Below are 115343 nucleotides of genomic sequence, written 5' to 3'. Positions count from 1 at the left end.
TTACAGATAAATTTAAAATCAGCCATGAAAAACTGGCCTACTTGATCGATGCGACGGCAGCTCCGATTTGTATTATCGCGCCGGTGAGTTCTTGGGCGGCGGCAGTGACTGGCTTTGTCGAAGGTGAAGATGGCCTGGGTCTTTTTGTGAAGGCGATTCCGTTCAATTTTTATGCCTTGCTGACTATTGTGGCGCTTTTTGCTCTCGTTCTTTTGAAGGTTGATTTTGGACCGATGAGAAGGTGCGAATCGGCTGCCGATATGATTAGCGCCAAGATGGAAGAACTGAATATTGATCAAGCTAAAGGTACGGTGCTTGACTTGATTTTCCCGATTGTGGTGCTGATTATCCTCTGTGTGACGGGCTTGGTTTATACGGGCGGATTCTTTTCGAGTGGAGAGGCTCACAAGGGCTTTGTAGACGCCTTTGGCGCAAGCGATGCCTCGGTTGGACTGGTGCTTGGTAGCTTTGCCGCATTCTTTGTAACGGTGATTTGGTACATGGGTCGCCGTGTCTTGAAAATCAACAAGTGTTTGGAATGTTTGCCCGAAGGCTTTAAGGCGATGGTCCCTGCAATCATTATTCTTGTGCTTGCTTGGAGCCTGAAGGGTGTTACCGATACGCTTGGCGCAAAGGACTATGTGGCAGGAATTGTTACGGGTAGTGCGACTGCTCTCATGAACTTTATGCCGGCTATTATATTCTTGGTGGCCATTGGTCTTGCGTTCTCCACAGGAACGTCTTGGGGCACGTTTGGCATTTTGATTCCGATTGTGGTGGCCGCATTCTCTAGTGTCGACCCCAGTCTCATGATTATTTCGATTTCTGCTTGTATGGCAGGTGCCGTTTGCGGTGACCATATTTCGCCTATTTCGGATACGACAATTATGGCGAGCGCTGGCGCCGAATGTGATCATGTGAGCCATGTGAATACGCAGCTGCCTTATGCCTTGTGTGTGGCGGCAATCAGCTTTGTCTGCTACATTGTCGCGGGCCTTACTCGCAGTGCGCTGCTTTCGCTTTTGGTGGGAATCGTGCTGGTTGTGGGCGGATTGCTGGTTTTGAAAAAACAGCGTGAAGCTAGCCGCAAGAAAAGATTTTCGCCCAAAAATATGTTCGCGAGAAAAACGCCTGCTAAAAAGAAAGCCAAAAACTAGCGCTTAATTTGTGCGAAAACGATAGCGACCATCATGATGGCGCATCCGCAAATTTCGCGGGCCGAAAGTTGTTCCCCGAGAATTGCCCAGCCCGCAAGTACAGCAAATACCGATTCTAAACTCATCGTAAGCGAAGCTATGGTGGGTTTTACTTTATCTTGAGCGACAATCTGCAATGTGTAGGCAATTCCGCTAGAACAGAATGCTGCAAAGCAAAGTCCTGCAACCGCTCTTGGGTTGATGAATGCGGCGGCCGCGGTGCTAAAGTCCATGGCCGGGAATTTCATATCGAAAACAATCATTAGCGGTGCTGTCAAAATGCCGATGGTCAAGAATTGGATTGCTGAAACGCGAATCGGGTCGACCTGGTTCACGAACTTGTCGATGACCAGAATGTGGATTGAAAAGGCGAGGGCGCACAACAGCGAAACTCCGTCCGAAAGTTCCAGCGAAAAACCGTCCTTGATGCATAGCAGGTATAGCCCGAAGGTCGTGATGACAACGCATAGCCAAGTCTTGATTGAAGTCTTCTTGCCTATGAATAAGCTGACGATGGGCACAAGGACAATGTAGCAGGCTGTCAAAAATCCCGATTTTCCGGCCGAGGTGCCAAGAAACATTCCCAGCTGTTGCAAGTTCATGGCGGTACAGAGGGCGAGCCCGCAAAAGAATCCGGCTTTCCAGTGCAAAAGCCGCTCTTCGCGGTTGTGGGGCCTGCGCGGACTTTTGCCGAAAATGTCAAGAATTTTGAAAATTAGGGCTAAAAATCCGGCTGCGATAAAGCAACGAATGCACGAAAAGGTGAACGGCCCGAAGGCGTTGCCCTCAATCTGGGCTACAAAGCCCGACCCCCAGATGGCGGCGGTCAGAACGAGCAAAAGCGTATACCATAAATTGGTCATGCATACATATATAGAAATCCTCGAGATTTGAAAAAAAATTATATCTTTTAAGGAAAAGACAATTTTACAGATGAAAAAGACTGCTGAAAAGAAGAATACGATTTCCTTTGTGGTCGATGTGGGTAACTCCCACACGGTGATTGGCATTTTTAAGGATACCAAGGTTGTTGATTATTGGCGTTTGACTACCCGCAAGGAAACGACCTCTGATGAAGTGATGAATAAAGTGGGCGGCCTGTTGAGGTTCTCCAAGATTAAGTCCGAAGAGATTACCCACGTGGGACTTTCTACCGTGGTGCCCGCTTTGGAACGCCCCTGGATTAAGGCTTTAGATTCTTTGCTAAAAAAACGCGTGCAGGTGGTGAATTCCAAAAACTGCATGGGTTTGCAGATTAATTACCAGAACCCGTCTATGGCTGGTGCCGACCGTTTGTGCAATGTGGTTGCCATGCGCGAGGCTGGCTTCAAGAATGCAATTGTCGTGGATATGGGGACCGCGACCACTTTTGACGTCATGAAGGATGGCGCCTTTGCTGGTGGCGTGATTATTCCCGGCATTAACGCAAGCTTGGATGCCTTGACGGAAAAGGCCGCACGCCTTTTGCCCGTGACGATTGAATGGCCCGAGGCTGTGGTGGCGGACAATACCGATGACGCAATCCGTGCAGGTCTTCTGTACGGATTCCTTGCTCAGTTGGAGTTCCTGATCGGAAAAATCAAAACGGAAATGGGCTGCGACGACATGCCCGTGTATGCGACCGGTGGTTGGGGGAAAACCATTGCTCGCAGAACATCCCTGATTGATAAATACGATCCGTTCTTGACTCTGCGAGGAATACGGCTAGTAGCGTTGAACGGGACAGCGACTTCTGCTTACGGCGATGACTCGCGGGACTCAGAAGAAGAATAAGTTTTCTCAAGTAAGAAGGGGAAAAACAAATGCCGAAAAATCTTATCAATACGCTCTCGAAGCATAGGACCGTAATCTTCTTGATTATGTGTCTGTGCGTTCACGTTTTTAACGTGTTCCTGTTTTGGAAGTTTGGGCTTTTCCCGCTGGTGGTTCTAAACTGCTTTAGCTCTGTATTGTACATTTCAATTCTTACGATTTTCAAGAATGAAAATTTCAGGATTTCTTTTGCCTATTTCGAAATTATCTTTTTCTCTGCCATGACGGAGTTGATTTCTGGCGGTCATTTTGGTACCTTGACTTTTGTCATTGGCATGGTGGCGGTAATTTTCTTTATGCTGCCTTATTCCAACAGGAAAAAACACATATATCAGCTTATTGGAGCTATGTTTGCGGTTGCAATTAGCATGATTTCCGTTTTTAATTATTCCCTTTACCCGGAACTGATGGATTTGGTACTGCTTCACAGCTCTTTTGTGAAAGTCATGAACTTGATCATTACGTTGTTTACACTGTTCTATTTGTCAAACCTTTACTTGATAGAACTTAAAACCACTCGTGAAAAGCTGGACTATAACATCAATCATGACATGCTGACCGGACTCTATAACCGCCGATTCTTTGAAGGCATCATGAAGCGTAGCAAAGAGGAAAAAGAAACCTCTTACTCAGTGGCTATGTTGGATGTGGATGACTTCAAGAAAATTAACGACACCTATGGCCATGAAACGGGCGATAAGGTCTTGGCTGCGGTGAGCAAGTGTATTGAAAGTTGTCTTCCTCAAAATGGCGTGGCAGTTCGTTGGGGAGGTGAAGAATTTGTGTTGTACCTGCCTCAGATGGATAACTCCCATGCTCTAGAACTTTTGAGCAACTTCCGCGCTAAACTTGCGGAACAGGTGGTTTATTACAAGAATTCTAAGGTTTCTATTACGGCAACGATTGGCCTTAGTACAGGCGAAAATATTGCGGACTACGAGGAATATATCCGTCAGGCCGACGAAAAACTCTATTGGGGCAAGAAACACGGTAAGAACCAAGTCGTTAAATAGCTATATTATGCTCATATAATTGGAGCTTAATATGCGCTGTTTAGTAACTGGTGGGGCTGGGTTTTTAGGAAGTCACTTGTGTGAACGTCTGCTGAATGACGGTCACGAAGTCATTTGCCTTGACAACTACTTTACAGGTCGTTTGATGAATGTCGACCACTTGCGCGACAATCATCGCTTTGAACTGATCCGCCACGACGTGACAGAACCGATTCTGTTGGAAGTGGACCGCATTTTTAACTTGGCATGCCCCGCAAGCCCCATTCATTACCAGTTTAATCCGGTAAAGACCATCAAGACAAGCGTGATGGGTGCAATCAACATGCTCGGCATGGCAAAGCGCGTGAAGGCTCGTATCCTTCAGGCGAGCACAAGCGAAGTTTACGGCGATCCGGCCGTGCACCCGCAGACCGAAGACTACTGGGGAAACGTGAACCCGATTGGCATTCGCAGCTGCTACGACGAAGGCAAGCGCGTTGCTGAAACCTTGTTCATGGATTACCACCGCCAGAACAATGTGGACATTCGCATTGTACGAATCTTTAACACCTACGGCCCGCGCATGCTCATGAACGATGGCCGCGTGGTCAGTAACTTTATCGTGCAGGCTCTCAAGGGCGAAGACATCACCATTTACGGTGATGGAAGCCAGACTCGTAGTTTCTGCTATGTAGACGACTTGATTGAAGGCTTTATCCGCATGATGAACCAGGACAAGATTATTGGCCCGGTCAACATTGGAAACCCCGGCGAATTCACGATGCTCGAACTTGCCAAAGAAGTTCTTGAACTCACGAGCTCCAAGAGCAAAATCGTGTACAAGCCGCTCCCGGGTGACGACCCCAAGATGCGCCGCCCGAACATTGAACTTGCAAAGTCTGCTCTCGGCTGGGAACCGACGATTCCTCTGCGCCAGGGCCTCGAAAAGACGATTGTGTATTTCGACAAGCTTTTAAAAGACAATAAACAATAAACCTATATTTGCGCCATGAAAAAAATTTCTCTTACGGGCATCAAGCCCACCGGCACACCTCACTTGGGTAACTACCTGGGCGCCATTCGCCCGGCTCTCGAACTTTCGAAGACCTACGATACGGTCTACTTTATTGCTGACTATCATGCCCTGACAACGGTGCAGAACGGCGCCGAAATGCGCGCAAATATCTACAAGATTGCGGCTACCTGGCTTGCTCTTGGCCTGAACCCGGAAGAAGGCCTGTTCTACAAGCAGAGCGACATTCCTGAAATTTTCGAACTGAGCTGGGCTTTGAGCTGCTTTACGCCAAAGGGATTCATGAACCGTGCCCATGCCTACAAGGATAAGGTCGCGAAGAACGAAGCCGCTGGCGAAGATCCGGATGCAAATGTGAACATGGGCCTCTATTGCTACCCGTGCCTCATGGATGCCGACATCCTCATGTTCAGCGCAGACATCGTGCCGGTTGGTAAAGACCAGAAGCAGCACGTGGAATTTGCTCGCGATATCGCCATCAAGTTCAACAAGCATTTTGGCGAAGACGTGTTCACCATTCCGGAACCCGTGTTCCAGGAAACCACCGGTATCATTCCGGGTCTCGACGGCCGCAAGATGAGTAAATCTTACGACAACGTCATCGACATCTTCCTCGAAAGCAAGGCTCTCAAAAAGAAAATCGGCAAGATTGTGACGAACTCTCAGGGCATTGAAGAACCCAAGGATCCGGACACTTGCAACGTGTTCAAGCTGTACAAGCTTTTTGCAACGCCGGAACAGACCGAAGCTCTGGCTGCCCGCTACCGCGCTGGTGGCATGGGCTGGGGCCACGCCAAGCAGGAACTCCAGAACGTACTCGAAGAACACCTCGGCCCTGCTCGCGAAAAGTACTTCTACCTGCTCAGCCATACCGAAGAAATCGACAAGATTCTTGCCTACGGTAAGGAAAAGGCTCGCGCTAAATCTAAAATTATGATGGAGAAGGTACGTAGCCTGCTCGGAACTTACTAGTTCCCGTGGCTGCCTTCAATAATCCAGCGGCATAACTCCTCGATTCCTGCGTAATCGGGGAGTGTTTTTATAAAGTCCGGAGACTTGCTGCGTTCAATGAACTTGCTCCATGCCTGTTCATTCTTAGCTTCGAGACCCAAGTGCTCTTCGATGGCGCCACGCGTCCACACCCAAATGCCTTGGTTGCGGAGCTTGGCATGAATGCTACGAATGGGGTGTTGCGCTTCTTCCATTTCTGCCATCATGGCGTAGGCGGTAGAAGCACTAATGTTGCTGTGCTTGTTGACGGGGAGTCCGTTCACCAGGCGCAAATGGTTATGGAAGGCGAGTTCGCGGAACAGGTCGCGGCAGTACTTGATGTCGGGATCGTTGGGCTCTAAGAATCCGTCGCGGGTCGCGGTGGTAAACGCATAATCCAAGTCCACAATGGCGCGCACAGGCATGTCCATGGCGTCGAGCACTTGCATGCTCTTGCGGGTGTTGCTCACGCCGCCCTGGCGAACTAGCGCACATTTAATGAGGGCAAAGGACTGCCCGGTAATGCGTTCAAAGAGCGCCGGGAGCACACGCCATTCGGTCTTGCCTTCGGTCAAAAGCACGTAGTCTGCAAACAATAGTTCGTTACTGTTTGAAAGGCTAAAGAGCATTTGGAGCTGGCTCGGAGCGTCTTGTACCACCTGGTGCACGGCGTCTTCCATTCGCTTACGCATAAAGGTGCCGCGTTCTTTGTTCTTACGAATCAGGAGCGAGGTGCTGACGTCTTCGCTAGTCACCATTTGGGCGCTGTGGGTAGCGAATACCACCTGGTAGCCTTCGTTCGAAAGATTCTTGAGTGCCACGCGCACAAGTTCTACGGCCTGCGGGTGCAGGTAAAGTTCCGGCGAATCAATGAGCAACAGCGTGCGGCTCAGGTAATGGTTGTGGTGGTGTTTCTTGACGTCTGCCAGGTAACGCACCAGTGCCATCTGAATGGCTCGCTTGCTACCTTCGCCCATGCGGCTAATGTCGCGTTCAAAGCCGTCATCTTCGTCGATGACTTTAAGACTTGCGCTCTTGAGGAATGTTTCAAGAGTCGGCATGGGAATGTCGAATTCCACTTTAACGCTCGGGAACAGCGGCGAAAGTTTCTCGTTGACTTCTCGGTCAAAAATGCTGATTTCAGCGGCGCGGTTTTCGCTGTCCGGCGAAAGCAGGTCGGCGAATTTGTTCAAAAGCGTGTTGATTTCGTTACCGAATCGGCGTTCGAGCGGTTTGAAAATTTCATGCAAAAGCTTGGTGAACGCCTGGTTCCCTTCAAAGTCCCAAATGGCAATTGATTCCGGGAACATGCGGTGGTATGCAAACTTGAACGCGTCATTGGGACGCACCCATTCGCGCTTGTCGCCCTTGCGGTGATTGCTCGGCACGAATACGAAAAGTTCAAGGCTTTCCGGGTTTTCGTTGGGAATGCGCTGCACCTTTTTGACGCGCAGGCGGCCAGGGCCTTGCGGAGTGTTCTGCAAGAACGGGCGTACTTCGGCGGCGTATTCTTCGCCCAAACGGTTTAGCACCTGTTCCGAAATGCCATCAAATACGCCGATGACTTCAACAGGGTGGTTTGGGTCGTCAAAGTACGAAATGTCGAGCGAAAATTTGGACAAAAGCCAGCGAATACCCATCAAGATATTCGTTTTGCCGGCGTTGTTGTAGCCAATGAGCGCGGTAAAGCTACTGAGCGGAAACGTCTGCCTCTGAATAGAACGCAGATTCGAAATAGTAATCTCGGATAATCTCAGTGCTTGCGGTGTCATACACTGAATGTATATAAAAACTTTCGGGCGTGAACACAAAAAATGCCGTTTTTTTGCGTTTTTTAACCTATTTTGCGCCGTTTTGGGGCCGTTTTGGCTATTTCTGAATATCTATATTTCAAACGTATGGCTTTTTCGAAAACAGAATCTTTGTACGAGTTGCTGCGAATTGCGGTAGGTGCCGAAGATTCCGTGTTTAACGGGGGCCAAAAATTAACCGACGAACAATGGGATTTGGTGCATGCCGAGGCGTTAAGGCAGTTGCTTGCAGGTGTTGCTTACGGGGCGATTGCCAAGCTCCCCCAAGCCATGCGCCCTTCGTTAGATCTAATATTCCAGTGGGCAAGCGAGGCTGAAACCGTTAAAGGCCATAATGTTTTGCTAAACAAAGAGGCCGCTCGGCTCACGCAGCTTTTCAAAGAACAAGGGGCTAAGTCGGCTGTGCTCAAGGGCCCGGCCAATGCAAGGCTTTACCCTAATCCTTATGCCCGCCAGGCTGGCGATATTGACATTTGGGTAGAAGGCGGTAAAAAGGCCGTTATGGAACTGCTTCAAAAGGTGGGGCTCGAATTCGACCCGAAAGTCCAATTATCGTTCCATCATATCAATTTGAAAGAGGACCGTGGCGTAGGGGTAGAGGTCCATTTTAGGCCGTCTTCCGGGAATTTTAATCCGTTTACGCACCGTCGGTTGCTTTCGTTTTTAGAAAAAGAAATCCTGAAGTCTGAAAGCACGCCCGAAGGCTTTGACGTGCCTACGATTCGCTTTGCGCTTGCCATGCAGTTGGCGCATATTCAGCATCATTTTTTAGGCACGGGCGTGGGGTTAAAGCAACTGCTGGATTACTACATATTGCTTGAACATTCCTCGGAATCGGACCGCAAATTTATTTCGGCAAACCTGGAAAAGTTTGGACTTCGCGATTTTGCGGGCGCCCTCATGTGGGTTTTAGGGCATATTTTTAAACTCGACCGCGCCAAAATGCTTTGTACACCCAATGAAAAGTATGGTGTGAAAATCCTGGGCGACAGTGTCGCAGGCGGCAATTTCGGCAAGCACAAAAAGAAATTTGTCGGAAATTTCGTGCAGCACTGGATTCGAAAGAAAAAGCGAATTTTATCGCTTTTGGGGCTTGCTCCGGCCGAAATCTTTTGGGAAGAGGTGGACTATTGGAAAATGTATATCAAGTCCATTCCGCTTCGGATACGCCTGCGTCGAGTTTCTATTAGGGATTTGTTCGAATAATCGGCATTTTATCGCAAAAAATGAAGTCCGCGGCGGGTCTAACTCGCCTAACTTTTGTATTTTTGTCCCGAATTTTGTTTATAGGTAGGTTTATTCTGCGCTTCCGTTGGCTGTTTTTACTTGCTATGTTTGTTGGGCTTGCTCAGGCCCAGCTTTTGGACATGTCTGAAATGTCCGAAAGTTATATGGTCGAAAATAAGATTCACAAGGTCAAGGTCGAAGGAACCGTCCACATGGACGACCGCGCTGTCCTTAGTCGTATCGGTATTCGCGATGGTCAAAGTTTTTCTCCGACGGCATTGACCGAAAAGGTCCAGTCTTCGGTGGCCTCTCTTTACCAGTCTGGCCTTTTTGACGATGTAACCGCCTGGATTGATTACGTGGGCGATGGCACCGATGTCGACCTCATTTTCAAGGTTAAAGAACTCCCGGCACTTGATACGGCCGTATTCGAAGGCTGCGACGAAGTGTCCGAAGAAGATTTGAAGCTCAAAACCCGCATGATTCCGGGCCAGGTTTACAGCAAGAGCCAGCTGGAACGCGACCGTCAGGCTATTTTGGAATACTACCGCACCGAAGGTTATCTGCTTGCCGAAGTCGGTTACCGCGAAACTCCGGTCGACGAAAACAAGAATATGGTGACCTTCTTGGTCCGCGAAGGCGAAAAGGTCAAGGTCCGTCAGTTCGATATTCAGGGCAACGACCATGTGCCTGCCGAAGATATCATGGAACATATGCTCACCAAGCTCGACCAGTGGTGGGGCGGCGGTGAATTCAAGCAGAACATTTTTGAAGCCGACCGCGATACGGTGTTGAACGCCATCCGTCATTTCGGTTACCTGGATGCAGAACTTACCGAATACAGCGCCGAATACTTGCCGGACTCCACCTGCCTGTTCTATATGGGTCGCATGGTTCCGCTTGGCGAAAATCTCGACGTCCTTTATAATCAGATGAACCTGGCTTTGGGTGACTCTGCTACGCCGCTTTACAAGATGGCCGGCAAGCCGACCATGCAGGTGACGCACTTCTTCCGCCAGCACAGAGCCGTGGGCGAAATGCCGTGGGTGTCTAGACCTAAGGTCAAGGTTAAGGTCGAAGAAGACGCTTGGAAAATCTTGAACGACATTATCCGCTACGAAAGTGCCCGCAAGGAATTCTTGGATATCGTTGATGGCCGCAAGTGGAAAAACGCTAAAATTGACTCGCTCCGCAAGATCAAGAAGCGCTCTACTTACCAAGAAAAGCTCATGGTCCGCTACATGATCGAAGACATGTTCCCGGCCTTGAACAAGTACGACAACATTAAGACTTCTAGCGCCATTCTGATTCACATTCACATGAACGAAGGCCGTCGCTACTACATGGGTGGCCTGCACTTCTCGGGTAACGAGGTGCTGAACGACAGAATGCTTTCTTACGCTTACCGCCTCGACAGTGGTGAAGTGTTCGACCAGTACAAGTATGACGCTTCTCGCAAGGCCATTCTGGATGCATACCGCGAAGACGGTTACCTGTTTGCCCAGTACGAAGAAACCCGTACGTTTGAAAACGATTCGATTGTGAACCTGTCTTACAAGATGACCGAAGGCCTTCCGGCCCAGATTCACAAGGTGCATATCCATGGTAACACCAAGACCAACGAAAAGGTGATTCGCCGCGAAGTTCGCCTGTATCCGGGTGATACCTACCGCCAGTCCTTGCTGGAACGTAGTTTCCGTGAAATCATGCAGCTCAACTACTTCGACATTGTCGTTCCGGACATTAAGGTCGTGGGCGAACAAGAAGTGGACCTCGACTTTACCGTACAAGAAAAGGAAGCCGGTACCGGCCAGTTCAGCTTGGGCGTGTCTTACAGCGAAAGCGACGGTGTCGTGGGTACTGCAAGCGTTTCTATTCCGAACTGCTGTATGGGTGACGGCCAGGCCGCCTCGTTCAGTGTGGAATATGGTGCCGATAAGAAGAGTGCATCTATCAGCTTCCAGGAACCCTGGTTCTTGGACAAGCCGATTACCTTGGGCGCAAGCCTCAGCTATTCATGGTGGAACATGAGCGATTACGACGACCCGGACATTACCCGTTACGGCGGAAGTGTTTACCTGGGTAAGCGTCTTAAGTGGCCCGATGACTACTTCTACGGTCAGATTGGTTACAGCTGGCTCATGAACAAGCAGGGTGACAACATTGACGATAGCTACGTGGTTTACACCGGTATCGAATCTGCTATCAACTTCCGCTTGCTCCGTGATGACAAGAACCTGCCGCAGTTCCCGACCGAAGGTTCTCGCTACGTGCTCGACATTCAGTGGGCAGACGACATGCTGTTCAGTGACTTCAACTTCGTGAAGACTGAACTTACAATCAAGTGGTGGTTCCCGCTGTTCCGTGACCGCTTGGCCCTTGCCCTTACCAACCAGTATGGCGTAATCTTTGGTGACCAGTTGCAGTACCGCACGCTTTACACCATGGGTGGCGTGATGGGCTACGAAGGCATGATGCGTGGTTACAGCTCGGGTTCTATCGGTTACCGCCGCTTGGGCCGCAGCTACCAGTACACGGGTGTGGAACTGCAGCTTGGCCTTGTGCCGCAGACCTTCTACCTGTTGCCGTTCTTCTTTGATGCCGGTAACGTGTTCGGTGAACGCTATAACCCGCGTACCAAGGTTCCGAAGCCGTCCAAGAACCCGCTCAGCGAATGGGATCCGATGAGCCTCAAGAAAGACATTGGTTTCGGTTTCCGCGTGATTGTGCCGATGCTCGGTATTATCGGATTCGACTTTGCTTGGCCGTTAGATGTGGGTGAAACCTATAGTGGCTTGCAGCGTACCGAAGTGGGCGACATGCAGTTCAACTTTGTTATCGGCCAAGGATTCTAAGGAGGCTCTATGCTTAAGCGTCTGCTAATCGTTTTGGTTCTCGCGTTTGCGGCCGTCTCGTTTGCCGAAGATGGTTTGCGCATTGCGCATGTGGACTCCAAGCTGATTTTTGACGGCTACAAGGGTACCAAGCGTGCTCAGGAAGAATACGACCGTCAGGTGGCAAAGTGGGAACAGCAGGGCAACTTGCTGCAAAAGGAACTTGCCGCCATTAAGGAAAAGCTCGACAAACAGGTGCTTATGCTCAGCGACGAAAAGAAGCGCGAGCTCGAAGCCGAGTACAACAAGAAGGACATGGAACTCAAGAGCTTTATCGACCGCGTGTATGGCCGTAAGGGCGAACTGATTTCTGAAAACGAAAAGGTGAGTGGCCCGATCATTCAGTTGATTCGTAAGGCCATTAACGAAATCGCCTTGCAGGAAGGCTACGACATGGTGGTCGACCGTGCAACGGGCGCCGTGGTGTTCTGGAAAAAAGAAAACGACCTGACCCAGAAAGTGCTTGACTACCTGAACAACCGATAGTTTTTAAAATCGTTTGAAAATTTTAAAACCCCGCGATAAGCGGGGTTTTTTCTGTATGTGTCATCCTGAGTGTAGCCCTTTGGGCGGAATCGAAGGATCTATTTTAATGTTTTCAGGCTAGTACGCGCCTTCGCCCTTGAACACGACCTTGAAGGTCTTGAGGATAAGCGAAACATCGTCACTGAGCTTGCCGTTGCGCTTGATGTAGTCGTTGTCGAGGCGCATCTGACCTTCAAAGCTGATATTACTGCGGCCGCTGACCTGCCAAATGCAGGTGAGACCTGGCGTTACAGACAAACGCATGCGATGCCAGGGCTCGTATTCCGCCACCTCGGACGGAATCGGCGGACGCGGACCCACAATGGACATGTCGCCCTTGATAATGTTGAAGAACTGTGGCAGTTCGTCGAGGCTGAACTTGCGAAGCACATGACCGAACGGATAGATACGCGGGTCGTTCTTCATCTTGAACGTCTTGCCGCCCGTTTCGTTCTGGGCCATCAATTCTTTTTTGCGTTCTTCGGCATCCACGTACATACTGCGGAACTTGTACATGGTGAACAGTTTGCCGTTCTTGCCTACGCGGGTCTGCTTGAATATGACAGGACCCTTCGGGTCGCTAATCTTGACTGCGGCGGCGCAGAACAGGAGCAGGGGAGAGCAGAGCACAATCGCAATGCTAGTGCAGGTCACGTCGACAAAACGCTTGACCATGTGGCGGTAGCGAATGGTGTGCGGGTGTTCCCAAATGTGGTCGAGGTTCAAGCGGCTAAGCGAGAAGAATCGACCGTTTGCGCTGTTAAAGTCTTTGATTTTATCGGCCAGTTCCAGGTTGTCTTTTTCCTGGTAACCCGTGTAGAGGTAGGCTTCGAAAATCGGGCGCTTCGGGTTGATGCGGAGCGTCTGGATAAGGCCTGCGTCGTTCAACTTGTGCAAGATTTCTTTGCGAATCGATTCCAACACCGAGAGGTCGGAATTCAGCAAGATAATGCCGAGACCGCTACCATCGGAAAGGTAGCCCAAAACATCGATAAAGCGCAAGTGCGAAAACATGGTCAAAATGCTGATTCGCCAGGTGTTTTCGACGGTCTTGTTCGGGCTGCCCCAACCAAAGAAGTCGTACTGGTGCGAATACATCTTGATATACAGGAACGGCTTGCGGGTGCGGTTCGCACGCATAAATTCTTCGTTCAAACGCGTTCTAAAGAGCTTTGCCGGATAGACAATGTTCTTTAGCTTTTGCTCGTCGAGAATTGAGCCAATTGCCGGGTTAACGGATTCCTGTTCCATGGCGCTAAATATAGTTACTTGTAACTGCTTAGGCAAAGTTGAACTTTCAATTATTGTATCTTTCTAATCAGAATTAAAGAGGAGATTTTATGAAATTCACGATTTCAATTTTTACGGGAGTTCTGTTTACAGCCTTGTCTGCAAATGCGGCGACTATTACTTCAAAAATGCCAACTTTGTCGGATGGTTGTTATCAAATTTCAGATGCCGCCGAACTTTATGGATTTGCAGACATTGTGAATGGTTCAGGTGAAGGTGATCCTCAAGGGAACGTGTGCGGAAAGCTGACTCAGGATATCGTGGTGAATGAATCAGTGCTAAATTCCGAAGGCGAATTGAATTCGCAAAAGGATTTTGTCCCGTGGGCTCCGATGAAGGATTTTTCGGGAAAGTTTGATGGGAACAACCATGTTATATATGGATTGTATTTTAATGGCAACGGTGACAAAAGTGTGGGCTTATTTGAAAATGCGTCAGGCTTTCAAATATTAAACCTCGGTCTTGAAGACTTTTATTTTGCGGGAAAAGAAAATGTGGGCGCCTTTGTTGGCTTTGTAAACGATTATTCGAATAACCAAATGGAAATAACGAATTCCTATGCCGCAGGCTTGGTTGAGGGTGAATCTGGCGTAGGAGGCTTTATTGGAAGCGCAACATGGCATAAGGGATCGCTGTATATATCGAACAGTTACAATCTGTCTATGGTAAATGGATTGCACAGTGTGGGGGGATTCATTGGGAGTAAATATGAAGACGATGTCTATATAATAAGATCCTATAATTCAGGGGATGTTTTCGGTAAGAGTTCTGTTGGTGGATTTGTTGGTTGGGCGAGTAGGGGCAATCTCGAAATTGACCAAAGCTATAATGCCGGAAAAGTTGTCGGACAGATGTATGTTGGAGGCTTATTAGGCAAAGCGACTTCTTTCGAATACGCTCTTTTCAAAAATGTCTACAACAAGGGGGCCGTAGAAGGTGGCTCGAGTGTTGGTGGGCTTGTTGGTTATGGAGAAGCCGCAGACCTTATTGGTGGTGGCGTTACTATTGCTAATGCGTATAATGCTGGGCATGTTTCCTACGATGCAGATTCTTCACTAAAAGCAGGAACTATTCTCGGGTATGGATATGGTGACGGCGATATCAGATTTGAAAATTGTTTTTTTGTGGAGCAAGAGGATATTCTTGTTGCTAATGTGTCGGATACAACTAACAAGGTAATAGAAGATGTTCTAGGTGTTACCGAAGAACGTTTAATGGGTGGAGTTGTTGCTGGTTATTTACGAGGCTGGATTGAAACTTACCGTAACGGTTCTTATGTGGAAAATGGCGCCGATGGTCTCGTATGGGCCGAAGACCCTGCTGGCACGCAGGTGCTCCCGCATTTTGATTGGAGTAACACGAAACACTATGTATTTTTCGTTTTAGATGAAGGCGGCAAAATCGAAAAAGGTCATGAGCTGAAGTATTATGAAGAAGGAGTGGAGACAGCGCTTCCTGATGCACAATTCGTGACTCGCGAAGGGTTCTATTTTGCGGGTTGGTATGATAACAGGCAATTTTTGGGGAATGCTGTCACTTCGGTGAGCCCCAAAGCGACTGGTACACAGATCTTTTATGCCAAGTGGACTACACCCCCAGTTTCAAGTTCCAGCGAGGAATCCTCTTCGAGCGTATCTAGCAGTTCTTCTGATGCGTCAAGCTCTTCTGAAACACCGAGTTCTAGTAGCGAACAGACTACTTCCTTTGAGCGAATGCCGTTGCCGCAGTTTAGTGTGAGCGTTGTAAATCGCACCTTGCAGGTGGCAGGAGCCCGTGTGGGCGACAGGTATGCACTGTTCGACATGCAGGGCAATGTGGTGCTCCGTGGAACCGCAAATAGCGCGAATTTCAGCATCGCGGTACCTGTTTCGGGTCATTATGTGCTCCGAATCGGTTACGGAACTCGCAAGGTGGCTGTGGGAAACTAGCGCAAAATTCTATATTTGTGCGCGTAAAAATTTAAAATGGAGACGCCTTATGCTGCGTATTGGTCTTATTGGTACTGGAACCGTCGGTGGCGGTGTTATTCAGATTCTGGAACAGAAGATTGCTGAATACAAGGAAAAGCTCGGTGTTGAACTCGAACTGGCTTGCATCTGCGCCAAGTCCGAAGAAGAAGTTGCCCCGTACAAGGCAAAGGGCTACAAGGTTTCGACCAACGCCGACGAAATGATTGCCGGTAACGATATCGACGTGCTCGTGGAACTTGCCGGTGGCTACAACATGCCGCGCAAGTGGATCCTTGCTGCCCTCGAAAGCGGCAAGCACGTGGTGACAGCCAACAAGGCTCTCCTCGCCAAGTACGGTCATGAAATTTTCCCGCTTGCAGCCAAGAACGGCCTGCATGTGCTGTTCGAAGCAGCTGTTGGCGGTGGCATTCCTATCATCCGTAGCCTGCAGGAAGGCTTGCTCGGCTCTACGGTGGAACACCTGAGCTGCATTATTAACGGTACTTGTAACTACATCCTCAGCCGCATGGCCGACGAAGGTCTGGACTTTGACGTGGTTCTGAAGGATGCCCAGAAGCTCGGCTTTGCCGAAGCTGACCCGACCTTCGATATCGAAGGTATTGACTCCGCTCACAAGACTGCCTTGCTCGCTAGCCTCTGCAGCGGCCACCGCGTGGACTTCGAAAAGATTCATGTGACGGGTATTTCCAAGATTACCGCCCAGGATATCGCATTCGCCAAGGAACTTGGCTGCTGCGTGAAGCTCCTCGGCATCTATCACCGCGACGGTGACCGCGTGGACGCCCGTGTCCATCCGTGCTTCGTTTCTAACGAAAACCTGCTCTCTAACGTGAACGGCGTGATCAATGCCGTGTACCTCAAGTGCGACAACCTGGGCGAAACCGTTCAGACTGGCGCCGGTGCCGGCCGCTTGCCGACAGCCTCTGCCGTGGTGGCTGACCTTGTTTCCTTGGCCCGCTCTGTGGATCAGGGTTCCCGCAAGGCGCTCCCGATGGGCTGGTTCAACGTCGACAACTCTGCAACGCTCGTTCCGATTTCGGAAACCTCTGCCCGCTACTACCTGCGCTTCACCTCTCGTGACGCTTGCGGTGTGCTCGCCAAGATTACCAGCATCCTCGCTGAAAACAAGATTTCCATCGAAACCATTATCCAGAAGAACGTGAAGGATCCGGGTAAGGTTTCTATCGTGGTGATCACCGAAAAGACTCAGGATTGCAAGACCTCGAAGGCGGTCGACGCTATCGACGCTCTGCCCGAAATTGTCGAAAAGAGCCAGGTGATTCGTTTCCTCGCCTAAAAACTGCGTAAAACGAAAAATCTGAAACTCTGCAATTTGGTAATTTAGGGTTGCTATGATTCGTGCAGCTACATTGGAACGCATTCTCGTAGTCCTTTCGGACTTCGTGGCCTTGTCAATTTGTTTTGTGCTCGCCTTCTGGGTGCAGTTCCACAGTGGCTGGATTGCCGATAAGTTCGATCCGAGCAAGACTTTTGCCGAATATTGGCACATGGGCCTCGTGCTCAATGTGGGCTGGCTTGTGCTGTTCACATGCGCAGGTCTTTACCGTTCATGGCTGTTGATGTCTCGTACGCACCAGACTTTGCGTGTGCTGCGTGCGATTCTCATTGGCATTGTCTTGATTATTGCGGTGCTGTTCGGCGCTGAATTTATCGGTAAGGTCATGGTGAACGAACCGCTCAACCAGGGTTACCTGTACGGTTCTCGATTCCCGTGGATCTTTATTTACGGCGGCTTTGCGCTGTTCCTGGTGATTGTCTTTAGAATGTTTATTTACCGCTGCCTGCGTGGACTTTTGAGCCGCGGTTTTGGCGCGAACAACATTCTGGTGCTGGGTGCAACCGAAGCCGGCAAAAAGATTGCCGAAGCGCTTGCAAAGACTCCGGAACGCGGCCAGCGCGTGGTGGGCTTTGTCGATGAACGCTTCCAGGTCATGGAACATGAGTTTGCGAATGTGCCGGTGCTCGGCAAGTACGCTGACCTTGCTGCCCTCATTAAAAAGTACAAGGTAACGGGCATTATTATTGCGCACGAAAGTTCTTCGCCGCAAGAAATTATGCGCGTGCTTGTGTGGGTGTGCGACCAGCCTGTTCACATTTACTTGGTGCCCGAACTTTACAGCGTGATTAACGGCCAGTTCAAGGCGAACTTGGTTTATGGTTTTGAATTGCAGGAATTGTTTGCGTTTACCATGCCCTTGTGGCAGGTGCGCGTGAAGCGTGTGATTGATATTCTGTTTGGCGCCTTTCTCGGAATTATTTCGTTCCCGGTTTGTGTGCTTGCTGCTATTGCAATCAAGCTCGAAGACCATGGCCCGGTGTTCTATTCTCAGGAACGCATTGGCCTTTATGGTAAGCCGTTTACGGTGTTCAAGTTCCGCACCATGCGTACCGATGCCGAAAAGTTCGGTGCCCAGTGGGCCACTAAAGATGACCCTCGCATTACGAAGGTGGGCAAGTTCTTGCGCAAGACCCGTATCGATGAACTTCCGCAAATTTTGTGCGTGCTTAAAGGCGACATGAGCATGGTGGGCCCGCGCCCGGAACGTGCCGTGTTCATTGCCAAGCTTCGCGAAGAAATTCCGTTCTATATTAGCCGCCTGAAAATGAAACCGGGTTTGACCGGTTGGGCTCAGGTGTGCCACCATTACGATACCAGCACCGAAGACGTGAAAATCAAGTTGCAGTACGACATGTATTATTTCGAAAACATGAGCCTGCTTCTTGACTTCCAGATTTTGGTGCGTACAGTTTATGTTGTTCTAACCGGCAAGGGAGCGCAGTAATGTACGGCGACAATTCCACCCCGATTTTTCCTACCGAAGATGCTTTGACCATGATTCGCTTGGCGCTTGCCGAGGACGTTCGCACGGGTGACGTGACGAGCGAATGGACGATCCCTGCTGACCAAAAGCAGCATGCCCGCTTGATTGCAAAAGAAGACGGCGTGCTCGCAGGCCTTCCGGTGATTGAACTTGTGTTCCAAGAACTCAAGGCAAACGTGAAGGTGACTCTCCACAAGAAAGACGGCGATGTCGTGAAGAAGGGTGACTTGATTGCCGAAATGGACGGCACGACGCACGAACTCTTGACGGGCGAACGCACGCTTTTGAATTTTATCCAGCAGCTTTCCGGTGTGGCAACGGTTGCCCATACTTTCCAGGAAGCTTTGAAGGCTGGCAAAACTAAAGTTCTCGATACCCGCAAGACGGTTCCCGGTTTCCGTACTTTGCAGAAGTATGCCGTTCGCGTGGGTGGCGGTTCCAACCATCGCATGGGTCTCTTTGACATGGTGCTCGTGAAGGACAACCACATTGCTGCTGCAGGTGGCGTGCTCCAGGCTCTCGAAGTCGTGAAGAAGAACAACAAGCAGAACTTGATGGTCGAAATGGAAGTCGAAAATTTTGACCAGCTGCGCGCACTCCTGAACAAGGGTGTAGACGTAATTATGCTTGACAACATGAGCAACGAAATGATGGCCGAAGCCTTGAAGATTATCAAGGAAAGCGGCGACAAGGTGTTGGTCGAAGGTTCCGGCAACATGACGCTCGAACGCGCCAAGGAAATTGCGACCCTCGGCCTTGACTATATTTCGGTCGGCGCCCTTACACATAGTGTAAAGGCCCTCGACATTTCCATGAGAATTTAAAAGAGAAAAAAGCCCAAAAGGGGCGTCTAGACTCCTTTTAGACGTCAAAAAAATACATCTTTCTTAAATGGGTACAAAAATCTTTACAGTACCCTTTCTTTTTTCTATTTTTGGGCGCGAAAAAATTGAACTTTCGCGGCTTTAGATGCTGGCGAAAATAAGGAGAAAAGAATGAGCAAGGATTTAAAAGAAAAAGCTCTCGAATACCACGCCATGGGCAAGCCCGGCAAAATCGAAATCGTGCCGACCAAGCCGCATAGCACGCAGACCGACTTGGGTCTTGCTTACACTCCGGGTGTAGCTGTTCCTTGCTTGGAAATTGAAAAGGATAACAACCTCGCTTACGAATACACCGGTAAGGGTAACCTCGTCGCTGTGATCAGTAACGGTACCGCAGTGCTCGGCCTCGGCGACATTGGCGCTCTCGCTGGTAAGCCGGTGATGGAAGGTAAGGCTCTCCTCTTTAAGATTTACGCCGGCATCGATGTGTTTGACATCGAAATCAACGAAAAGGATCCGAAGAAGTTTATCGAAATCGTGAAGGGTATTGCCCCGACGTTCGGCGGTATCAACCTCGAAGACATCAAGGCTCCGGAATGCTTTGAAATCGAAGACGCTCTCAAGGCAGAACTCGATATCCCGGTGATGCACGATGACCAGCATGGTACGGCTATCATTTCTTCTGCTGGCCTTTTGAACGCTATCGAAGTTGCTGGCAAGAGCATTCGCAACGTGAAGATGGTGGTGAACGGTGCGGGTGCAGCCGCTTGCGCCTGCACGCGCCTCTACTTGTCGCTCGGTCTTAAGAAAGAAAACTTGGTGATGTGCGACAGTAAGGGTGTCATTCGCAAGGACCGCAAGGGCCTTACCGAAGCGAAGGCTTTCTTTGCAACCGACCGCACCGATATCGAAACGCTTGAAGATGCCATGAAGGGCGCAGATGTGTTCGTCGGCCTCTCCAAGGCTAACGTCCTGACTCGCGAAATGGTCCGCAGCATGGCCGATCAGCCGATCGTTTTCGCACTCGCCAACCCGAACCCCGAAATCAGCTACGAAGAAGCCATGGCAAGCCGTGGTGACCTGATTTTTGCGACGGGCCGCAGCGACTATCCGAACCAGGTGAACAACGTAATCGGTTTCCCCTACATTTTCCGTGGAGCCCTCGACGTTCGCGCCACCTGCATCAACGAACACATGAAGCACGCCGCCGTGCGCGCCATTGCAGCCCTTGCCCACAAGCCGGTTCCGGATGTGGTGAACATCGCTTACAACTCCCAGCGCTTTACCTTCGGTAAGGAATACTTGATTCCGAAGCCACTCGATCCGCGCCTCTTGACCGATGTGTCTATCGCTGTGGCTAAGGCCGCTATCGAAAGCGGTGTGGCCCGCAAGCCTATTACCGATTGGGATGCCTACTATGATCGCCTGCGCGACATGATGGGTTACGACAACAAGCTTATCCGTCAGTTCAGTGATACGGCTCGCAGCAACCCGAAGCGCGTGGTGTTTGCCGAAAGCAACCTTAACATGCTCAAGGCCGCTGTTCAGGCCAAGACCGAAGGCGTTGCACACCCGATTCTGCTCGGCAACCCCGAACGCATTCAGATTATCGCCCAGCGCGAACAGCTGGACCTTACGGGCATCAAGATCGTGAACCCGCGTTCTCCGGAAGAATTTGAACGTCGCCGCAAGTATGCCGAAATCTACGCCGAAGAAAACGGCCGTAACGGTGTGACGCTCGACGAAGCCCGCGACGACATGTTTGAACCGAACCACTTCGGTATGATGATGGTGAAGGTGGGCGACGCTGACGCTCTCATTTCCGGTGGTTACTCCAAGTATTCCGAAACGATTGAACTCGCCAAGGAAATCATCGGTATCCGCGAAGAATACAAGCACTTCGGCGCTATGCATATTTTGAGCACCCGCAAGGGAACGTTCTTCCTGGCCGATACGCTGGTGAACCGCGACCCCGATGCAGAAACGCTCGTGGATATCGTCAAGCTCACTCACGACGCCGTGCGCTTCTTTGCCCACGAACCGGTGATGGCTATGCTCAGTTACGCAAACTTCGGTTCTGACAAGGGTGCTCCGCGCGGAACGTCCAACACTGCTCGCGAAGCGGTGCGCTTGATTCATGAACAGTATCCGGATTACGTGATCGACGGCGAAATGCAGGTGAACGTGGCTCTCGATAAGGACCTGCGCGACACCAAGTACCCGTTCAACAAGATCAAGGGCCAGACGGTCAATACGCTCATCTTCCCGTGCCTCTCTTCTGCAAATACCACTTGCAAGATGCTCCTCGAAATGGGCGTGGGCGAATCCATCGGTCCTGTGCAGATGGGCTTGAACAAGCCGGTTCACTTTACCGACACCGATGCTTCTGTGCATGATATCTTCAACCTGACTGTTGCCGCCGTGATCGACGCCATTGTTCAGGAAAAGAAAGACGAAGAAAAGAACCGTAAAAAATACGACAAGATGTGGTAAATCTGTCGCTCAAAATAGTCTTATAAAAAGACCGCGTGCGTAATGCATGCGGTCTTTTTTTGCAAGGTTGTTTAGATAAAATTTAGATTACTTTGTCCAGAGCTTCTTGATAAACTTGTCGTAATAGGTTTTGGCAACATTTTCGTTGCTAAAGCCCTTCGACGTTGTGAACACGACTGTGTCCTTTCCGTGAATGACGCGGTGAACGCCGATGAATCCGAGGTATGCGGAGCATTCTGTGTGATGGCGAGCTGTGGCGACATTGTTGCCGTGGTTTACACCGTGGCGAGCGTCATCCAAGAACTTATTCGGATTTCTCGTGTTGACCGGGTAAACGTGGCTTTCGATAGTGGCGTTGCTATACGGAACCATTCCGCCAACCTGGCTGTCGTAGACTTCAACTTTAGTTGTGGTTGTTCCGAGAATATCGTAGCAGAGGTTTTCCGGATCGTAAGTTGTAGAGATGCTTGTAGAGCCGGTCATTCTTACGGGGAACTGCGTGACAGTCTTAGATGCAGGGAAATCTGCAGTGTTGTAGGTTTTCCTTGCTAAAGCGGTTCCGTTTTGGATGTCGCCAACATAAGCAATGCTTTCGCCAATCGAAGAGTCGTCGTTGACGCGTGCTTCTGTTCCGAGGCCGGATTCCTGTGAGCATGCAAACAAGAATGCAGACAGTGCTACGAGGGAAATATATTTCATTTGTTCTTACTCCTTTTTCCTTTGTTAAATTGTTGGTAAAATCAAATATAAAGTATTTTGAAGTGCTTTTGTTGCGTTATTTGATTGAAATAACTGTAAAATTTTTATAAAGGAGAATAATGTATTTCGCTGTATTTAAAACGTCCTGCAATTGTTTAACTTGTCTAAGTTTTTTATAATAAAATAATATTTTAGATTTTTTTTAATTTCAAAGTTGCTTAGTTTTTCAATGAAGCGCCGTAAGTCGAGGATAAGTAGAACTTTTTGTTGTTAATGGAATGTTGACAAGAACCGTGCTTTTAAGAGCCATTGAATCCTGTCGATTTGCACAAAGCCCTTTTATAGTCCTTTTTGTTTAAAATTTTAAACATCAGGCGGTGCTTCAACATTAAAGTTCTACATAGTCATGATTAAATTGCTCAAATGAGCAATTTTCTTCGTGAAAATTTGCTATATTTGGGCGACTATGGAATATGGTGTTTATGGAAGTGCTTGGTGGAGCAAGCAGTGGCTAGACCGCTTGCTTGCGGGTGCTTCTGAACGCGATATCGATTATGCTTTTAAGTATGTGGGGCGCGGGCAGGTTCAGCCGTTTACGGTGAACGATAATCGCGTCATGGCCGAGGTCAAGGGCCCCAATGGGGGTCTGCACAATGTGTACCTCGTGTTCCCCAAGTTCGATAAGGAACGTGGGGAAGCTTTTGTAGGGCTTTTAAAGCAGCAACCGGTTGAACTTATGGCGCTTTCGAATGGCGCCCTCAACCCCTCTATCGAACTGCTTTTGTCGAAATGCGGGCTTTCTCTGTTCGAAAGCTTTGACCAGGTGAACATGAATTGCGACTGCAAGGACGCTTTGCCTTGCCGTTACGTGATTTGCGTGTTCCTGAAACTGGCCGAAATGGCGTCGGCCGACCCGTTTTTGCTGTTTAGACTGCATGGGCTTGATATTGCTTATCTCAAGGATTATAAGCCCGAAGAACCGGTAGAATCGGACGTGCCGCGCGAATCGACACTGGTGCGCATTTTGCCGGTGAATAACCGGGTGGCGGCCCCGCGCGTGCCCATGTTCAAGTTTGAGGAATGGCGCGACTATTCGCATGTGTTGCCGGCCATGCTCAAGAACTTCCCGGATTTTTGCCCGGCGGGGAACTTTAAGAAGAGTTTTGTCGACGAGTTGGCTCGTTGCCGCGAATTCTACAACCACTTTGAAAACTTTGGCCAGTTTGCGCAGGACTTTGGCATTTACCATGCCCGCACGTTCTTGATGGAACAAGAACGCCTGCAGCTGATTCACGCTCGCCCCTGGCAGTGGACTTTTGACCAGATGGTCGATGAAACGGTGGTGGCCTCTGCGCTTTCGGTCGAAAACGTGATGGGTGCCCTTTGTCGCCTGAATCAGGATTGCGTTTGGCATAACCATGTGACCGTCCGCTTTTTGCACCAGCTTTTGCAGGTGGCGTATTACCTGGTGCGTTGCGGGGCGATATACCCGCAAGTATTCTGGCTGAATAACGTGACCGCGCAGGTGCGCTGGCTGCCTGCCGAAATGTTGCCCGATGTGCTTGCGATTGTAGCTGAGCTTGAAAAGTCCGTGCCCGATGATTTTGCGTTTACTGTTCGCGATGGGTCGCGTGAAGAAAATTCTCGCGAAGAAAAATCTCGTGAGGATCTGGATGCTGCGGCCGAGCATATTCTTTCGATTTTCATCGGTAAGCTTTTGCGTTTTGCCCGCACCGCCCAGAATTACAAGAAGGGTCCGCATGAAAACTTGCTCGGATTCTTTTTCGATTGCAAGTCGGGCAAACTTGCCGCCAACGGCCTCAAGATTCCGTCCAAGATTCAGGCGTGGTTCTCGGTTTACAATTCGCTGGAATTCAACCACAAGATTGTTTTTGTCTGCTCGGAACTTGGCAAAGAAATTGCACTGAATGTCTTTATCGAAGATGCTTCTGGTCGCGTGCCGCTCGCGCAGCTGTTCCGCGATAGCGATCCGAGACTCTTGTCGCTCTTGAATGTGCTGAATTGCATGGCCGAAATTTTCAAGCCCATGAAGGCTTACCTTGAAAATCATGCGGCGGAGCCTGTGGTCATGCATGGTGCCGAGCTCAAAGAATTCGTGAATTACACGGTCAAGAAGTCCGAAGTGTTTGGAATTGTGACCGAAATTCCCCGCTCGCTTTTGGAACGCACTCGCCCGAAAACCCAGATGAAGTTGAAGGGTAGCCTTGGAATCGGGGCGTTTACTGCAGGCGACTTGCTGGACTTTGACTGGGAAGTGGCTCTTGGCGAAGACAAAATCTCGGCCGAAGAATTCCTGAAACTTGCCCGCGATGCTGAAGGCTTACTCAAGTTCAAGGACCGCTATATTGAATTCAACAAAGACGACTTGGATTTGTTGCAGCAGCGCTTGGACGAACGCGAAAAAGAGAAGGCGAAAAAACAGAAAGCAGATGATTCTGACGATGTTGAAGTCATCGATGGCTCCGAGAATGCGGAGTCGGCCGAGGCTACGGAACAGTTTATTCCGTCTACCGCTAAGCTGGTGCAGGCATGCCTTACCGGCAAATGCGACGACATTACGGTCGATATGACCGATGGCCTGAAGGACCAGTTTGACGCCTGGCGCAGTGAAACGAACTGCTCGCTGCCCGAAAATTTGAACGCGACGCTCCGCCCGTATCAGGAACGCGGCTATTCCTGGATGTACAAGAACCTGCAAATGGGTTTTGGCTGCATTCTGGCTGACGATATGGGTCTGGGTAAAACGCTGCAGGTGATTGCTTTCTTGCTCAAGCTAAAGCAAGAAGGGCGCCTTGCCGAAGGGCGCGCACTTGTGGTGGTGCCGGCGGGCCTTTTGCTGAACTGGCAGATGGAAATCAAGAAGTTCGCGCCCGCGCTGACCGTGTTTGCATACCATGGTGCCAACCGCAAGCTTGAAAAGTTTGATGCCGACTTGCTGATTACCACGTATTCGACATGCCGCCTTGACTTTAAAAAGCTGGAAAAGCTGAATTGGCAAGTGGTGGTGATTGACGAAGCGCAGAACATCAAGAATGCCGACAGCGAACAGAGCCGCCGCATTCGCGCATTCCGTGCGCCCATGAAGATTGCCATGAGTGGCACGCCGGTCGAAAACCGCCTTATGGAATTCTGGACGATTATGGACTTTTGCAACCGCGGCTTTTTGCCCTCGGCAAACGAGTTCCGCGACAAGTTCGAAACGCCAATCCAGAAGAACGCGAACCAGGCGGTGGCCGAGCATTTCAAGAAGATTACGGCGCCCTTTATGCTGCGCCGCATGAAGACGGATAAGTCTATTATTAGCGACTTGCCCGATAAGATTCAGCAGAATGAATACGCCGAACTCACGCGCACGCAGGCTGCCTTGTACAAGCGCACGCTCGACGAATTCATGAAACAGTTGGAACTTTTGGCCGAGGGGGCCTCGCTCGATATCAATGACGATGTGCTTGCGGCTGCCGCGGGCGATTCGCTAGATGCCGGCGAAGGTTCTGGTGGTCACAATCTCTTCAAGCGCAAGGGCTTGATTCTGCAGATGATTCTCGCGCTCAAGCAGATTTGCAACCACCCGCGCACGTATTTGAAGGCGGGGGAGGCCCGCGTCGAAGATTCCGGCAAGCTCGGCATGTTGCTCGATTTGCTCAAGTCTATCGAAGAATCCGGCGAAAAGACAATCATCTTTACGCAGTTCCGCGAAATGGGCGAACTCTTGCAAGAAACGCTCGATCGCGAACTCATGATTAAGGCGGATTTCTATCACGGCGGCTGCACGCAGAACCAGCGCAACGAAATGGTCCGCAAGTTCCAAGAAGACCCGGAAGTCAAGGTACTTATTCTGTCCTTGAAGGCGGCTGGAACCGGCCTGAATCTGACTGCGGCCTCGCAGGTGATTCATTACGACTTGTGGTGGAATCCGGCTATCGAAGCACAGGCCACCGACCGCGCCTTCCGTATCGGGCAGACCAAGAACGTGCAAGTGCACCGCTTTATTACCAAGGGCACCTTCGAAGAAAAAATCGACGCCTTGTTGCAGGCCAAGAAGGCTGTTGCCGACATGACCGTGAACGCCGGCGAAACCTGGCTTGCGAACATGGACGACAAACAACTCACCGAAATATTCAATCTCGACTAGCCGGGTTTGCGTGGCAACCACGCAAAAAAATCCGGCCCTATGTAGGACCGGATTTCGCTGCTTTTCCAAGCAGCTCCCGGCTAGACACTCCAACCTTGCCGGGATCCACACCAGACTTTTTTTACGACGGGATTTTTTTACTTCAGAATCACCTTCTGCATGTAGCGCTGGCTGCCCTGCTTGATCATGAGCATTGCCGGGCCGCGATAGTTGCTAGAAAGTTCAACCGAGTTCATGCCCTTGTTGGCGGTAAAGTTCTGCTGAGCAATCACCTGACCGAGGCTGTTCATGAGCATTGCCTTGGCCGGAGCAGTCTTGGCTGCTACAAAGTGGGCGCTCACCATGCCGGGCTGCACGTTCACGAGCATCTTGCTTGCGGCGGCAACAGTTGCGGGCTTGATGGCGGAGCTGCCGTCGAGGGCGACAACCTTGCCGCTTGCGGTGCCTTCGAGCTGCGGTTTCTTGTCAAAGTCGTCGATAACTTCGGTAGAACCGTCGGCCTTGATACCCTTGATGTAGTCAAAGGTAATGGTGCCGGTGACCTGCGTGCCATAGAGGTTCAGACCGATGGCGTTTGCAGAGTTGAGACCGGTCGGTTCAGAGCGGAAGTCTTCCCACTTAACTTGGATTGTCTGGAATGCGTCTGCGTCGAGGTCCTTGTCGGCCTGTTCAAGAATAGAGGCGTCGAACCATGCCCAGCTATCACCCGTCATCATGAAGAAGTCCATGGAGGTCCAGCCGTATTCACCGCAACCATCGCTTGCGCCAGAGCAGGGACCTGCCGTGGCAACTTCGCCCTTCAAGCGGACTTCAATACCCACATATTTGGAAAGATCTTTCTTGGAACCCTGGAGGTTGATGCGCAGCGTTCCCACTTCGCTAGAGTCAGAGGTTACAGTCTGGTAAGTCACCTGGACGCCCTTGCCTGCTTCGGTTTCGGGAATGTCGGGGTTCTGGTTGACGAGGGAATCAATGCTGTTGCCCGGGAGAGATGCCTGGCCATAAGCTTCGCGCATAGCGTTCAAGGTTTCGACGTCGGTAATATCGCCCACGTTGCCACCGAACTTGTTTACCTGGCGGCGAATAATGGTGAAGTTACCATCGCCTTCGTCGCCGGTATCCCACACGCAAGGAACGAGACCGTTCTTCTTGGCTGCGGCAACCGTATAGCCGTACCAGGCGGCGCGTGCCTTCAGGTGAACCTTCAGGTTGTCACCGGTGAGGACACCGAGGCGCTTGACGGCACCCATTTCACCAATCACGACAGGAATGCCCTTGTCGTAGAAACGGCTCTTGAGGCCACTGAACAGCTGGTCGATAGATTTCTTGGATCCGAGGGCGGAGCCGGAGCAAGTGTGTGCGGCATCGTTACCCGGAGTCTGGTCTTCCCAGTAGTAGAACATCTTGCCCCAGTCTTCGTCACCGCTGGTCATCAAAGAGAACTGATACGGATAGAAGTGGACTTCGGCCATGGTGTAGCCTTCGCCTGCCGGGTCAGTCGGGTACATGGATGCGAGCAACGGAGACTTGTCAATTTCGGTACGCGGAGACTGCACGACCACGATACGGGTTGCGTTGTTTCCGCCGGTAGAACGCACTGCCTTAAGGCATGCTTCGTGATAGCTCTTGAGAACCTGCATGCGGGTTTCGTCGAATGCCCACTGACCATTGTCGGAACCGCCGTTCCACGGGTCGTTCACGCCCGGTTCGTTGGCAGAGGCAAAAATCAGGTGTTCGTCGTATTCGGCGAACTTGGTTGCGATCTGCTTCCAGTAGCTTTCCTGCTTGGCGGCGATATCGGCTGCAGAAACAGTCACTTCGCCGGTCTTGTCGAAGCCCTTGCCGTCAAAAACGTGGTCTTCGAGCCAACCTTCGTCCCAGTGGCTGTTCAAAATGGCGTACATACCGTTGCCGATCACGAGGTCGACAACAGTCTTTACGGAGTCGAGCCAGCCGGCGTTAATGGTGCCGTTAGAGGCGTGGCTGTCCCATGCGCAAGGGATACGCACGGTGTTGAAACCTGCGTCCTTGATGGCCTTCACGTAAGCGGCATCCGGGAAGGGGTTGCCCCAAAGTGTCGGGTTCTTGGGCACTTCCATCGTGTTACCGATGTTATAGCCGAGACCCATGTCGGGGTAAATTTCGGTTGCCTTGGGGAGGGCAAATGCTGCAGTGCTTGCAAGCAGCGTCATGCCGCAGGCGATTCCGAAGAGTCCGTAAAGTTTCATTTTATGCTCCTTTTGGGGTTGCACCCGTTTTAAGCCTTAGATAACCAAACATCTTAGTCTTTGTATTGAAATTAAATTCTGCGGGTAATGATGTAAATAAAATAGTGTCGGCGTTGAAAAATTGCGGTGCTGAATTCTCAACAAATGTAAACTGGGGTTTACGTTTGAAAAAGAAAATTGCCGATTTTACGCGAAAATCGGCAATTACTGTTAATGAGGATACTTTTGTTAGGTGTAGAGGTTTTTACTTCACACCGACAAGCAGGGTCTTATTGGCGCTCTTGGCAAGGTATACGCCTTTGTGGAGTCCTACGAGTGAAAGTTCTGTACGGCCTGTATTCTTTTTAGATGCGCGAATCTGGTTTCCGTTTGCATCAAACAGGCGGATAGCCTTGTTGGAATAGAGCGTGTTGCCGCTGCGGATGAATTGTACCGTAGAATTCAGACCTGCGATAATTGTAGTTGTGGGTGCGCTGGAGCTGGAAGCGATTTCGCTAGAGCTCGATGCGGGCGTGTTGTTGCCGCCGGTAATAAAGTCTTCTACGTGGGTGACGCCGGTGTTGTTGTAATTGCCAAGGTTGTACACGCTGCGCATGGCGTTGATGACGTCGGTTTCAAGAACCTTGCCCACTGGTGAAGACTGACGGCGGATGTAGGCCATGTTGTCGTAGCCAGAATTGCTCTCGTTGCCCATGTCCCAGAGAATCGGGGTAAGGCCGTATTGCTTGGCGGCAGAAACAACGTCTTTATGCCACTGTACGCGGCCCTGCTTGTGAAGGTTCAGGTCGGAACCGTTCAATTCCGGGCTGCGAACGTTTGCGCCGAATTCACCGACGATGACCGGGTAGCCTTTGTCTACATAGTTTGTCTTCATTTTGGCGAATTGTTCCTGCGGGTGAACAATGCTTCCGAGCTTGGAATCGACAGAGCCTGCCCAGGCGTTGTAACCGGCGTTGTGCTTGGGTTCGCTCGCTTTGGTGTAGTCGCCATAGTAGTACTGCGGCTGAATGGGTTCGCTGGCACCCCAGTCTTGCTGGCTCGTCATAAGCGTGTACTGGTACGGATCGTAGTAATGCACTTCGAACATCAAGCGGCCTTCAACCTTGTCTTTCGGGAAGGTGCTCACCGGAGCGTTGGCGACAGACTTGTCGATGTCGGTGTTCAGACCCTGAATAATCAAGGTGCGGGTTTCGTTGTTGCCGCCCGTAGAACGCACTGCGTCAATAAATGTCTGGTAGTAGTGCATCAGCGTGGATACATGCTGCGGAGTCCACGTATTCACATTCGGGCCGGGTTCGTTGGCGCCTGCAAACATCAAGCGTTCATTGTAGTCCTTGAACTTGTTCGCAATCTGCGTCCAGTAAGTCTTCATCTTGGTGTCGATGCCGTTATCGACGCTCGTGCCGATGTTGCTCTGGAACCAGCCTCCTTCACCTTCGTGGTGAATGTTCAAAATCGTGTAGAGGCCTGCGCGCATGGCATAGTCGACTACAGTCTTTACGGAGTCGAGCCATGTTTCGGTGACCTTGCCGCCACTGGTGTGGCTGTCCCAAGCGCAGGGGATTCGGACCGTGTTGAATCCTGCCGCCTTCACGGAATCGAGCAAAGCCTGAGTCGGGTAGGGGTTACCCCAAGCCGTGGGGTTGTTCGGCACTTCCATGGAGTTGCCGATATTGAAACCCATGCCCATGTTGGCTTGGACTTCTTTGGCGGTGGGGAGCGTCGCTGCGGTCGCAGAAAGGGTTCCTGCGAGGGCGAAGAGGGCGGTTTTGGCAAGAATATGCTTCATTTTCGGTCCTTTTTCAAAATACGCCCTTAATCTATACCGAAAAATTTGAAACATATCATATAATGTGTGATGCCGATCAAAAACTATTGAACGGCTTACAACGTACGAAAAGATTTAGTTACTATGTAAATCTTTTGTAGGAGTTAATGTGCCTCTAGCCAGTTCTCGCCGAAGCCGACGCTTGCGACAAGCGGAACCTTGAGCTGCATGGCGCCTTCCATTTCGGCCTTGACCATTTGCGACATGGGTTCCACCTGGTCGCGGGGGCATTCGAATACAAGTTCGTCATGGACTTGCAACATCATCTTGAGCGGCAAGTTTTCTTCGTTGATTCGTTTTTGAATGCGGATCATCGCAATCTTGATGAGGTCTGCGGCGGAGCCTTGGACGGGAGTATTCACGGCCATGCGCTCGGCCATTTGCGATTCCATGCGGTCGCTGCTATCGATGCCTGCAATGTAGCGGCGGCGGCCCGAAAGCGTTTCCACGTAACCGTCGCGGTGGGCGGCCGCCTTGATGTCTTCGATGTATTGCTGCACGCCCTTGTACATGTCGAAGTAGCCGGTAATAAAGTCCTTCGCCTGCGACATCGGAATTTTCAGGTCGCGGCTTAAGCGGAAGGCCGTCATGCCGTAGAGTACGCCGAAATTCACCACCTTGGCGTCGCGGCGCATGTCGCTGTTGACTTCGTCGAGATTGACTCCGTAAATGGCTGCGGCGGTACGGGCGTGAATGTCGATGCCTTCCTTGTAGCTTTCGATGAGCGCTTCGTCGCCACTCAAGTGGGCGAGCATGCGCAATTCAATCTGCGAGTAGTCTACGGCGAGAATCACGTTGTCTTTGCTTTGCGGCACGAACGAGGCGCGAATCTTTTTGCCGAGGTCGCTGCGTACGGGAATGTTCTGCAGGTTCGGATCGCGGCTAGAGAGGCGGCCCGTTGCGGTGCCCCACTGGATAAAGCTCGTGTGAATGCGCTTGGTATCCGGATTCACCAGCGTCGGAAGCACCGTGATGTAGGTGCTCTGCATTTTCTTGAGTTCGCGGTATTCGATGACGGCGAAAACGATTGGATGTGGCGCCTTGAAGCTGAGTTCTTCGAGAACGACGGCGTCGGTGCTGCGCTTCTTGATTTCGGGGAGTCCGAGCGTATCGAAAAGGACTTCGCCGAGTTGCTTGGGCGAACCGATGTTGAATTCGAAACCGGCCATGTCGCAGATTTCTTTTTCCAAGTTTTCGATGCGGCGCTGCAGTTCCTGCTCCAGCGTCTTGAGGGCCGGAACATCGATGGCGACACCCACAGATTCCATCTGGAAAAGAACCTTCAAGAGAGGCATTTCCTGCTCGAAGAAATACTTCACATAATCGAGCTTTTCGAGTTCCTTCTTGAGAGGTTCCCACAGGCGAAGCGTATAGACCGCATCTTCGGCGCCGTATTCCGTCGCGTCCTTGATGTTTACGCGGTTGAAGGTAATCTGGTTCTTGCCGCGGCCAATCAAATTCTCAATCGGAATCATTTCGTGCTGCAGGCGTTGCATCACCTGGTTGTCGAGGCCAAGGCCCGATTGCCCCGGCGAAAGCATCCAAGCCGCAATCAGCGTGTCGATGAGATTTGCGTTGTCGATAGCGCTCTGCGGAATCTTGAATGTGCGGGCAAGCACGTGCAAATCAAATTTCGCGTTATGGAAAACGAGTTCGCGCGGCGATTGAATAAATTCACTAAACCATGCCTTGACCTTGTTCAAGTCGTAATTGCCCTTGGGACCTGTCGGCAGCGGGAATCCGATTTCATCAGAATGTCCCAGTGGAATGTAGTAGCCCTTGGCGGGGTCTGCCGAAAGGCAAAGCCCTACGAGGTTGCATTGCATGGGGTCGAGACCATCCGTTTCGGTGTCGATGCCCACAGTGCTTGCGGCGGCAAATTCGGCCTTCATCTGCTCGAAGATTTCATCGGTGTCAACACAAATGTATGTCGGCGGAACATCGACCGGGAAATCGGCGCTTACTACGGCGTCACCATTCGCAGAATCGGCGCTTCCGGTGCCGTCGCTTTCGCGCACAAAGCCCGTCTTGCTCGGAATGCCTTCCAAAAGGCGAAGCAGGCTGTTGATTTCGTGGTCCTTGAACATCTGCGCCAAAGTATCCACGTGCAGACCGTTGTATTCCAGCGTGTCGAGATTACCGCTAAAGGCGCGCTTGGTCTGGAGCGTCACCAGTTCGCGGCTGAGGAATGCTTTCTCGCGGTTGTTTTCCAGATTGTCATGCAAACCCTTCTTGGTCACTTTATCCAGGTTTGCGTAAAGGTTGTCCATGTCGCCAAAGTCATTCAGCAACTGGATGGCTGTTTTCGGACCTACTTTCGGAACGCCGGGAACGTTATCGCTTGCGTCACCCATGAGTGCCAAGTAGTCGCGGATTTTTTCGGGCGGAAGACCGTATTTTTCAAGCACCTGTTCCGGGCCAAAGTCAATGCCGTCGGCGCCTTTCGTCAAATGGAAAAGATGGATCTTGTCGGTTACGATTTGCGACATGTCCTTGTCTTTACTTAGAATCACCACATGGTCAAAGCCTGCTTCGACCGCGGCCATGGCGGTACTTGCCATCACGTCGTCCGCTTCGTAACCCGGTTCCGACAAGAGCGGAATTCCGCTTGCTTCTAGACTTTCGCCAAGGAGCGGCATTTGAGCCGCCATTTCTTCGGGCATGGGCCCGCGATTGGCCTTGTAGTCGGGGTAAAGTTCGTGCCTGAAGGTCTTGGTGTGCGCCACGTCGCGTGCAATGGCGAAATGCGTCGGCTTGTGCTTTGCAAGAATGCGGAGCACTGCACCCCAGTAGCCGTGCATCATCGAGACCTCTTCGCCCTGGCTGTTTTTCAGCGGGTTCTGCGAATAGGCGTAAAACATGCGGAACGCAAGCGCGTAAGAGTCGAGCAAAAGTAGAGTCTTTTCAGGCATGCATTGAATGTAGAAAATTTGTATATTGGATTTATGTAAAAAAGGAGTTGGATATGCAATCAAGAGTTAAAGAAGCAATCATTTTGGCGGTGGCCATTTTGTGCTTGGGTGCTTTTTTCTATCGCGCTCAAATTGATGTCAAGGACCGTGACCGCGTGGTGTTTGTGCGCGGACTTGCCGAACGCGAAGTTTCGGCTGATTTTGTGATTTGGCCGATTGTGTACAAAGAGGTGGGTAACGATCTTGCCGAACTTTCAGCAACGTTACAGTCCAAGTCGCAGATACTTGAAAAGTTCCTGCTCGAAAACGGCATTCAAAAAGAAAATATCACTTACTCGACTCCGGCGATTGTCGATGCCGATGGCGAACTGTACAGCGGCGGCAAGCATGCTTATCGTTATGTCGCGACAGTTGTAGCAACGGTGGCCACGAATAATGTGGAACTTGTCCGTAAGGCCATGGAAAAACAGGGCGAACTCCTGAAACATGGAATCGCCTTTAGTGGAGGCGATTACCAGTACCGCACCGTTTATAGCTTTAACGGCCTCAACGAAATCAAGCCCGCCATGATTGACGAAGCGACTAAGAACGCAAGGAGTGCTGCCGAAAAGTTTGCGAAAGATTCCGATAGCAAACTCGGCAAAATCAAGACGGCAACGCAGGGCGTATTCTCTATCGAAAACCGCGACGAAAATACGCCGTACATCAAGAAAGTCCGCGTCGTGACGAACGTGCAGTATTTCTTGGAAGATTAAACCATGAAAAAGAATGCAAAAATTGTGCCGTTCGTGTTCGTTGCGGCATTCCTTGCTGCCTGCGGTAGTGACGAATCTGGCAACCCAGATGCTTGGATTATGGAGAAAGTTCCTCCCTGTCGATCGAATTCCGAAGATAATTGTGAGTATGGATTGCTGACGGATGAACGTGATGGTCAGACATATAAAACAGTGAAAATCCACGATCTTTGGTGGATGAAAGAAAATTTGAATTACCGTTACTTGCAGCCTACTTCGTCTATGGATTCAAGTAGCTTTTGTTACAACGATACTCTTGAATATTGCGGAATAGATGGTCGTTTGTATTTATGGAGCGCCGCAATGGATAGCGCTGGCGTTTTTACCGATAACGGCAAGGGATGTGGTTATGGTTCAGAATGCAACCATGCTGCAGTGGTTCGGGGTGTTTGCCCTGCGGGCTGGCATCTTCCGAGTGAAGAAGAGTGGAATAATCTTTTTCATGCGATTGGATATGGCAACTTTATCGGCGACAAACTAAAGACGACAACAGGTTGGTATAGTAATGGAACCGATGATTATTCGTTCTCTGTTGCTCCAGTTTCTCCGATGTATTATCATGATGGACAATATGGATTCTTTCTCCGATGGGATACGTATACGGCATACTGGAGTACGGCATCAAGGGATGAATTCTATGCTGTTACAATGTACGTTACGAATGTAGATTATTATGTGTATGTTGGTGATTACTATGATTTTGCAAAGATAAATGCATATCCTGTCCGCTGCGTGAAGGATTAGTATATTTTCCTCAAAAAGGAGTCTCTATGAAGAATTTTAGCGAAAATATCAAGTACGTCGGTGTCGATGACCGCGACATCGATTTGTTCGAAGGTCAGTATGTGGTGCCCGAGGGCATGGCGTACAATTCTTATGTGATTGTAGACGAAAAGATTGCCGTGACGGATACGGTCGATGCGCACAAGGTGGGCGAGTGGCTTGCCAATCTGGAAGCCGCTCTCGCTGGCCGCAAGCCGGATTACTTGGTAATTCACCACCTGGAACCGGACCATGCCGGTGGCATTGCTGATTTTGTGGCGAAGTACCCGGAAGCAACGCTTGTTTCTTCGGCGAAGGCTTTCGCGCTCCTGCCGCAGTTCATGACTCTCCCTGAATCGGTCAAGAAGCAGACCGTGAAGGAAGGCGATACGCTTTCGCTCGGTGCGCACACGTTACAGTTTATCGGTGCCCCGATGGTACACTGGCCCGAAGTGCTGTTCAGCTATGAACAGAGTGAAAAGGTGCTGTTCGCAGCCGATGCATTCGGCAAGTTCGGCGTGTACGATGCCGACCCGGATGACTGGGCATGCGAAGCCCGCCGCTACTACTTCAATATCGTGGGCAAGTACGGCAACCAGGTGCAGGCGGTTCTCAAGAAGGCGGCTGCACTCGACATCAAGACGATTTGCCCGTTGCATGGCCCCGTGCTCACCGAAAATCTCGGTTACTACATCGACAAGTACAACACCTGGAGCAGCTACGCTCCCGAAGACAAGGGCGTGCTCGTGGCATTTGCCTCGATCTACGGTGGAACCAAGAAGGCCGCTGAAAAGCTTGCCGAAAAGTTGACCGCCGCCGGTGTCGAAAAGGTCGTGGTCTCTGACCTTGCCCGCAGCGACATGGCCGAAGTCATCGAAGACGCCTTCCGTTACGACCGCATGGTGGTGGCCGCTCCCACGTATGACGCGGGCCTCTTCCCGGTGATGGAAGATTTCCTCAATCACCTCAAGGCAAAGAACTATTCTAACCGCAAGGTGGGTGTCGTGGAAAACGGCACTTGGGCTCCCATGGCCGCTAAGAAAATGACGGAAATCCTCGCCACGCTCAAGAACGTGACGCTCGCCGAAACCGTGGTAACGGTGAAGTCGACGCTCAGCGCCGAGTCCGAAGCAGCGATGGATAAGCTTGTGGCCGAGATGGTTTAGTAGATAGAATGAGCCCGATTAGCAACCGAATGCTGCGGGCAACATTTCAATGACGTCAGTCGGGAGCATGCCGAATGCTCCCATTTTTTCGCGCGTGAGTCTGCCGGCTTTCTGGTGCAGGAGTGCGCCGAGTACGGCTGCTTCAGCGGTCGGCAAACCTTGTGCAAGGAGAGCTGTGATAATGCCGGTAAGCACATCGCCTGCGCCGCCTTTAGCAAGGCCAGAATTGCGGGCCGGAATCACGTACACGCGTCCATCGGGAATCGCCACATAAATGGGGCAACCCTTTAGAACGATTGTAATCTTGAACTGTGTCGCAAACTGTTGCAGGTATTCCGGATAGAAATTCTCGTTTGCCGGAAGCGGGCCAAAGTTGCGTTCCCATTCACGCTTGTGCGGCGTGATAATGGCATTCGTGGGGCCGCCTTCCATGCAGAAGAATGCGGAACCGCAGGCATTAATGGCGTCGGCATCGACAACCACGGGAATCTGCAATCCGGTCAAGAACATGCGGACGGCATCTTGCGTTTCGGTGTCGGTTCCAAGACCAGGGCCAATAGCAATGGCATTCTGGTGCATCGCTAAATCTTGCAACTGCATCAAGTGCATAATCGAAAGCTTGTCCGTCGTAGCATCTCCGATTCCGTAGAATACGGGCTCGTCAAGCTTTGATTGCAACGCCGGGAGTAAGGCCTTTGGTGTCGCGGTCGTGACAAGGCCTGCACCGCTGCGGAGGCATGCCTTGGTACAAAGGGCGGCGGCACCGGTCATATTGCCGGAACCAGCAATCACCATGGCTGTACCTTGGCTACGCTTGTCGCCAAATTCGTCGCGGTCGGGGAGCAGGGCGGGAATGATGTCTTCGGTTGCCAGGAAAACGCCCGACAAAACTTTGTCGATTTGACTGTCCGGATAATCAAGCGGTTCAACGCTAGTCTTGCCGAAAACGCGGGCGCCTTCGTTGGTGTAGGCGTCCAAGCGCGGTAGCCCGAAAACAAGCGTCTCGGTGGCGTGAACGCAGTTTTCGCCGCAGCGGTGTTCCGAAGAATCAAAACCGGTGGGAGAATCTGCTGCAAGAATCGGAATGTTCCAGTCGTTCAGAGCAATTACCACTCGTGCAAATGCTGGGCGAAGTTCGCCCGAGGCTCCATTGCCGAGCATGCAGTCCACAGCAAGTGCGAACTTGGGGTCGTGAACGGGAAGGTCATTTATGTAAATCAGCTTGCCGCCACTTTCCGAAAAATCCTTGTAGGCCATGGCGGCTTCGTTCTTGAAAGTCTCAGCCTGGGCAAGCGAATAGATGGTGCAGGGAATGCCCGCATCTATCAGCAATTTTGCAAGAACAAGTCCGTCACCGCCGTTGTTTCCGCCACCGACAAATACGGCAACGGTTTTGCTTTCGGGCTTTTCGCCGAGCATGGCGACTGCTTTTTCAAAGAGCTTTCGGCCCGCAAGTTTCATGAGGCCGTATCCGGCATCGATTGCGGTTTCGAACTCGTCGATGTTTGCGGATTCTATGCCTGCTTGTGGATCCCAGAACGGAGAAAATCCCGATGTCGAAACGCGGCTTCTCTTGGTGTCGCCGTCAAGAAAACGCATGGCTTCGGCAGTCACTACCGGAGCGCATTCTTTGTATGTAAGACCAAAAAGGTTTTTCATACTATTACTTTTATTGCATTACATGAACCAGTAGCTAATGCCTGCCTTGAACTTCATCATTCTTGCGCCAGACATATTGACCAGAGAATATTCGCCTTCTTCGGCGGTATCGCCGTCTGCGTAGTCGTCGAGAGATTTTACGTCCGGGTAAAGTTCGGAGAGTCCCATGTAGAAGCGTAAATCAACAAAAAGTCCTGCAACAATATTGTAACCGGCGCCAGCGACAATGCCTACGCCAAAGGTTGCCTGTTCCACTTTTTCGGTGGTTTCGATCTTGAAATTGAGAACGGAATTTTCGATGGGGTCGATTTCAGACTTGCTGTTTATGGTCAAGTTGATTTGTGCACCGCCCGATACGTAGAACTTATCAGCGATAACGCCGCGCAGCATCAAGGGAATTTCCAAATCTGTGGTGGTGTATTTGCGTTCATGATCCATGTATTCGTGGTTGGTGCTTATGTAGGCCACGTTGATTTCGGGAGCAAAGAAAAGGTTGGGTATCATCTGGACGCGAACCATGAGACCGCCTTCAAAACCAAAGCCAGACGGTGTGCCGCTGATATCGCTGTCGTTGTCCAAGTCATCCTTGAATCCGAACATTCTGCCGTAATCGAAAGCGAGCCTTAAACCGAAGCCCGTTTTGTTGACGGCCGGTTTAGATTCTGCGTAATCGTCATTTTGTGTGTTGGCCGGTTCGGTAGCCTGCGTGTTATCCTGAGCCTGGTACTGCGGAACAACGGGCTGGCTAGGGGCGGCTTCGGTATTGCTTGCCTGTTCTGCTTCTTCGGCAGGTTCGCTAGCCTGGTCTGCAAATTGATCTTCGGTTTGGTCGTTGAATTGGTCAGAGGGCTGGTCGGCGACCTGTTCTTCGGCTTGGGCTTCGTATTCAGATTCGAAGTCGTCTTGTGCGAAAGAGACTGATGCGAGCAAGAGTGAGCTGGCAAAGAGCGTCCAAAGCTTTTTCATATTTTCTCCAAACTAAATGTTATTTATGTAATAAAATAGTATATTCCGCCCTATTCCTTTTAAATACGTGTGAAAAAAGGTTGTAAATCGATACTCTTGTAAATATCCCTAAACCTCTTTTGGATATTTTGTCCAAAGCAATTGCGTCTTGGCGTGGAATATAGCCAACATTTGAAATTATTTTCATAAATAGCAATAAAGGAGCATTTATGAAAAAGAGTGTTTGGGAACCTCTAGCTCTCGCTTGCGCAATGGCTGTATCGGCTAGTGCCTATACGCTTACGGGCAAAGTGAGTGATGATCAGGGCGGCGCCGTTAGTGGTGCTGCTGTTTCGCTTGTCAAAAAAGGTCTTTCGACAACGACCGATGACAAAGGTGAATTTAAATTCCATGAAGAGGAAATGTCCGTGATGGGGCGCGTGCTTCCGGGCTATATAAGCGTCAATAACGGTGTGCTTTCGTTTTCTCAACGTTCCAGCGAACCCGTACAAGTCCAAATCTTCGACATGATGGGCAATCGCCTGTTGAGCGAAACCCTTTATGGTTCGGGCAGCCTCGATTTGCAGGCTTGTGTCAAGGCTCAGGGTTCTTATTATGCGAACGTAAAAATCGGATCGGCTCAGCGTAGCATTCGCTTTACATCGAACGGTAATTATGGTTCGTCTTATAGTGGCAACACAAAGACGGCTCTCAAGAGGTTGACAACGACCGAAACGCTCAAGGTCATCGCCGATGGCTTCGATACGCTTTCGGTGGTGCTCACCAATCTCGATACGAATTTGGCTCTCACGCTCAAAAAGCAAAAACAGGAACCGCAGTATGCCTACGGTTGGGGCTTGAAGAACGATCCGGTTCCCACGCGTGGTTGCGGCAAGACTTGGAGCCGCGTCAAGTCCGGCAGCTACGAATTCCAGTGGAGCAAGGGCAAGCGCACTATCCGCATTGATATTCCCGATAATTATGACAACAAGAAACCGTACAAGCTTATTTTCGGCATGCATTGCATGGGTGGCTGGGCCGGCGGTGTGCAGCAAGAAGGCTATTATGGTTTAAAACCGCTCGATACCCAAAAGACGGCAATCTTCGTTGCGCCGGAAGGTAACGGAAACCAGGCCCCGTGGGGTCAAGATGACTACCTGCTCTTCGATGAACTTTTGGCCGATTTGCAGAGCAACCTTTGCATTGACTCTAGCCGCGTGTTCTCGACTGGATTTAGCTACGGCTCCATGTTCAGCAATGGCCTTTCCTGGAACCATCAGGATGTGCTCCGTGCTGTAGCTGTATACGAAACTGCCGAACGTAACATCTGGCTCCCGCAGCGCCAAAAGAAGGGTGTCGGTTGGATGGGTGTGCTTGGCTTGCAAGACAACCTTTGCACTCCGACGATGGGTCGCGCCGCTCGCGATATCATCCTGGAACTCAACTCCGAAGGCGGCAAGGCCAAAAACGAAAAGGCCCAGGAATACGGCGGCAACGGTCCGCACGTGTGCTACGATTACACTACTGTTGAAGAACGCTTCCCGGTTCGCTGGTGCACACAGAACGGCGGCCACATCTGGGATCACAAGGACCCCGGCCAGAATAAAACTTGGGTTCCGCAGGCCACATGGGATTTCTTCAATAAGTTCTAGAGTTTCCTATAACACATCCAAAAAAACTCCCCAGAGCAGTCCGGGGAGTTTCTTGTATTGGTAAGATAAAGCTATTTTAAGAAAAATCACGTTTGGAAAAAACTAAATGAAAAAGTTCCTAATTATTCTGTTAATTTCGGCCATTCCGTTTTTACTTGTTGTGGGATTTTGCGGCTATCACCTTTATCGTGTGCTTTCTTTGGATCCGGGCTTTTTCTTGTCTGACGAAGATTTCCATAGCTCGGAAAAGGCGTTGGATATGCTTATTTATTCAAAGCATTTTTCGCAGGGGCTTGCATGCGGAGAAGTACCGCGTTACATGAGAGAGGATAATTTTGATCCGAAAGAGCTTTTGGAAGTTGGAGCTACGGCGGATTTCTTCTTTAAATTGCCAGAAATCCCAGGACAGCAATCTGAATACGAATTGTCGCAACGATACGTGAGGGATTCTTTGGAGGGAGAACTCCGTTCGACGTGGGGCGAGGGAACTTTATTTACGCATTATTCGAAAGACGATAGTTGTTTCCGAGTTGCAACAGAGATTAAAGCGGAATCTGCAGATTCTGTTGTTACATTGATGACGGACTTTTCGGGAAACTCTGGCTTGTATGTGGGAAAGCGCAAAAATGGGGTGGTGACGGAATGCGTTGCCTGTAAGTGGCGTGACGGACACTGTGACGAGGTAATTAGCGAAAATAAAATGAAACTGGATTCCGTTTCTGGAAAAATGCTCAGTTATACGTTTAATACGCGAGAAGTTTATGCCGAAGGTACTTTGCATGTGAGTGATGGGCTCGGTGCAGAAGAAATGTTGTTTGATAATTTGCAACGCCCGGTTCTGTATAAAATAGGTGGTCACTTTTATCGCTATGAATATTCTTCGAACGATACGGCGGATTACAGCGTGAAGATATTTGACGAATCAAAACGGAATGTCGCCTTTTATAAGAGAAAGTTTAAGGAAAATCGTGAAATCGTCAAATACGGTGGCAAACGCTATGAAATGGAAATTACTCGTTATTACGAGAATGAAAAATTAGTGAAGGAAATTTCGGATGAAATATGGTTTTATAAGTTTGTGAATTCTCGGACCAAACTATTTGATGCTGCTGGCAACAGTGTGCTAGATTCGTCTTTCTATGAAGAGACTTTTTTCCCTGGATGGCGGTATTCCCCCAATTCAGTTATCACAACACACGAATATGGTGAAAATGGAAAACTCAAATCTTATGCTCAATATAAGGAGTCGTATTGGAGAGATTTCCCATTCGTTTTTCTTCCGCTTCATTTCGAATCAAGAGACAAAATCGGAAAGCTTTCGCTTGATTACAACGAGGCTGGACTTTTAAAATCGGTAACGGATTCAACAATGCTGCGGATTGTCTTTTCGAACGAAAAACTCGATAATGTTAAGGAATGCAAGGATCCGTATCAACCTTCTAGTTATTTGAATCCGTAACTTTTTTCTAAATTTGGGCGCATGGAATTCAAGCGTTTTGAGGCTCTGATTGAAATGTTCCCGCAGGTGCAGATTTTCAGCACCGAGGGCGAAGATCTTGATAGAGTCATTACCCATTTTTTGAATCAGCAAGAAAATGTCTCCACCATGTCGGAGGCGATGCAACGTAAGATTCAGCATGCGCTCGCGCCGTTCTTTCAGCAGCGCTTTATTAGCCTGCACGACGAAGAAGCTCCGCTGGTGCGTCACTTGCTCTTGAAAAAGAAGTTCTTTTTGCAGACCGACCGCTATATCGACGATATGGCATGGCCTGAAACTGACCCCGATAAATTGGAAGAAGCGTTAAAGATTGCGGATTTGACCGACGAAGTTCTGGAACGCAAGCTTTTGAGTCTTTCGAACGGAGAACTGCGTCGCGTATTGCTTGCCCGCATGTGGATGGAAAAACCCGAGTGGGTTTACTTTAACGATTTGTTTGGTGGCCTCGATCCGGAATACCGCAGGCACTTGGCGGCCAGCGTGGTTCAGCTTTCAAAACGCGATGGCTTGAAGGTGGCGGTGCGCCTTGCCCGTGAAGATGAATTACTGCCTGAAATTCCGGCGTTCGTTTACGCCAACAAGACTTTTACTCCGTATGCAGGCGAATTGCCAACTGAAGTTGCCGCCCCCAAGTATTCCAAGAAGGAATTGAAGGGCTACGAGATTGTGAATCTCGGCACTCCCGACACTTCGGACCCTGAAATTCTTTTCGAGCTCAAGAACGTGAATGTTCGATTTGGCGAAACCGATGTGCTCAAGAATCTGAACTGGACTGTTCGCAAGGGAGAACATTGGGCGGTCATGGGCGAAAACGGTGCCGGCAAGAGTACGCTGCTTGGCATGCTTACCGCAGACCACCCGCAGATTTACAACAACGAGATTACCCTTTTGGGCGAACGCCCGGGCCATGGCCTGAACATTTGGGATCACAAGGCAAAACTCGGATTTTTCTCGCCGGAACTTGCGCTCCAGTATCGCGAAGACCTTAGCTTGTCCGAAGTCTTGTGCACGGGCTTTACCGCAAATCTTTGTAAGGCTGACAATACCACTTGGGAAGAACGCGCAAAGGCAAAGGAATGGCTGAACTATTTGGGTTTTGAAGATGTGAACGCTCGCTACCGCGATTTGTCGCCAATCGACAAGCGCGTGGTGCTTATGGCGCGTGCGGCTATCCGCCCGCCCAAGGTGCTTTTGCTTGACGAACCGACTCAAGGCCTCAAGGGTGAATACCGCGACAAAATCTTTAGCTTGTTGCAGTTGCTTTCGAAAGAAACGACAATTATCTTGGTAAGTCATTACGAAGAAGAATGGCCGCCTTGTATGACACACTTGCTGAGAATGCCCAAGTTCTCTGGAACCTAGTTCTAGAATTAACTTGTTAAAAATTATATACGTACTTTTGAGTAACGTTTTATGTATTTTATTAGTCCAACTTATGTTGGCTGTAAAAAACACAACAAACTACTTATCAGGAGTGCGTAATGACAAAGAAAGTTCTGCTTCTCTGCGGCGATTTTACCGAAGACTATGAAACCATGGTTCCGTTCCAGTCGATGTCTATGTTGGGCTACCAGGTAGATGCGGTGTGCCCCGACAAGAAGGCTGGCGACACGGTTGCAACTGCAATTCACGATTTTCTGGGCGAACAGACTTATTCTGAATCTCGCGGACACAACTTTGCGCTCACCGCTGACTTTGATGCGGTAAAAGTGAAGGATTACGAAGGCTTGTTCATTACCGGCGGCCGTGCTCCGGAATACATTCGCCTCAACGAACGCGTGCTCAAGATTGTGAAGGAATTCTTCAAGGCTAAGAAACCGGTGGCTGCAATTTGTCACGGTCCGCAGGTGCTTGCGGCTGCTGGCGTACTGAAGGGCTACAAGGCTACGGCTTATCCCGCAGTCGGCCCGGATATCACTCTTGCTGGCGGCAAGTATGTGGCCGTGAACGTAGACGAAGCTGTCGTAGACCGCAACTTGGTTACTGCTCCGGCATGGCCTGGCGATACGGCGATTGTCCGCGAATTCGTGAAGCTCATGGGCGCAAAAATCAAGATTTAATTTTTAAAAACAGACTCTTTCTATAAAAGACGCGTACTGTTGGTACGTGTCTTTTTTCGCTTTGCGAAAAATCTAAATTTTGATTCAGAAACAAACTCATACCTCAAAGCGAGCTTGCGAGCGACCTCATCGTTCAAAGGCGCGCGGCGCCGACCTACATTATGCAGTTGAATGAACAGACTATTATGACGGCCCTGCAGGCGGTCCAAGACCCAGACCTGCACAAGAATATTGTCGAACTGAACTTCGTCCAGAATCTTAAGATCGATGGCGACAAGGTGAGCTTTGATCTTAAGCTTACAACGCCGGCATGCCCGATCCGCGACAAGTTCAAGGACCAGTGCATTACGATTGTGAAGTCGCTTGGCGCAAGCGAAGTGAATGTGACGTTTACCGCACAAGGTCGCGTGGATAGCTCCAATACGGCGGCGCAGGCTCCGAAAGTTTCGTACATCGGCGATGTCGCTCATGTGGTGGCGGTCGCAAGCGGCAAGGGCGGCGTAGGCAAGTCCACCGTGACGGCAAACCTCGCTATGGCGTTGAGCCTCTCGGGCGCCCGAGTGGGCATTCTGGATGCCGACATTTATGGCCCGAGTATGGGTCTCATGTTCGGTATCGACCGCGCTCCCGAAGTTTTTGAAGACAATACGATTGCCCCGGTCGAAGCAAAGGGCGGTATTAGCATTGTGTCTATGTGCATGTTTGCCGACAGCGACAAGGCGACCATTTGGCGTGGCCCGATGGTGTCGCAAATGATTCAGCACTTTATCCATCATGTGCGCTGGGGCAAGCTCGACTACCTGCTGGTGGACTTTCCTCCTGGAACAGGCGACATTCAGCTGACCCTTACGCAGAATTGCCCGATGGCGGGTGCTGTGGTGGTGACCACTCCGCAAGAAGTAGCCCTTGCAGACTGCCGAAAGGGACTTGCTATGTTCGATTCCGTGGGCGTACCTGTGGTGGGCGTCGTCGAGAACATGAGTTACTTTATTTGCGACCAGTGCGGCAAGGCTCATCATATTTTCCGTGAAGGTGGTGGAGACCGCATTGCCAAAAGTTGGGGCGTGCCGGTTATTGCAAAGGTTCCGCTCGAACCCGCGGTTGCCGATTGTGGCGACCAAGGAACTCCTGCCGTGCTCCGTGACCCCAATTCTGAATCGGCCAAGGCGTTTATGCAGGCTGCCGATGCCATGGTGCGCACGCTCTCGGTATTCAAGACCGAAGGCGACGGTGTGCTCAAGACGTTCAATTATGAATTCGCAGAACTCCCCGAGGAGGATGTATGATCCAGCCCAAGAAAGTATTTAGGACAAAGGATGGCCGTCTCGGTTTTGAATGGAACGACGGTAGTCGCGGCGCATGCGCTATTCGCGATTTGAGATTGGCTTGTCCGTGTGCATTGTGTGTCGATGAACATACAGGCGAAAAACTTTTGGATGAATCTACTGTGCCTCAAGATATTACGCTTGTCAAAGTGCAGTCGATTGGTCGCTATGCAGCGGGCCTTACCTTTAGCGATGGGCACAATTCGGGAATTTACCCTTACGAAAAGCTATATAACTTGACGAAAACAAAGTAAAAAGACATATTTGGATAGTCTTCAAGGGGAATTTCCTTAGAAGAATTGAAGGTATGTATTTCTATGAGTGATGCAAACGAAGCGCTTTATTTTAGGGATCTGAATAGGTTTCCGACCCTGAGTCCTCAGGAAGAAGAGGCTCTGCTTGCGATTATCAAGAGCGATCAGGCGGAAGAAATCCGCAAGTCGGCCTTGCAACGCCTCATTCGGGGTAACCTCCGTTTTGTGGTGAGTGTCGCAAGAAAGTATCAGGGGCGTGGACTTTCCCTGCTTGATTTGATTAACGAAGGAAATATCGGCCTGTTCAAGGCGGCAAAACGCTTTGATATGGGTAAGGATGTCAAGTTTATTTCTTATGCGGTCTGGTGGATTCGCCAGTCTATCCAAAAAGCCCTGTTTGAACAGGTGGGCGCGGTCCGAATTCCGCCCAACAAGCTTGCCTTGGTCAACCGCTTTAAACGTGCCTTGATGCAGAACGACGGTGACTACGATCGTACCATTGCCATGGACGAATTCGCACCGTTCGAAAAGGACATCGTCGAGGTCATGGAAAAAATCGTGGACATTTCGCTCGATGCCCCCATTGGCGACAGCACGAATGTCGGCGGTAACGGTGACACGGTCAGCACGCTTATGGATGTCTTGGGTTCCGACGGAAACCAGGACGAAGACATGGAAAAGGATGAACGCCGTAAGCTCATCCAGGAAACCTTGTCCGCCCTGCCGCAGCGCGAAGAAGAAATCCTTCGCATGTTCTACGGACTTGATACGGTTGAAGATACGACGCTCAAGGATATCGGTGAAGATTTGAAACTGAGCCGTGAACGCGTTCGCCAGATCAAGAACAAAACCTTGCGTCGTCTCCAAAAGAGCAAGGAACATAAAGAAAAACTGGCTGATTTCTTGGAAAAGTAATGGCGTATTCGTCTTGGGCAGCCCGTAGGGCTGCATACTTGTTTTTGACCCTTTGTTGCGGAGCCCTGCTTACTTTTGCGGGCTTTCGTATTTATGATGTTTATGGCCCTAGTAAAATTTCGGTAGGCGGCATTCCTTACGGTTTGCCTGCCGGTTCGACCGTTGCCCGTGGTGATACCCCGGATTTGACAGCCGACATTGCCAAGGTTCCGGTGCAGGTGCAAACAGAACTTCGCCGTGCGACAGAACTTGCCCGTTCGGGCTCTTACCAGGCAGCCTATGATATTTATGATGGCGTGATTGTTCTTTATCCGGACCTGTTGCCGGCCCTTCTCGGACAAATTAATACTTTGTTTGAAATGAGCCCGCTTTCGGATAATCAGCAGGACCGTCTTTCTCTTTTGATTGGTAAGCTTCAGGCCCGCTTGCCGGGTTCCGGCGTGTCGACTTACGTTGAAAGCCGTAAAATTTACCAGACCGGCAATGCAGCCGCTGCTCTTGAACTTGCTCGCGTGGCCTCTGAACGTGCGCCCGCCTTGTACCAGACTAGGCTTTGGTATGGCCAACTCCTCATGGAAAATGGCCGATTCTTGCAGGCTGCAAATGAATTCAAGACGGTGGTGAGTCTCTCGAGTGGCGATGTCCCTGCCGCCTACGAAAACCTTGCTGACCTTTATCACCGTAGCGGACAGTTGGATAGCTGCGCTGCCGTGGTCGAATACGCCCTTTCTCAGTATCCGATGAATGTCAAGCTCTTGCTTTTGCAGGGCTACATGGATGAATACCAGGGCCACTTTGATGCTGCCGAAAAAATTTACCAGCGCATTCTGGCGTTCATGCCGGATTACGCTCCTGCCCGAGATGCTGTTTCTACTCTGGGTGAAAAATCTCCTCCGGGCCCGGGTAACGGCGTGGTTCTTTCTCCGCAAGACCGTGCGCAGACCGCCCTCGATATTTTGGAACCCATGGTCGACAAGTATCCCGAAAACCTGCCGCTCAAGGAAGCTCTTGGCCGCGCTTATTTGAAGGGCCGCCAGTTTGACCTTGCCCGCAAGCAGTTCCAGGAAATCCAGAAAATCGATCCGGAATACCCTGATATTCAGCAGCGCATTCAGGAATCGAACATTACAAGGCCCGCTCCGATTAACAAGAACGACGGCTTGACCGCGAACCTGAACCGTGCTGTCGATAGCCTCCGTGAAACGATGGCTCCGTCTACGGTTCATGACTTCTCGACCATGCTTGGCCATTATGTGGTGCGCTATGGTGCAACGCCCAAGGAATTCTTCAAGAAGTATTCTATCGGAAACTTCAGGCCTGTGGCAAAGAATGTCTGGCAAGAAACCTTCTTTATTGCTCCGTACATGCATACTTACACGGTTGTCTTCGATTCTTTGAATCATTTCCGCGAAGTGCATGTTGTCGTGCATGACTCGTCTTCGACCACGAATCATTTTGGAATTGCCCCCGAAATCTATACTCGACTTCTGAAGCAAAACTCCAGAATCTCGGGTATTGGCAACAGCACTGGCGAAACCGATTGCGGTGACGGCCTGATTATCGATGCTGCCGTATGGGAAACGCAGGACAACTTTGAAATGCTTGCCCGCGTGGTGGGTAAACCGGCCGAAGTCCGTATGGTCCGCTTTGACAAGTCTGCGCTCCCGCCAGGCCTCAAGCTCTGCGATTACACGAAGTACTTGAACCAATACTAGGGTTTTAAAGACTCTAATTTTGTATCTTTACTCCCATGCTACGTATCCGCTACATGGCACTTGTAATGCTCGCCCTCGTGTTCGAGGGGTGTACTTGCTGTGCTTACTTGAACCATATGTTCAATGCGGAACGCCTGGATGAACAGGCCGGAGAAATGCGCCAAGCTCGCTTGGACAGCATTCCCGATAGTGAAAATTCTCTGCCCGGTTCCGAAGAACGCCAGAAATACGACAAGATTATCGAAAAAGGCTCTCGCGTGCTGGAACGTTTCCCCAAGAACAAAAAACGTACCGCCGAGGCAGTGTTCTTGATTGGTGAATCTTTCCGCCATAAGCATGAATGGGGCAAGGCTATTACCAAGTACGACGAATTTGAACGCTACTTTGCCGACCACGATTCTATGCAGGCGGTCGAATACCAGCGTGCTTATTGCCTTTATCGCAATCACGAATATAACATTAGCCGTTTCGCCTTGGAACCGGTAATTGCTTCTAAGGATCACCCGTATTACTTCCAGGGCTTGAACCTTCTTTCGTTGCTCGACGAACAGGCTGAATTCCCGGACCAGGCAATTGCCTCTTTGGAAGCGGTCTTGGCCGATACCGCAGGTACGCCCTTTATGCGCGGTAAGGCTCATTTCAGACTTGCGGGTCTTTATTTCAAGAAAGAAAACTGGGACAAGTCTCGCGAACATTATACCGCTAAAGAAATTAAGGAATTGAACCCGCGTGAACAGCAAACGGCGGGGGAGCAGGCTGCAGAATGCTTGGCTAACCGCAAGGAATACCTGCAGGCCGCCGACGAATACAAGGAACTCTACAAGAATCCGGAATATGAAACCAAACAGCCGGAATACCTGGTTCGCATTGGCGAACTGACCATGTTGGGTGAACGTCATGCCGATGCAATTGTCATTTTGCAGAAGGTGAATACGGAATACCCGCGCTCTGAACATGCGTCGCGTAGTTATTTCTGCTTGGGCGATTACGAACAGCACAAGCGTATTGATTACGACAAGGCAATCGTTTATTACGACAGTAGCTTTATTTCTCGCACCATCAGCAAATGGGGCCAGGAAAGCCGCGACCGTCGCGATGCCCTTAAGCGCTTGGTGGCCATGCGTACCAAGAACGATAGTGCCCGCAAGGATTCCATTCCGAATGTCGACAATTTCTTCAAGTCTGAATTCCTGATTGCCGAACTGTTCTTGTTCAAGCTCGACGAAGTCGATAGTGCCGTTGCTCGCTTGAATACGGTGATTGAATCGGGCGACAGCGCAAAGTCTTTGCGCGCCCTCTATGCAAAGGCGTTCATTTTCGACGAATACATGCATGACCCCGATGGCGCCGAAGAAATCTACAAGCAAATCATGGAAAAGTATCCGGAAACGGAATACGCAAAGCAGGCTCAAGTGAACTTGGGTATGCGTGTGACTTTAAAGACTCGCGAAGATATGGCCAAGGAAAAGTACATGGTGGCCGAAAGTCTCTGGACAATCGCTACCGAAATGCCCTTGGATCAAATGGATTTGGTCGATTCGGCTTATGCCCGTGCATTCACGCGTTTCGATAGCCTGTATCAGGAATTCCCCGAAACGCAGGCTGGCATTCAGGCCCTTTACATGAAGGCGATTTACTTCCAGATGAATCCGGAACGTATCGACAGCACCATGGTCACTTACAAGCTCCTTCGCGACAAGTATGGTCAAACCCCTTGGGGCAAAAAAGCGGCTTCGCTCATGAACAACCGCTTGACCATTACGGATCAGGATTTGGAACGCTTGCGCAAGCGCGTCAAGAGCAGCCAACTTCATGTGGAAAAGCTGTCTGCACAGTATTATGAAGGTTTGAACAAGGCGCCCGAAGAAAAGCAGGCCGAAGTCAAGAGCCAGGAAGATGAAATTCTTGAAAACACATACAACAGCATGTACGATTTTGAGTAAGCGTGGTCTGTTTGTTGCACGAATTGCATTGTTCGTGGCTGTAGCACTGCTTTTGTCTAATTGTGCCACCGGCAATGCCAAAATTGCTTCTCGCCAGGGTCACGACCGTTCTGTAGAAAAAACGCAGACACAGACCACTAAGTCGGGTAAAAAGAAAAAGACGGCTGCCATCGGTACCACGTTCGAAGGCGAAGCAAGCTACTACGGCCCCGGTTTCGATGGTAAAAAGACTGCTAGTGGCGAAATTTTTAATCAGAATGATTTTACTTGCGCCCACAAGAAACTTCCGTTCGGAACGATTCTCGAAGTGGTTCGCAAAGATTCTGGCGCAAAGGTTAGAGTGCGCGTGAATGACCGCGGTCCCTTTGCTAAAGGCCGTGTACTGGACTTGAGCGCTGCCGCTGGCAAAAAGCTTGGCCTCGAAAAAGTCGGCCACGCCAAAGTCACCGCAACCGTTGTGGAATAATCCCTAAAATCGCGAAAATTGCAGATGTCATAATTTGACATCTGTTTGATTCTATATTTTGCTGTACAGAAAAGCACTGGTAAGTTTGTGTGTTTTTCTAAAAATTAGAGGAAAAAATGTATAGCAATTATGAATCAGCGACGCTTTGGAACACGGGTTTTTCTTCGTTTAAGCGCCGTATAGACGAACAACTTCAACTGAATGGATTTGATGATTCTTTAGTGGACGACGAAACTCTGCTACCATTTTACCGTGCGGGCGAAAGCGAAACCTACGTCCTCTCCGCCCTCGGCTGCACCGTGGGCGCGTGATTATTTCGCCTTATAACTTACGAAACGCACATTCCCGCAGTAATCCTTGTGGATTCCGGAGAATTCCAACCACGGGTAGTTGGCGGCTTCGTTCTTCAAGACTTCAGCTTGTTCAGACCCGATTTCCAAAAGAATCGGGGCGCCTGCGTTTAGCTTGCCTTCGGTCTGCTGCAAGAGCTTGCGCACGAGCGTAAGGCCGTCCGGTCCGCCATAGAGGGCGAGTGCCGGGTCGAATTTATCAACTTCAGGCTGGAGCTTTCCTTTTTCGCCGTCAGGAATGTACGGCAGATTTGCAATCAAACAGTCGATTTTGTCAGTTGCGGTGACGGCGTCCAGCAAGTCGCCTTTTGAAAAAGCGAGAGTTTCGCCGAGGCCGTTGGCTTCGGCGTTTTCGCGAGCGAGCGAAAGTGCGTCTTCAGAAATGTCGGTGGCGAGTACTTTCGCTCCGGCGATTTCTTTCGCACAAGCGATAGAAATCGCTGCTGTTCCCGTGCCCACTTCGACAATGAACGGATTCTCGATTCCCTTGAGCGCCTCTTTGGCCATATCCACCAGGGATTCAGTTTCGGGGCGCGGAATCAGTGCTCGCGGATCGCACTTGATAATGAACCCGCGAAAACTGGTATCGCCGATAATATGCTGTAACGGTTCGCGGTTGGCGCGGCGAGCCACCATCTGGCGGAGTACATCGAGTTCGGCTTCCGTCAGCGGCTTTTCAAAGTTCAGGTAAATGTCCATGCGGGACTTCATCTGAAGTCCGTGGCTGATGATGTATTCGGCATCCAAGCGCGCGTCAGGAATTCCCTTCTTTTCGAAGAATACCTTGGTGCGGTTCAGAATTTCAAGTACAGTCATCTGTGGCATTTTCTTGTCATGTCCGGTTTAACCGGGCATCTCCATTAAGCGTTGAACTTTCCGAGCTTTTCCTGGGCGTTTGCCATCTGCAAACCGTTGATGATTTCATCGAGGTCGCCAGTGATGACTTTGTCCAAATTGTACAGCGTAAGACCAATGCGGTGGTCGGTCACGCGGTTCTGCGGGAAGTTGTAAGTACGAATCTTGGCGCTACGGTCACCGGTGCCCACCAAGGCCTTACGGCTGGCGGCTTCTTCCTGTTCCTTCTTGGCAATCACGGCGTCCAAAATCTTGGAACGCAGCATTTCCATAGCGTGCAAACGGTTCTGCAACTGGCTACGTTCGGTCTGGCAGCTCACTACCACGCCTGTCGGAATGTGGGTGAGTCGCACGGCGGAGTCCGTCTTGTTAATGTACTGACCGCCAGCACCCGAAGAACGGTAGGTATCCATGTGAATGTCGGCTTCGCGGATTTCCACGTCAACTTCTTCGGCTTCCGGGAGAATAGCGACTGTTGCGGCAGAGGTATGCACGCGGCCCTGTGTTTCGGTTTCGGGCACGCGCTGCACGCGGTGAACGCCACTTTCGAACTTGAGCGTTCCGTACACGCTGTCACCTTCAATGAATACGCGAATTTCCTTGTAACCGCCCACGGTGCCTTCGCTTGCATCCTGAATGGTCATCTTCCAGCCCATGCGGCTGCAGTAACCCTGATACATGCGGAACAAGTCGCCTGCAAACAGGGCGGATTCGTCACCGCCGGTACCACCGCGGATTTCGAGCGTGGCATTGCGGTAATCCCACGGATCCTTCGGCACCATCAAAATCTGGAGTTCGTCGGTAATACCCGGCAACTTCTTTTCGATGTCGGAAAGTTCCGACTTTGCCATCGCGACCATTTCTGGGTCAGAATCGCCGAGAGCGGCTTTCCATTCTTCCTGGTCGTTCAGCATCTGCAGGTATTCCTTGGCCTTCAAAACAGCCTTTTCGATACCCTTGTACTGCTTGTGAATCTTGTTGTAACGAGCCTGGTCAGCGAGAACGTCCGGGTTGCCGAGTTCCGATTCCAGTTCTTCGTACTTTTCAATCAGTTTTTTAGCTTTATCTTTCATCGCGCTCAAATTTAGAATTTTTTCTAATTTTGGTTTCATGCAAGTCACCCCAATCGGTACATTTTATGGCGATGCCATTTACAAGTACGACGCTCCCCGGCAGGGGTGGCTGTTTGCGGGGCATCCGGGCCGGATTGAATTGAATGCGGGGCAGAACTTTGAAATGGCGCTCCGCGACTTGGAAGGCTTTGAACGCATTTGGGTGATTTTCCAATTCCACGAGAACGAGGGCTGGCGTCCGACAACGCGCCCACCCGTACCGCCCAAAGGCAAAGACCGCGTGGGCACTTTCGCAAGCCGCAGTCCTTACCGCCCAAATCCGATTGGGCTCAGCTGCGTGCGCCTTTTGAAAATCGAAGGCCTTACTTTATATGTAGATGAGGCTGATTTGCTGAACGGAACGCCCGTGCTTGATATCAAGCCTTACATTCCGATGGCTGACGCATTTCCCGATGCCAAAGCGGGCTGGGTCGAAGAACAAGTGGGCGACTTGTGGTCGGTCGAAATGTCCGAAGATTTTGCAAAACAGAACTGCTGGATTGCTGAACGCAGTGAATTCGATTTAGAAAGCTTTGCGCAGGTGCAGCTTTCTCGCGGAAATTTCTCGAAAGATGTTTTCGACAGTTCCCGCCGTCGCTTAACGGTCGATGAATCCGCACATACGGGCGTGCTTGCGTACCGCACCTTCCGCATTCATTTTAGCTACGATGAATCGGCTCGCTGCGTGCTGCTACAGCGCATTACTAGCGGCTATTCCGCCGAAGATTTGGCTCCCGGTACCGAAGACAAGTATGGTGATAAGGATTTACATCGTGAATACGTTGTCACATTCTAAATAATTTATTTATATTTTGTAATCATTTGTTAAAAAAATCTGGTTTTATGAATACTAAAATTCTTGCAATTCTGTCTCTGTGCTTGGCAACATTCGTCTGTGCGCAGTCTAGCCCTCTCGTTGGCACTCCTGCCCCGAGGGAACATCGCGGTTTCTACTCTAGCACCTCTTTTTCGTTTGCCTATAACTGGTACGATGCAAGCGAGTACGATGGCAAGTCGTTTGGGGACGAAAAGTATCGCGACATGGAATATTTCGAATATAACGGCTTCACGTATCCAATGATGGAATTCAAGTTCGGTGTGGCTCTCGGAAACCTTGTTGCGCTTTACTCGGTATTCAATTTGGGCTTCTACATTGGGGCGATGGATTACCGTAATGAAGAATATAAAGAAGTTTGCGATGAAGACGATATCTGTGTTCCGATTCTCGAAGATGATGAAACGGAAGAATTCTCGTCGGCCGATGCGTATAGTTTTAGGTCATTTGTTGGATTCGGTACGACGGTTTACCCGTTCAGAGACAAAAAGTCCCCGTTGAACGGCCTTTTTGTGAGCAGTGCTATCGGGTACACACTGTTTGTTACCGTGATTAATTCTAACGATGAAAATGCTTACGGCAATGGTGGCATTGGCTATGAAATGGAAATTGGTAAGGAGTGGTGGATAAACGATCACATGGCAATCGGTGTGGGATTGGGCTTTGCCCATAGTAGCTTAGTTTGGCATACTGTCGATTCTCATAAGTCCGATAATGTTTTGTCCCTTTCTTTCCGCATAACGCGTGGTTAATTGACGATGAAAATGATTAAAGTTCTTGTCGTTGTAACCTTGCTTGCGACTGCATTGTGGGCAGAAGACTCCAAAAAGGGGTTCCCGCCTTACGAACATCGCGGCTTTTTCTTTAGTGCAGGCCTCGGGCTTGGATATTCGCAGTTTTCCACCTATAGGGAAGCCACTCACGGAGCTTATACCTATGATGAATATATTGGTGATGGATATGTCAATTGGCAATCGTATTCTTTTGTGGACCATTCTATAGACGAAGAATATTCAGGCTTTGCCGCTCCGATGATGGAGTTTCGGTTTGGTAGGTCCTTTGGTAACTTGATGGCAGTGTATAGCCTTTTTGAGGCTGGCATGTCTACGGGTTCGGCAAAAGTGGTTGAGAAACGCTACACGAGACCAATTGTAGAAGGCTACAACGGTCATGTGATAAAATATGCGGACGAAGATGTCCAAATAGGGGAAACAACATATAAAGAAGATGTCTATGCCGTGTCGGGAATGGCTGGATTAGGCTTTGCCGTCTATCCGTTCAGAGACCCTAATAATATGTGGAATGGAACCTTCTTTGCGTATACCGGTGGAATTGCTGGGATTTGTACGGTAGATGGAAACGATATAGACACGTTTGGACAAATTAATGTTCTTACCAGATTCGAAATTGGCAAGGATTGGTGGGTAAGCGAAACCTGGTCTATCGGAGCGTCTTTCGTTTATTCGCTGTTTTCTGTCATCGAAGATGACATGTATGAAAATTACAGAGGCGACCGGACAGAAATCCGGTTCCTGATCCGCATCACCCGCGGTTAAGTAGAAAACGCAAATACCCCGCCATTTGGAGCGGGTGATTGAATGTGCCGTCAGCCATTTTGGCCCGCAGTTCTTCGTCGCTTAGCAAAAGACTTTCAATGTCTTCGGTGCTGTCGAAATGCGTTGCGCCTGTTTTGACAACCCCGTCAATAAAAACCACGTGGAAAATGCCGCGGTGCCTGTCCGGGTTTACCGGAAATTTACCGAGGTAACTGGTTGTGTCATTCTGAGCGGAACGAAGCGGAGTCGAAGAATCTAAACCGTATCCACATTCTTCCTGCAGTTCTCGGAGGGCCGCCTGTTCCGGTGTTTCACCCTTGTCAATAATCCCGGCCGGGAATTCAAGGGCGATTTTGCCGGTTCCATGGCGGTATTGCTCCGTCATCACCCATTTGCCTTCGGTGGTTCGGGCAAGAATTAGGACCCAGTCTGGCTGCCAAAGCGTATAAAAGTCGTCAATAACCTTTCCATTGGGCAATTCGCAGGTTTCTTTGGCCACTTTTAGCCAAGGAGCGTTTACGAGGTATTCTGAATCCAATAGTTTCCAGGGTTTCATACGATTTAATTTAGAAATATGTATATTTTCTGTAATATGAGTGACTTTATTTTTTATGCGGAAGTTAGTGTCGGGTGCGCGTGCGTTTTGATGCTCCTTTTGTATAGTATAAAAAAGCTCCCGACTCCACAGCAGAAGTTCAACTTGTTTGCCAGGCTGGTGTGGTGGCATGCCGTCTATTTTGTGAGTGATGCATTTTGGGCATTGGTGAATGACGGCGTAATACCGAAGAATACATTTTCTGTTTTAGCCGTGAATTATTCAAACGCGGTAATAATATCGATTCTTTTTTATAGTTGCTTTGCTTATGCCGAAATTAGCACGCGGCCAGAAATGACTCGTGTGCAGATTCAGAGTCTCTTAACGAAACTAAAAGTTCCGGTTATTGTAGAAGCGGTGGTGTTGCTAGTTTCGTTTGCATTGGTTCCTGATTTTTGGTTAGAGAAAGATTTGGAACCTCGCGCTCACTATTATGTCGTTTTGATGGCTATCCCGTGTGTGTATATCATGACGGTGACGGCGCGTTGCCTTTTGCGTGGATTAAAACCGCAAAATCGAAAGAATTTAAGAACCTACTTGATTGTGGCTTGCTATACTCCAGGTTGCGTTGTTTCTGGGGCTTTGCAGGTGTTTTTGTCGATGACGACTCCGATCTTCTGTTTCTGGTGCGTCATGATTATTCTGTTTGTCTATTTGAATCTGCAAAACCAGTTGATTTCGACAGACACTTTGACATCGCTGAACAACCGTAACCAGTTGGAACGCTACTTGCAGTCGCAGAGGGAATCGAAAGACCTTTATGTCGTTATGGTAGACGTGGACCGCTTTAAGCAGATCAACGATACCTACGGACATTTAGAGGGTGACAGGGCTCTTGTAACTGTTTCTAATGCGCTTAAGAGTGCTTGTGTCAGTTTAGGAAATACCGGCTTTTTGTGCCGCTATGGCGGCGATGATTTCTTGCTAATCGTGCCGACCGAAATGCCTGCGTATGTGGTTCAGGTCATTCGGGAATGCTTGCGCGAAGAACTGAGAAAGAGCGAAGACCGTCGGTACTATACGCTTCAGGTGAGCGTTGGCTATGCTAGCTGGAATGGTCACGTTGCGAATTTCCGGAAAAGCGTCGTAGCCGCCGACAAGATGATGTACGACGACAAGCGTTCTGCTTAAAAGTACGCTTAACCTTCCAACTTATACTTCAGATAATGTCTCGACGTCCACGTGAAGTAAAGCACGTCGGCGATTACAAGTGCTACTCCGCAGGCGAGGAATACGGGCTGGTGCATACCGAAATGCCCTGCCATGGAACCGCCCACTAAAATACCTGTACCGATACCGATGTCCCAACCGCTCAGGTAGGTGCTGTTGGCTGTGCCACGCTGGTCGTGTCGGGCGAGGTTTACGCACATGGTCTGGTAGCCCGGGAAAATCAGGCCGAGGCTTGTGCCGATCAGGAATGCCGCGACAAAGAAGGTAATGGGCGTGTGGCTAAAAGCGAGAATAAAGTAGGCGACCACGTTCAAGGTCATGCCGGTTCCCACTAAGTGAATCAAGTAGCCGCGGTCAATCAAGCGCCCTGTCATAATGCGGTTCATAATCAGGCCCGCAGCAATCAATGCGTAGAACCAGCCGGAACCGCCAATGCCAAGTTCTTTGGCGTAAAGGGCAATGTAGTTGGTGACCGGGCCGTAGGCGAATCCCACAAAGATGAAGTTTACGAACTGCGGAATGGCGCGGGTCAAGAAGAATCGGTCAAGCGAAAGCGGTGCGTGCGGTTTCTTTTCTTTGCGCGGCACATTCAAAGTCTGCACAAGAATCAAGCCAATCACACACAAAATAATCGAAATCGCAAACACAATCGTATCGCCGAAGGCCTCATACAGGAACATGCCGGTCATCGGGCCTGTCGCAAACGCCAAATTCACGCTAATGCCAAAGTAGCCAATGCCTTCACCGCGGCGACATGCGGGCAGTGCATCGATGGCGACCGTATTGCTCGCCGTGCTTGAAATTCCAAAGAACAAACCATGTGCAAACCGCACGGCGGCAAGAATCGGTAGAATGCCGACAGTCTTGTAGCCTAAAAAGCAAGCGGTAAACGCAAAGAAAGTCCAGAAGTACAATGGCTTGCGGCTCAGCGTATCCACCAAGAATCCGGCGAAGGGCCTACAGGCAAGCGCACCAATCGTATAAAGCGAAATAATGAATCCGGCGGTCGCGTTGTCAGTCGCAAATTTCTCGATAATGTAGAGCGGGAGAATAGGCAGCAACTGGTAAAAGCTAAAGAACAGCAAAAAGTTCGCGGCGGCAACCGTCACGAAATTTCGCGTCCAAAGCTTTGGACGTTGGTCGTTTTTTGTATTTGCTGAACAGTCCATCTTGCTCCTTTGAATAATAAGAAAAAAATAGCAATTTAGATTTCTATATTATTTCTTGTGAAAAATCTTCTTCAAATTTTCTGTGCATTTTCGTTGGCACTATTGATGGCGTCGTGTTCTTCCGATGGTTCTTCAAGTAGTACGGCCCCTTCTGATGTCGTGTTTGAAAACGATCCGATGCCTGGTATGGTTCATGTCTTGGCAAGCGGAAAGAGCGTTGTCTTAGGTACCGAAGATCTGGCGTCAAAGCTAGATGAACGTTCGCCAATGCGAGTCGATTTTACTTATGACTATTCGATTTCTCGCCATGAAGTTCTTTGCGAAGATTTTGATAGCGTAATGAATCGCATTTCCGGTTTGAATTTGAAATGTGCTGAAGATTCTATGCCGGTATCCAATGTGACATTCTACGATGCGGTTCTTTATGCGAATGCCTTAAGTAAACAACATGGACTTGATTCCGTATATGCTTATTCGTCGATGGAATTAGATGCTGAACTGCACTGCATGAACATGAATGGCTTTGCCTTTATGCCCAACGCAAATGGCTTTAGATTGCCGACAGAAGCGGAATGGATGTTTGCTGCAGAACAAGTCTGGAATCCGGAACAAAGCTGGAACTTTCTTAATTCAGGTTTGACAGCTCATAAGGTTTGTTCGTCAAATGAAAATACCCAGTATCTTTGCGATATGGCCGGAAACCTTCTGGAATGGGTGAATGATGGCCGCGCCTCGTTTAATGGCGGCGTCATGAAAAACTTTGTGGGCGGAATGGTCAATAGCAATACTACGGCTGGTGTTGTCAAAGGCGGAAGCTTCCATAAGGATCCGAATGAAATGTATTTGTATAAAAGAGGGGATGATTATCCGGTCTTTTATTCTAGTAGGGCAGATTATGTCGGTTTTCGTCTTGCGTATGGCTCGATTCCAGATGCGGAATATCTTTCTGACGATAAAAATATTCTGTTGACTCCGGTAACGCCTTTGGTTAATGATGCTGAACTTAGGAAACTCACGGATTCCTACAAAGTCAAGCTTGTTTTCAGAAACGACGAAACCCATAATCTTGTCTATGTGAACTATGCTTCAAAAGAACCGAAAGTTTTTGAAATCGAAGATACCATAGATGTTTATCATCCAGAAATTTCGCCTGATGGCCAGCGAGTTGCTTTCTGCACATCGATGGAAGGCGAGGCTGAATTTTCGTCTATTTATGTTCGCGATTTAGATGACCTTGGACACAATCTGGTAAAGCTGGAAGTAGAAGGTAGCGCAACTATTCCGAGATGGAAAGTGAAGCCGAATGGCGATACTGTAATTGTCTACGTGACGTCGGCCTACAATAATAATGGTTCCCAGTTTGAACAGGAAAGTACATGGGAAGTCCCGTTTGCAAATCGTGAATTTGGAACGCCTCGCAAACTATTCAATGGGGCGTATCATGGTGGAATTTCTGATGACGAACGCTTGGCGGTTTCGGGCTCGACAAGGCTTCGCGCCCGCGTGGAGTCTGAATCGGGCGAAGGCCAAGATGTTATCTGGTATAATGAAGAACAGGCTTGTAATGTTTCGTTGTCAAAAGATGGAAGCAAGCGGACTTTGTTCCTTGATTTTGGTGGAAAAACGGGCCATAGCTTTACGGGAACAAATTATCGAGTTCACGAAGAATTGCTGATTGTTGATAGCTTAGGCAATTTGATTCAATCTGTACCGACGATTACGGGATTCCGTTTTGATCATAGCGAATGGGTGAGTGGTATATTGAAGGATTCTGCCAGCAATTTGGTGGTCGTATCCCTTACCAATATCAACGATGCGCATGAATACATTGCATTGGTAGACCTCAAAGATAGTAGTGTTCATAAGCTTGTTCAGGGTGGAGAACTTTGGCACCCGTCTTTGTGGATTCGTCAAGAAAATTCTAGTCATCCAAAGCCTGTTGTCGATAAGGATAGTGCTGGGGTTTATTTTGAATATGACGCATCGAATACGTTCGTGTTCTCGTCGGTTGAATTGGCGATGCACCTGAAGGATTTCTGGAAATACAAAGATGAAGCGGAAGCGGTTGCTTTTGGAAGTTCCATGATTTTGGATGCGCTTGTCGAACCCATGATGGAATCCTACCGTACTTTAAACATGGGCGTATCGTTAGGCGATGTTCATCTTGGCGAGTATTTGCTGCGAAACTACATCTTGCCGTATGCTCCCAATGTTAAGATTGTTATCGTGGAACTTTCTCCGGGATTGCTTTACAGAAATTATGATGAACATGCGGGCTGGTTGATAAACCGTTCTCCGGGAATGCTGTATGACGCAAAACACTTGACCGCCGAAACTAAAGATGAAATTGCCGATTTCAGTCTGGATCAAGAATATCCGAGGGATTTGTTCTCTCAACAATATCTCAAAAACACATTCCTTTTGCCTTTCAAGGGCTGGCTTGTGCCGGAAATTTCTGTTGATATTTCAAAAATGACTGCGGACTTGCCTATTGTCCAAAGGGGCTTGAATGCAATCAAGTCGATAAAGCAGATGGCTGATTCTTGTGGTATGACCGTTATCGCCACCATTACGCCGCGTAATCCGGCTTATAGGGAGACGGAAGCCTTCGATATTTTTGGACCATCAAGAACGGTTGCTCATGAATTGATTCAAGAGGTTGCTGATATGGGAATCCTTATTTTCGATGAAAACAAGGATGGCCTACATGACTATACCGAAGAAATGGCAGCAAACGCTTATCATGTCAGCTACCTTGGAGCAATCCAGTATACGGAACGACTGGATTCTCTGTTGAGAACGTTACCGATTAAGAAATAAAAGGCTTACTTTCTTTCCAGCATCACGATGGTTTCGAGGTGCGGGGTGCCGGGAAACAAGTCCAACGGTTGCACTTCGCGCACGCGGTAGCCGTAGCGTTCCCATTCCTTGAGTGAGGCGGGAATTTCGTCGGTGCCGCAGAACACGTGGCATACGCGAATCGGCTTACGCATGGCGAGCGCGTGAATCACGCCCGGTTCGCAGCCCTTACGCGGCGGGTCCAGCAGGATTTTTTCGGGTTCGCCAGGGATCGGCCGCGGGAGTCGCGTCTGCACGAACATTTCGTCGATCTTGCCGGCGATAAAGCGGTAAGACTTTTTAAGGTGCTTGGCAGAAGCCTTTGCGCAGTCGATAGACGGACCTTCCCATTCCACGCCGAGAACCGATTTGGCGGCTTCGCCGAGCGCAAAACTGAACAGACCGTATCCGCAGTACAAATCCAGAAAATGGTCTTCTTTGCCCAAGCTGAGTAAGCGGCTTGCGGCCTTGATTAGGTTGTGAATCTGGCTCTCGTTAATCTGGCTGAATCCCGTGACGGGGTAGCGCAGGCTGAACTTGCCGAGTCCAAGACTCATTTCGCGCGGACCGTAAAGCTGCTTGAAGTTTAAGCCTTCGGTCGGGCGCTTTGATTCCAGATAGTAATCCGATTCGGTCGTGTCTACGTAGGCGTGTGCCGCGGTCACCTTGAAAGGCGTTTCCTTCAGGGCGTCCGAAATCAGCTTGAGCTTGCGCACGATGCTTGCATCGATCTTCTTGATGTTGAAAATCACCACGCGGTACTGGTAGGTGCCGCGAATAATAATCCAGTTGAGCGCATAGGCGAGCGGCTTGTATGCCGGCGTAATCAGCTTTTCGAAAAGAAAATCGTAAATCTTGTTGTGCTCTTCGGGTTCGAGCATCGATTCCTGACGGTCGAACTGCAGGTTGCCCGGCTGCATGAACACACGGCGCTTACTTGTGGTGCGATAAGCGCGCGGCATGGGGCTTGCGATCACCTTCTGCGGAGTGCCCGCGAGGCGATTTACATCCCAAAATTCTTGAATGGCGAGGTCCTTGATTCGGAGTTCGTCTTTATAGTCGAGCATGGCGAGCGATTCGCCGTGGGCGGAGTCGGCTTCACGGGTATAGCCCGGAACCTGATGTGCAATGGCTTGTTCAAAGAGCATGTGTAAAATTTAGAAAGTTCATGAAAACTTTAAACTGCTTTTTTTGTATTATTTGCTTAAAGGGATTTTGAATATCTTATGAAATTACGCACTTTCACTAAGTTTTTGGCTCTGTTTGCCGTTTTGGCAAGCCTTGTTGCTTGCGCATCTTCTAAATCCACGGTGTCGCAAGATGCGAACAAATCGCTTGAAGGCAATGCCGAATCCGATGTCGTTACAAGCGTCTTGGACCGTATTCGCCCTGTTTATGACCAGTATCGCAAAGATCACCCCGATGCCGCCGGCGAAATGACTGTGAGATTGGCGCTTGGCTCTAGTGGTGATGTAGATAGCGTAAGAATTGTCAAATCGAACTTGGATGACCCGGAACTGGAAAATGCAATTAAAGAAGATTTGACGCTGTGGAAGTACGATGTCAGCGGTATAAAGTCTTTCGTCGTCGAAACGACGGTTTCCTTTTCTGCCGAAGGCGTCGCCTGCGCCAAGAATGAACGCTCTGGCAAGGATATCCTGCTTGTGGTGGAAACGAACAAGCGCGAACGCCTGCGCCCCATCTTTAACAAGCATTTGCAGGAACAATCGGGCCTTGGCGGCAAAATGCGCGTGAAAATCGTCATCGTAGAGAATGGAACGGTCGAAAATGTTGAAATTCTGGAGTCGACCCTTGGCAATCCTGAGTTTGAACAGGCTGTCCTGGAAGATATTCTGCAATGGAAATTCACGAGCGGCAACTACGACAAGAGCAAGGTTACCATTCCTCTGACATTCGTTGAGTAACTTCAAAAAGCCCCTCAGTGTGGGGCTAATACAAAAAAAAAGACCCTTCCGAAGAAGGGTCTAAGAGCGGCGGACCGGGATCGAACCGGCAACCATTAGCTTGGAAGGCTAAGGCTCTACCATTGAGCTACCGCCGCGAGCAAGACCAATTATACAAAAATCCGCCTATTTTCAAAGGGGTTCATTAAAAAGTTCTTGCATTTTTTATTAAAAAAACTATATTTAGCGCCACAATAACAATTTTACCTAGAGGTAGCTTAACTTGGCGTTACAAAACCCCCGCGACCGTCGCATGCCGAACAGACAGAGTGATGGAACCCGCATTAACGAAGACATTCGCATTTCCCCGATCCGTCTTGTCAAGGACGATGGCGAGGCCGTCATCATGGATACCAAACAGGCTCTCCAGATGGCCAAGGACGCCGGACTGGACCTGGTGGAAGTGTCTCCCAATGCTAAGCCGCCTGTATGCCGTATCATCAACTACGGCAAGTACAAGTTTGAACAGATCAAGAAGGCCAAGGCCGCAAAGGCCAAGCAGCACGTGGTGAAGCTTAAAGAAATCAAGATGCACCCGAAGACTGCCGAGAACGACTACCTGTACAGGATCAAGCAGGCCGCCGAGTTCTTGCAGGATGGCATGAAGGTCAAGCTTATTATGCAGTTCCGTGGGCGCGAAATGGCGCACATGGACTACGGCAAACGCCTGATGGAGCGCGCTAAAGAAGACTTGCTCCAGTACGGCGACTTGGAAATGGATTCGCGAGTCGAAGGCAACACAATGCTCTCGATTTACGGTCCGAAACGCGGTGCAGGCACTGCCAAGAAGCAGGCCCCGGCACCAAAGCCCGTAACCGAGCCCATGGCAGCAGGTGAGGCTTCAACTTAATAACCTAAAGAGGTAAAAATGCCTAAGATGAAAACACACAGCGGTGCTAAGAAGCGCTTCCGCCTGACTGGCTCCGGCCACGTCAAGTTCAAGCGTGCTGGCATGCGCCACATTCTTGCCAAGATGTCCACGAAGCGTAAGCGTAACCTGCGTAAGGGCGCTCTCGTTAAGAAAGTCGATGTTTACCATGTCAAGCGTCTGCTTGTCGTTGCATAAGGAGTGTAAGAATGCCACGCGCTAAAACCAGAGTTCCTTCCCGCGAACGCCGCAAAAACATCCTCAAGGCCGCTAAGGGTTTCTATGGCCGTCGCAAGTCGAACCTTCGCCTTGCTATTGACGCCGTTGCCCACGCCGGTCAGTATGCCTACGCTCACCGCCGTGACAAGAAGGGTGACTTCCGCTCTCTGTGGATCACTCGCTTGAACGCAGCTGTCCGCGAATATGGCATCAGCTACAGCCAGTTCATTTACAAGCTTTCCAAGGCCAACATCCAGATGAACCGCAAGGTTCTCGCCGATATGGCCGTCGCCGATCCGGCAGCTTTTGCTAAGGTCGTTGAAACTGTGAAGGCTGCTTAATTGAGCTGAAGCTTAGCTTCATCTTCACGCGAGAAATTGCACCCTGCTCTGCAGGGTGCTTTTTATATACCGCTCGCGCTAAAGCTGGAAAAAGTTGATATGCGCTCGCTCTCGCAACCACGTCTGGTTTATACCAGACGTTTGTTGCTCACGGCACTCCTAACCGAGTGGGGCGTTTTCTTTTTAGGGAAATGAAAATATTATTCGTTGATGAGTCTTTCGCTAAACCATTCCCCGTATGAATTCACGATGGGGCTTGGACTGGACTCTCCGTCTTCGCATTTCCAGATTTCGCTTTCAAGGGTTTTATGGGTGGTTTGCGGATCTGCTGGGTTGATTTCGTTGTCGCAATCTTCGATTAAGAAGTATACGGATTGGAACATGTTTGTCCTGACGCACATTCCACTTGGGTAGGTACTTGTAAATTCAAGTTCGTCGTTGGTAATGTTGCTTAGAACATGTCCTGTGGGCTGGGTCCCGTCAATAGAAAGCGTCATGAAGTAACGGCACTCTTTTTCTGTCGGTTGTTCGCTCATTAGTTTTGCCGTCATCGGGAAACAAGTCGGAATGTCGTTTGTGTCGATTTGGAATATGGGGTAGTTTGTGATTAAGTCGTTTGTGTTGACACCTGAACTTTGTTCCGCGAATTCGACGCAGGCCCTTCTGGGTGTACCGTTGTAGGCTATCACATGTTTGTCAAAAGAGAGCTGTTCGGCGCTGGATGCATACTGCAAAGTATAGTTTTCAAGGGTCTTGCTGCTGTCAATAGTTACAATCGTATCGATTGGCTGCTGTGGTATTATGATTTCTTCTTCGATAAAGCTTGATGACGAACTGAAACCATCGTCTTCCCTGGCTGATGATAAAGCTGTTTCGTATCTGCCTGTTGATGTTTTCGCGCCCTTGGACATGTCGGAACAGCGTGTTGCTGCGGCGGCGCTGAATTCAGAAATCAAGGCCTTTGCCGAACTGTCTTCTATTCCGTTTATGACGCATGCGGCTTTGAAAGCTCCGTCTTTACAGCCGTTGCTTGTACGAGCGTTGTGTACAAAAAATTCGCTGTTTGAAAAGTTCGTGCAACTTGTCTTGAATGCGGTGTAAATGGAATCGCACGAATTTCCAAGATTTGTAGCCTGCTGAGTGCTAATGGATACGCCGTCTTCGATTTGGATTGTCATTGCAAACGTGGCGCTGTCGGCGGTGCATTCTACGCGGGAGCCGGTTTTGTTGCCTTCTGCCATGGCGATTTTACCGCCATCGATTTTTGTGTATGCGGATTCTTTCCAATCCGAACCGTAGTTGAACCATTCATCTAAAGAGGCGTTGTTGTCTTCGATGGAGCCGCCTGCGGCTTTGTCCGAATCGGAACAGGCTGTCAGTGCGATTATGGTCGCTGCAGAAATAAATAGTTTGTTCTTCATAGTTGTGCCCCCTATTTTTTTTGAGATGTTTTAATGTTTTGAACTTTGTCTGTAAGCGGAAATAGCTGCATGTTCAATCGATACACGCGGTTGCCGCCTTTCTTGGCGGTTGCGATAGAGATGATTCTCTTGCGACACGCTTCGAGTTCTTTTAAAATTTCGGCATAGTCTTCATCATCGATGCCCATGGTAATGCCGGTGAAGTTTCGTTCTTCTACAGGGTATTTCTCAATGGCGTCTTTGGCGAAGTCCGCCATTTCCTTGTGCATTTCACGAACGAGTGTTGGCATGGCGGCAACTGACATCTGGAGCGATCGCTCTACTTGTTCGTAGGTGTCATTAGCCGTCTTTTTCAGAAATTTTGCGCGAGTTAAAAATGCAAGTGCGTTGCGGATTTCTTCGGCAGAAAATGCGTTGCCGCACGCTTTGGCGATATCGAACGGCTTGGCACCCGGCATCATGGGTGCTAGCTCACGCAGCACGGGGTACTTCCACGATTCATAAAAGGAAACTGATTCGCCTTCAAGAACGCGGACTTTGTGGGCGCTGGCGATTTCTTTCATTTCGGAGTAAGCTGCCTTTTTGTCGGCGTCTCTCTTGGATTGTCCGAATTTGACGAGTTGCCTAAAGTACTCGCGTTCGGCGCCAATGAGGTCCATGGCGTCGGCGGCGCGTTCGATTCCCGTTTTAGACAATCCGCTCTTGCCTTCGCAAACGAGCTTCATGTAATTGGGGGAGGTGAACCCACCTTTCTTGGTAAATTCTCTCCACGAAAAAGCGGAGGTCCGCTTTTTCCATTCGTAGTAATCGTTCATGAATAAACGATAGTCTTCGTATTCAATTACAGATTTCATAGTACTCTAAATATATTCTACTACAGGGCGGTGGAGAATAGTATTTCTATACAAAATCTGCGAATTTTTGCTGAAATGTATAATTTTGTGTATAATGTTAAGAAATTGGAATTTTATTATACGGGTGGAAGGGGCTTCGCACTTTGTGCATGAGGCAAATTATGTGATTTGGCGTATAGGGAAAAGGGACTGCGGCTGCGCCTTAGGAAAAGGGACTGTTAGCCCGCAATATTCCTTGCTTGCGCAAGGTTGCGGTCTAACCCTACGGGCTCAACACTCACTTCGTTCGCGTTAAGCTCCAAATTCTTTTCACGGGCTTGCGCCCACAAAAGAATTTGGTCGCACCCTCTCCCCCAAGGGGTCTCGGGGCCGGTCCCTCCCGGTCTATAAAAAAGAAAAGCCACCTAATAGGTGGCTTTTCTTTTTTAGAGCGGGAAAAGGGACTCGGACCCTCGACCCCGACCTTGGCAAGGTCGTGCTCTACCAACTGAGCTATTCCCGCGGGGTGACCCAATTATAGAATAATAAATTCGCTATGTCAAGGGCAAATGCAGAGAAAAAATCAAAATTCCGTTCTTTTTGCCCCTCAATTCGAAAAATCCGGCTTTTACTCCCAAAAATCCGTGGGGGAGCGGTAGTGGCAGGCGCATGTACAGGTCTTCCGAAATCAAAAAGTCCTGGCCGAGTTTGGAGCAAAGCGTCTGGATTCTAGATGTTGTATTTAGCACGTCGCCGTGGTATGCCATTTCACTTCCGAAGTTTCCGACTTCGGTCGAAATCACCTTACCGCAGTGGGCGGCCGCCTTGAATGCGGGCACTACACCGTAGCGCTTCTTGAACTTGGCGGCGGTGCGGTCTAGGCATTCGGCAAAGTCGTAAAAGCAGTCTATGGGGCGAGCCTTTTTTTTGCAGTCGCTAGTTTTCCAGGTCAAGAACACGCCGTCGCCTGCAATCTGGTAAATTTCACCGTGGTTTTCTTCGCAGCAGTTCGAAAGCAGCCTGTAGTAGTCGCGGATAAAGTTGCTATACTTCACATGTCCCAGTTCTTCAGCGATTTCGGTGGAATGCTTCATGTCGATGAACATGAATATCAGGTCTTCTTCCTTGGGGTCCTGGTTCTTGCCGAGCAGGGTGTTGATGAATACGCGTGTTCCGAATTTCTTGTGTACGGAACGGATAAAGGTAATCAGGTGCCCGAGCATGAACAGTTCGAAAATCAGGATGTGCGTTTTGGATTGCTTGAATACGTCCAGTACGTGTTGCAGGGCGGCTTCGTTGATGAGCCCTTCGCTTCGGTCGATGTCCCAAATGAGAATGCAAAGCGTCAGGTTCGCGCAAATGCTCGCCAAGAAAAAACAGGAACGGATCAAAAGGGCCGCCGCTACAGGCCTCTTGTCCATTTCGTCTTGCAAGATAATCACGTCGTAAATGGCGTGTGATAGGCCTGTCAATAGCGACATCTGCAGCATATACAGCATGCGGGTTGAATCGAATCCGTTGCCAGCGCCGTAAGTCAAAAGGGCCGAGGCGCTCAGGGTAAAGGTCACCCAAGTCAAGATATAGAATGCAATCGCTTTACATTTACGCTGCGTTAATCGGGTAATAGCCATAGCACCTTCAGTGGATAAATAGTGGCAGCGCCCAAATCATGGCGATGATGATGATGTCTTTATAGGACTCGTCGAGTAGCAGGGTCGATGCCAAAAAGAAGATGGTGGTGGACAACGTCAAGAAAATCAGGAGCGGAAGCCGCTTCTTCAATTTTTTCTTGAATTTGTTTACTGTCTTCTTGTCCATATACATGTATATAATCTAAATTTTATAAAAAAGAACCCCCTTGGGTTATATTATCCGTTTAAAAATTATGTTTTGTGTCTACATTCACATTCCGTTTTGCCGCCATGTTTGCGATTATTGCGATTTTCGCGTCATGCCGTCGCAATCGAAACTTTTTGCGGAATATACGGACTTATTGTGTAAGCAAATTGTAACTTTCGAGAAGGGCAATCCCGGGGTGCTTGCTTCGGCAAAAACGCTCTATTTGGGTGGGGGAACCCCCTCGGAATTGCCGGCGGAATTTTTGCGCCAGATTTTCGATTGTCTGGCCTCGGCGGGGCTCGATGTGTCGAAATTAAGCGAAATTTCCATGGAATTCAATCCGGAATCGACGAACTGCGAGTCTGTGCGAAATGCGATGGATCTTGGCGTGAACCGCGTCAGCCTTGGAATCCAGACGTTTGATGCTAATTTGTTAAAAACGGTTGGCCGAGTGCATTCTGTCGAAAAGGGGCTCGAAGCCTTGAATTTGCTGACTTCGACGCCGAATTTGCAGGTGAATGCGGACTTGATGTTCGATTTGCCCGGCCAAACGGTTGAGGGCTTCTTGGCCGATGTCGACCGCCTTTCGGATTTTCCGCTGAATCACGTGAGTTTTTACGGATTGAACGTTTCTCCGCGTTCTCGGCTTGGACATCGCGTGGATCGCGGGGAACTTGCCGTAAACGAAGACCTTTACGAGCCCATGTACATGGGCGGGGTCGATATTTTGGAGCGCAAGGGGCTGAACCGTTACGAGGTTTCCAACTTTGCTCGTCCAGGTTTTGAAAGCGCGCACAACCAGAATTACTGGAATCGGGGTGAATATATCGGTTTTGGGCCTGGGGCGCACAGTTATTTGCATGGAATTCGCTATTATGCCCCCGAAATTTATCCGCGGTGGCGCGAATACGTTAATTCTGGCTGCCCAGAATCGGCTCTTTCGGTTGACCGGCTGAGGCGTGAAGACGAAATTATGGAGTTTTTATGGCTTTCGCTCCGGCAAACCAAGGGTATCTCGCCAGAAGGGCTCCGCAAGCTCGGAATTTCACTCGACAAATCGGTTTGTGAACGCTGGATTCAGAAAGGCTTCCTAACAACCGAATTGCTTTCGAATTTGTTACAAATCCAGCCTGGTTTAAGGCTTAGTGGCCGAGGTTGGGTCTTTATGGACGATATTGTCACTGATTTAGCAAACACTTATTCCAACTTGGACTAGTTTGTTTTGATAAATCTCTGCGATTCGGGTCACAACGTAAATTTTTATTGTCCGTTTTATAAAAAAAAATCATATCTTTGGAATATGACGAATGCAAAGTTTTTTTTGCGTTGTCAGAGTTTTGTATTGAGGTGATAATGCAGTCTGTAAAAAAGCATATTCTTTCGCTCTTCGTTTTGGCGTTGCTGAGTCTAGCAACGGGTGTTTTTGCAGCGGTCGAAAATGTTGATTGCATTGATTACAATGGCAATCCCGACGTGCGTTGCAAGTATTTCCGAATTTGGGATACCCGTACGGCGGTTCTTTATGTCGTGCCCCCTGAATCTGCCCTTGTCAAGAGGAATGCGATTCCGGGTGCATCGTTCTATGTGTTTGCTCCGGATGAAGAAAAGTACAGCCGCGACATGCTGACGCTGGAACTTTCGGAAGATTCCACTATCGTCAAGAATCACAAGGCTGTCAAGGGCGATGCAGATTCTGGCCTCGTGAAGCTTCGCGTGGGGAGCCGCTATGAACTCAAGAACTTTAGGCTCGGTACATCTGATAATGCCGATGCCACTGACCCGCTTATAAGCCTGGTCTACAACTTCTACGTGCCGTACCTCAAGTACATTGTGGAAGGCAAAGAAGTAACGGATGCTTCCAAACTTCAGTATGAAGTGGGCGATACCATGCTGGTCGATGTCGAAGCGATTATTCCGTTTGGACCGGCAAAGGGCCGTGTCGATTCGACTCTGAAGAGAACTTTCTATTTCAAGGCTTTTGGTCAAAGCGAAAACCTCCAGTTTTTGAGCGATGGTGGCGTAAACCTGAAGCAAAGTGACAACACCATTCGCTTAAATATTGACAACGGCAAGGGCAAGTTCAAGGTGGTGGCAACCAAGGCCGTGACTGATGGTTCGAACTTCAGCATGAACGCCTTTGATGACGGTAAGGATTCTGTGGGTGGCACCAAGTTCATTCTGACAGATCCGTTCCCGGGTGAATACCAGTTCACGAACCCCGATATGCCGACTCTTGATAATGCCGCCATTTACGATACCGACGGCGATGGCATTGGCGACCGTATTGTAACCTGGTTTGGTGGTCAGATTGAATCTGCTGATGTGGATACGTTCTACTACAGCTGGCCGAGTGACGATGACTTCAAAAAGTACGGCGGTGATGTCAGGCGGGATGAAAACGTCTTTGGACTTTCTAAAGTGAATGTGGAATTGCAGACTGATTCTGCAACGGGTGCCGTGAAGGCTTATGTTTGCTCGTCGATTAGCGGTCGATGCGAATATATGCAGACCTCTCTGGTCGATAGCATTGGCGCTGTCATTCAGTCGGCAACGCTTGTGAAGGGCGACGGCGATACCGATACCTTGATCATTCGATTCAACAAGGACATGGACCCGTCTTGGACAAGCGGTCAGGGCTTGAAGCTCAATGGCGATCCGCTCGATGTGACGGCTTTCTCCAAGAAGGGTGACCAGTGGGCATTTACCGTTAAGTCCGGCAAGGTTGCTGTGGGCGATATGCTCAAGATTGAAACCATTTGCGACGAGTCTCGTTGCCCCGATGGAATTCTCACCGCTGCCGACGGCGTGCCGACCAACAAGAACAACCAGGAAGTCCCGGTGAAGAACGCTGGCCGCATTTATGTGGACAACGACAAGAACGGCTTCTATGACAGCGATGGCGATGGCCGCATGGACTCTACCTCGCTTGGCTTTGAAACTCCGATTACCGAAGAAGATCTCAAGAAGATGGACATCACCTTCTACTGGCTCGACAACGACGGAGAATTGGTTGCCATTCATCCGAATCTTGCAGACCTCACCATTTCGGAAGACGGCACCCTGCTTGGCTTCGCGCTTGATCCTGAAAAGTACGACGTCAAGAACATGCTGACAGGAATTGACAAGTCTTATTCGAAGGGTGGCGATATCGAATACGGCTATGCCTCGATTGCCAATAAGATTTCTGTTGATGGCAAGGAATCTAAGGAAGAAATGTTGTACGGCATGAACGACTACATGGCTCCGGTCATTTCGTCTACATTCCTGACTCCGGAGTCGTTCCAGATGATGGAACCGGACAAGTTCAAGATTACCTTCTCCGAAGCAATGGACCAGAAAAACGTGATGCTTTCGGATGACTGCCTTGCTTTTTATGTCGATGGCGCCTGGGTTCATTATAGCTTGAGCTCTGCTGAATGGAGCGATGACGGCCGCGAACTGGTTCTGTACATGGAAGCCGGCGAAGATCTTGTGACCCGTATGAACCCGGCTGACTCTGTCCGCTTCGACAACTTCACGAGCGGCCTTGCCGACAAGAAGGGCAACAAGGTTTCTGAACTTTCTCCGGCTGTCATGGTGGAAGGTGACCCGCGCGTAATCATGAAAACCAATTCCTTTGCAGACTTGAACAAGGCTGCCGAACTCAGCGACCGCGTAAAGCCGTTTACGATTGAACACGTGAAAGAAGCTAAGGAAGCTTCTGACCAGTCTTCGCTCGGCGTGCTTATGGATATCGGCTATGCCACCATTATGGGAAAAGACGAAAAGGGCCAGGCTGTGCCGAATATGGAAGATATCGGACTCCATTGGGAATTGTATGTGTACACCAATATTGGCAACTACGTTGGCGGTGCTTCGGGTAGCATTGCTTGCGATGACCCGTTCTTTGACGGCAACTGTCTTGAAAATCCGGACAAACTCTATGTCCGTTGGAATATGCGCTCTAAAGATGGCCGCAGGGTGGGCGCTGGTGTTTATCTTGCTAAATTCAGAATCAAGGTTTACGGAGCAAAGGATGACTTTAAGGTTGAAAGGATCTTTAGATGGGGCATTTCTGCAAAGAGGTCTAAGTAAGGATTTTTTCCGAGGGTACGAACATGAGAAAAACAATTAAAAACTTTTCGATGGTTTTATTGTCTGCAGCGGCAAGTTTCGCTGCAAACGGCGAATACCCTACTCCGGAAAATCCGGCGACAGGTATTTGGATTCAACAGATCGGCGACATTGTGCCGCACGCCGCGACCAAGGCTACGCTGTACTATACCAAGTACGAGCAGAGCGACCGCGTCAAGAGTATCAGCTACCAGTATAATGGTGCTGGCTACCTCTTGATGAAGCCTTCTGACAAGAAGACTCTTTGTACAGAAGGTGACGGCATGGAAGGCGCCGATGGTATTGTTCACCATCCGGATGGCGACCTGTTGGTGGCCGGTCAGGGCGAACGCATTTTCAAGGTGAGCAAGACCGCTAAGGAAAATGGTGGTGCATGCCGTGTCGCAAAGGCAACCCCTGCAACGCGTAAGGGCGGTTTCTGGCATTTGATGATGGACCCGAAGGGTGATAACCTTTGGGCTGCCGGTATTCCTGGCTATCTGTATCGATTCTCGACGAAAACCGATCCGCAAAACAATAACTTTGCAACGACCGGTTATCAGGTTGAATTGAGACCCAAGGGCCCGAAGCACACCTCTGAAGAAGACAAGAAACTGGCAACCGTGATTTGGGACGGCGAAGGTACTGCCTTCTTTACGCGTTCTGACTATTTCGGCGGTGGCTGCGAAGCTGGCGGCGGATATAGGGCCTGTACGGAACAGGAACGTAAAAACAAGAACAACCTGAAGGATTCTTATTTCGGCGTGTTTACCGATACGACCTGGGTGACTGTGACGAATGCGAACCGTGGTACTTATGGCGGAAATGTGGGTGACAAGGTCATCGCTTCTGTCGGTACTAAGGTTTTGATTGACTCGTTGGAAGGTGCTCATGGTGGCGCCTACGATACTTATTCTAAGACAATCTTCGTGTTCGGTGGTTCTCGCATTGTGCAGATCCAGCCCTATCGCGAAGGTGGCGAAGTCAAGGCAAAAGTCGTTGCAACGATTGACCTCCGTGAATATTTCTTTGAAGAATCAAAGGCGAATTTGAGTGGCCCGAGAACAGGTGGCGTGGGTTGGCGTTTGGACCAGGGTACCACGGATGGTTACGGCCATCTTTTTGTGGCATCTAATACGGGTCACATGATTTTTGTGGACTATGCCGCAAACCCCAAGAAGTTGATTAACGACAACGTTTTGATTCACGTGCAGTGGATTGACAACTACCTCGATGACTTGGCTCCGCTTTCTGGCGTGGGTGTGATTCGTGAAGGCGGTCATTCGGGTGATGACGAAGATCTTTTGTCTAGCGACTCGCAGAGCAGCTCTTCGCTGATCGAATACCACGAATCTTCTAGCAGCGCAAAGTCTAGCAGCTCGGGCACGGGTAATAGCTCCGGCAACAACGGTAGCTCTAGCAGCGGTACTAACTTGAGCTCTGGTGGTAACGGTTCTAGCTCTAGTGGCGGAAACGGTAACAGCAGTGGTAACGATGGCTCTAGCTCTAGCGGTGGTAACGGCAATAGCTCTGGTAATGACGGCTCCAGCTCTAGCGGCGGAAACGGCAACAGCAGTGGCAATGACGGCTCCAGCTCTAGCGGCGGAAATGGCAATAGCTCTGGTAACGATGGCTCCAGCAGCAGTGGCGGAAACGGCAACAGCTCTGGTAACGACGGTTCCAGCAACAGCAATGGCTCTTCGAGCAGCGGAAACGGTAATGGTGAAGATCAGGGTGACAAGTCTTCTTCGAGCAGATCTATTGGAACTGGCGAAGATGAAGGTGAATCCAGTTCTTCGAGAGGACAGTATTTCGGTGCTGAAGATTACGAAGAAGATCCGGGTTCCGGCTTCGACGAATACCCGTCTGCTGATGACTTTGAAAAGGGTGACTCGCTCGTTTCGAAGACGGTTGTGCTCAGCCCGACCGATCCGGATCCGAATGATCCGAGCGTGGTCTTTGTCAACGGAAACTACTATAAGTTGACGAATGATCCTGAAGGCACTGAAATGGATCTGCATTATAATTCTGGCAAGGATTCTGCCAAGGTGGGCGAAATTGTTGCCATTACGCTTGATGCAGACAAGGTCAAGAAATACTTTGATTCTCCGGATTCGCTCCGCTTCGTCTCGAAGACGGATGTCCGCCTGGTTGACCCGACGGATGGCTCCAAGAATGAAGCCTTGGTGGTTCATCCTGATGGTTCTGTCACGATCTTCGTAACCGCCGACAAGGTGGTTCAGGGCGGTTCGATCAAGGTGTATGGTGGCAGCCAGATGGTGATTATCGACAACATCAACTTCTACGATCCGATTCCGGATACTCGCATGGGTTACATCAAGGATACCGATGGCGACAAGGCTCTGGACTATGTAGAAATCCTGTTGGAAGACACTCTGTCGAACAACTACTACCTGGATGGCGTGAAGTTGGTGATTGGCAAGGATACGCTTGATTGCGTGGATCCGAAGTTCAATGCTGCACGTGATCGCATTCTGGTTGATGTGTCTAGCTTGGTGCTCCCGCCTGCAGGTGAATTCCCGAAGGATGCTAAGGCACTTGTTTCTTACGGTGACGAACTTGGTTCGGGTGCGACTTACGTCCGCGAATCTGCTATTGTTGAAGTCGGTAGCAACGTCATTAAGGATGCCTACGCAATCCGTAACGTGAATGGCCTCGATTCGCTGTTCTTGCAGTACAATATCGACCTGTTCCCGACAGACGTCAGCATGCCTGAAATGTTGGTGATGATCAAGCAGGATGCTAAGCGTTATGGCTTCGATGTGGATCAGATTAAGAAGGTCTACATGCCTGCCAAGGATATCGTGATTCTGGTCGGAAAGAACTTCAAGCTGAAGGGCGATAATAAGGACAGCGTGTCGCTGCATCCGGGTGCAACTTTCACGACCTTGCCGTACATTACTTCTGACGAATATGACCGCGAAGTGCCGGTCACCGTGGTCGACAGGCTTCCGCAGGCAAAGAATGTGGAATACTGGGATACCGATGGCGACGGCGTCTTGGATCAGATTGTCACGGTGTTCGACAAGAAGCTGACTGCTGAAGACATTGACGGTTCTCTGTATATGTCGTTCCCGTGGTACAGCTATCGCGGTATGATGATTCAGTTGCAGGCTCAGCCTGAAAACTTGAAGCTCGACCCGAAGGATTCGACTCGCGTGATTTGGGATGTTATATCGACGACTCGCTTGGCTAGCGGTGTAACGAATATCTCTGAAGACTTGCCGCAGGCAAATGTGTATACCTACTACAAGATCTTTGGCGAAACCTTCGTGAACGAAGGCGCTGCTCCGCTGGTCGACAAGATGGCTCCTGTGGTATCGACCGCTACTCTTGACTACGGCAAGAAGGCCGATACGCTCGTAGTTGTGTTCTCGGAACCGATTCTTACGAAGGATCTTAAGGGATCTGATTACTTCTCTTACATCCATGGTGAAGAAGTGATCGAACTGAATCCGTCGAGAATCGATTGGTCTTCGGATGGTCTTTCTGCCAAGCTCGTGTTTAACGGCAGCGACGGAACGATTATGCCGGGTGACTCCATTGTTGTCCGCAAGGGCGCAAAGGATGCCATCAAGGATAACTACAAGAATGTTGCCGGTGAAAATCCGCAGGCAGTCATTATCGGTGGTCTCCTGAACCACTTGGTTGAAGCCACGCAGATGGGCACCTTCGATGTCAATGACGATACCCCGAAGGAAGATTCCGATGGCAAGTCTTATACCTTGCAGACGGTAAGCTCTGTGAACCTGCGCTATGTGCCGGGTTCTACGACCAAGGAAGACATGGAAAAGGAAGGCGCTCTTGGACAGTTGGTGCAGCTTGGCGAACGCTTTGTGCCGCAGCTTCTGGACCGTGCCCAGGTGTCTGCCGACGGTACGTATGATCCGTCTGTGCTCGATTCCTTGAAGCCTGAAGACGTGTACATCTCGTTCATCGTGAACTACTTCGATCACTTGGGCCAGTACGTGAACGACACCATTATCACGGTGCCTTGCGAAAGCCCGAAGTTCGGCGGTAACTGCCTTGAAACCGACAAGAAGGTCTTTGTGAACTGGAACTTCAAGGATCACAAGGGACGCTTCGTTGGAACGGGCGTGTACACCGTGCAGTTCAAGATGGTTGTCCGCTACGAAGACAAGAAGATTGTCGAAGAAATCAAGGACAAGTGGGGCGTCCGCCGCAAGAAACATAAGAAGTAGCGGTTGCGCTCTGTAGAAAATGAAAAACATTCAGCGGTAGCTGAATGTTTTTTGTATGTAAGCTTAAAGGCGGGTGAGAGCGCGGAGCGCGAACAAGTATAAAAAGCAAAACGCCCCGGTTGTTGAACCGGGGTGGCTTGCGGGGTGAAACGAAGTGAAGCCTATTTGTTGATTGCTGCCAAAAAGGCGTCCTTCTTATCTTGGAGGAATTCCTTGCTGTTGTACTTGCGGATACGGCGGAGAGCCTGGTCGCGCAACTGACGGACACGTTCGTGAGAGATGTTCATGGATTCGCCCACTTCGCGAAGTGTCTGCGGAGCTTCTTGGTTGATACCGAAGATACCGGTAATCACCTTAGCTTCGCGTTCCGGAAGCTGTTCCATGAGGTCACGAGCCAAAGCTTCGACGCTCTGGATTTCAGATTCGTTTTCCGGGTTCGTTGCGGTGCCATCGGGGAGCACTTCGGCATAGGTTGCCTTAGAGTCTGCCTTGAGCGGGCTGTCGAACGAAACACCGCGCTGACCGATCTGGATAAGTTCGCGGATTTCTTCGTTGATTTCCTTACCGCGGCTCTGTTCGTGCAAAGCCTTACGCACGCGCAAGTGCTGGTTAGCCGGCAAGCGAATCAAGTTACCTTGTTCGTTAATGGCACGGGTAATGTAAGCCTTAATCCACCACACGCCGTAACTAATGAACTTAAGACCACGAGTATGTTCAAAGGATTCGATAGCACGTACAAGACCCATAGCGCCTTCGCTCACCAAGTCCGGCAGCGGAATCGGGCAACCACGGTATTGAATTGCAACTTTCAAAACGAAACGCATGTTTGCAGAAATAAGCTTTTTACGGGCGATTTTGTCGCCTTCTTTAGCTTTCTGGAACAGAATCTGCTCTTCTTCACGAGAGAGGGGAGCTGTGCGTCTAATATCTTCGAGGTAACGTTTTAGAGTAGTATCAGTAGAATCAATATGCATTTTATAACCTTACATCCTTAATATCGTATTTTTTTAAGCAAGATGCGTGCCAAAAGTGTAAAAAATTTGCAAACTGTATCAGATTTAACAAAAAATGTCACACAATTATGAATTTTGTCTCTAAAAATAGAAAAATTGTCTTTGATTTTCAACTATTGTCGTAATTTTATGACAATTCGGTGCGGGGTTGGGACTGGCGCCTCCTTATGAGATTTGCTCTCACTCGCTAGCCGGGCCCTGAACACGTTCAGGGGACCGGGGCTCGTTCGTTACAAATCTCGTAGTCGGCGCGGCGCTTGCGCCTGGTCGGAAAAGCCCGCGGACATAGCGCGTTTAGAGCTTCGGAATTCGTGCAAGCACGATTGTTGCGGCATTCGCCTTGTATGGGTTTTTAAGGGCAAAGCCCTTAGGCGAGGGGGTGGTAAAAGACATGGCGCTTGAAATTGCTGATGGCCAGAGCGAATGTTTTTAGCAAGCGAACGATTCATGGGTTTTTCCGTGGTAGTGAGCGGGTAAAAACATCGCGGCGGCCATAGTTTGGCGATTGCCATGGCTTGCACCAGGGGGATACCTACCCCTTTACAGACCGTTCGGCTCTATTTCTAACAAAAAAAATGTAATGTTGCCACACGGCAAAAATTGAATTCCAAATTTTGAATTCCGAATTAGTATATTTTACACGCTATGTCTATTAAAGAACCTGATCAGTCTGTCTGGAACAGATTTTGGCAACAGAAGAACGATATGGACAAGGTTTATCCTTCGTCCCCGTCTGTGTTGAATACGATTAAGAAGAATTTTAAGCTCGAAGGCCTCAAGGTTTTGGAAGTGGGTGCCGGTACCGGTCGCGATAGTGCCGAACTGGCCCGCTTGGGTGCCGACGTCTACGTACTTGATTACGCTGAAAACAGCCTGAAAATTGTGGACGCCATTCGTGCGAAGGATAACCTTTACGATAACCTGAAGCTTGTGCGTGGCGATGCCTTCAAGGCTCCGTTCCCGGATTGCACCTTTGACTTGGTGTTCCATCAGGGCCTGGCCGAACACTTCAAGGATTCGCTCCCGCTGATCAAGGAAAACTACCGCATTCTAAAGCATGGTGGCCATTGCCTGTGCGACGTGCCGCAGACCGTTCACCCGTACACCGTTATCAAGCATATTCTGATTGCGATGGACAAGTGGTTTGCTGGTTGGGAAAAGCAGTTCACCATGCCGCAGCTCAAGAAGCTTATGGCCGATGCGGGCTTTGAATGCGTTTACGATTATGGCGACTGGATGCGCCCGAACCTGTTCTACCGCATTGTGCGCGAAGTGGGCTTCAAGGTGGGCGTAGAACTGCCGAAGTATCCGCTGCAGGGTTCTGCTTACCAGAAGGTCAAGGACAAGATTCTTGATTCTCTCGAAAACAATTCGCTTATGCACTACACGCAGTTGTGCATTGGAGTCTTGGGCAAGAAGCCCTAGCCGATGAACATCCTTGTAGTTAATTACCGCGACCGGATGCACCCTGCTGCAGGGGGCGCCGAAAAGCACCTTCACCGTATTTTTTCGCAGATTGTAGAAGCGGGGCACAAGGTTGTGCTCTTTACGACGGCGTTTGCTGGTTGCAAGGCCCGCGAAACGGTCGACGGTATCGAGGTGATTCGCAAGGGGGGCGATTTGCTGTTCCAGCTGACGACGGCGATGAATATCCGCAAGCTGGACCGCGAATTCAATTTTGATGTGGTGGTCGAGGACCTGAACAAGCTTCCGCTGTTTACGCCGTTTTTGACCAAGAAGCCCGTGGTGGTGCAGATGCACCATTTGTGGCGTAGCTCCATTTTCCATGAGGCGTCGTTCCCGATTGCCTTTATGGTGTGGGCGTTTGAACGCGTTATTCCGTGGTTCTACCGCAAGCAGCCGTTTGTGGTGGTGAGCCCGAGCACCAAGTACGAACTTGAAGAAATCGGAATTGACGAAGACCGCATCTCGGTGATTTATAATGGGTCTGACGATGTGGATCCGTCGCAGGTCGTGGCGACCGAAGACGTGCCGAGTACGCCGTACTTTTTGTGGCTTTCGCGCGTGCACCGCTACAAGGGTATTTGGACGGCGCTCGAGGCTTTTGAAGAATTTGCCGAGAACGAAAACCACCCCGATGTAAAGCTTGTGGTGGCAGGCGACGGTCCGCTCCTGAAAAAGATTCCGGCGTGGCTCAAGGAACGCGGGCTTACGGAACGTGTTGAACTTTTGGGATTTGTAACGCCGTCAAAGAAACGCGCCTTGTTGCAGAAAGCGGTGGCGCTCTTGCAGACCAGCTACAAGGAAGGCTGGGGGCTTACGGTTGTAGAGGCTGCAAGGCTTGGAACGACGACGATTGCAAGCGATGTGCCGGGACTCCGCGATAGCGTTAGAAACGGCGAAACGGGACTCTTGTTCCCGGTGGGGGATTTTCATACTTGTGCGTCCGAAATGGACAGACTTTATAGCGACGACGATTTGCGCACGAGACTTTCGGCGGCGGCAAAAAGCTATGCGGGCGAGTTCCGCTGGGACATTGCAGCCGAGAAGACTCTCGACCTTTTGCAGGACGCCGTTATAGAGCGACAAGTGGGGGGAGGAAATGAGTAAAATGAATGGTCGGCTTAAGTCGGCGTTGATTTTTTGTCTGAAGTTAGTCGTGACGGCAGTTCCGGCCTACTTTGTATACCGTAACATCGTGATGGCGCCTGACTGGAGCGTCGATGACTTGTATACGCTGTTCAGTACGCATAGCGTTTGGCCTTTGATTGTTGCCCTTTTGTGCCTTGGCCTTTCGAACTTTACTGCGTGCCTGCAGTGGAAGCTTTTGCTTGAAAGACAGAACGTGAAGCTTGGCTACGGGCATTTGCTCAAGCTTTATTACGTGGGACTTTTCTTCAATAATTTTATGCCGGGCAATGTGGGTGGCGATGCCAAGAAGGTTTATGACATCCGCATGCAGGGTGGCCAGGATTCCGTGGGCGCTGGGCTTACGGCAACTTTCTTTGACCGCCTTTACGGGCTGTTCTTTATTACGCTGTTTGCGCTTGCCATGGGCCTGTTGTTCTTTATGCACGATGAAGCTCAGCGCTCGTTCATGTGGCCCTCGGTTTGGATTTTCCTGGGATTCTGTGCGTTGTTTGCCGCCCTTTGCAGCCGTAGGCTCGGGCGCTTGCTGTGCAAGGTGCTTACGAAGATTTTCCCGAAAAAGATTAACGAACGCTTGATTCACATGTTCGAACGATTCCAGCAATTCCGTTCGGTAAAGCTTTTGGCGTCTATTAACTTGCTTTCGGCGGTGACTCAGGGCCTTCGAATCTTGGTGCACTATTTTTGCGGAATCGCGGTCGGTGTTGACCTTTCTATTTCGTGGTACTTTTACTACATCCCGCTGGTTGCAATCGTGAGTGCTCTCCCGATTTCGATTGGCGGTTTTGGCCCGCGTGAACTTTTGGCGCAGTCGCTTTTTGCACGTGCCGGAGTGCCTGGGCTTGAATCGGTGGTGATTCAGCTGCTTGCTTACTTTGTGAGCCTGTTGCTGAGCCTGTTTGGCGCATTCGTATTTTTGCTTGGCGGAACGCCTGCGACAAATATGCCTGTTAAGACTGAAGGCGAACCGAAATAATTCGACGGCGCAGGCCTTGGACTGAAACGTTGGGGCGTGCGACGGTTTTTAGATAGCGGTGGCGATTTACATGTACTTCGCCCCATTCCATACGAGGCGTTATGGACGCCGAAGAAATCCTGAAAGGGTTGAATTCTGACCAGCGTGCAGCGGTGCTGCACGACCATGAACAAGGTGCGCAACTTTTGATTTTGGCGGGGGCCGGCTCGGGCAAGACATCCGTCTTGACCAAGCGAATCCAGTATAGGATTCTTTGCGGTGTAGAACCTGAAAAAATCTTGGCGCTAACATTCACCGCAAAGGCCGCCGCCGAAATGCGGGAACGTGTGCAAAAGCTTTTCCCGAATGCGGGCGTGCGATTGTGTACGTTCCATTCGCTTGCGCTGTATATGCTGAAGTGCAAGATGCCGTGCGGGAAAAAAGGTGGCGCGGGCGGCGAGTGTCCGGCTTACGAACTTTTGGGCTTCAAGAAAATGCCTGTGCCGACAGAATCGTCGGAACGAGAATTTTCGCAGGCGCTTTCGAAGCTCAAGTTGAAAGTCAATGTGTCGCGGGAGAACTTGTTTTCGGACTGTTATGGCGCGGCGGTGTCAGCGAAATTGCAACCGCTCCGTGAAGCCGTTCTAGAATCGGGCCAAGTCGTATTTGAAGACTTGATATATTCAGCGATACAATTGCTCGAAACTAACGAGGCTGCGCGGGATTACTTTCGCGACCAATGGAAAGAAATTCTGGTGGACGAATACCAAGATATAAACCCCTCGCAGTATCGTTTGGTGAAAGGCTTGTTGGGCGATAGAAAGCAACTGTTTGTCGTAGGCGATGATGACCAAGCCATTTACGGATTCCGTGGCGCCGACATCGGAAACATCGAACGCTTTTGTGAAGACTTCAAGGAATCAACGCAAATTCGCTTGGAGTGGAATTACCGCTCGGTACCGAATGTTCTCTATTTGGCAAATGAAATTTTCAAGAATAAGCCGATTCACTTGCGCAAGATGCTGCGTGCGGGCAACTTGAATGGTTCCGGCGGAAACCCGCTCTATAAGGAAAATCGCAAGCCCGAAATCTGGGTGTCTGACAATCCTGTTGAAGAAATCCAGAAAATAGTCGTATCAATCAAGGAGCTTCGCGAAGATTATGACCTTGCTTGGAAAAATTTTGCAATTCTAGTTCGCTACAACCGGCAACGCCTTTATTACGAGCAGGCTCTTCGCGACTACAATATTCCGATTGCAGGCGACGTGGTGACAGATGCGGGCGAGATGGAGAATGGTGCTGCCACGTCCGAGGTGACAGTTGAAGACGGCGTGCATATAGAGACGGTGCATGCCTCCAAAGGACTCCAGTATGCGGTGGTGTATTACGCAGGCTTATGCGAAAAACTCACGCCTGGAGAATGTACGGGGGACCGCAAGGCACGAAAACGGCAGTTAGATGAGGAACGAAGGCTTTATTACGTCGGGGTAACCCGGGCCGAAGCATGCCTATTTTTGTTATATTGCAAGCGTAGATTCTGGAAAGGCAAATTGCGAAGGTTTAGGCGTTCGAGATTTTTGCCTCACGAAAGAAATCGAAGTACGGAATGGAATATGCCTGTAATCTTGTTTAAAATCTATGTCGTGGTGGCGGTGCTTGGATACATGCTGATGTATATCATTGCACTTCCGTATTTGAAACTGCGCTATGGGAAAAATTTTGATGCGTGGCTCGATCACAAAATTCAAGATTTTTCAAGATACTGCATGAAGGTTATACGCATAGACTTGACGATTGAAGATCAGGCCCAGCTCGGAAAAGTCGATTGGAGTCGCCCGGTGTTTGTTGTCGGGAATCACAATTCGTTTGTTGACATTCCGATAGTATTTTTGGCTATCCAGAAGACCGTGGGCTTTGTTGCAAAGAAATCACTTGGTCGAATTCCTTTCTTGAATTTCTGGATGCACAAAATTGGTTGCGTTTTGGTGAACCGCGAAAAGGGCGGCGCCGCCAAGGCGGTGCGTCAGGCAGTCTCTGAAAGAGGAAACTCGGCGCGCATATTTATTTTCCCCGAAGGCACTCGCAGCAAGACTGGTGCGCTTGGAACTTTCAAGAGTGGCGTGTTCCGCTTTGCTTGCGAAAACGATGCCATCATGCTCCCGCTTGTTATCAAGGGTTCGGGCCCGGTCTGGGAACGCCGTAAGGATACCAAGCGTTGCAAGGTGAATGTGAAGGTGCTTGCACCAATCGATGTTCTGGAGTGCCGCAAAGAAAACGAAAAGTTTGATCCCAAGATTCACATGCTCCCCATGGTCCACAAGATGATGGAGGATGCCCTGTGATAGGAGTGTTCGATTCGGGCTTTGGTGGCCTGACCATTCTCAGAAACCTGCAGAAGGCGCTCCCGCAGTACGATTACCTTTATTTGGGCGATAACGCTCGTGCTCCTTATGGTTCGCGCACGTTCGAAACGATTTTCCGCTATACATTGCAGGCGGTTCGTGAACTTTTTAGTCGCGGCTGCCCTTTGGTGATTCTCGCTTGCAATACGGCGTCGGCCAAGGCGCTCCGTAGCATTCAGCAGGACGTACTCCCGTATGAATTCCCGGACAAGCGTGTGCTTGGCATTGTGCGACCCACTGCCGAGGAAATTGGCAAGTTCAGCAAGTCGGGCCATATTGGCATTTTCGGGACGGCGGGAACGGTATCTTCGGGCAGTTACCTGATTGAAATCAACCATTTTTACCCCGAGCTCAAGGTGACACAACATGCTTGCCCCATGTGGGTGCCTCTGGTCGAATATGGCGAAAGGGAATCCGAAGGAGCCCGATTCTTTGTCAAGAAGGATGTGGACGCCCTGCTCGCCCAAGACCCGGATATCGACACAGTCTTGCTCGCCTGCACTCATTACCCGCTCCTGGAGGGGGCAATCCGAGCTGCCCTGCCGCCTCATGTGAAGCTCGTGTTCCAGGGGGATATCGTGTCCGAAAAGACCGTGGACTACCTGAAACGCCATCCGGAGATGGATGCCCGCCTTACAAAAAATGGAAAAACTAGGTTTTTGACCACCGATACCGCGAAATTCTTCGAAAAAGGGGCATCGCTCTTTGGAATGACCGGTTTTTCGGCAGAGTCAGTTACCTTTTAGCTTATAAATTTGTATCTTGCATATTGAAAATAAGCAACGGACTGCCATAAGTAGTCCGATTGTAAGATTTATATAAAAAGGGGACCCCGGACCAAAAATTCGGGGTTCCCAAAGTTTAACCTAACTAGAGTGGATGACAAATGCCTAAAACACAGATCAATCTCGAAGGTTGGCAGGATTACCGCGGCAACGCTGCCGGTAGCTTGCTCTACGTCGAAACCAGCCACCAGTCCGAAATGCCGGTCCGCGACCAGCTGAACGAAAACGGTAAGGGTTTCCTCTATGAACCCAACTACGAAACTAGCACCTATGGTCTGATGAGCTGCTATAACGTGAAGGCGATCAACGCAATCCTCAAGGCAAAGAGCCGCTACATTCTGTTCGGCACCCGTTACGAAGGCCTGAGCGATTCCGAACTCCGCAACAAGTACTTGATTATGGGTTACATGCGCATCGACAAGATTAAGGACGTGCGTACCCGCCACATCCAGCGCTACATGGCTAATCCGGAACTCCAGGAACCGGAATGCATGCAGATGGAACACAACTGGGCTGTCTATGGCCCCATGCGCTTTGTCTCTATGAACGACGCCTTCGTGGTGACCGACGAAATCCTCAAGGAATGGGGCTATCGTGGACACGCTAGCCGTCAGCTCAAGGCTGTGTTCAAGAAGGAACATCTGGAACAGATTCTTTCTTACCTTGAATCTAAGGACGACATGATTGACGAATACATCGCAACGGTCGACGAATACAAGGAAGCTCTCGAAGAAGGCTAATTGAGTTGCTGAAGCAACAAAAAAAGGCGGGCATTAGCCCGCTTTTTTTTGTTATGTGTAATGTGAAATGACTAATGAGAAATGAATAATCTCACATTTCACATCTCACATTACTTCTTCACCGCTTTCACCGTGGAGTTCTTCGTCTTCACCAGGTACATGCCCTGGCGGAGGTCGAGGCGCAGCGTCCCGTCGGCATTCAGAGCCTGGCCCTTGATGCCGCTCCACACGAGGTTGCCGTTCAGGTCGAAGACTTTCGCCGGGGCGAAGCGGTCGTTGACGGCGAACTTCGGAGCCTTCGTGATACCGGTCGAGGTGCAGCCCGTAGCCACAATCTTTGCGATGTAGATTCCGGTGGCGTCGCTGTTAAAGTGCAGTGCGGTAGAGCCGTTGTCGCCTTCTTTTTCAAGATCCACTGTGGTTTCGCTCCAGCTGTTTGCGGCAGCGGTACGGCCATACTGGTAGTCAACCCAGCTGCCACCGTTTGCGGCACCCACGTTCACGTAGGCATTGGAAGTGCCCTGGCTGCGCATGGTAATCACCAGTTCGGAGCAGCTTGCCAGTGCGGCGGCGCCTTCTTCGCTGATGTTCACGAGCTGGCTCTTGTAGCCGCATTCAGACTGTTCGCAACCGGCGAGCGGTACGCTGACATAACCTGTAATGCCGTCGAGTTCGCCGGCTTCGTAGGTGACTGCGCCGAGGTCGTCGCTCATGGCCTGCCAGGTGGAAACGTCGGAGGTCTTGGAGTAGTCGAGGATCACGACATCTGCAGACGGGGTAATGACCGGTTCAGTGTAGTTCGGATCGGTGGTTTCGTCTTGGCATGCGGCGACGGTCGAGGCGGCTGCGGTCTTGGTGAGAACGAGCGTCGTTACCGAGCGTGCGGGGAGCATGTAGCAGCTTGCAATGGTGATGTTCTTGCTCTTGAAGCCGTTTTCCTTGGACTGCACGGCGGTTGCGACATTCATGCCGCTGATTGCCGGAGCGTCAAGCTGAATGGCGGTCTTGCCGGTGTTGATGACAACCACGGAAACGGAGTCGCCGGAGGCACTTGCGAAAGCGACCGTCTTGAGGTCGTTTTCGGCGGTGGAGGCAGAGATAGCCTTCCAGCCCGGATTCACGAACTTGGAATAGTGACGCATGGCGTGGTATTCAGGACCAATCACGATTTCGTCTTTCTTACAGCTGCCCCAGCCTTGGGTGCAAACGCCGATGAGCTGACCGGTGCCGTTACCCCAGAAGAGTTCCCAAGCGATGTAGCCGCCGAGCTGGCCATCGGTAAAGCCGACCTGCATAATGTGGGCGAGGCCCACCATGTCTTCTTCGCGGGTCTTGTCGAGCATGTTGCAGAATTCGGTCATGATAATCGGCTTGCCCTTGCCGCCGTAAGTAGAACCGATTGCCTTCATGGACTTGCGGAAGTTTTCGGGAGCGAGGTAGTTGTTGCCGGAGTTGTCGTTGCCATCGCCTGCGTGATACAGGTGGTAGGCGTAGCCGTCTAGCTTGCTGTCGTCCAGTTCCTTAGCATACTTTTCAAAGTTGCTGTAACCGATGCCGAGCGGTTCCGGTCCGAGAATCTTGGTGGTGCCCTTCACGGCGTCATAAACAGCGTTCAAGGCTTCTTTGTAGCCAGCTATTTCGCTTGTTTCAGTGGGCTCGAAGAGGGTTTCTTCGTAGTCAGCGTTCATGTCCGGCTCGTTCTGAATGCTGATGTAGTCGGGCGTAATGCCGGCTGCTTTGTAAGTTTCGATACTCTTTTTCCACCAATTGGCGAAGTCTGTGTATGCGTAAGAACCGTAGGCATCGCCGCTGACCTTTTTCAGCGAGTTGTCAGACTTGCTAGAGCCTGCGCTACCATTCACGCTGCCGCTCGGTTTGAGGCTGCCCGGAGCGGACCAGCTAGACATTTCAATTTTGACGTGGTCGCCGAGACGCTTCTTTGCGGCCTGCACGATGGCTATGTCATCTTGGCTTACCTTGGCGGTGTCTGCCTGAAGCCAGTTGCCCACGCGCAAAAGAGAAAGGTTCAAACCTGTGAAGGCGGTGTCAAAAAGAGCTTCCTTATTTTTGTCGGCAAGTGCTGTAATCCAACTCTGGTAATAAACAGAGCCGCCACCGAAACCGACGATTTCTTGCTTTGTTGCGGTCGGGTCGACGGTAATACTTGCTGCAGAAGCGATTGTGGCTGCAGCGAGTGCTGCAGTAGAAAGTTTTTTCATCATAACACAACTCCAAATTTTGGTTGAAGATAGCTTTATTTTTCGGTTCTGTTTACCCTAGAATTGTAAAAAAGAAAAAGGAAAAAGTGGCCTGCTTAAGAATGGTTCTATTTTAGGGGTTTATTGTTCCGAATTGTAAGTATTTGGGTATATTTAGAGTGATGGAAAACGAGAAACAGAAAGCGACAGACCAGGTACGTTTAAATCTGGTGACGGTGAAGCATGAAACGCCGTCGTCTTTTTGTTTGGACGATCCCGGAACATGGCCGGTGGTCGTGCAGTTTTTGCTGTACCCCAAAACGCTCGGTGGAGCGCGTTTTGTTCCGTTCCGACTTTTGCTTGTGATTGCGATGATTTTCTTTACCATACAGTTGATGCGCGAAGGGTACGATGCTTGGATTGCGCAGTATTTGCATTGCTTGAATTTGCCGGTGCACGAAACGGGTCACTTGGTGTTTTCGATTTTCGGAAATCGTGTGCTGCATTCGTTGGGCGGTTCGCTGTTCCAGATTATCATGCCGCTCGTATTCTGCTTTGCGCTGTGGATTAAGCCCCGCGATATTCTTGGCGCGTCGGTGGCGCTTTGGTGGGCGTTTGAAAACTTTATCGATGTGGCTGTATACATTGACGACGCTCTGCCCATGAAACTAATGCTGATTAGCGGCGGTACGGGAGCCGAGGCTCCGTATGGTTTTCATGACTGGAATTTTATTCTGTCTGAAATGGGATTGTTGCTCAAGTACGATACGATTGCAAACGCCGTGTATGCCACGGGCTATGTAGGAATGTGGCTTTGCGTGCTGTGGGGTACTTGGAGTCTGTTTTACTACTGGTTCTACCAGCGGAATAACGACTAGATTTTATCGACTAGATTTTGCTGCAGATAGGGCAGTTTTCGGGCTTGTGGCCGAGAGCCTTGCAGTAGGTGCGTCCGAATAGAATGATTTGCAGGTGGCGTTTTTCCCATTCGTTTTCGGGGAAGATTTTCTTGAGGTCTTTTTCGGTTTGCTCGACAGAGGATCCGTCGGAAAGTCCCCAACGCTTGGCGAGACGGTGAATGTGCGTGTCCACCGGGAAGGCGGGAATCTTGAACGCATGAATCATCATGACGCTGGCGGTTTTGTGACCTACGCCGGGGAGTGCTTCCAGTTCTTCGAAGGTCTGCGGAACTACGCTGTTATATTTTTCGACAAGAATCTTGGACAGATTGAAAATGTTCTTGCCCTTGGTAGTCGAAAGGCCGCAGGGCTTGATGATTTCGGTGATTTTCTCGACGCCGAGTTTCACCATGGCCTTGGGGGTTTTCGCCTTCTTGTAAAGCTCCTTGGTCACCTGGTTTACGCGGAGGTCGGTGCATTGCGCGCTCAACACGACCGCGACCAGGAGCGTGTAAGGGTCAGAGTAATCCAGTGGAATCGGCGGGTCGGGAAGTAACTCGTCGAGCGTCTCGCTGATGAATTTTATCTTATCAGCTTTTTTCACTTAGAAAATCTCTCGTCTTTCGTCTGTAGGCGCTTGCGCCGTTCTTTTGTCTATTTATTCACAGTCGCGCGTGAAGTCTTGCTGCATGTTGAAGCTGGGCATTTCATCGTCCGGGTGGCCGACTTCGACGGCGGGGACGCCTGCATAAGTCGTATGCGGCGGAACGTCTGTCACCACTACAGCGCCAGCACCAATCTTGGCGCCATCGCCAATGTGAATGTTGCCGAGCAACTGAGCATGCGCGCCGAGCATCACACCATTACCGATTTTCGGGTGACGGTCGCCGGTTTCCTTACCGGTACCGCCGAGGGTCACGCCGTGCAAGAAACTCACGTTGTTGCCGACCACGGCGGTTTCGCCAATCACAATGTTGGTGGCGTGGTCAATCAAGAGACCGTGACCGATTTTGGCTGCCGGGTGAAAGTCCATGCCGAACTTGCGGCTCACAATGCTCTGGATCATCTTGGCCGGGAAAGAACGGCCTTCAAGCCACAAGGCGTGCGCGGCGCGATAGGCCTGCAATCCCTGGAATCCCTTGAAGAACAGGAGCGGTTCCAAGTAGCTGGTGCAAGCGGGGTCGCGAAGGACGGTTGCATGCAAGTCCTTGCAGGCGCAAATTAAAAGTTCGGGGTATCTCAAATAAAGAATGTCGAACATCTTTTCGAGCTCGGCGCGGTCCATGACTTCGCCTGCGAGCTGACATGACAGCGTAACCGAAAGCATCGCGGCAAAGTCCTTACAGTTCAGGACCTGCTCGGTGAGCATTAGTACCGAAAGCGGTTCATCGTGAACCAACTTCTCGGCTTCTTTTCGGATCGCTTGTTCTATTTCTTCGATGTTCATTTCTTGGCCTTGTCTTTCGCGTCGTCTTCGTCATCCAAAGTGGGGATTACCTTGTTTTCACGGCATAGATTTTCTTCGCGAATTTTGAAGGTGAAGTCGACGAGGTTATTTTCAAACATTTTCTGGTAGGGCTTTTTCTTCTGCACGCTTTCGAGGGCGCAGGTGCAATAGTTGATTCGCTGAATCAACGATTTTCCGCTGCTGGGAGTGCCTTTGCCAAAGACACATTCGTGCATAATGGCATATTCCATGGCTCGGTCATAGCGGAACTTGCACTTGTTCGGCATGTCGGGCTGGGCCGCCACGCGTTCGATAATGCCTTCGTTTGGAATGCTCGTGAAGACACTACATGTAATGAATCCCGCGATAAAGAATAGCAGGCATACGCTAAGGTTGATCAAGAACCGCTTGCCGCGACCAATCTTGTTGTAGCTGCGTTCTACAGCTTCGAAGGCTTGGGTGGCATGGAGTCGGACGTCATCTAAATCGTTGTTTGCCATTTAGTTGGTCTCCTGTAGTGTCCAGATGTCCGGTAGGAATCGGTAATCGTTTGCGTAATCGAGCCCGTAACCTACCACGAATTCGTTTGCTATTTCAAAACCTACAAAATCTGCCGTGATGTCTACTTCGCGACGCTCCTGTTTGTTCAGTAAAACACAGGTGCGAACCTCTTGGGAACCGGCATCCCGGAGCATTTCGCAGAGCCCGAGCAGGGTGGTTCCCGTGTCGGCGATGTCATCGACCATCAGGATTTTCTTGCCCTTGATGTCGATTTTTTCAAGTCCGCGCACCTGGAGCTTGCCGCTAGATTCCGTGGAATCGCCGTAGCTAGAAGCCTTGATGAAGGCTATCTTTTTCTGGGGCGCTTTGGCGCCTTCTGCCTTGGCGAGTTCTCGAGTCAAGTCGGCGGTAAACATGTAGGCACCGGTGAGTGCCGAAATCAGGATGTCGTAATCGTAGACGGCGACGATTTCGCGGGCAAGTGTAGTTACTCGTTCGCGAATCTCGTTGGCGCTAATCAGCGGTTTTTCTGACATCCTGTACATGTTTCTTATACCTCAAAGTTCAGCCAGCTGAACATGGGCTTGAGGCCCGCAATCTTGCTGGTCGGGTACTTCACATATTCCTGGTATGCAGGGAATACCTTGTTTTCGAGGCTAGTCTTGTCGATGCCGAGGCCAAGCCAGTCGGCCACTGTAATGAGGCCTGTAATGTGCTTGACGGCAGCTGGATCGAATTTCTCGAATACGGAATCAATCAGTTTCACGAGCTTGGCATGGAACATGCGGCCCGTACCGCCGAACGAGAAGTGGGTGTGCAATGCCTTTGCTTCTTCGATCAGATCCTTAATTTCGTCAAAGACCTTCTGGTCGTCGTTTTCCATGTAGGCGAGTGCCAGATGGTGAATCTTGGAGTTGATTTCGAGCGAAAGGATTTTGCGCATGGTGTCCGGCAGGGTATGGTCGGGGTCGGCCAGACTGTCGATTGAAAGACCGTGCGAAAGCGCGAAACTCGAGAACGATTCCGTAATTTCGTTCAAGTACTTCTTGGTCGAAATCTGGTTGATGCGCTTGATCGAGTCGCTCATGAGGTTGCGCATACGCACCACGTAGGCGGTGGGGTAGGTGGCCTGCAGCTCCTGCGTGCTCATGTTCGGGTCTTTGACAATTTTGAGGCCATTCTGTTCGTTTTCACCGTCGGCAACGACCAAGTTAATGCGGCCGAGTGTGTCGGTAATGGCGAGTACGGTCGAAATACGGCGTTCGTTGATATACTTGTCGTAATACTCGGTACGTACAAGCGTCTGGCGCTTGCGCGATGCAATCTTGGTTGCGACAATTTTCTTGTTCTGTTCGTTGTCGTCTTCCAGATGTAAGTGGAACATGGCAGCCTGTTCGGCCATTTCCTTTACGATGGACGGAACCTTTTCTTCGGCGTAGTTTGTAAACACCTCGGCTCCATTCCACTTATGTTCGTTACTTGTGGCGCGGGCAAGAATGCTGATGAATTCGTTCTTGATATGGTGACCATACGGCAGGAACGGTTCCAAGAGCTCCATGGCACGCAGGGCGTAACGCATGTTCTGCACCGGTTCCAAACCTTCGATGTCGTTAAAGAACCAGCCGCAGCTTGTAAAGCTGAACAGGCAGAACTTCTGGATTTCAAGCAGGCGAATAGCCTTCGCGCACATATCCGGGTCGTTTGGGTTCTTGACGGTCTTGGCAAGGAAATCCTTGATGCGGGATTCGTCTTCGGGTGCGACTAGAACTTCTACAAAGTTATTGCGGGCATCCCACGGGTTCACATTCGAAATCTTTTCGAATTCGCGGTAGAAAATGTCGTCGGCGAGTTTTTTCAAGTGGTTGAATGCGTCGCGTAACGGACCGCGCCATTTCTGGTTCCAGCCCGGGCCACCGCCTGTCGAACATCCGCAATCGCGGTACCAGCGGCCAACTCCGTGAGCGCAACTCCAGGCGCAACCTTCGCTGTAGAAGTTCTTGAGTAATACTTCATGCTGTGGCGGGAACTTTTCCAAGTACCAGCCGTAGTTTACCGGTTCCATGTTGTTTTTCGGTGCGTAGTGGTTGAAAAGCCAAGCTGCGCACATGTCGCCAAACGGTTCGTGGTGGCCGTAGCTTTCACCATCGGTACCAATGCTTACCAGCTGCGGGTCGTTGCGCTTTTCATCCCAAGCGCCTTTAATGCGGTTGCCGAAGGTGCTTGCATCGCGGAGCAAGTGCTCAAAGCCCACTGCCGACGAAAGCGTCGGGTTGTAGAAGAATACATCTAGGTAGCCGTCGCAAACGATTACGCCGTCTTTGTTGCGCGGGTAAATGCGGTAGGGGCGGGTCGTATCGATATTAGTATTGCTGCAATCGATCCAATCATTATCGCCCAACTTGCGGAATTTGTCGGCCTGTGTGGGTGAAAGAATCGTGTACTTGATACCGGCTTTGATGAGTTCCACTACCGTTTCGAGATTGATGGCGGTTTCGGCGAGCCACATGGCTTCGGGCATACGGCCAAAGTGGAACTTGAAATCTTCAATACCCCAGCGGATCTGCGTCTTTTTGTCTTCGGCAGATGCGAGCGGCATAATGATGTGGTTGTACACCTGCGCAATTGCGTTGCCGTGACCATTCAGACGTTTCATGCTACGCTTGTCGGCTTCTTGAATGCGCTTATAGGTGTCAGGTGCATTCGTGCGGATCCAACCCATGAGAGTCGGACCAATGTTAAAGCTCATAAAATCGTAGTTGTTGACAATATCGACAATACGTCCGTTCGGTCTCAAAATACGGCTGGCGGAATTCGGACTATAACATTCACTTGCAATGCGGTCGTTCCAGTCGTGGAAGGGGCGTGCGCTCGGCTGATTCTCGATAACGCCTGTCCAAGGGTTTTCACGAGGAGGCTGGTAAAAGTGACCGTGGATCGTAAAATAAAGGGGGTGCTTCTTTTCCATGTTAACAAATATAAAAAATAGTAGGCGGTAGGCAGTAGACAGTAGACAGAAGGACTCGCTTGAGCGAGTCCTTGTTCATAAGAAATTGGAAAATTTTTTGGCTTAGTCTACTTCACCCTAATTCTCTGTGCGTAGCTTGCGGTGCCGTTCTTGGCGCGTATGATGTAGTTGCCGCTGGCGATGCCGTCGAGGCTGAATTGCAGGGTGCCTGCGGGCAGGTTGCCCTTGGCGAGGCTTGCTACTTTGTGTCCGAGCATGTCAAAGAGTGCGATGCTTGTGTGGCCTGCCTGCGGAATGGTGATGTTCAGGTTGTTGTCTTGCAGCGTGATGTTTAATTTGTTTGGAATTCGGTTGAAAGCTCTTGTGGTAACTTCGGCGATGTATTTGTCCCAGCCGGGCATGTCGTCGAGAGCGATAATGCGTTCGTCATCTAGATTGCGCTTCCACATGTCGGCAGGAGTCTTTTCCAAGAAGTTTCCGCTCCAGGTCTGGCTCCAAGTCATCCAGTAGCTCCAATAGGCCTTGTCTTCGGCAATGCTGTCGATGTCCGGAATGGCACCGTTTTCGCTCAAGGCAATCATCTTGCTTGTGCCCACGTCGCTCACAATCTTGTTGTAGTAATTGGCTGCAGAATTGTGGTCATTCAGCGGGTCGTAAATGTCGACTGCCACGATGTCCACGTATTCATCGCCAGGGTACCATGCTGCATTCAGGGCGCTGTAGTCGTAACCGAATTTCGGGTCGGTATTGATGTTCCAGACCCAAATCAGGTTGGTGAGCTTGTTGGTCTTGACCATGCGATTGAATACCAGGCGGTACAGCTGTACATAGCATTCGGCGCTAGCGGTACCCCACCAGAACCAGCCTCCGCTCGCTTCGTGCAAGGGACGCCATACGACGGCGATTCCCTTTTCTTCGAGCTGTTTGAAGTAGCCCGAAACAATGTCTACGTCGGCGACGATGTCCTTGTATTCTTGCGAGGTTTCGTCAAGTTCCTGGCATTGTTCGCCCTTGAAAGCCTTGGTGTAGTTAAAGCAGGTATTTGTGTTCGAAGTGCCCATGACGCCTTCGGTGCAGCCGGGGTTGTTAAAGCCTGCGGGAGTGCCCTGCGTGTAGAATACGGTGTCTTCGCCGACCTTCCAGTGCCAAGTATAAGTCGGAATGCCGCCCATGTTCCACAAGTCTTCGGTCATGAGCAGGTTGTTTTCGGTGTAGCCCTTGAACCAGCCTTCTTCATGGTGGCCGCCGGCGGCAAAGAGCATGTCGAAGCCGCCAATAGCGGGGTAGTGGCCGCTACGCTTGTAGAATTCGGCAATGTCGGTCTGGCCCTTCCACGAGACTTCTTCGTCGCTGAACTTGCAAGAGTCCGCGGGCGTGCAGCCACCAGGCGGAATGAGCCGCATGTTGCCGTAATCGTAGTTGAAATTCTGGTCGCTAATCATCATGCCGCTAACTGTCTTTTTGCCGAAGTTTTCGCGCAGGAAGGAGTAGAGTTTCTTGGCGCTTTCGCTTGCATTCGGCGTGACTGGTGCAGTTCCGATGTTGAATGTCGGGTCGGGGTGGCGTTCGACGGTAATGTAGTCCACGCCGAGAGCCTGGTTACCCACGGTAATCTTGTTTTCGCCGGCCTTCATTTTGGCCGATGCCGAAACCACGTAGCTCGAATCGCAATTGCGCGGGGTGGTAAGCATGGAGCCTACATCCACACCGTTGACCGCGATTTTAGAGGTGGTCCAGTCGTATTGCTTAATCAGGACCTTGGTGGTAATATCGTAGACGGCGGTTTCTTCGACCTTGACGGTGAACGTGATGCCGCTAGGGTCTGCGGTCTTTGCGTACTTTCCGCCCGAAAATTCGGCGCCTTCGGCAACGCTTGCGCCCGGCAAATCTTCGGCTTCGTACATGGTGGGGGCTGCAAAAGCAGACACCATAGAGAATGCGGACAGCGCCGCGAGTAATTTACATCCCATACAACACTCCTTAATTTATGCCTTAAATATACCTTCGAATGGCCGCGATTTTCATTTTGAAAGCAAAAAAGCGGAAAAGATGTTGTCTTTTCCGCAATAGCCTGAATGGCTTTTTTTAGTGAAATTTGCTTATTTTAGCGTGATTTTGTGGTTTTGTGTCAAACCGTTCGCCAGGACTTTCACTAGGTAAGGTCCGCGGGCGAGGCGAGAAAGCGCAATCGTGCCGTTTTGGCTCATCTTTTTCGCGAGCACGCGGATTCCTTGCAGGTCGTAAATCGAAACCTGGGCCATGCCGGCGTTCAGGTTCACCTGCAAATCGCGACCGACAAGCTGGATTGCTGGAGCCGCTTTCTTGGAGGTGGCGATGATGGTCGTCTGCATTTCGTACTTGTCCCAGCCGGGCATGTCTTCGAGTGTCAAGGTGTATTCGTTGTTCATGACGGTCTTCCAGCTTTCGGCATTGTTATCGTTTGCCCAGCCTTCCATGGCGTAGTCGCCGTACCACGGCATGAACCAACTCCAGTTTGCTCCATCGGCCTTCATTTCGTCGGGGTAGGGCACGGAGCCGTTTTCAGACAGTGTGACGATTTTCTTGGCGCCGTACATGTCTTTGACTTTTTCGAAAGAGCTGATGAGCGATGCGTGATTCGATTCGCGCGGGTAGTAATAGTAGTCGCGACCAACCACGTCTACGTATTCGTCGCCGGGATACCAATCCAGTGCATCGGGCGCTTCGTCGGTTGTCCAGACCCAAATCAGGTTATGGAGCCCCTTCTTGTTCACAAAAGTGTCGAACATGAGCTTGTACAGGGCTACGCAGGCTTTTGCGCCGTCGGTGCCCCACCAGAACCATTTGCCGCTTGCTTCGTGAAGCGGACGCCACAGCACGGCAACGCCTTCTTTCTGGAGCGTGAGCAGCGAATCGGCGATCATTTCCATGTCGCGCATAATGGCCTTGTATTCGTCGCTGTCGGTTTTCCACTTGCCGGTGGTGGTGTCGTAGGCAAGGCCGATGCTGAATTCAGTGTAAGGGTCGTTTCCGCTAGAGAAAGTGTAGAAGGCTTCTACGCTGTGCATCGGGTCTTTCCAATGCCAGTTGAATTGCGGAATGCCGCCCTTCTTCCATACGGTCTTTGCCATTTCCAAGGAGGCATGCGTGTAGCCCTGATACCACTGCTGATCGGAATTCTTGCCGGAGGCATGCAAGAAGTCGAAACCGACGAGAACCACGTTCTTGCCGCTAGCCTTGTTGATGTAGCTGAGTTCAGTCTGGGTGTCAAAATCCTGCGGGGTGTAATTGCCGTCGTTTTCGAAGGGGCGTTCGGTCATTACACCGCTAATGACTTTCTTGCCAAAGTTCGTGTACAAGAAGTTGTAGAGCTTCTGGGCGCTTTCGGTAGGTTCCGGAGTGACGGGCTTGGGACTGATGTTCCAAGGAGTTGCTTCGAATTCGGTGATTTCGATGTAGTCGATGCCGACCCATCCCCAGGAATGGACAATCCCGATTGCGTTTTCACCTTTTTTTAGCTTGATTTTACCTGCCGCCTTGAGGACCTTAAAATCATCGGAAACTCCGAAGGTCACCTGACCGGCGGAGCTTCCGTTCAAAGTCAGATTCTGGGTCTTGCTGCCGCGATCGGTGGGGAGCTTGTAGCTCACATACAGCGTGTAGTAGCCGTCGCTAGGCATGTTGACGGTGAATGCAAGGTCGCCTTCGCCCATTTCCACATACTTGCCGCCCGAGGCGTTTGCATCTGTAGTGATTTCAAGTTTGTGGTCGTCGGCGGGCACGGCAGATTCGGCTTCAACGCGAATGGCTGCGGCCATGGAGTAGGTCGAAAATGCGAGCGCTGTTGCGGTCAAAAAATGATAGGTATTCATACAACCTCCGGTTCCATTTTAAAATACATTATTTTCCCCGAAATTGAAAATTCATTGTTCAAATAGAAGAATCCCCGCGGCAAACTTGCGTCAACCACGGGGATTCAGGAGTCATGAAGAGAAACTTACTTGATTAAGACCGGCTGGGTGGCGGCAAGGCCTGCGCCCTTGACGCGCACAATGTAGCGGCCCTTGGGCATATCGGCGAGGCTGAATGCGCTTGTGCCTGCGGCGAGGTTGCCCTTGTAGAGAGTTGCCACGCGCTTGCCGTTCATACCGAATACTTCGACAGATACGAGGCCAGCCTTTGCAGTCGTGAGAGAAACGGTCTTGCCCGAAACGCTCAGCTTGGCGGCGGAGCCAGCCTTGGCGACAACCGGCTTGAATGCGGCGGGTGCGCCAGTTTCGTCGACAAGTTCAATCTTTGCAATCTTGGACTTGCTCTGCGTTGCAGCCTTGAAGAGTTCAGAGGTCTTGTCGAAGGCGGAAATCACCTTGCCGTTGTCGGCGACGAGTTCGTCGAAGATTATGGTTCCTTCGAAGCCCACGGCCGCAACCATCAGCGTTACAGAGAAGAGCTTGTCGAGGTCCATGGGGTGTTCCACTTTATCATCATCTTCGTACTTGGTAATGTCAAATTCGCAAGTCGAAGATGCGCCGTCGTTAATCCAGCAGCCGGTCGAAGGCGACATTTCCCACGTCCAACCGTCGTCTTCCATACCGTTGCGGACAAAGGCGAGACCAACCCAGATGCCTCCGTCTGCACCGCCGGAACCGTTATTCGTAATCTTGAGAGAAACCGTCGTTGCACCAGTGAGGTTGGGAACCTTTTGAAGTTCAATGTTTGCACCACTGTCGTTCAAAGCCTTGTAGGTCACGGCCATCATCAGGTTCTTGTAGTCTTCTTTCTTGGAGGTGTCTGCGTCGAACTTGGCGCTTTCACTTGCAGTCGGGCAAACCTTCGTAGCAGAGGTTGCTTCGGCGTAGTTTTCCCAACCCGGCATTTCGTCAAGAGTGATAATGCGTTCGTCGGCGAGGTTCTTTGTCCACACTTCGGCAGAAGTCTGGCTAACGTAGCCGCCGTTCCAAGACGGAGATTCGTACCAGGGCATCCACCAGCTCCATGTTGCACCATCAGTGTACATGTTGTCGACGTCAGGAATCGGGCCGTTTTCGCTGAGCGAAATAATCTTGTTGGTGCCGCCCTTGTTTGTGAGGTCAATGAATGCAGCGCTGTTGCTCTGGTGATCATTTGCCTTGTTGTAAATGTCAATGCTCAACACGTCATAGTAGGTTTCGCCCGGAGTCCAAGACATTGTGGCGGCATCCTTCGGGTTAAAGTCCCAAATCAGGTTGTTCACGCCGTTCTTGAAGACCATGCGTTCGTAGACCAACTGGTAAAGGGCTGCGAACTGCTTGCCAGTATTGACGCTCCACCAGAACCAGTTTCCACCGGATTCGTGCAACGGGCGGAAGATGGCGGCGACGCCTTCTTTCTGAAGGTCAAGGAAAATGTTAGAAACGAGGTCAATGTCACCGACAATGGCCTTGTACTGGGCGGAAGTCGTATCCCATGTAGTGGTGCCCTTGACGAATGCTTCGGAGAAGTCAAATTCGGTATTGTTGGTCTTGTTGCCGTTAGCGGTGTAGAATTCTACTTCGTCGCCCGGGCGCCAGTGCCATGTGACAGCCGGAATGCCGCCTTTTTTCCAAATAGACTTGGCGATATCAATAGCCTTTTCGGTGTATTCCTTGAACCAAGAAGATTCCTTGTTAGCGCCGGTGGCGTTCATCAGGTCGACGCCGACGAGTGCCGGGTACTTGCCGCCAGCTGTATACACTGCTTGAACGTCTTCGTGCAGGGTCGCATCGCCCTTGGTGTAGGCGTCCATGTTGCCGGTCATTACACCGGAAATAGTCTTCTTGCCAAAGTTGTTGACCAAGAAGTTGTAAAGCTTAACTGCAGACGGGGTGGCGTTCTTGGTGACAGGAGCGTTGCAAAGTGTGAATGCCTTTGCTTCGTATTCCTTGACTTCGATGTAGTCCACATCGATCCAGCCCCAGCTATTGGTAATGGCGATTGTGTTTTCGCCTGCGGCAAGATTCATAACCGTTTCAACGTCGGCGAACTTGCCCTTTTCGGTTTCTTCAAATGTAACGGCAGAAGAGGTGCTTCCGACAACGACATTGTTGATTTTGGAAGTACCGTAGTTGTTCATGTAATGGATGACGATCGTGTACTGGCCCGCTTTTTCAACGGAAACAGGTGCAAACGTAAGGTTGCCACTTTTCAGCTGGACAACCTTGCTGCCCGATGCGGCGGAAACGGTGGCGACTTCGGCGCCATCAGTGGCCGTGCCGTCTTCGGCTTCGTACTGCGCAGCGCTTGCTGTTGCTGCGGCGGCGAGACCGAAAGCGAGAATCGTTTTTGTGAATTTCATAACATGCTCCTATATTTTCGTCAAGGAAAATAGGTTTTGTAGAGTGCATTTCAAAGCATATTTTGAATAGCGTTGAATAAATCGTTGGGTAATTCTCAACAAAAAAATCCGCTTTTTCAAGCGGATTTCGATAATTAATGTTTACTAGATGCTTTGAATTCGCGTATTAAAGCTCAATTCCCGTCTTTTCGTGGAAATGGAAACCGAACGTAAATGTGCGTTCTTCACCAGGCGGGATCACAATGAGGCCACGGTGGTGATTCAATGCATCGGGTTCCGTTGTCATGGGCTCGATAGCGATGCTCATGCGGTCAGGTGGCGTATAAATCTGGATGGCATTGTACTGCTCAACGCCAGCCTTTTGCCAAATGTCAAGCGTATAGCGGTCGCTTTCGAGCGAAACATGGGCGTTGTTGATAAAATCAGAGCCGTCAGCCTGCAATTCCGTGACATCTTTTTTGAGACAGAAACAGTTGTTGATGAATTCGTCATTGATTTTGCGACCGTTTTCAAAACGCGTGTCGTCTTTGTATTGTCCGGTGGGGAGGTCTGCCTTGTCCAACAGGGCGAGCGAGCAACTGGGCAATTTCATGGTTAGGTTGTCAATCTTTTCGCCCAAAGTAAAGTACGGGTGCCAGCCTTCGGAATAAGGCATGTCGGTGTTACCGATGTTCTTGACGGTCGAAGAGATAGAGACGCTTTCGCCTGTAAAGGTGATGGCGTTGGTGGCTCGGAAGGGGAACGGAAAACCGGCGAATGCGCCTGGCCAGTCGCAAGTGAATACGGCGGTGCAGCTGTCGTTTTCGCTTTCAAAGGAATCGAATTCCCATTCTTTGTCTTGCAAGAATCCGTGCAGGGCGTGCGGAGCCCAGCTTACATTATTCATGAGTTCGTAGGTCTTGCCCTGCCAAGTGAATTTTGCATAAGCGGTGCGGCCCGGGAAGGGCGTGAGTCTGCAGCCGGCGTTGGTGTCCGGCGAAATTTTCCGCAGGGTGGCTTCGTCCTTGTAGCCGTACAGCAGGTCAAGCATGGTCGAGGTACGGGTATTTTGCGTGTTTTCTACGGGGACTCGCCAACCGTTGAGTCCTCCGCCAAAGCCGCTCAAGATTTCAAATTCGGCTCCGTCATCGCGTTGAAGAACAAAACAGGGAATGGTGCCCAGGGGGCGGAAAATTAGTTTGAATTGACTCATACGGCAATAAATGTACAATAAATAAGGGAAAAATGCCCCGTTGCAACAATCAAATAAGAAAATATTAAAATACAATGTGACGATTTTCATACTTAAATGAAGGTCCCGTAAGCTTTTGCTATCTTTCGCCGCATGGATTCCCAGACGATTGTAGCCCCGATGACGCCAGCTGGCGTGAGTGCCGTGGCAGCCCTCCGCGTGAGTGGCTCGCAGGTGCGTTTGGTGGTGGAACGCCTGTTTGGAACAAAGGCTGTTAAGGGACTGGTGCCCCGTATGGCGAATCTCGGTACTGCCCGCGACCCGGAATCGGGCAAGGTTCTCGATAGCCTTCTGTACATTTATTTTGAATCGCCGAATTCTTATACCGGCGAAGATGTGCTGGAACTTTATCCGCATGGAAACCCGCTGATTGTACGCGACTTGCTGCAGGCAATCCGCAGCATCGAGGGCGTGCGCCTGGCTGAACCTGGCGAATACACGCGCCGTGCCTTCTTGAATGGCAAAATGGACTTGACCCAGGCCGAATCGGTGGCCGACGTGATTCACAGCGCGAACCGCGCGGAACTGGAAAACGCCCACCGCCTGCTTTCGGGCGCGCTTTCGAAAAAGATTGCTACGCTTACGGCGCAAGTGAAAGATATTTCGGCCCGTCTCGAGCTCGATGTGGATTTTGCCGAAGAAGAAGCCGACCCCGATTATGACGGCTGGCAAGAAAAGTTTGAAAATATCCGCACGACAATCCTGCAGATTTTGAACAGCTTCCGCGGTAAGGCAAATCTGAGCAGGCTCCCGCTGGCCGTTCTTTACGGTGCCCCGAATGCGGGCAAGTCGAGCTTGGTGAATGCGCTCCTCGGCGAAGACCGTGTGCTCGTGAGCAATGTTCCGGGCACCACGCGCGATTTTGTCGAAGTCCGCCTGTTTTTAGATGGCGGTGAAGTCCGACTGGTCGATACCGCAGGCATTGCAGAGCATGCCACCGACGAACTCGATGCGCTCAGCATGAAAAAGTCCCGCGAGATTTTGGAAGAAGCGGACCTCAAAATTTTAGTCCTCGACGGTACAGACGAGAGAACGGACGGAGCCCTACAGACGAGAGACGAGATTATACCTGATTTTATTGTCGTTTCCAAGAGCGATTTGACGTCTTGTCATCCTGAGCTATACGAAACTAAGAACTTTAGTTCTCAAGTTGAGTTATCCTCTTTGGGGAAAGCAAAGCGTGTCGAAGGATCTCTCTGCATTTCTTCGAAAACGGGTGCGGGCCTTGCCGAACTCAAGAGCGTCATGAATGCCGCCTTGTTCAAAAAGTCTGACAACGCCGAAGACCTCTGGATTACCAGTGAACGTGAAAAGGCTTGCCTCGAAGACGCTTACGCCGGCGTGAACCGCGTGCTCGATTTGCTCCGGAGAAATCCGGCAGTGGAATTGCTTGCGTTTGAAATGCAACTTGTGCGCAGGGCGCTCCAGAGTATAACGGGCGAAATTTCGTCCGAAGACATTTTACAATCTATTTTCGCGGGGTTCTGCATTGGAAAGTAGTTATATCGGTGCTTTGCTTGCCATTTTCATGTTTGGCTCCTACATGGTACCCCTTAAAAAATGGCCGAATTATTCTAGCTGGGCATACCTTTCGATGATGACCTTGGGCGCGCTTTTGAGTGCGCTTGTCGTGGCGTTCTATACGGGTACTTTCAATGTGCACCCGATTGGCGTGTTTTGCGGCCTGATGTGGGTCGTGGGCGGAGCCTTCTGTTTTTGGGCGGTGCAAGCCGAGGCTGACCTTGCGGGCGCTGGCGTGCGTTCCATGGGCGTGAGCATTCTGGCTTCGTTCCTTTCAGGCGTGCTCCTGTTCGGTGAACAGTCCAAGTTCTTCCTCTCGATTCCGGCGATTGCATGTTTTTTGATCGGGCTTTCGCGCTTGTCGCCGTCGCATGGTGGCTCCGTATTCAGGAATTGGCGCTCGCTTTTGGGCGGCCTTGCCTTCGGTACGTACCTGATTCCCTATAAGCTTGCTGTTCAGTCGGGCCTCTCGATGACCGATGTTGAATTCCTTTGCCCGTTTACCATCGGCATTTTTGTCGGCAGCCAGGCGCTGATTGCCGTGCTTGAAATTCGCCGTAAAAAGATGTTCGAATACAAGCTTGTGCCGAGCGTTGTCACCGTTTTGATGGGTGTGCTCTGGACGATCGGTATGCACGGCTGCTTCTGGGCTATTGATGTGAACGGTGCGCTTGGTTATGCCATTGGCTACCCGCTCACGCAGCTGAACTTGTTGGTGAACCTCGGCTGGGGTGTGTTCGTTTTCGGCGAATACAAAACGGCCCGCGAACGAATCAAGTTGCTCTTGGCGACCTTCATCATTCTCGCGGGCGCTGTGTTGCTAACCCTGTCGAAGGGCTAGCCGGGGCGTTTTCTCTCTCTTACTTTATTGCAATCTTCTTTGCTCCAAAGCCGTCAACCTTGACCATGTAGATACCGCTCTGCGCGTTGTCGAGGTTCAGCGTTGCGTGTCCGGCGGTAAGCTTTGCGGTTGCAATTTCTGCGCCATTGAGGCTCAATACCTGCACTTTTGCGGTTCCGCGGGCGTTCACCGTAAGCATGCGGCCCTGAGTCTGCACCGAGAATTTGGCGCTCGCGATAGCCTTAGGCTTGATTGCATCGGGGTTGTAAACCTTAATCGGATTTTCATCGTAGCGGGCGACTAGTGCGTTCAGGTACCAAGTGGTATGCGGTAACCACTGTTCAACCCAACGCCAGTTGTTCCAAGGTTCTTCGGGGTTAAAGCCTACGTAGGCAACTCCGTCGTCATCCCAAGCGATTCCCGAGCCGTCCGTGCTCTTGCCAGTAATGCCGTTTGCAATGCCGCCCTTGAGGGTTGCGTCGTAATCAGAGGTGCCGTCGTACTTGGCAGGATTCTTCTTACCGATGCCGTACATCATGCAAGTGCCGTAAGGGTTCTTGCCCAAAATCCAGTCGAGCTGGTCGGTTGCATACTTGGATATAGCTCCGGAATCAACGATGCTCAATGCGGTCTGTGTATAAGTAGCTGCGGCAGAAAGGCTTGCGAGACGAGCGTCTTCGCCCTGCCACCAATACTTGCTTTCGTTGTCGTGCGGAATAAAGAATCCGTCCTTGATGTTTCCGCCGGTCTTGTAGGTCTGGCGGGCGTAACCGAAGGGGTTTGCAACTTTGTTTGTGATGGTGGTGAGCCAGCTCAAGTGCTTGCGGACGGCCGCGAGTGCTGTCTTGTAGACAATTTCACCATTGGAGACTGAACAGTCGAATTCAGGGGGGCAAGGTTCGCGTTCAATCTGCATTTCTGCTTCGAGGAATCGTACCAATGCAATCAGCGGAAGTCCTGCGTCGCTTGCATGCCAGAACGGACGGGTCTTCGCGTCGTCGCTCCAGAAATAACCGTCATTGCTAATACGGTCGGCCAGGTGTCCAGCGCGGCTTTCCATATCGTTCATGTAGACACCTTTTCCCGTAGCGAGGAACAATTCTGTTGCCGCAAGGAGTGCGGTGTAGTCATCGATGATGTTTTCCTTGCCGTCGTCGCAGTAGGCGCAATTACCACCAATGCTCTGTTTTTCAGAGAGGTGTGCATAAGCTTTTTCGGCTGCAGCGAGGTACTGTTCGCTGGTGTAATCGCCTTTGACTCCAAGTTTTGCCACGCGGGCAAGGCCTGCGATTGCCATGCCACCGCCTTCGCGGAAAGCCGTCTGGTAATTATTGCTCTTTTTGCCGTCTTCGCCGCTAAAGGCACAAAGGGTTCGGTCTCCCATGCCCCAATTGTCGAACACCGTCATGTAGAAGAACCCCTGTTCGTCGAGCATGCGTACTAAGAAGTCTGCACCGTAGGCGGCTTCGTTGACGGTCTTGGCTTTGGAACTTGTCGATGCGAGCAACGTCGGAATGCGTTCTGCTGCATAGGCGAGCGACCATACCGTTAAGGGTATCTGTTGCGGGTTCAAGTAGTTTGCATAAGAAAGATGGCTAAGATACTTGCTCACGTCACCGCTTGCATCATACCAACCGCCGCGAACATCGCGCGTGACTCCAGAACTGCCGTAAACGGGAACCTTTTGGTCCCATTCGATAATGGGAGCCTTGTCGGCGCGGTCATCGTAGAAGTAGTCCAGCACCATGCCGAGTGTGCTCTTGGCAAGCTGGTTTCCACCTACGGTAAATTCTTGCGATTTAGAGGGGCTGCCCGTAACATCGTCAATGTAGTACGTTCCCTCATATAAAAAACCGTAGGGAATTTCGATGCGATAGTATTTTCCGCTTTTAGACCAATTGTCGGGATTTTCGCCTTTACCAAATACACCCTCCGCTAAAACTTGCGGGGGTAAACCTTGAGTTTGGGGCATGTTATCGCGCAAATAGTAAATGCTCCACTTGGTTCCTTCGAGTTCTTCGGTGCTTTGTACTACGGCCGAAAAGGGCTTGCCTAGGTCGTAGCCCGCCTCGTTAAGGAAAAACGTGTTATCCGCGAATGCGGAAGCCGCAATCGCAAAGGGGAGGAGTCTGCAAACTGTATTCATAGGCTTGAATATAATTTATTGACCCCTGAATATCAATAATCGGGCGTAAAAGTGTGTTTTCAGTCAAGTAAAATAAGATTTGCACGGGCCGCCATAAGAATTAGGGGACTTTCGGAACTTTTACTTCGAAAGGTAACCCGCGTCGCAATACAATTTGCCGCAGAAATATGGTAAGCGCCTGCGGCACTGTAAGCCCTAGCCCTTCGAGTATCGGTGTTGCCTGGGCTAATAATTCTGGGTCTATCAGCAAATTTTTAATGACTTTGCTCATGCTGTCTCCAATAAATAAAGATTCTGCATGGAATATACATTCGCGGCATGTTAATACGCAAGCCTATGAACTGTACAGAGAAAAGCCTTTGTTTGATGGGGGAAGATTCCCCCTCGCTGCAGCCCCTGCACGCCGGGTCTTACGCTACCCCCTCGCCTAGGGGCTTCGCCCCTAAGACCCCAAATTGTCTTGCCGCACTCGATGCGGCATCTCCTTTTCTCTTTGAAAAATCTATATTGCAGTTGACATAGCCTGTGGCGTAGAACCATAGGCAAACTGGTTTTTGAGATTCGTCTCTTATTCTTATCGCTGAAACTACCACTTTCAATTCGTACAAGAATAAGACGAACACTCACGTCCCATCTGGGGCGTGGGTCGTTTGTGCTTATTGTACGAAAGGGTGTGGTAGCCCGCAGCGATGATAGGCACGCTAAGCGACTCCACGCCTTTTTTGTTTTCCCGACATCTTAGGCCAAGGTCTTTGTGCGAATGAAGATGGATTTCGCCACTTTTGCTTGGAGATGTTATGGCGAAGGAAAAAAAGCAGGTATCGCTCGAAGCGGGACTTTGGGCTGCGTGTAACAAGTTGCGCGGAAGCGTGAGCGCCACGGATTACGTGAACGTCGTGTTGGGACTTTTGTTCCTGCGGTTTGCCTATGACAAGTTCGAAGCGCAACGTCGGGCTCTCCTTGCAAACGAAGACACGAAGGATTTCGTCAACAATCCGCGTTTTTACTCCAAGGAAAACGTGTTCTATCTTGAAGAGACGGACTGCTGGAACTACTTGCTCAAGAATTCCAAGAAGAACGAAATCTACAAGCAGATTGACGATGCGTTCAACAATATGGAAAAGAACAATCCGTCGCTCAAGGGTGCGCTTCCGATTGGCTTTTACCGCGACCTGCATATCGAGGCGAACAAGTTCTCTTCGCTGATGGACGAAATCAACAAGATGAAATACAGTACCGATGAAACGGACGATGTGATCGGTCGCGTTTACGAATATTTTTTGCGTAAGTTCTGCATTGCAGCAAAGTCCGAAAAAGGTGAGTTCTACACGCCGGGGAATATTGTCGAACTGATGACCGAAATCGTGCAGCCCTATACGGGTTCCGTTTTTGACCCGGCCTGCGGTTCGGGTGGAATGTTCGTGCAGTCGGCTGAATTTATCAAGCGCCACAAAGGCAACAAGAAGAACATTACCATTTACGGTCAAGAATCAAACGACAAAACTTATAAACTGGCTCGAATGAACCTGGCCATTCGCGGCTTGAATTGCAACTTGGGCGATACCGATGCTTCGAGTTTTACGAACGACAAACACAAGGACTTGAAGGCAGACTTCATCCTGGCTAATCCGCCGTTCAACCTGAAGAACTGGCGAACGGAAGAAGAACTGAAAAATGATGCGCGTTGGAAAGGCTACGAAGTTCCTCCCGTAAGCAACGCGAACTACGCGTGGATTTTGCACATGATTTCGCACTTGAGCTATAACGGGACGGCGGCGTTCCTTTTGGCAAATGGGGCGTTGAATGCTGATGGCGATGAATACAAGATTCGCAAGAAATTGATTGAAGAACACAAGGTAGAGGCAATTATCGTGTTGCCGAGAGATATGTTCTATGCGACGGATATTTCGGTGACGCTTTGGATTGTGGGTAATCACAAGAAAGAAAAGACCGTAAAACGCGACGGCAAGAATGTCAAGCTCCGCAATCGCGAAAACGAGATTTTGTTCATTGACGCTCGCCAGCTTGGTGATGGCGGCGCAAACGAAGACGGCTTTACCCTTTTGACGGAAGAAAGCAAGCAACGCATTGCGCAAACGCTTTTCAACTGGCAATCCCCTGATTGGAAAAATTTGTATAAGGACGAAGCGGAATATTGCTACTCTGCCCCAATGAGTGAAATCATTGAAAAGGATTATTCGCTTGTTCCGAGTAAGTATATCGAGTTCATTGACCACGACCTGGATATCGATTACAAGAAAGAGATGAAACGAATCCAAAAGGAAATGCAAGAAGTCATTGCCGAAGAAGTCAAGTCTCAAGAAATGCTTGTGAACGCATTTAAAGGGATTGGGTATGGGATTAAGTAATTTGACTACGTATAAATTGGGAGACTTGATTGAACCATTGGATGAACGGAATTCTGATGGGAGATATGGAGCCAATGATGTTCGTGGTGTTAGCAATCTAAAACAGATGATGCGTACAAAGGCGGATTTATTCGGTCGAGATTTAAGAAAATTTCAAATTGTAAAACCTGGATATTTTGTTTTTAATCATCGTACATCGCGTAATGGAAGCAAATTTAGTGTCACATACAATTACGATTCGGAAAATCATATCTTTACCGAGGACTATGTTGTTTTTCGAGTAAAAGAAAAATGTCTTACTACTTTATCTCCTAAATGGCTGTACATCTATTTTTGTAGAGCAGAATTTGATAGATATGTGATTACTAATTCTTGGGGTAGTTCAACTGAATTTTTTAATTGGGATGATTTATGCGATATCACAATCACGCTTCCTGATTTTCAGACACAGCAGAAGTATGTTGATATCTATGATGCAATGTGTGCAAACCAAAAGGCCTATGAAAAAGGCCTTGATGACCTGAAACTCACCTGCGACGCCTACATTGAAGAACTCCGCCGCAAAATGCCCTGCGAAAAAATAGGTCCGTATATACAAGAATGTGATAGTAAAAATTCAATAGGCCTGACCATTGATTCTGTAAGAGGCATCGCCACAAGTAAGGAATTAATACCAACAAAAGCAAATATGGATGGTGTTAGTCTTGAAAATTATAAAGTAGTAGCGCCTTTACAAATTACATATGTTCCAGATACTTCAAGACGTGGTGATAAAATCTCTCTTGGAATTAACAAATCAGACAAACCGATATTGGTTTCTTCCATATCTATTGTGTTTGAAACAGAAAAGAAATCATTGCTTTCTGAATATTTGATGCTTTTCTTTGTTAGATCCGAGTTTGACCGTTACGCTCGTTTTAACTCTTGGGGGTCTGCTCGCGAGACTTTTGATTGGAATGCACTCTGTGATTACAAAATTCCGATACCTGATATAACAACTCAAAAGAATATTGCCGAAATTTACAAAGCATTTAATATTCGAAAAGATTTAAACGAAAAACTCAAACAGCAAATCAAGAACATCTGTCCCATCCTAATCAAGGGTGCTGTCGAAGAAGGTAAATCCAAAAGAGGTTAACGCCTATGGCCAAGTTTTGCGAAAATGAATTCGAGCAGGCTGTTCTTGAAAAGTTCGAGAACAATTCCTGGGAATACCTTTGCGGCTACGATATCAGCCGTGAGTTGGATTCGCCCATTCTTGAGCAAGACCTTCGCACTTACTTGGACCAGAATTATGATTCGCTTTCGGATAACGAATTTAGCCAAGTTGTCAGTTACATCACGGAATATTCAAACCAGTCGCTTTATCGAGCTTTAAAAGAAACCTACAAGCGTATTTTCAAGGGTTTTGACCTTTCGCGAGACGATGGTTCAAGGCTGTTTATCAATTTCTTTGACTTTGGCGACGATGCTGAAACCAACAACATTTTCCGCGTTGTAAACCAGTTTGAATTCCAGGAATATAAACTACAACGCCCTGACATAGTGCTGTTTATCAACGGCATTCCTGTTTCCGTTATTGAGCTAAAGAATCCAGCCGATGATTCCGTAACCATTGCTGACGCATACGAACAGACGCATATCCGCTATGCCCAGAATATTCCTTCGCTAATGAAGTTTGACTTTATCAATATCATCAGCGATGGTGCAAACAATAAATACGGAGCGTTGTTCAGCCCATACGAATTCTATTTCAAGTGGAAACTCAAGGAAGGCGATGCTTACAGAAGTGCCGATGGCCCGCAGGGAATAGACAACATTATCGAAGGCATTTTTGAACGCCGCACATTATTGAATTTTTTGCGCAATTATATCTATATTCCTGACAATAGCGATAAGAATCTCGTTATCTTGCCCAAATACTATCAGTATTATGGTGCTGAGGCGATGTTCAAGGGCATCGTCAAGGAATATGCGGCAAATACACACAAGGGTGGCACGTTCTGGGGTGCGACCGGCTGCGGAAAATCGTATATCATGCTGTTCCTCGCAAAAAAGATTACGACCTACGAGGAATTTGACAAGCCGACCGTCATCATGCTTACGGACCGCAATGATTTGGACGACCAGCTGTCCGAAGATTTCGAAAACGCCAAGGAATACTTTGTAGAAGCGAATACTCTGCAAATCAAGAACCGGCCAATGCTGACACAAAAATTGAAGGATGTCCAAAGTGGCGGTGTTTACCTGATGACTATTCAAAAGTTCAGGGAAGACCTGAACTTGCTCAGTGACCGCAGGAATATCTTCTGTATTTCTGACGAAGCGCACCGAACGCAAACGAATGTGAACAGTAAAATCGTGATGTCGCAAACCAAGGGCGCAAAGACGGTTTACGGTTTCGCGAAATACTTGCGAGATTCGTTCCCTAATGCCACTTATATAGGCTTTACCGGCACACCCGTAGATGCAACTTTGCAAGTCTTTGGAGACATCACCTTCAAGTACACGATGTTCCAGTCGAAAGAAGACGGCGCAACGGTCCAGATTTCCCGATTGAACGGTCCGCGAGAAGTTCAATTAAACGAACGTCAAGCTGAAATTTGCGATAAGTTTTACGAATCTATGGCAAATGCAGGCACAAACCCGGACCAGATTCAACAATCGCAACGGGATATGCTCAAGATCAAGACAATTCTGGGGGCTACAAGTCGCCTTGATATTGTTGTCAATCACTTTATTGGCCATTATGAAAAACGTTGCCGTGAAAATGCTACCGTAAACGGCAAGGCAATGTTTGTGTGCTATGACCGTGAAATCGGGCTTGAAGTCTATAAACGCATCAAGACGCTCCGCCCGGAATGGTTTGAAAAACGCAAGTGCGCGCCTGAATACGACGGAAATGAAATTAGCCGCGATGCGATGGACATTGAAAAGGTCAAGTTCGTCTGTAGCGGCTCCAAGAATGATACCGCCGAAATGAAGGCGATTATCGGGACCGATGATGACCGTAAAAACTACGCCAAGGAATTCAAGAATGAAAAATCGAATTTCAAAATAGTCATTCTTGTCGATATGTGGATTACCGGTTTTGATGTCCCTTCGCTTGACACAATGTATCTTGACAAGCCCGTAGAACGGCATAACCTAATTCAGACGATTTCCCGTGTGAACCGAGTTTTCAAGGGAAAAGAATACGGGTTGATTGTTGACTACATCGGTCTTGAATCGTCTATCGCAAAAGCGATGAAGTTGTATAATGGCGATATCAAGCCTGTTAACGGAACAGATGCTGCCCTCGTCATCTTCAAGGATTTCTTGCAAAAGACGATGGACTTGATGAATGATGTGGATTATAGCCGGTTCTTTGAAGAGACGGCTACGCCTCTTGAACGGTTGGATATCATCAACAAGGGTGTTGAATTTGTAATGGCGTTCAAGGAACGTCGCGACCGTTTTATGGGCTTTACGCAACGCGCCAAGAAAGCGTTTGATGTGTGTATCGGTCACGATCAAATTACAGAGCATGAAGTCGATATATTGCATTACTTCTTGTGTGTCCGTTCCGTAATTTTCAAGATGACCATTGGCGATACGCCCGATGCCACTTTGATGAACAAGAAAATTGCAGAACTTGTGGATAAGGCCATCTGCTCGTCATACGAAGGTAAGGATTTCACATTTGATGATTCTGCAAAAGACGATGTGCAAAACTTGTTCAGCGACGAATTTCTGGAAAAACTGAAGAAAATAAAATTCCCGAATACGAAATACTTCGCGCTGGTCAAGTTGCTGAAACGCGCCATCAAGGAATTTGGCAAGACAAATATGCTGAAAGCCGCTGAATTCTCAAAACGCCTGAAAAACATCATTGACCGCTATAACAGCCGCAACGAACTCAGCGAAGTTCAAGAAATTATCGAAGAAACCGTTGACAATCTTAGTGAAGAACTTGAAAAAGTATTCAAGGATTTGAAGAAGGAAAAGAGCTCCTTTGAAGAAATGGGAATTTCCTACATCGAAAAGGCTTTCTACGACATCCTTGTTGCTGTCGCTGACGAACACAATTTCCGTAAGGCCCTGACCGAAGAAACCTATATCGAACTAGCCCGAAAAATCAGGGAACTCGTCAATGGCAAGGCGAAATATGCAGATTGGACCAATCGGCAGGATATCCGCGACGAACTCTATTCCGACTTGGCTGTACTTCTGAGAAAGAACGGTTATCCGCCAACCGTAATTGACGAAGCCTACGACGAAGTCTTGAAGCAGGTTGAGAATTTCAAGAAATATGAAGAGTAGGAACGGCTAAATTCAAAGCTCGTTATACAAGAATGTCTAACGTCTTTCGGAAGGCTTCGATAAAAGCGACTTCGGAGGGAATGGGGCCGGCGTCAATTTTTTTACATATAAGTCCTTGTGTTGGCTCATAAAACGCCTTTATATAGGATTCCGTACGTTGCAAACTGAAAGGATGATACGTTGATGTTCCGTGTTCTGTTCTGTACGACATGGCACCACATTCTGATTGACTCCACTTTTCAAAAGCAATTGTAAAAGCGTTGATGTCAAAGATTCCTTCAATGTTTTTCAAATTTGAAATTCGTAAAAATAAATAGTTTCGACTTTCATCGTTGTCTTTTTTATGCAATATTTGGGGATGATTTTTTTTCAGCACCGACTTGCATAAGCAATCTATTAACTCAATACATAGAGTATTGTATTTTAAATTTTTGTCTAAAGATTCGTCCATCGATGTAATTTCATGGGCTGTCTTAACAAGATGAACTAATTCTAGTTTTATTCTCATCGGGAAAAACGCTAAGACATCTGTAAAAAATTTCTCAACACACTCCTTTCCTGTCACATCTGTAGAATCAAAATTATTTTCAAAACCATCAAGGAGCGATAAGGGTCTTTCTATCTTCTCTCCATTAGATACAGGGATGATCAATTGGAAAAATTTTTTGAAGTAGTAATTGCCAAATTGAATTTGACATTCATCGAAGTTCTCATAGACAATAGATCCTGGCTTAGTGTCTGCAGCGGTATATTTTTGTTTTAAATTGAATTCACGGCCAAATGTTTTGACTATGGAGCCGAGTAATTCACTTTTATTGATTGCCGCTAATTGAATAAACATGTATTTATCAGATGTAGTGTCAAAACATATATGATGTAACCGCTGCATTACTTTAATGGCGTATTCAGGCAAACAACGATCAAGTTCATCGACTACGATAATGACGTTTTCAAATACATCTTTGCTTTCTGACAGGACATTAGTTAATTGTAAAAGATTTTCGCGAACCGCTGCTAAAGCATCTTTTAACGATTGATTCTTGTCAAAATCTTTTGATATAGCAGGAGCTTTGTCTGCGGCTATTGCTTTTTTCCCGGATTCTAAAAAATCGTTAAAACCGATACCGAACTTATTTGTTAAGATGGTCGATATTATTTCAGCGAAAAATTTTAGTGCAATTTGTATTCTGTCTTTTTTATTCTTGTCCGGAATGTTTTCTTGCAACTGATTCAGTTTATCAATTATAACGGAGAGTATCGCTACAAGTGGTTCTTCGTAGTATTCGTTTTCCCAACAGTTGTAGTGAATTACCAAATAATTCTTCAACTCGAGTTTTTGCTCAAGTTCTTTCAAAATCCATGATTTTCCACAGCCCCATTTGCCATCAATCGCAAATGAGAAACCTTCGTGCACGCTGACTTTTTGCGTAATTATATTATCAAGTAATGTGACGAACGGCTCACGCCCGAGCATATCTTGTTGCATGTATTCATTCCTTTTTTTTATGCAATATAGTTTGTTTATGCAAAGATATTTTGCGTAACAAATGATAATTCGCGTGAGAGAAACGCCCAAAAGATTTTTAAAAGTTTTTCAATCACCTCTTGACAATCGCCATCCGGTAATTTATATTTATAGTGCTCGGACGTGCATTTGTACATGTTGGGCGACAAACCGTTAAGCCCCGCCTTTTTTATGCTTGTAGGCGGAGAGGAGTGAATGATGAAGAATGGCGTAAACGCTGGTGGTGTCGGCATTTGGCTCGACGAAATTGTCCCCTGCCTCAAGGATACTGAAACTGGGGAAATCAAGGAAACGGTGGTATTCAGGATTGAAAGTAGATCTTTCCTGAAAAAATTCAACGAAAAGAATGGGTGGGAAATAAATTGGATTAAAATTCCCAAAGAGGTTGAAGTCTTTGCCCTTGCTTTGAAGGAAAATAATGAAATTCAGGGGCTTGTCGGGGTGAGGAATGATGTGGATGTAAAAGCGGCGTATATTCATTGGGCTTGTACCGCTCCGCAAAATAACAAACATGCTTTTGGTAAGCAAAAATTCATCGGTGTTGGTGGTCATCTTTTTGCTATAGCGGCGGACCGATCCCTTGCATGGGGATATGACGGATTTATTCATGGTTTTGCCCTTAACAAAGAGTTGTTAAATCACTATATTGAAGTTCTAGGTGCAACTTATTTGGGTGCTATGCATCCATATCAATTTGCTTTTAACAGGAAAGCATCACAAAAACTTCTGGAGGTCTATACCTATGAGTGGAATTAGAAAGCCTGCTGTCATTCTGGCGGATTCCATGGAAGAGTACTTGGCTCCTCCGAATCCCTATAAAAACCCTCCTAAAGGCAAGTTAAATCTACTGGAATTAGGGCGATATGCCGAGCGTGTTGGAAAGGAAATTGATGAATTGACTGCTGATGAAATCCTGCAGTTCAAGATTCCTTAATTTCTTTTCCATTTTGCAAGTCCCACTTGCAAAATTTATGGCCGAAAATAGCGGCCATAAATTATTGTTCAATGGTATTGCCTCTGAGTAGACATGAAATTAGATTTATAAGAAAAGTGAGGCTTATCGGAATATGTATCACAAGGTCTGGGATCATAATGCCTTAAGAAAGGGCTTCTTCAAGGAATTCGCGGATGACATCAACGCGAAGATTGAAGATCGTACCCGTGAAATCGCGAAGAATCTGATAAAGCTTGGCGATTCTGACGAGAAAATAGTCGCTGCAACGGGGCTTTCTTTAGAAGAAGTTGTTGTGCTGCGCAACCAGCTCAAAGCTTAATTCCTACAAGTCCTATTTACACTAAAAAGGGCGGGCGTTGCCTGCCTTTTTAATTTAATCGTCTTGTAAAATTTTCTTCCCCCTCTTGCCAGCTTTTTGAATATTAGGTACATTCATGCCCGACGCGTCATTCCATAGAAAGGAATGATGCGCTTTTGTTTTATTTGGCTTTG

The 115343-nt window shown here is 49.6% G+C and carries 88 protein-coding genes and 2 tRNA genes (2 of these 90 cut by a window edge); 56 read left to right on the top strand and 34 right to left on the bottom strand.

The features are described from left to right. Positions 1-1157, top strand: the 3' portion of a protein-coding gene (locus QOL41_RS12190) for a Na+/H+ antiporter NhaC family protein (protein ID WP_283429979.1). 433 nt of this gene lie to the left of the window's left edge; only the last 1157 of its 1590 coding nucleotides appear in the window; its start codon lies beyond the left edge, outside the window; the stop codon is at positions 1155-1157. Here the strand turns inward: QOL41_RS12190 and QOL41_RS12185 are convergent. Next, complete coding sequence (locus QOL41_RS12185) at positions 1154-2059, bottom strand: DMT family transporter (RefSeq protein WP_283429978.1); 906 nt, start codon at positions 2057-2059, stop codon at positions 1154-1156. The genes QOL41_RS12190 and QOL41_RS12185 overlap by 4 nt on opposite strands. A gap of 70 nt (positions 2060-2129) precedes the next feature. Here QOL41_RS12185 and QOL41_RS12180 point away from each other — a divergent pair, with 70 nt between their 5' ends. From QOL41_RS12180 to trpS, 4 genes are read left to right on the top strand one after another with little or no spacing between them, the layout of a single operon-like run. Further along, complete coding sequence (locus tag QOL41_RS12180) at positions 2130-2969, top strand: type III pantothenate kinase (protein WP_283429977.1); 840 nt, start codon at positions 2130-2132, stop codon at positions 2967-2969. 29 nt (positions 2970-2998) lie between these two features. Continuing rightward, positions 2999-4021: a GGDEF domain-containing protein gene (locus QOL41_RS12175; protein ID WP_283429976.1), complete on the top strand. Its 1023-nt coding sequence runs from the start codon at positions 2999-3001 to the stop codon at positions 4019-4021. Between the two features lie 31 nt (positions 4022-4052). Next, a complete protein-coding gene (locus QOL41_RS12170; RefSeq protein WP_163437844.1) occupies positions 4053-4994 on the top strand; it encodes a UDP-glucuronic acid decarboxylase family protein in 942 nt (313 codons plus the stop codon). A gap of 15 nt (positions 4995-5009) precedes the next feature. Beyond that, positions 5010-6005 carry a tryptophan--tRNA ligase gene (gene trpS / locus QOL41_RS12165; protein ID WP_283429975.1) on the top strand — a complete coding sequence of 332 codons (996 nt, stop codon included), beginning with the start codon at positions 5010-5012 and terminating at the stop codon, positions 6003-6005. Here the strand turns inward: trpS and QOL41_RS12160 are convergent. After that, positions 6002-7795, bottom strand: a complete 1794-nt coding sequence (locus QOL41_RS12160) for an ATP-dependent nuclease (RefSeq protein WP_283429974.1) — start codon at positions 7793-7795, stop codon at positions 6002-6004. The genes trpS and QOL41_RS12160 overlap by 4 nt on opposite strands. Before the next feature lie 126 nt (positions 7796-7921). Between QOL41_RS12160 and QOL41_RS12155 the strand changes: the two genes are divergently transcribed. The 3 genes from QOL41_RS12155 to QOL41_RS12145 all read left to right on the top strand — a co-directional run bounded on the left by QOL41_RS12155 (position 7922) and on the right by QOL41_RS12145 (position 12441). Then, a complete protein-coding gene (locus QOL41_RS12155; protein ID WP_283429973.1) occupies positions 7922-9040 on the top strand; it encodes a nucleotidyltransferase domain-containing protein in 1119 nt (372 codons plus the stop codon). A gap of 125 nt (positions 9041-9165) precedes the next feature. Then, on the top strand, positions 9166-11916 hold the full coding sequence (locus QOL41_RS12150) for a BamA/OMP85 family outer membrane protein (protein WP_283429972.1): 2751 nt from the start codon (positions 9166-9168) through the stop codon (positions 11914-11916). A gap of 9 nt (positions 11917-11925) precedes the next feature. Beyond that, positions 11926-12441, top strand: a complete 516-nt coding sequence (locus tag QOL41_RS12145; protein ID WP_173652697.1) for an OmpH/Skp family outer membrane protein — start codon at positions 11926-11928, stop codon at positions 12439-12441. A gap of 117 nt (positions 12442-12558) precedes the next feature. Here QOL41_RS12145 and QOL41_RS12140 read toward each other — a convergent pair whose 3' ends face one another. After that, entirely contained in the window at positions 12559-13731 is a 1173-nt protein-coding gene (locus QOL41_RS12140) for a sugar transferase (protein WP_283429971.1), read from the bottom strand. Between the two features lie 89 nt (positions 13732-13820). Here QOL41_RS12140 and QOL41_RS12135 point away from each other — a divergent pair, with 89 nt between their 5' ends. The 5 genes from QOL41_RS12135 to QOL41_RS12115 all read left to right on the top strand — a co-directional run bounded on the left by QOL41_RS12135 (position 13821) and on the right by QOL41_RS12115 (position 21900). Next, positions 13821-15698 carry an InlB B-repeat-containing protein gene (locus QOL41_RS12135; RefSeq protein WP_283429970.1) on the top strand — a complete coding sequence of 626 codons (1878 nt, stop codon included), beginning with the start codon at positions 13821-13823 and terminating at the stop codon, positions 15696-15698. Between the two features lie 49 nt (positions 15699-15747). Further along, positions 15748-17037: a homoserine dehydrogenase gene (locus tag QOL41_RS12130; RefSeq protein WP_283429969.1), complete on the top strand. Its 1290-nt coding sequence runs from the start codon at positions 15748-15750 to the stop codon at positions 17035-17037. 55 nt (positions 17038-17092) lie between these two features. Then, positions 17093-18544 (top strand): sugar transferase, encoded by a 1452-nt coding sequence (locus QOL41_RS12125; RefSeq protein WP_173652694.1) that lies wholly within the window; start codon positions 17093-17095, stop codon positions 18542-18544. After that, a complete protein-coding gene (gene nadC / locus QOL41_RS12120) occupies positions 18544-19407 on the top strand; it encodes a carboxylating nicotinate-nucleotide diphosphorylase (RefSeq protein WP_173652693.1) in 864 nt (287 codons plus the stop codon). Before QOL41_RS12125 ends, nadC begins: the two co-directional genes overlap by 1 nt. A gap of 171 nt (positions 19408-19578) precedes the next feature. Continuing rightward, positions 19579-21900 carry an NADP-dependent malic enzyme gene (locus QOL41_RS12115; protein ID WP_173652692.1) on the top strand — a complete coding sequence of 774 codons (2322 nt, stop codon included), beginning with the start codon at positions 19579-19581 and terminating at the stop codon, positions 21898-21900. Between the two features lie 87 nt (positions 21901-21987). On the opposite strand, the gene QOL41_RS12110 is transcribed toward QOL41_RS12115, so the two are convergent. Next, the gene (locus tag QOL41_RS12110; RefSeq protein WP_283429968.1) at positions 21988-22599 is read right to left on the bottom strand and encodes a hypothetical protein; all 612 of its coding nucleotides are present in this window, start codon (positions 22597-22599) and stop codon (positions 21988-21990) included. 466 nt (positions 22600-23065) lie between these two features. Here QOL41_RS12110 and QOL41_RS12105 point away from each other — a divergent pair, with 466 nt between their 5' ends. Next, entirely contained in the window at positions 23066-26752 is a 3687-nt protein-coding gene (locus QOL41_RS12105) for a DEAD/DEAH box helicase (protein WP_283429967.1), read from the top strand. A 137-nt stretch (positions 26753-26889) separates the two neighbouring features. On the opposite strand, the gene QOL41_RS12100 is transcribed toward QOL41_RS12105, so the two are convergent. From QOL41_RS12100 to polA, 3 genes are all read right to left on the bottom strand, one after another. Continuing rightward, on the bottom strand, positions 26890-28980 hold the full coding sequence (locus tag QOL41_RS12100) for a glycoside hydrolase family 5 protein (protein ID WP_283429966.1): 2091 nt from the start codon (positions 28978-28980) through the stop codon (positions 26890-26892). Positions 28981-29224: 244 nt separating this feature from the next. Beyond that, on the bottom strand, positions 29225-30769 hold the full coding sequence (locus QOL41_RS12095; protein ID WP_283429965.1) for a glycoside hydrolase family 5 protein: 1545 nt from the start codon (positions 30767-30769) through the stop codon (positions 29225-29227). A gap of 143 nt (positions 30770-30912) precedes the next feature. Then, positions 30913-33720, bottom strand: coding sequence for a DNA polymerase I (gene polA / locus QOL41_RS12090; protein WP_283429964.1), 2808 nt, complete (start codon positions 33718-33720; stop codon positions 30913-30915). Between the two features lie 53 nt (positions 33721-33773). Between polA and QOL41_RS12085 the strand changes: the two genes are divergently transcribed. From QOL41_RS12085 to QOL41_RS12075, 3 genes are read left to right on the top strand one after another with little or no spacing between them, the layout of a single operon-like run. Beyond that, the gene (locus QOL41_RS12085; protein WP_283429963.1) at positions 33774-34475 is read left to right on the top strand and encodes an SIMPL domain-containing protein; all 702 of its coding nucleotides are present in this window, start codon (positions 33774-33776) and stop codon (positions 34473-34475) included. Between the two features lie 3 nt (positions 34476-34478). Then, a complete protein-coding gene (locus tag QOL41_RS12080) occupies positions 34479-35258 on the top strand; it encodes an FISUMP domain-containing protein (protein WP_283429962.1) in 780 nt (259 codons plus the stop codon). Between the two features lie 26 nt (positions 35259-35284). Further along, positions 35285-36442 carry an FprA family A-type flavoprotein gene (locus QOL41_RS12075; protein ID WP_283429961.1) on the top strand — a complete coding sequence of 386 codons (1158 nt, stop codon included), beginning with the start codon at positions 35285-35287 and terminating at the stop codon, positions 36440-36442. Between the two features lie 18 nt (positions 36443-36460). Here QOL41_RS12075 and QOL41_RS12070 read toward each other — a convergent pair whose 3' ends face one another. Both QOL41_RS12070 and QOL41_RS12065 read right to left on the bottom strand, forming a co-directional pair. Further along, complete coding sequence (locus QOL41_RS12070) at positions 36461-38101, bottom strand: NAD(P)H-hydrate dehydratase (protein ID WP_283429960.1); 1641 nt, start codon at positions 38099-38101, stop codon at positions 36461-36463. Between the two features lie 18 nt (positions 38102-38119). Next, positions 38120-39067, bottom strand: a complete 948-nt coding sequence (locus tag QOL41_RS12065; protein ID WP_173652683.1) for a porin family protein — start codon at positions 39065-39067, stop codon at positions 38120-38122. A 209-nt stretch (positions 39068-39276) separates the two neighbouring features. Here QOL41_RS12065 and QOL41_RS12060 point away from each other — a divergent pair, with 209 nt between their 5' ends. The 11 genes from QOL41_RS12060 to QOL41_RS12010 all read left to right on the top strand — a co-directional run bounded on the left by QOL41_RS12060 (position 39277) and on the right by QOL41_RS12010 (position 51185). Then, positions 39277-40698, top strand: coding sequence for an esterase (locus QOL41_RS12060; protein WP_283429959.1), 1422 nt, complete (start codon positions 39277-39279; stop codon positions 40696-40698). Between the two features lie 106 nt (positions 40699-40804). Then, positions 40805-42157 carry a hypothetical protein gene (locus QOL41_RS12055; protein WP_283429958.1) on the top strand — a complete coding sequence of 451 codons (1353 nt, stop codon included), beginning with the start codon at positions 40805-40807 and terminating at the stop codon, positions 42155-42157. A 21-nt stretch (positions 42158-42178) separates the two neighbouring features. Beyond that, positions 42179-43558: an ATP-binding cassette domain-containing protein gene (locus QOL41_RS12050; protein ID WP_283429957.1), complete on the top strand. Its 1380-nt coding sequence runs from the start codon at positions 42179-42181 to the stop codon at positions 43556-43558. Between the two features lie 119 nt (positions 43559-43677). Further along, a complete protein-coding gene (locus QOL41_RS12045; RefSeq protein WP_173652679.1) occupies positions 43678-44256 on the top strand; it encodes a DJ-1/PfpI family protein in 579 nt (192 codons plus the stop codon). A gap of 161 nt (positions 44257-44417) precedes the next feature. After that, positions 44418-45542, top strand: coding sequence for an Mrp/NBP35 family ATP-binding protein (locus QOL41_RS12040; RefSeq protein WP_283429956.1), 1125 nt, complete (start codon positions 44418-44420; stop codon positions 45540-45542). Further along, entirely contained in the window at positions 45539-45835 is a 297-nt protein-coding gene (locus QOL41_RS12035; protein ID WP_088628636.1) for a DUF971 domain-containing protein, read from the top strand. Before QOL41_RS12040 ends, QOL41_RS12035 begins: the two co-directional genes overlap by 4 nt. 63 nt (positions 45836-45898) lie before the next feature. Next, positions 45899-46750: a sigma-70 family RNA polymerase sigma factor gene (locus QOL41_RS12030; protein ID WP_173652677.1), complete on the top strand. Its 852-nt coding sequence runs from the start codon at positions 45899-45901 to the stop codon at positions 46748-46750. Beyond that, positions 46750-48465, top strand: coding sequence for a tetratricopeptide repeat protein (locus QOL41_RS12025; RefSeq protein WP_283429955.1), 1716 nt, complete (start codon positions 46750-46752; stop codon positions 48463-48465). Before QOL41_RS12030 ends, QOL41_RS12025 begins: the two co-directional genes overlap by 1 nt. Positions 48466-48500: 35 nt before the next feature. Further along, complete coding sequence (locus tag QOL41_RS12020; protein ID WP_283429954.1) at positions 48501-50408, top strand: tetratricopeptide repeat protein; 1908 nt, start codon at positions 48501-48503, stop codon at positions 50406-50408. Next, the gene (locus QOL41_RS12015) at positions 50362-50874 is read left to right on the top strand and encodes a septal ring lytic transglycosylase RlpA family protein (RefSeq protein WP_283429953.1); all 513 of its coding nucleotides are present in this window, start codon (positions 50362-50364) and stop codon (positions 50872-50874) included. The genes QOL41_RS12020 and QOL41_RS12015 overlap by 47 nt, the downstream gene beginning before the upstream one ends. 116 nt (positions 50875-50990) lie before the next feature. Continuing rightward, complete coding sequence (locus QOL41_RS12010) at positions 50991-51185, top strand: hypothetical protein (RefSeq protein ID WP_173652674.1); 195 nt, start codon at positions 50991-50993, stop codon at positions 51183-51185. Here QOL41_RS12010 and prmC read toward each other — a convergent pair whose 3' ends face one another. Together prmC and prfA are read right to left on the bottom strand one after the other, a co-directional pair. After that, entirely contained in the window at positions 51186-52040 is an 855-nt protein-coding gene (gene prmC / locus QOL41_RS12005) for a peptide chain release factor N(5)-glutamine methyltransferase (RefSeq protein ID WP_283429952.1), read from the bottom strand. A gap of 44 nt (positions 52041-52084) precedes the next feature. Beyond that, entirely contained in the window at positions 52085-53152 is a 1068-nt protein-coding gene (prfA, locus tag QOL41_RS12000; RefSeq protein WP_072800236.1) for a peptide chain release factor 1, read from the bottom strand. Positions 53153-53189: 37 nt separating this feature from the next. Here prfA and tsaA point away from each other — a divergent pair, with 37 nt between their 5' ends. Genes tsaA through QOL41_RS11985 form a run of 3 tightly spaced genes read left to right on the top strand, consistent with a single transcriptional unit; the run spans position 53190 to position 55582 of the window. Further along, positions 53190-53987 (top strand): tRNA (N6-threonylcarbamoyladenosine(37)-N6)-methyltransferase TrmO, encoded by a 798-nt coding sequence (gene tsaA, locus QOL41_RS11995; protein ID WP_283429951.1) that lies wholly within the window; start codon positions 53190-53192, stop codon positions 53985-53987. Between the two features lie 47 nt (positions 53988-54034). After that, positions 54035-54778 (top strand): hypothetical protein, encoded by a 744-nt coding sequence (locus tag QOL41_RS11990; RefSeq protein ID WP_283429950.1) that lies wholly within the window; start codon positions 54035-54037, stop codon positions 54776-54778. A 12-nt stretch (positions 54779-54790) separates the two neighbouring features. After that, positions 54791-55582, top strand: coding sequence for a hypothetical protein (locus tag QOL41_RS11985; RefSeq protein WP_283429949.1), 792 nt, complete (start codon positions 54791-54793; stop codon positions 55580-55582). On the opposite strand, the gene QOL41_RS11980 is transcribed toward QOL41_RS11985, so the two are convergent. Beyond that, positions 55569-56138 carry an NUDIX hydrolase gene (locus tag QOL41_RS11980; protein ID WP_283429948.1) on the bottom strand — a complete coding sequence of 190 codons (570 nt, stop codon included), beginning with the start codon at positions 56136-56138 and terminating at the stop codon, positions 55569-55571. The two genes, QOL41_RS11985 and QOL41_RS11980, sit on opposite strands and share 14 nt — an antisense overlap. Before the next feature lie 36 nt (positions 56139-56174). Between QOL41_RS11980 and QOL41_RS11975 the strand changes: the two genes are divergently transcribed. Continuing rightward, complete coding sequence (locus QOL41_RS11975) at positions 56175-57308, top strand: GGDEF domain-containing protein (RefSeq protein WP_283429947.1); 1134 nt, start codon at positions 56175-56177, stop codon at positions 57306-57308. Between the two features lie 8 nt (positions 57309-57316). On the opposite strand, the gene QOL41_RS11970 is transcribed toward QOL41_RS11975, so the two are convergent. Further along, on the bottom strand, positions 57317-58516 hold the full coding sequence (locus QOL41_RS11970) for an MFS transporter (protein WP_283429946.1): 1200 nt from the start codon (positions 58514-58516) through the stop codon (positions 57317-57319). 57 nt (positions 58517-58573) lie between these two features. Between QOL41_RS11970 and QOL41_RS11965 the strand changes: the two genes are divergently transcribed. Beyond that, complete coding sequence (locus QOL41_RS11965; RefSeq protein ID WP_283429945.1) at positions 58574-61336, top strand: TIGR02171 family lipoprotein; 2763 nt, start codon at positions 58574-58576, stop codon at positions 61334-61336. Positions 61337-61341: 5 nt separating this feature from the next. Here QOL41_RS11965 and QOL41_RS11960 read toward each other — a convergent pair whose 3' ends face one another. Next, positions 61342-62502, bottom strand: a complete 1161-nt coding sequence (locus QOL41_RS11960) for a class I SAM-dependent RNA methyltransferase (RefSeq protein ID WP_283429944.1) — start codon at positions 62500-62502, stop codon at positions 61342-61344. A gap of 78 nt (positions 62503-62580) precedes the next feature. Between QOL41_RS11960 and QOL41_RS11955 the strand changes: the two genes are divergently transcribed. Further along, positions 62581-63279 (top strand): TonB family protein, encoded by a 699-nt coding sequence (locus QOL41_RS11955; RefSeq protein ID WP_283429943.1) that lies wholly within the window; start codon positions 62581-62583, stop codon positions 63277-63279. A gap of 65 nt (positions 63280-63344) precedes the next feature. On the opposite strand, the gene QOL41_RS11950 is transcribed toward QOL41_RS11955, so the two are convergent. Further along, positions 63345-63416, bottom strand: a tRNA-Gly gene (locus QOL41_RS11950). 125 nt (positions 63417-63541) lie between these two features. Between QOL41_RS11950 and infC the strand changes: the two genes are divergently transcribed. The 3 genes from infC to rplT are packed head-to-tail and all read left to right on the top strand — an operon-like array spanning position 63542 to position 64746. After that, a complete protein-coding gene (gene infC / locus QOL41_RS11945) occupies positions 63542-64168 on the top strand; it encodes a translation initiation factor IF-3 (RefSeq protein WP_283429942.1) in 627 nt (208 codons plus the stop codon). Between the two features lie 18 nt (positions 64169-64186). Beyond that, the gene (gene rpmI, locus QOL41_RS11940; protein WP_072800243.1) at positions 64187-64384 is read left to right on the top strand and encodes a 50S ribosomal protein L35; all 198 of its coding nucleotides are present in this window, start codon (positions 64187-64189) and stop codon (positions 64382-64384) included. Between the two features lie 11 nt (positions 64385-64395). Continuing rightward, positions 64396-64746 (top strand): 50S ribosomal protein L20, encoded by a 351-nt coding sequence (gene rplT, locus QOL41_RS11935; RefSeq protein ID WP_088627192.1) that lies wholly within the window; start codon positions 64396-64398, stop codon positions 64744-64746. 200 nt (positions 64747-64946) lie between these two features. Here rplT and QOL41_RS11930 read toward each other — a convergent pair whose 3' ends face one another. From QOL41_RS11930 to QOL41_RS11910, 5 genes are all read right to left on the bottom strand, one after another. After that, a complete protein-coding gene (locus QOL41_RS11930) occupies positions 64947-66167 on the bottom strand; it encodes a hypothetical protein (RefSeq protein ID WP_283429941.1) in 1221 nt (406 codons plus the stop codon). Positions 66168-66178: 11 nt separating this feature from the next. After that, on the bottom strand, positions 66179-67021 hold the full coding sequence (locus tag QOL41_RS11925) for a TIGR02147 family protein (RefSeq protein WP_283429940.1): 843 nt from the start codon (positions 67019-67021) through the stop codon (positions 66179-66181). A gap of 429 nt (positions 67022-67450) precedes the next feature. Beyond that, positions 67451-67523, bottom strand: a tRNA-Gly gene (locus tag QOL41_RS11920). A gap of 31 nt (positions 67524-67554) precedes the next feature. Beyond that, positions 67555-68631, bottom strand: coding sequence for an adenylate/guanylate cyclase domain-containing protein (locus tag QOL41_RS11915; protein ID WP_283429939.1), 1077 nt, complete (start codon positions 68629-68631; stop codon positions 67555-67557). Between the two features lie 7 nt (positions 68632-68638). Beyond that, entirely contained in the window at positions 68639-68818 is a 180-nt protein-coding gene (locus QOL41_RS11910; RefSeq protein WP_173821909.1) for a hypothetical protein, read from the bottom strand. Between the two features lie 67 nt (positions 68819-68885). Between QOL41_RS11910 and hemW the strand changes: the two genes are divergently transcribed. The 3 genes from hemW to QOL41_RS11895 all read left to right on the top strand — a co-directional run bounded on the left by hemW (position 68886) and on the right by QOL41_RS11895 (position 77154). Beyond that, the gene (gene hemW, locus QOL41_RS11905) at positions 68886-70055 is read left to right on the top strand and encodes a radical SAM family heme chaperone HemW (protein WP_283429938.1); all 1170 of its coding nucleotides are present in this window, start codon (positions 68886-68888) and stop codon (positions 70053-70055) included. Between the two features lie 137 nt (positions 70056-70192). Then, on the top strand, positions 70193-72913 hold the full coding sequence (locus tag QOL41_RS11900; RefSeq protein WP_283429937.1) for a hypothetical protein: 2721 nt from the start codon (positions 70193-70195) through the stop codon (positions 72911-72913). Between the two features lie 23 nt (positions 72914-72936). After that, positions 72937-77154: a hypothetical protein gene (locus tag QOL41_RS11895; RefSeq protein WP_283429936.1), complete on the top strand. Its 4218-nt coding sequence runs from the start codon at positions 72937-72939 to the stop codon at positions 77152-77154. Between the two features lie 161 nt (positions 77155-77315). Here the strand turns inward: QOL41_RS11895 and QOL41_RS11890 are convergent, their stop codons facing one another. Continuing rightward, a complete protein-coding gene (locus QOL41_RS11890; protein ID WP_072800257.1) occupies positions 77316-78128 on the bottom strand; it encodes a sigma-70 family RNA polymerase sigma factor in 813 nt (270 codons plus the stop codon). 684 nt (positions 78129-78812) lie between these two features. Between QOL41_RS11890 and QOL41_RS11885 the strand changes: the two genes are divergently transcribed. From QOL41_RS11885 to QOL41_RS11860, 6 genes are all read left to right on the top strand, one after another. Then, the gene (locus tag QOL41_RS11885; protein ID WP_283429935.1) at positions 78813-79592 is read left to right on the top strand and encodes a class I SAM-dependent methyltransferase; all 780 of its coding nucleotides are present in this window, start codon (positions 78813-78815) and stop codon (positions 79590-79592) included. Positions 79593-79595: 3 nt separating this feature from the next. Next, positions 79596-80738: a glycosyltransferase family 4 protein gene (locus tag QOL41_RS11880; protein WP_283429934.1), complete on the top strand. Its 1143-nt coding sequence runs from the start codon at positions 79596-79598 to the stop codon at positions 80736-80738. Then, entirely contained in the window at positions 80731-81753 is a 1023-nt protein-coding gene (locus QOL41_RS11875; RefSeq protein ID WP_283429933.1) for a lysylphosphatidylglycerol synthase transmembrane domain-containing protein, read from the top strand. The genes QOL41_RS11880 and QOL41_RS11875 overlap by 8 nt, the downstream gene beginning before the upstream one ends. Before the next feature lie 101 nt (positions 81754-81854). Then, complete coding sequence (locus tag QOL41_RS11870; RefSeq protein ID WP_283429932.1) at positions 81855-84074, top strand: UvrD-helicase domain-containing protein; 2220 nt, start codon at positions 81855-81857, stop codon at positions 84072-84074. Beyond that, positions 84071-84880 carry a glutamate racemase gene (murI, locus tag QOL41_RS11865; RefSeq protein WP_173652652.1) on the top strand — a complete coding sequence of 270 codons (810 nt, stop codon included), beginning with the start codon at positions 84071-84073 and terminating at the stop codon, positions 84878-84880. The genes QOL41_RS11870 and murI overlap by 4 nt, the downstream gene beginning before the upstream one ends. A 140-nt stretch (positions 84881-85020) precedes the next feature. Beyond that, positions 85021-85659 carry a hypothetical protein gene (locus tag QOL41_RS11860; protein ID WP_283429931.1) on the top strand — a complete coding sequence of 213 codons (639 nt, stop codon included), beginning with the start codon at positions 85021-85023 and terminating at the stop codon, positions 85657-85659. A gap of 110 nt (positions 85660-85769) precedes the next feature. On the opposite strand, the gene QOL41_RS11855 is transcribed toward QOL41_RS11860, so the two are convergent. Then, positions 85770-87881 carry a glycoside hydrolase gene (locus QOL41_RS11855; RefSeq protein ID WP_283429930.1) on the bottom strand — a complete coding sequence of 704 codons (2112 nt, stop codon included), beginning with the start codon at positions 87879-87881 and terminating at the stop codon, positions 85770-85772. 158 nt (positions 87882-88039) lie between these two features. On the opposite strand from QOL41_RS11855, the gene QOL41_RS11850 reads away from it, so the two are divergent. Then, positions 88040-88735: a hypothetical protein gene (locus QOL41_RS11850; RefSeq protein WP_283429929.1), complete on the top strand. Its 696-nt coding sequence runs from the start codon at positions 88040-88042 to the stop codon at positions 88733-88735. Positions 88736-88745: 10 nt separating this feature from the next. On the opposite strand, the gene nth is transcribed toward QOL41_RS11850, so the two are convergent. The 9 genes from nth to QOL41_RS11805 all read right to left on the bottom strand — a co-directional run bounded on the left by nth (position 88746) and on the right by QOL41_RS11805 (position 101153). Further along, the gene (gene nth, locus QOL41_RS11845) at positions 88746-89360 is read right to left on the bottom strand and encodes an endonuclease III (protein ID WP_283429928.1); all 615 of its coding nucleotides are present in this window, start codon (positions 89358-89360) and stop codon (positions 88746-88748) included. A 54-nt stretch (positions 89361-89414) separates the two neighbouring features. After that, positions 89415-90203 (bottom strand): serine O-acetyltransferase, encoded by a 789-nt coding sequence (gene cysE, locus QOL41_RS11840; RefSeq protein WP_163437145.1) that lies wholly within the window; start codon positions 90201-90203, stop codon positions 89415-89417. Then, complete coding sequence (locus QOL41_RS11835) at positions 90200-90703, bottom strand: hypothetical protein (RefSeq protein ID WP_173652648.1); 504 nt, start codon at positions 90701-90703, stop codon at positions 90200-90202. The genes cysE and QOL41_RS11835 overlap by 4 nt, the downstream gene beginning before the upstream one ends. Then, on the bottom strand, positions 90704-91249 hold the full coding sequence (gene hpt / locus QOL41_RS11830) for a hypoxanthine phosphoribosyltransferase (protein ID WP_283429927.1): 546 nt from the start codon (positions 91247-91249) through the stop codon (positions 90704-90706). It abuts the gene before it with no gap. Between the two features lie 5 nt (positions 91250-91254). Further along, positions 91255-93669, bottom strand: a complete 2415-nt coding sequence (locus tag QOL41_RS11825; protein WP_283429926.1) for a DUF3536 domain-containing protein — start codon at positions 93667-93669, stop codon at positions 91255-91257. Between the two features lie 107 nt (positions 93670-93776). Continuing rightward, positions 93777-95639, bottom strand: coding sequence for a glycosyl hydrolase (locus QOL41_RS11820; protein ID WP_283429925.1), 1863 nt, complete (start codon positions 95637-95639; stop codon positions 93777-93779). 129 nt (positions 95640-95768) lie between these two features. Continuing rightward, on the bottom strand, positions 95769-97520 hold the full coding sequence (locus QOL41_RS11815; protein ID WP_283429924.1) for a glycosyl hydrolase: 1752 nt from the start codon (positions 97518-97520) through the stop codon (positions 95769-95771). 125 nt (positions 97521-97645) lie between these two features. After that, complete coding sequence (locus tag QOL41_RS11810; protein WP_283429923.1) at positions 97646-99961, bottom strand: glycosyl hydrolase; 2316 nt, start codon at positions 99959-99961, stop codon at positions 97646-97648. A gap of 166 nt (positions 99962-100127) precedes the next feature. After that, positions 100128-101153: an aldose 1-epimerase gene (locus QOL41_RS11805; RefSeq protein ID WP_283429922.1), complete on the bottom strand. Its 1026-nt coding sequence runs from the start codon at positions 101151-101153 to the stop codon at positions 100128-100130. A gap of 132 nt (positions 101154-101285) precedes the next feature. Between QOL41_RS11805 and mnmE the strand changes: the two genes are divergently transcribed. Further along, entirely contained in the window at positions 101286-102692 is a 1407-nt protein-coding gene (gene mnmE / locus QOL41_RS11800) for a tRNA uridine-5-carboxymethylaminomethyl(34) synthesis GTPase MnmE (RefSeq protein WP_283429921.1), read from the top strand. Then, positions 102682-103554 (top strand): GRP family sugar transporter, encoded by an 873-nt coding sequence (locus QOL41_RS11795; protein WP_283429920.1) that lies wholly within the window; start codon positions 102682-102684, stop codon positions 103552-103554. Before mnmE ends, QOL41_RS11795 begins: the two co-directional genes overlap by 11 nt. 19 nt (positions 103555-103573) lie before the next feature. Here QOL41_RS11795 and QOL41_RS11790 read toward each other — a convergent pair whose 3' ends face one another. Together QOL41_RS11790 and QOL41_RS11785 are read right to left on the bottom strand one after the other, a co-directional pair. After that, positions 103574-105700, bottom strand: a complete 2127-nt coding sequence (locus tag QOL41_RS11790; RefSeq protein ID WP_283429919.1) for a glycoside hydrolase family 9 protein — start codon at positions 105698-105700, stop codon at positions 103574-103576. A 100-nt stretch (positions 105701-105800) separates the two neighbouring features. After that, on the bottom strand, positions 105801-105971 hold the full coding sequence (locus tag QOL41_RS11785) for a type II toxin-antitoxin system RelB/DinJ family antitoxin (RefSeq protein WP_283429918.1): 171 nt from the start codon (positions 105969-105971) through the stop codon (positions 105801-105803). A 526-nt stretch (positions 105972-106497) separates the two neighbouring features. Here QOL41_RS11785 and QOL41_RS11780 point away from each other — a divergent pair. The 3 genes from QOL41_RS11780 to QOL41_RS11770 are packed head-to-tail and all read left to right on the top strand — an operon-like array spanning position 106498 to position 112371. Next, on the top strand, positions 106498-108069 hold the full coding sequence (locus tag QOL41_RS11780; RefSeq protein WP_283429917.1) for a type I restriction-modification system subunit M: 1572 nt from the start codon (positions 106498-106500) through the stop codon (positions 108067-108069). Continuing rightward, positions 108056-109207, top strand: a complete 1152-nt coding sequence (locus tag QOL41_RS11775) for a restriction endonuclease subunit S (RefSeq protein WP_283429916.1) — start codon at positions 108056-108058, stop codon at positions 109205-109207. Before QOL41_RS11780 ends, QOL41_RS11775 begins: the two co-directional genes overlap by 14 nt. 5 nt (positions 109208-109212) lie before the next feature. Continuing rightward, positions 109213-112371: a type I restriction endonuclease subunit R gene (locus QOL41_RS11770; protein WP_283429915.1), complete on the top strand. Its 3159-nt coding sequence runs from the start codon at positions 109213-109215 to the stop codon at positions 112369-112371. Positions 112372-112393: 22 nt separating this feature from the next. Here the strand turns inward: QOL41_RS11770 and QOL41_RS11765 are convergent, their stop codons facing one another. Beyond that, positions 112394-113857, bottom strand: coding sequence for a KAP family P-loop NTPase fold protein (locus QOL41_RS11765; protein WP_283429914.1), 1464 nt, complete (start codon positions 113855-113857; stop codon positions 112394-112396). Between the two features lie 234 nt (positions 113858-114091). On the opposite strand from QOL41_RS11765, the gene QOL41_RS11760 reads away from it, so the two are divergent. The 4 genes from QOL41_RS11760 to dinD all read left to right on the top strand — a co-directional run. Beyond that, on the top strand, positions 114092-114652 hold the full coding sequence (locus QOL41_RS11760; protein WP_283429913.1) for a hypothetical protein: 561 nt from the start codon (positions 114092-114094) through the stop codon (positions 114650-114652). Continuing rightward, positions 114639-114830 (top strand): hypothetical protein, encoded by a 192-nt coding sequence (locus tag QOL41_RS11755; protein WP_283429912.1) that lies wholly within the window; start codon positions 114639-114641, stop codon positions 114828-114830. Before QOL41_RS11760 ends, QOL41_RS11755 begins: the two co-directional genes overlap by 14 nt. Positions 114831-114963: 133 nt before the next feature. Beyond that, positions 114964-115170 (top strand): hypothetical protein, encoded by a 207-nt coding sequence (locus QOL41_RS11750; protein ID WP_283429911.1) that lies wholly within the window; start codon positions 114964-114966, stop codon positions 115168-115170. Positions 115171-115325: 155 nt separating this feature from the next. Further along, positions 115326-115343, top strand: the start of a protein-coding gene (dinD, locus tag QOL41_RS11745) for a DNA damage-inducible protein D (RefSeq protein ID WP_283429910.1). 816 nt of this gene lie beyond the right edge of the window; only the first 18 of its 834 coding nucleotides appear in the window; its start codon is at positions 115326-115328; the stop codon falls past the right edge of the window.

Source organism: Fibrobacter sp. UWB10 (genome assembly GCF_900182935.1).
GTDB classification, from domain to species: Bacteria; Fibrobacterota; Fibrobacteria; order Fibrobacterales; family Fibrobacteraceae; genus Fibrobacter; species Fibrobacter succinogenes_O.
The sequence above is the reverse complement of the archived record's forward strand: the minus strand, read 5'-3'. Positions and strand labels throughout refer to the sequence as shown.

Coding starts and splice junctions, on each gene's coding strand:
- QOL41_RS12020 (WP_283429954.1), top strand. CDS start 48,501: ATGCTACGTATCCGCTACATGGCACTTGTAATGCTCGCCCTCGTGTTC.
- QOL41_RS12060 (WP_283429959.1), top strand. CDS start 39,277: ATGAAAAAGAGTGTTTGGGAACCTCTAGCTCTCGCTTGCGCAATGGCT.
- hpt (WP_283429927.1), bottom strand. CDS start 91,249: ATGTACAGGATGTCAGAAAAACCGCTGATTAGCGCCAACGAGATTCGC.
- QOL41_RS12050 (WP_283429957.1), top strand. CDS start 42,179: ATGGAATTCAAGCGTTTTGAGGCTCTGATTGAAATGTTCCCGCAGGTG.
- QOL41_RS11925 (WP_283429940.1), bottom strand. CDS start 67,021: ATGAAATCTGTAATTGAATACGAAGACTATCGTTTATTCATGAACGAT.
- QOL41_RS12145 (WP_173652697.1), top strand. CDS start 11,926: ATGCTTAAGCGTCTGCTAATCGTTTTGGTTCTCGCGTTTGCGGCCGTC.
- QOL41_RS12095 (WP_283429965.1), bottom strand. CDS start 30,769: ATGAAGCATATTCTTGCCAAAACCGCCCTCTTCGCCCTCGCAGGAACC.
- QOL41_RS12150 (WP_283429972.1), top strand. CDS start 9,166: ATGTTTGTTGGGCTTGCTCAGGCCCAGCTTTTGGACATGTCTGAAATG.
- QOL41_RS11815 (WP_283429924.1), bottom strand. CDS start 97,520: ATGAATACCTATCATTTTTTGACCGCAACAGCGCTCGCATTTTCGACC.
- rpmI (WP_072800243.1), top strand. CDS start 64,187: ATGCCTAAGATGAAAACACACAGCGGTGCTAAGAAGCGCTTCCGCCTG.
- QOL41_RS12055 (WP_283429958.1), top strand. CDS start 40,805: ATGAAAAAGTTCCTAATTATTCTGTTAATTTCGGCCATTCCGTTTTTA.
- rplT (WP_088627192.1), top strand. CDS start 64,396: ATGCCACGCGCTAAAACCAGAGTTCCTTCCCGCGAACGCCGCAAAAAC.
- QOL41_RS12140 (WP_283429971.1), bottom strand. CDS start 13,731: ATGGAACAGGAATCCGTTAACCCGGCAATTGGCTCAATTCTCGACGAG.
- QOL41_RS11790 (WP_283429919.1), bottom strand. CDS start 105,700: ATGAATACAGTTTGCAGACTCCTCCCCTTTGCGATTGCGGCTTCCGCA.
- QOL41_RS12110 (WP_283429968.1), bottom strand. CDS start 22,599: ATGAAATATATTTCCCTCGTAGCACTGTCTGCATTCTTGTTTGCATGC.
- QOL41_RS11780 (WP_283429917.1), top strand. CDS start 106,498: ATGGCGAAGGAAAAAAAGCAGGTATCGCTCGAAGCGGGACTTTGGGCT.
- QOL41_RS11785 (WP_283429918.1), bottom strand. CDS start 105,971: ATGAGCAAAGTCATTAAAAATTTGCTGATAGACCCAGAATTATTAGCC.
- QOL41_RS12160 (WP_283429974.1), bottom strand. CDS start 7,795: ATGACACCGCAAGCACTGAGATTATCCGAGATTACTATTTCGAATCTG.
- QOL41_RS11765 (WP_283429914.1), bottom strand. CDS start 113,857: ATGCAACAAGATATGCTCGGGCGTGAGCCGTTCGTCACATTACTTGAT.
- QOL41_RS12135 (WP_283429970.1), top strand. CDS start 13,821: ATGAAATTCACGATTTCAATTTTTACGGGAGTTCTGTTTACAGCCTTG.
- QOL41_RS11895 (WP_283429936.1), top strand. CDS start 72,937: ATGAGAAAAACAATTAAAAACTTTTCGATGGTTTTATTGTCTGCAGCG.
- QOL41_RS11985 (WP_283429949.1), top strand. CDS start 54,791: ATGATTAAAGTTCTTGTCGTTGTAACCTTGCTTGCGACTGCATTGTGG.
- QOL41_RS11980 (WP_283429948.1), bottom strand. CDS start 56,138: ATGAAACCCTGGAAACTATTGGATTCAGAATACCTCGTAAACGCTCCT.
- QOL41_RS11915 (WP_283429939.1), bottom strand. CDS start 68,631: ATGGCTATTACCCGATTAACGCAGCGTAAATGTAAAGCGATTGCATTC.
- QOL41_RS11820 (WP_283429925.1), bottom strand. CDS start 95,639: ATGGGATGTAAATTACTCGCGGCGCTGTCCGCATTCTCTATGGTGTCT.
- QOL41_RS12080 (WP_283429962.1), top strand. CDS start 34,479: ATGAAAAAGAATGCAAAAATTGTGCCGTTCGTGTTCGTTGCGGCATTC.
- QOL41_RS11880 (WP_283429934.1), top strand. CDS start 79,596: ATGAACATCCTTGTAGTTAATTACCGCGACCGGATGCACCCTGCTGCA.
- polA (WP_283429964.1), bottom strand. CDS start 33,720: ATGCCTGAAAAGACTCTACTTTTGCTCGACTCTTACGCGCTTGCGTTC.
- QOL41_RS11770 (WP_283429915.1), top strand. CDS start 109,213: ATGGCCAAGTTTTGCGAAAATGAATTCGAGCAGGCTGTTCTTGAAAAG.
- QOL41_RS12185 (WP_283429978.1), bottom strand. CDS start 2,059: ATGACCAATTTATGGTATACGCTTTTGCTCGTTCTGACCGCCGCCATC.
- QOL41_RS11910 (WP_173821909.1), bottom strand. CDS start 68,818: ATGGACAAGAAGACAGTAAACAAATTCAAGAAAAAATTGAAGAAGCGG.
- QOL41_RS11930 (WP_283429941.1), bottom strand. CDS start 66,167: ATGAAGAACAAACTATTTATTTCTGCAGCGACCATAATCGCACTGACA.
- QOL41_RS12035 (WP_088628636.1), top strand. CDS start 45,539: ATGATCCAGCCCAAGAAAGTATTTAGGACAAAGGATGGCCGTCTCGGT.
- QOL41_RS12100 (WP_283429966.1), bottom strand. CDS start 28,980: ATGAAACTTTACGGACTCTTCGGAATCGCCTGCGGCATGACGCTGCTT.
- QOL41_RS11805 (WP_283429922.1), bottom strand. CDS start 101,153: ATGAGTCAATTCAAACTAATTTTCCGCCCCCTGGGCACCATTCCCTGT.
- QOL41_RS11955 (WP_283429943.1), top strand. CDS start 62,581: ATGAAATTACGCACTTTCACTAAGTTTTTGGCTCTGTTTGCCGTTTTG.
- QOL41_RS11990 (WP_283429950.1), top strand. CDS start 54,035: ATGAATACTAAAATTCTTGCAATTCTGTCTCTGTGCTTGGCAACATTC.
- hemW (WP_283429938.1), top strand. CDS start 68,886: ATGTTTTGTGTCTACATTCACATTCCGTTTTGCCGCCATGTTTGCGAT.
- QOL41_RS12045 (WP_173652679.1), top strand. CDS start 43,678: ATGACAAAGAAAGTTCTGCTTCTCTGCGGCGATTTTACCGAAGACTAT.
- QOL41_RS11775 (WP_283429916.1), top strand. CDS start 108,056: ATGGGATTAAGTAATTTGACTACGTATAAATTGGGAGACTTGATTGAA.
- QOL41_RS12180 (WP_283429977.1), top strand. CDS start 2,130: ATGAAAAAGACTGCTGAAAAGAAGAATACGATTTCCTTTGTGGTCGAT.
- QOL41_RS11860 (WP_283429931.1), top strand. CDS start 85,021: ATGCCTAAAACACAGATCAATCTCGAAGGTTGGCAGGATTACCGCGGC.
- QOL41_RS11975 (WP_283429947.1), top strand. CDS start 56,175: ATGAGTGACTTTATTTTTTATGCGGAAGTTAGTGTCGGGTGCGCGTGC.
- QOL41_RS12040 (WP_283429956.1), top strand. CDS start 44,418: ATGCAGTTGAATGAACAGACTATTATGACGGCCCTGCAGGCGGTCCAA.
- QOL41_RS11755 (WP_283429912.1), top strand. CDS start 114,639: ATGAGTGGAATTAGAAAGCCTGCTGTCATTCTGGCGGATTCCATGGAA.
- QOL41_RS12070 (WP_283429960.1), bottom strand. CDS start 38,101: ATGAAAAACCTTTTTGGTCTTACATACAAAGAATGCGCTCCGGTAGTG.
- QOL41_RS11890 (WP_072800257.1), bottom strand. CDS start 78,128: ATGCATATTGATTCTACTGATACTACTCTAAAACGTTACCTCGAAGAT.
- QOL41_RS11855 (WP_283429930.1), bottom strand. CDS start 87,881: ATGATGAAAAAACTTTCTACTGCAGCACTCGCTGCAGCCACAATCGCT.
- QOL41_RS11760 (WP_283429913.1), top strand. CDS start 114,092: ATGATGAAGAATGGCGTAAACGCTGGTGGTGTCGGCATTTGGCTCGAC.
- QOL41_RS12085 (WP_283429963.1), top strand. CDS start 33,774: ATGCAATCAAGAGTTAAAGAAGCAATCATTTTGGCGGTGGCCATTTTG.
- QOL41_RS12105 (WP_283429967.1), top strand. CDS start 23,066: ATGGAATATGGTGTTTATGGAAGTGCTTGGTGGAGCAAGCAGTGGCTA.
- QOL41_RS11875 (WP_283429933.1), top strand. CDS start 80,731: ATGAGTAAAATGAATGGTCGGCTTAAGTCGGCGTTGATTTTTTGTCTG.
- QOL41_RS11825 (WP_283429926.1), bottom strand. CDS start 93,669: ATGGAAAAGAAGCACCCCCTTTATTTTACGATCCACGGTCACTTTTAC.
- QOL41_RS12075 (WP_283429961.1), top strand. CDS start 35,285: ATGAAGAATTTTAGCGAAAATATCAAGTACGTCGGTGTCGATGACCGC.
- QOL41_RS12130 (WP_283429969.1), top strand. CDS start 15,748: ATGCTGCGTATTGGTCTTATTGGTACTGGAACCGTCGGTGGCGGTGTT.
- QOL41_RS11850 (WP_283429929.1), top strand. CDS start 88,040: ATGGAAAACGAGAAACAGAAAGCGACAGACCAGGTACGTTTAAATCTG.
- QOL41_RS11810 (WP_283429923.1), bottom strand. CDS start 99,961: ATGAAATTCACAAAAACGATTCTCGCTTTCGGTCTCGCCGCCGCAGCA.
- QOL41_RS12170 (WP_163437844.1), top strand. CDS start 4,053: ATGCGCTGTTTAGTAACTGGTGGGGCTGGGTTTTTAGGAAGTCACTTG.
- trpS (WP_283429975.1), top strand. CDS start 5,010: ATGAAAAAAATTTCTCTTACGGGCATCAAGCCCACCGGCACACCTCAC.
- prmC (WP_283429952.1), bottom strand. CDS start 52,040: ATGACTGTACTTGAAATTCTGAACCGCACCAAGGTATTCTTCGAAAAG.
- QOL41_RS12065 (WP_173652683.1), bottom strand. CDS start 39,067: ATGAAAAAGCTTTGGACGCTCTTTGCCAGCTCACTCTTGCTCGCATCA.
- QOL41_RS12030 (WP_173652677.1), top strand. CDS start 45,899: ATGAGTGATGCAAACGAAGCGCTTTATTTTAGGGATCTGAATAGGTTT.
- QOL41_RS12155 (WP_283429973.1), top strand. CDS start 7,922: ATGGCTTTTTCGAAAACAGAATCTTTGTACGAGTTGCTGCGAATTGCG.
- QOL41_RS11870 (WP_283429932.1), top strand. CDS start 81,855: ATGGACGCCGAAGAAATCCTGAAAGGGTTGAATTCTGACCAGCGTGCA.
- QOL41_RS12175 (WP_283429976.1), top strand. CDS start 2,999: ATGCCGAAAAATCTTATCAATACGCTCTCGAAGCATAGGACCGTAATC.
- QOL41_RS12025 (WP_283429955.1), top strand. CDS start 46,750: ATGGCGTATTCGTCTTGGGCAGCCCGTAGGGCTGCATACTTGTTTTTG.
- tsaA (WP_283429951.1), top strand. CDS start 53,190: ATGCAAGTCACCCCAATCGGTACATTTTATGGCGATGCCATTTACAAG.
- QOL41_RS11960 (WP_283429944.1), bottom strand. CDS start 62,502: ATGCTCTTTGAACAAGCCATTGCACATCAGGTTCCGGGCTATACCCGT.
- mnmE (WP_283429921.1), top strand. CDS start 101,286: ATGGATTCCCAGACGATTGTAGCCCCGATGACGCCAGCTGGCGTGAGT.
- QOL41_RS12015 (WP_283429953.1), top strand. CDS start 50,362: ATGAAATTCTTGAAAACACATACAACAGCATGTACGATTTTGAGTAAG.
- QOL41_RS12115 (WP_173652692.1), top strand. CDS start 19,579: ATGAGCAAGGATTTAAAAGAAAAAGCTCTCGAATACCACGCCATGGGC.
- QOL41_RS11970 (WP_283429946.1), bottom strand. CDS start 58,516: ATGGACTGTTCAGCAAATACAAAAAACGACCAACGTCCAAAGCTTTGG.
- QOL41_RS12125 (WP_173652694.1), top strand. CDS start 17,093: ATGATTCGTGCAGCTACATTGGAACGCATTCTCGTAGTCCTTTCGGAC.
- QOL41_RS11900 (WP_283429937.1), top strand. CDS start 70,193: ATGCAGTCTGTAAAAAAGCATATTCTTTCGCTCTTCGTTTTGGCGTTG.
- prfA (WP_072800236.1), bottom strand. CDS start 53,152: ATGAAAGATAAAGCTAAAAAACTGATTGAAAAGTACGAAGAACTGGAA.
- QOL41_RS12010 (WP_173652674.1), top strand. CDS start 50,991: ATGTATAGCAATTATGAATCAGCGACGCTTTGGAACACGGGTTTTTCT.
- nadC (WP_173652693.1), top strand. CDS start 18,544: ATGTACGGCGACAATTCCACCCCGATTTTTCCTACCGAAGATGCTTTG.
- cysE (WP_163437145.1), bottom strand. CDS start 90,203: ATGAACATCGAAGAAATAGAACAAGCGATCCGAAAAGAAGCCGAGAAG.
- QOL41_RS11750 (WP_283429911.1), top strand. CDS start 114,964: ATGTATCACAAGGTCTGGGATCATAATGCCTTAAGAAAGGGCTTCTTC.
- QOL41_RS11835 (WP_173652648.1), bottom strand. CDS start 90,703: ATGGCAAACAACGATTTAGATGACGTCCGACTCCATGCCACCCAAGCC.
- QOL41_RS11885 (WP_283429935.1), top strand. CDS start 78,813: ATGTCTATTAAAGAACCTGATCAGTCTGTCTGGAACAGATTTTGGCAA.